The 88,912-nt window shown below is 66.0% G+C and carries 84 protein-coding genes, 1 tRNA gene and 1 pseudogene (1 of these 86 only partly in view); 44 read left to right on the top strand and 42 right to left on the bottom strand.

From position 1 onward, the window contains the following. The 3 genes from gyrA to IMX13_RS15215 form a co-directional block, all read left to right on the top strand. Positions 1-2,619, top strand: the 3' portion of a protein-coding gene (gene gyrA, locus IMX13_RS15205) for a DNA gyrase subunit A (RefSeq protein ID WP_065182897.1). Its footprint begins 96 nt before the window's first position; the window shows 2,619 of its 2,715 coding nt (coding positions 97-2,715); its start codon lies beyond the left edge, outside the window; its stop codon occupies positions 2,617-2,619. A 132-nt stretch (positions 2,620-2,751) separates the two neighbouring features. After that, on the top strand, positions 2,752-5,277 hold the full coding sequence (locus tag IMX13_RS15210) for a membrane-bound PQQ-dependent dehydrogenase, glucose/quinate/shikimate family (protein WP_193396656.1): 2,526 nt from the start codon (positions 2,752-2,754) through the stop codon (positions 5,275-5,277). Between the two features lie 112 nt (positions 5,278-5,389). Then, positions 5,390-5,860: a transposase gene (locus tag IMX13_RS15215; protein ID WP_227255466.1), complete on the top strand. Its 471-nt coding sequence runs from the start codon at positions 5,390-5,392 to the stop codon at positions 5,858-5,860. Between the two features lie 15 nt (positions 5,861-5,875). Here the strand turns inward: IMX13_RS15215 and IMX13_RS15220 are convergent, their stop codons facing one another. Further along, positions 5,876-6,268 (bottom strand): DUF3037 domain-containing protein, encoded by a 393-nt coding sequence (locus IMX13_RS15220; RefSeq protein WP_065176040.1) that lies wholly within the window; start codon positions 6,266-6,268, stop codon positions 5,876-5,878. After that, positions 6,246-7,022 (bottom strand): HipA family kinase, encoded by a 777-nt coding sequence (locus IMX13_RS15225; protein WP_053515477.1) that lies wholly within the window; start codon positions 7,020-7,022, stop codon positions 6,246-6,248. The genes IMX13_RS15220 and IMX13_RS15225 overlap by 23 nt, the downstream gene beginning before the upstream one ends. A 221-nt stretch (positions 7,023-7,243) precedes the next feature. Here IMX13_RS15225 and IMX13_RS15230 point away from each other — a divergent pair, with 221 nt between their 5' ends. The 3 genes from IMX13_RS15230 to IMX13_RS15240 all read left to right on the top strand — a co-directional run bounded on the left by IMX13_RS15230 (position 7,244) and on the right by IMX13_RS15240 (position 11,019). Further along, on the top strand, positions 7,244-7,573 hold the full coding sequence (locus IMX13_RS15230; RefSeq protein WP_053515479.1) for a hypothetical protein: 330 nt from the start codon (positions 7,244-7,246) through the stop codon (positions 7,571-7,573). A gap of 125 nt (positions 7,574-7,698) precedes the next feature. Beyond that, positions 7,699-10,161 carry a prolyl oligopeptidase family serine peptidase gene (locus tag IMX13_RS15235; RefSeq protein WP_193396657.1) on the top strand — a complete coding sequence of 821 codons (2,463 nt, stop codon included), beginning with the start codon at positions 7,699-7,701 and terminating at the stop codon, positions 10,159-10,161. Between the two features lie 3 nt (positions 10,162-10,164). Further along, positions 10,165-11,019 (top strand): hypothetical protein, encoded by an 855-nt coding sequence (locus tag IMX13_RS15240; RefSeq protein ID WP_227255467.1) that lies wholly within the window; start codon positions 10,165-10,167, stop codon positions 11,017-11,019. Between the two features lie 123 nt (positions 11,020-11,142). Here IMX13_RS15240 and IMX13_RS15245 read toward each other — a convergent pair whose 3' ends face one another. After that, positions 11,143-12,126 carry a hypothetical protein gene (locus tag IMX13_RS15245; RefSeq protein ID WP_193396658.1) on the bottom strand — a complete coding sequence of 328 codons (984 nt, stop codon included), beginning with the start codon at positions 12,124-12,126 and terminating at the stop codon, positions 11,143-11,145. 138 nt (positions 12,127-12,264) lie between these two features. Here IMX13_RS15245 and IMX13_RS15250 point away from each other — a divergent pair, with 138 nt between their 5' ends. Beyond that, on the top strand, positions 12,265-13,227 hold the full coding sequence (locus IMX13_RS15250) for a DUF2268 domain-containing putative Zn-dependent protease (RefSeq protein ID WP_053515484.1): 963 nt from the start codon (positions 12,265-12,267) through the stop codon (positions 13,225-13,227). 30 nt (positions 13,228-13,257) lie between these two features. Beyond that, entirely contained in the window at positions 13,258-14,049 is a 792-nt protein-coding gene (locus tag IMX13_RS15255) for an SGNH/GDSL hydrolase family protein (protein ID WP_193396659.1), read from the top strand. Between the two features lie 45 nt (positions 14,050-14,094). Here IMX13_RS15255 and IMX13_RS15260 read toward each other — a convergent pair whose 3' ends face one another. Further along, positions 14,095-14,640, bottom strand: a complete 546-nt coding sequence (locus IMX13_RS15260) for a thioesterase family protein (RefSeq protein WP_193396660.1) — start codon at positions 14,638-14,640, stop codon at positions 14,095-14,097. Between the two features lie 68 nt (positions 14,641-14,708). Here IMX13_RS15260 and IMX13_RS15265 point away from each other — a divergent pair, with 68 nt between their 5' ends. Then, positions 14,709-15,290 carry a TetR/AcrR family transcriptional regulator gene (locus tag IMX13_RS15265; protein ID WP_128987783.1) on the top strand — a complete coding sequence of 194 codons (582 nt, stop codon included), beginning with the start codon at positions 14,709-14,711 and terminating at the stop codon, positions 15,288-15,290. Positions 15,291-15,334: 44 nt separating this feature from the next. Beyond that, entirely contained in the window at positions 15,335-15,715 is a 381-nt protein-coding gene (locus IMX13_RS15270) for a VOC family protein (protein WP_193396661.1), read from the top strand. 154 nt (positions 15,716-15,869) lie between these two features. On the opposite strand, the gene IMX13_RS15275 is transcribed toward IMX13_RS15270, so the two are convergent. The 6 genes from IMX13_RS15275 to hutI form a co-directional block, all read right to left on the bottom strand. Continuing rightward, positions 15,870-17,978, bottom strand: coding sequence for a TonB-dependent receptor (locus IMX13_RS15275; protein ID WP_193396662.1), 2,109 nt, complete (start codon positions 17,976-17,978; stop codon positions 15,870-15,872). A gap of 149 nt (positions 17,979-18,127) precedes the next feature. After that, positions 18,128-19,561 carry a serine hydrolase domain-containing protein gene (locus tag IMX13_RS15280; protein WP_193396663.1) on the bottom strand — a complete coding sequence of 478 codons (1,434 nt, stop codon included), beginning with the start codon at positions 19,559-19,561 and terminating at the stop codon, positions 18,128-18,130. A gap of 139 nt (positions 19,562-19,700) precedes the next feature. Continuing rightward, positions 19,701-21,368 carry a urocanate hydratase gene (gene hutU, locus IMX13_RS15285; RefSeq protein ID WP_065182885.1) on the bottom strand — a complete coding sequence of 556 codons (1,668 nt, stop codon included), beginning with the start codon at positions 21,366-21,368 and terminating at the stop codon, positions 19,701-19,703. Then, positions 21,365-22,219: an N-formylglutamate deformylase gene (gene hutG / locus IMX13_RS15290; RefSeq protein WP_193396664.1), complete on the bottom strand. Its 855-nt coding sequence runs from the start codon at positions 22,217-22,219 to the stop codon at positions 21,365-21,367. The genes hutU and hutG overlap by 4 nt, the downstream gene beginning before the upstream one ends. Then, entirely contained in the window at positions 22,216-23,757 is a 1,542-nt protein-coding gene (gene hutH / locus IMX13_RS15295; RefSeq protein WP_053515500.1) for a histidine ammonia-lyase, read from the bottom strand. Before hutH ends, hutG begins: the two co-directional genes overlap by 4 nt. Continuing rightward, entirely contained in the window at positions 23,754-24,977 is a 1,224-nt protein-coding gene (gene hutI / locus IMX13_RS15300) for an imidazolonepropionase (RefSeq protein ID WP_193396665.1), read from the bottom strand. Before hutI ends, hutH begins: the two co-directional genes overlap by 4 nt. A gap of 67 nt (positions 24,978-25,044) precedes the next feature. Here hutI and IMX13_RS15305 point away from each other — a divergent pair, with 67 nt between their 5' ends. Continuing rightward, positions 25,045-26,415, top strand: coding sequence for a formimidoylglutamate deiminase (locus tag IMX13_RS15305; protein ID WP_193396666.1), 1,371 nt, complete (start codon positions 25,045-25,047; stop codon positions 26,413-26,415). 27 nt (positions 26,416-26,442) lie between these two features. Continuing rightward, the gene (hutC, locus tag IMX13_RS15310) at positions 26,443-27,171 is read left to right on the top strand and encodes a histidine utilization repressor (RefSeq protein ID WP_053515504.1); all 729 of its coding nucleotides are present in this window, start codon (positions 26,443-26,445) and stop codon (positions 27,169-27,171) included. Between the two features lie 24 nt (positions 27,172-27,195). Here the strand turns inward: hutC and IMX13_RS15315 are convergent, their stop codons facing one another. The 3 genes from IMX13_RS15315 to IMX13_RS15325 form a co-directional block, all read right to left on the bottom strand. Further along, positions 27,196-28,200 (bottom strand): restriction endonuclease, encoded by a 1,005-nt coding sequence (locus IMX13_RS15315; protein ID WP_193396667.1) that lies wholly within the window; start codon positions 28,198-28,200, stop codon positions 27,196-27,198. Positions 28,201-28,437: 237 nt separating this feature from the next. Continuing rightward, a complete protein-coding gene (locus IMX13_RS15320) occupies positions 28,438-28,929 on the bottom strand; it encodes a phasin family protein (RefSeq protein ID WP_053515508.1) in 492 nt (163 codons plus the stop codon). 80 nt (positions 28,930-29,009) lie between these two features. Then, entirely contained in the window at positions 29,010-29,285 is a 276-nt protein-coding gene (locus IMX13_RS15325; protein WP_053515509.1) for a polyhydroxyalkanoic acid system family protein, read from the bottom strand. 124 nt (positions 29,286-29,409) lie between these two features. Here IMX13_RS15325 and IMX13_RS15330 point away from each other — a divergent pair, with 124 nt between their 5' ends. The 4 genes from IMX13_RS15330 (at position 29,410) to aroA (ending at position 34,102) form a co-directional block, all read left to right on the top strand. Beyond that, positions 29,410-30,213 carry an FHA domain-containing protein gene (locus tag IMX13_RS15330; protein ID WP_065176024.1) on the top strand — a complete coding sequence of 268 codons (804 nt, stop codon included), beginning with the start codon at positions 29,410-29,412 and terminating at the stop codon, positions 30,211-30,213. A gap of 162 nt (positions 30,214-30,375) precedes the next feature. Then, entirely contained in the window at positions 30,376-31,461 is a 1,086-nt protein-coding gene (serC, locus tag IMX13_RS15335) for a 3-phosphoserine/phosphohydroxythreonine transaminase (RefSeq protein WP_193396668.1), read from the top strand. Positions 31,462-31,513: 52 nt separating this feature from the next. Beyond that, complete coding sequence (gene pheA / locus IMX13_RS15340) at positions 31,514-32,710, top strand: prephenate dehydratase (protein ID WP_053515513.1); 1,197 nt, start codon at positions 31,514-31,516, stop codon at positions 32,708-32,710. A gap of 75 nt (positions 32,711-32,785) precedes the next feature. After that, a complete protein-coding gene (gene aroA / locus IMX13_RS15345) occupies positions 32,786-34,102 on the top strand; it encodes a 3-phosphoshikimate 1-carboxyvinyltransferase (RefSeq protein ID WP_193396669.1) in 1,317 nt (438 codons plus the stop codon). A gap of 118 nt (positions 34,103-34,220) precedes the next feature. On the opposite strand, the gene IMX13_RS15350 is transcribed toward aroA, so the two are convergent. Then, the gene (locus IMX13_RS15350) at positions 34,221-34,790 is read right to left on the bottom strand and encodes an energy transducer TonB (protein ID WP_193396670.1); all 570 of its coding nucleotides are present in this window, start codon (positions 34,788-34,790) and stop codon (positions 34,221-34,223) included. A gap of 119 nt (positions 34,791-34,909) precedes the next feature. Continuing rightward, positions 34,910-35,548, bottom strand: a complete 639-nt coding sequence (locus IMX13_RS15355) for an energy transducer TonB (RefSeq protein ID WP_193396671.1) — start codon at positions 35,546-35,548, stop codon at positions 34,910-34,912. A 113-nt stretch (positions 35,549-35,661) separates the two neighbouring features. Between IMX13_RS15355 and serS the strand changes: the two genes are divergently transcribed. Then, positions 35,662-36,942, top strand: a complete 1,281-nt coding sequence (gene serS, locus IMX13_RS15360; protein ID WP_111186122.1) for a serine--tRNA ligase — start codon at positions 35,662-35,664, stop codon at positions 36,940-36,942. Positions 36,943-37,045: 103 nt separating this feature from the next. Here the strand turns inward: serS and IMX13_RS15365 are convergent, their stop codons facing one another. Then, positions 37,046-37,396 (bottom strand): ligand-binding protein SH3, encoded by a 351-nt coding sequence (locus IMX13_RS15365; protein WP_193396672.1) that lies wholly within the window; start codon positions 37,394-37,396, stop codon positions 37,046-37,048. 237 nt (positions 37,397-37,633) lie between these two features. Then, a complete protein-coding gene (locus IMX13_RS15370; RefSeq protein ID WP_074899233.1) occupies positions 37,634-38,221 on the bottom strand; it encodes an NAD(P)H-dependent oxidoreductase in 588 nt (195 codons plus the stop codon). A 124-nt stretch (positions 38,222-38,345) separates the two neighbouring features. On the opposite strand from IMX13_RS15370, the gene IMX13_RS15375 reads away from it, so the two are divergent. The 4 genes from IMX13_RS15375 (at position 38,346) to IMX13_RS15390 (ending at position 42,302) form a co-directional block, all read left to right on the top strand. Then, entirely contained in the window at positions 38,346-39,338 is a 993-nt protein-coding gene (locus tag IMX13_RS15375) for a LysR family transcriptional regulator (RefSeq protein ID WP_053520355.1), read from the top strand. Positions 39,339-39,443: 105 nt separating this feature from the next. After that, positions 39,444-39,533: transfer RNA gene (locus IMX13_RS15380), tRNA-Ser, on the top strand. Positions 39,534-39,978: 445 nt separating this feature from the next. After that, entirely contained in the window at positions 39,979-41,361 is a 1,383-nt protein-coding gene (locus IMX13_RS15385) for an ATP-binding protein (protein ID WP_319637195.1), read from the top strand. Then, positions 41,358-42,302 (top strand): hypothetical protein, encoded by a 945-nt coding sequence (locus tag IMX13_RS15390; protein ID WP_193396674.1) that lies wholly within the window; start codon positions 41,358-41,360, stop codon positions 42,300-42,302. Before IMX13_RS15385 ends, IMX13_RS15390 begins: the two co-directional genes overlap by 4 nt. Positions 42,303-42,335: 33 nt before the next feature. Here the strand turns inward: IMX13_RS15390 and IMX13_RS15395 are convergent. From IMX13_RS15395 to IMX13_RS15425, 7 genes and pseudogenes are all read right to left on the bottom strand, one after another. After that, positions 42,336-43,331: pseudogene (locus tag IMX13_RS15395) on the bottom strand (IS30 family transposase). Between the two features lie 188 nt (positions 43,332-43,519). Beyond that, the gene (locus IMX13_RS15400; protein ID WP_193396675.1) at positions 43,520-44,185 is read right to left on the bottom strand and encodes a hypothetical protein; all 666 of its coding nucleotides are present in this window, start codon (positions 44,183-44,185) and stop codon (positions 43,520-43,522) included. A 475-nt stretch (positions 44,186-44,660) separates the two neighbouring features. Then, positions 44,661-46,445 carry an AAA family ATPase gene (locus IMX13_RS15405; RefSeq protein ID WP_343238051.1) on the bottom strand — a complete coding sequence of 595 codons (1,785 nt, stop codon included), beginning with the start codon at positions 46,443-46,445 and terminating at the stop codon, positions 44,661-44,663. Positions 46,446-46,764: 319 nt separating this feature from the next. Then, positions 46,765-47,058, bottom strand: coding sequence for a hypothetical protein (locus IMX13_RS15410; RefSeq protein ID WP_193396677.1), 294 nt, complete (start codon positions 47,056-47,058; stop codon positions 46,765-46,767). Positions 47,059-47,521: 463 nt separating this feature from the next. After that, positions 47,522-48,031 carry a hypothetical protein gene (locus IMX13_RS15415; RefSeq protein ID WP_193396678.1) on the bottom strand — a complete coding sequence of 170 codons (510 nt, stop codon included), beginning with the start codon at positions 48,029-48,031 and terminating at the stop codon, positions 47,522-47,524. Between the two features lie 25 nt (positions 48,032-48,056). Further along, positions 48,057-48,584 (bottom strand): hypothetical protein, encoded by a 528-nt coding sequence (locus tag IMX13_RS15420; RefSeq protein WP_193396679.1) that lies wholly within the window; start codon positions 48,582-48,584, stop codon positions 48,057-48,059. Beyond that, positions 48,581-49,771: a PAAR domain-containing protein gene (locus tag IMX13_RS15425; protein WP_227255468.1), complete on the bottom strand. Its 1,191-nt coding sequence runs from the start codon at positions 49,769-49,771 to the stop codon at positions 48,581-48,583. The genes IMX13_RS15420 and IMX13_RS15425 overlap by 4 nt, the downstream gene beginning before the upstream one ends. Before the next feature lie 518 nt (positions 49,772-50,289). Between IMX13_RS15425 and IMX13_RS15430 the strand changes: the two genes are divergently transcribed. Both IMX13_RS15430 and IMX13_RS15435 read left to right on the top strand, forming a co-directional pair. After that, complete coding sequence (locus tag IMX13_RS15430; protein WP_193396681.1) at positions 50,290-50,697, top strand: hypothetical protein; 408 nt, start codon at positions 50,290-50,292, stop codon at positions 50,695-50,697. A 108-nt stretch (positions 50,698-50,805) separates the two neighbouring features. After that, positions 50,806-51,237, top strand: a complete 432-nt coding sequence (locus IMX13_RS15435) for a hypothetical protein (protein ID WP_193396701.1) — start codon at positions 50,806-50,808, stop codon at positions 51,235-51,237. On the opposite strand, the gene IMX13_RS15440 is transcribed toward IMX13_RS15435, so the two are convergent. Further along, complete coding sequence (locus IMX13_RS15440; protein WP_193396682.1) at positions 51,234-51,878, bottom strand: hypothetical protein; 645 nt, start codon at positions 51,876-51,878, stop codon at positions 51,234-51,236. The genes IMX13_RS15435 and IMX13_RS15440 overlap by 4 nt on opposite strands. A gap of 169 nt (positions 51,879-52,047) precedes the next feature. Between IMX13_RS15440 and IMX13_RS15445 the strand changes: the two genes are divergently transcribed. From IMX13_RS15445 to IMX13_RS15455, 3 genes are read left to right on the top strand one after another with little or no spacing between them, the layout of a single operon-like run. Further along, positions 52,048-53,100 (top strand): hypothetical protein, encoded by a 1,053-nt coding sequence (locus tag IMX13_RS15445; RefSeq protein ID WP_111187024.1) that lies wholly within the window; start codon positions 52,048-52,050, stop codon positions 53,098-53,100. Then, the gene (locus IMX13_RS15450; RefSeq protein ID WP_193396683.1) at positions 53,100-53,924 is read left to right on the top strand and encodes a Fic family protein; all 825 of its coding nucleotides are present in this window, start codon (positions 53,100-53,102) and stop codon (positions 53,922-53,924) included. Before IMX13_RS15445 ends, IMX13_RS15450 begins: the two co-directional genes overlap by 1 nt. After that, positions 53,924-56,128 carry a peptidase domain-containing ABC transporter gene (locus IMX13_RS15455; RefSeq protein ID WP_164184964.1) on the top strand — a complete coding sequence of 735 codons (2,205 nt, stop codon included), beginning with the start codon at positions 53,924-53,926 and terminating at the stop codon, positions 56,126-56,128. Before IMX13_RS15450 ends, IMX13_RS15455 begins: the two co-directional genes overlap by 1 nt. Before the next feature lie 112 nt (positions 56,129-56,240). On the opposite strand, the gene IMX13_RS15460 is transcribed toward IMX13_RS15455, so the two are convergent. The 6 genes from IMX13_RS15460 to IMX13_RS15485 all read right to left on the bottom strand — a co-directional run bounded on the left by IMX13_RS15460 (position 56,241) and on the right by IMX13_RS15485 (position 62,770). Further along, the gene (locus IMX13_RS15460) at positions 56,241-56,798 is read right to left on the bottom strand and encodes a hypothetical protein (protein ID WP_053517850.1); all 558 of its coding nucleotides are present in this window, start codon (positions 56,796-56,798) and stop codon (positions 56,241-56,243) included. Between the two features lie 110 nt (positions 56,799-56,908). Next, a complete protein-coding gene (locus IMX13_RS15465) occupies positions 56,909-58,186 on the bottom strand; it encodes an HlyD family efflux transporter periplasmic adaptor subunit (RefSeq protein ID WP_080375280.1) in 1,278 nt (425 codons plus the stop codon). Between the two features lie 48 nt (positions 58,187-58,234). Then, on the bottom strand, positions 58,235-59,524 hold the full coding sequence (locus tag IMX13_RS15470; protein WP_193396684.1) for a retropepsin-like aspartic protease: 1,290 nt from the start codon (positions 59,522-59,524) through the stop codon (positions 58,235-58,237). Positions 59,525-59,592: 68 nt separating this feature from the next. Further along, on the bottom strand, positions 59,593-60,147 hold the full coding sequence (locus IMX13_RS15475; RefSeq protein ID WP_164972387.1) for a hypothetical protein: 555 nt from the start codon (positions 60,145-60,147) through the stop codon (positions 59,593-59,595). 636 nt (positions 60,148-60,783) lie between these two features. Next, positions 60,784-62,103, bottom strand: coding sequence for a retropepsin-like aspartic protease (locus IMX13_RS15480; RefSeq protein WP_193396685.1), 1,320 nt, complete (start codon positions 62,101-62,103; stop codon positions 60,784-60,786). A gap of 49 nt (positions 62,104-62,152) precedes the next feature. After that, positions 62,153-62,770, bottom strand: coding sequence for a hypothetical protein (locus tag IMX13_RS15485; RefSeq protein WP_193396686.1), 618 nt, complete (start codon positions 62,768-62,770; stop codon positions 62,153-62,155). A gap of 268 nt (positions 62,771-63,038) precedes the next feature. Here IMX13_RS15485 and IMX13_RS15490 point away from each other — a divergent pair, with 268 nt between their 5' ends. Together IMX13_RS15490 and IMX13_RS15495 are read left to right on the top strand one after the other, a co-directional pair. After that, the gene (locus IMX13_RS15490; protein WP_193396687.1) at positions 63,039-63,731 is read left to right on the top strand and encodes a hypothetical protein; all 693 of its coding nucleotides are present in this window, start codon (positions 63,039-63,041) and stop codon (positions 63,729-63,731) included. Further along, entirely contained in the window at positions 63,728-64,150 is a 423-nt protein-coding gene (locus IMX13_RS15495) for a hypothetical protein (protein ID WP_053517859.1), read from the top strand. Before IMX13_RS15490 ends, IMX13_RS15495 begins: the two co-directional genes overlap by 4 nt. A 54-nt stretch (positions 64,151-64,204) precedes the next feature. Here IMX13_RS15495 and IMX13_RS15500 read toward each other — a convergent pair whose 3' ends face one another. The 7 genes from IMX13_RS15500 to IMX13_RS15530 form a co-directional block, all read right to left on the bottom strand. After that, complete coding sequence (locus tag IMX13_RS15500) at positions 64,205-66,346, bottom strand: TonB-dependent siderophore receptor (RefSeq protein WP_193396688.1); 2,142 nt, start codon at positions 66,344-66,346, stop codon at positions 64,205-64,207. 102 nt (positions 66,347-66,448) lie between these two features. After that, a complete protein-coding gene (locus IMX13_RS15505) occupies positions 66,449-68,152 on the bottom strand; it encodes an ATP-binding protein (protein WP_193396689.1) in 1,704 nt (567 codons plus the stop codon). Between the two features lie 89 nt (positions 68,153-68,241). Beyond that, positions 68,242-68,427: a hypothetical protein gene (locus IMX13_RS15510; RefSeq protein ID WP_053517862.1), complete on the bottom strand. Its 186-nt coding sequence runs from the start codon at positions 68,425-68,427 to the stop codon at positions 68,242-68,244. Positions 68,428-68,431: 4 nt separating this feature from the next. Then, complete coding sequence (locus IMX13_RS15515) at positions 68,432-68,671, bottom strand: hypothetical protein (RefSeq protein WP_053517863.1); 240 nt, start codon at positions 68,669-68,671, stop codon at positions 68,432-68,434. Positions 68,672-68,780: 109 nt separating this feature from the next. Next, positions 68,781-69,035 (bottom strand): hypothetical protein, encoded by a 255-nt coding sequence (locus IMX13_RS15520; RefSeq protein WP_193396690.1) that lies wholly within the window; start codon positions 69,033-69,035, stop codon positions 68,781-68,783. Positions 69,036-69,163: 128 nt separating this feature from the next. Next, a complete protein-coding gene (locus IMX13_RS15525) occupies positions 69,164-69,433 on the bottom strand; it encodes a hypothetical protein (RefSeq protein ID WP_065176253.1) in 270 nt (89 codons plus the stop codon). A gap of 136 nt (positions 69,434-69,569) precedes the next feature. Next, entirely contained in the window at positions 69,570-70,781 is a 1,212-nt protein-coding gene (locus IMX13_RS15530) for an MFS transporter (RefSeq protein ID WP_193396691.1), read from the bottom strand. 307 nt (positions 70,782-71,088) lie between these two features. Here IMX13_RS15530 and IMX13_RS15535 point away from each other — a divergent pair, with 307 nt between their 5' ends. Continuing rightward, positions 71,089-71,595, top strand: a complete 507-nt coding sequence (locus IMX13_RS15535; protein ID WP_193396692.1) for an N-acetyltransferase — start codon at positions 71,089-71,091, stop codon at positions 71,593-71,595. Between the two features lie 10 nt (positions 71,596-71,605). On the opposite strand, the gene IMX13_RS15540 is transcribed toward IMX13_RS15535, so the two are convergent. Then, positions 71,606-72,043, bottom strand: coding sequence for an acetyltransferase (locus IMX13_RS15540; protein WP_164153107.1), 438 nt, complete (start codon positions 72,041-72,043; stop codon positions 71,606-71,608). 111 nt (positions 72,044-72,154) lie between these two features. Between IMX13_RS15540 and tadA the strand changes: the two genes are divergently transcribed. The 4 genes from tadA (at position 72,155) to IMX13_RS15560 (ending at position 75,550) form a co-directional block, all read left to right on the top strand. Next, positions 72,155-72,679 carry a tRNA adenosine(34) deaminase TadA gene (tadA, locus tag IMX13_RS15545; RefSeq protein WP_053517868.1) on the top strand — a complete coding sequence of 175 codons (525 nt, stop codon included), beginning with the start codon at positions 72,155-72,157 and terminating at the stop codon, positions 72,677-72,679. 75 nt (positions 72,680-72,754) lie between these two features. Further along, complete coding sequence (orn, locus tag IMX13_RS15550) at positions 72,755-73,327, top strand: oligoribonuclease (protein WP_053517870.1); 573 nt, start codon at positions 72,755-72,757, stop codon at positions 73,325-73,327. A 64-nt stretch (positions 73,328-73,391) separates the two neighbouring features. Further along, on the top strand, positions 73,392-74,264 hold the full coding sequence (locus IMX13_RS15555; protein ID WP_053517871.1) for an EcsC family protein: 873 nt from the start codon (positions 73,392-73,394) through the stop codon (positions 74,262-74,264). 170 nt (positions 74,265-74,434) lie between these two features. Next, positions 74,435-75,550: an alkene reductase gene (locus IMX13_RS15560; RefSeq protein ID WP_193396693.1), complete on the top strand. Its 1,116-nt coding sequence runs from the start codon at positions 74,435-74,437 to the stop codon at positions 75,548-75,550. Positions 75,551-75,655: 105 nt separating this feature from the next. On the opposite strand, the gene IMX13_RS15565 is transcribed toward IMX13_RS15560, so the two are convergent. Together IMX13_RS15565 and ppsA are read right to left on the bottom strand one after the other, a co-directional pair. Beyond that, entirely contained in the window at positions 75,656-76,549 is an 894-nt protein-coding gene (locus IMX13_RS15565) for a mechanosensitive ion channel domain-containing protein (protein ID WP_193396694.1), read from the bottom strand. A gap of 150 nt (positions 76,550-76,699) precedes the next feature. Further along, positions 76,700-79,078 (bottom strand): phosphoenolpyruvate synthase, encoded by a 2,379-nt coding sequence (ppsA, locus tag IMX13_RS15570; RefSeq protein ID WP_193396695.1) that lies wholly within the window; start codon positions 79,076-79,078, stop codon positions 76,700-76,702. 145 nt (positions 79,079-79,223) lie between these two features. Here ppsA and IMX13_RS15575 point away from each other — a divergent pair, with 145 nt between their 5' ends. From IMX13_RS15575 to IMX13_RS15595, 5 genes are all read left to right on the top strand, one after another. Continuing rightward, positions 79,224-80,045 carry a pyruvate, water dikinase regulatory protein gene (locus tag IMX13_RS15575; RefSeq protein WP_053517875.1) on the top strand — a complete coding sequence of 274 codons (822 nt, stop codon included), beginning with the start codon at positions 79,224-79,226 and terminating at the stop codon, positions 80,043-80,045. Positions 80,046-80,222: 177 nt separating this feature from the next. Then, positions 80,223-80,735: a DUF1249 domain-containing protein gene (locus tag IMX13_RS15580; protein WP_053517876.1), complete on the top strand. Its 513-nt coding sequence runs from the start codon at positions 80,223-80,225 to the stop codon at positions 80,733-80,735. Between the two features lie 40 nt (positions 80,736-80,775). Beyond that, entirely contained in the window at positions 80,776-81,264 is a 489-nt protein-coding gene (locus tag IMX13_RS15585) for an 8-oxo-dGTP diphosphatase (protein ID WP_053517878.1), read from the top strand. 93 nt (positions 81,265-81,357) lie between these two features. Beyond that, positions 81,358-81,990 (top strand): DUF2239 family protein, encoded by a 633-nt coding sequence (locus tag IMX13_RS15590; protein WP_053517880.1) that lies wholly within the window; start codon positions 81,358-81,360, stop codon positions 81,988-81,990. 115 nt (positions 81,991-82,105) lie between these two features. After that, positions 82,106-83,467: an MATE family efflux transporter gene (locus tag IMX13_RS15595; protein WP_227255469.1), complete on the top strand. Its 1,362-nt coding sequence runs from the start codon at positions 82,106-82,108 to the stop codon at positions 83,465-83,467. Between the two features lie 98 nt (positions 83,468-83,565). Here the strand turns inward: IMX13_RS15595 and IMX13_RS15600 are convergent, their stop codons facing one another. Then, complete coding sequence (locus IMX13_RS15600; protein ID WP_065182725.1) at positions 83,566-84,216, bottom strand: class I SAM-dependent methyltransferase; 651 nt, start codon at positions 84,214-84,216, stop codon at positions 83,566-83,568. Between the two features lie 343 nt (positions 84,217-84,559). Here IMX13_RS15600 and IMX13_RS15605 point away from each other — a divergent pair, with 343 nt between their 5' ends. The 6 genes from IMX13_RS15605 to IMX13_RS15630 all read left to right on the top strand — a co-directional run bounded on the left by IMX13_RS15605 (position 84,560) and on the right by IMX13_RS15630 (position 88,486). Next, positions 84,560-85,174, top strand: a complete 615-nt coding sequence (locus IMX13_RS15605; RefSeq protein ID WP_053517884.1) for a CDP-alcohol phosphatidyltransferase family protein — start codon at positions 84,560-84,562, stop codon at positions 85,172-85,174. A 22-nt stretch (positions 85,175-85,196) separates the two neighbouring features. Next, positions 85,197-86,288 carry a class III poly(R)-hydroxyalkanoic acid synthase subunit PhaE gene (phaE, locus tag IMX13_RS15610; protein ID WP_193396696.1) on the top strand — a complete coding sequence of 364 codons (1,092 nt, stop codon included), beginning with the start codon at positions 85,197-85,199 and terminating at the stop codon, positions 86,286-86,288. A 3-nt stretch (positions 86,289-86,291) separates the two neighbouring features. Beyond that, positions 86,292-87,365: a class III poly(R)-hydroxyalkanoic acid synthase subunit PhaC gene (locus IMX13_RS15615; RefSeq protein ID WP_053517887.1), complete on the top strand. Its 1,074-nt coding sequence runs from the start codon at positions 86,292-86,294 to the stop codon at positions 87,363-87,365. Between the two features lie 32 nt (positions 87,366-87,397). Next, entirely contained in the window at positions 87,398-87,769 is a 372-nt protein-coding gene (locus IMX13_RS15620) for a YfeK family protein (RefSeq protein ID WP_053517888.1), read from the top strand. Positions 87,770-87,833: 64 nt separating this feature from the next. Further along, positions 87,834-88,037 carry a PspC domain-containing protein gene (locus IMX13_RS15625; RefSeq protein WP_053517889.1) on the top strand — a complete coding sequence of 68 codons (204 nt, stop codon included), beginning with the start codon at positions 87,834-87,836 and terminating at the stop codon, positions 88,035-88,037. Positions 88,038-88,048: 11 nt separating this feature from the next. Continuing rightward, positions 88,049-88,486 carry a hypothetical protein gene (locus IMX13_RS15630; protein ID WP_193396703.1) on the top strand — a complete coding sequence of 146 codons (438 nt, stop codon included), beginning with the start codon at positions 88,049-88,051 and terminating at the stop codon, positions 88,484-88,486. Positions 88,487-88,912: the final 426 nt, after the last annotated feature.

Consider the following 88,912-nt stretch of genomic DNA (forward strand, 5'->3'; position numbering starts at 1 on the left):
GCGCTCCCGGATGCGCGCGATGGCCTCAAGCCGGTGCATCGCCGCGTGCTGTACGCGATGAACGAGCTCAACGCGCACAGCAACAAGCCCTACTTCAAGTCGGCGCGTATCGTCGGTGACGTCATCGGTAAGTACCATCCGCATGGCGATCAGTCGGTGTACGACACGCTGGTGCGCCTGGCCCAGCCGTTCTCGCTGCGTTACATGCTGGTCGACGGCCAGGGTAACTTCGGTTCGATCGACGGTGACTCCGCCGCGGCGATGCGATACACCGAAGCGCGCATGTCGCGCCTCGCGCATGAGCTGATGGCCGACATCGACAAGGAAACCGTCGATTTCCAGCCCAACTACGACGAGAAGGAACTGGAGCCGACGGTCATGCCGACCCGGTTCCCGAACCTGCTGGTCAACGGTTCGGCCGGTATCGCGGTGGGCATGGCGACCAACATCCCGCCGCACAACCTGAGCGAATCGATCAATGCCTGCATCGCGCTGATCGACAACCCGGAAATCGACGTCGACGGCCTGATGGAGTACATCCCGGGCCCGGATTTCCCGACTGCGGGCATCATCAACGGCACCGCCGGCATCGTCGCCGGCTACCGTACCGGCCGTGGCCGCGTGCGCATCCGCGCCAAGGCGGATATCGAAGTGGCCGACAACGGCCGCGAATCGATCATCGTCACTGAAATTCCTTACCAGGTGAACAAGGCGCGTCTGATCGAGAAGATCGCCGAGCTGGTCAAGGAAAAGAAGATCGAAGGCATCAGCGAGCTGCGCGATGAGTCCGACAAGGACGGCATGCGCATCTACATCGAGATCAAGCGCGGTGAATCTGCCGAGGTTGTGCTGAACAACCTGTACCAGCAGACGCAGATGGAATCGGTGTTCGGCATCAACATGGTGGCGCTGGTCGACGGCCGCCCGCAGTTGATGAACCTCAAGCAGATGCTGGAGGCATTCGTCCGCCACCGTCGCGAGGTGGTCACCCGCCGCACCGTGTTCGAGCTGCGCAAGGCGCGTGCCCGTGCCCACGTGCTGGAAGGCCTGACCGTCGCGCTGGCCAACATCGACGAGATGATCGAGCTGATCAAGACCTCGCCCAATCCCAACGAGGCGCGCGAACGCATGCTCGCCCGCCTGTGGGAGCCGGGCCTGGTCGGGGCCATGCTGGGTGCTGCCGGTGCCGAGGCCTCGCGCCCGGAGGACCTGCCCAAGGGCGTGGGCCTGATCGAGGGCGGCTACCAGCTGACCGAGATCCAGGCCACCCAGATCCTGGAAATGCGCCTGCACCGCCTGACCGGGCTGGAGCAGGATCGCCTGACCGACGAGTACAAGCAGCTGCTGGAAGTGATCGCCGGTCTGATCCACATCCTGGAAGATCCCGATCGCCTGCTGCAGGTGATCCGCGAGGAGCTGGTCAGCGTCAAGGCCGAGTTCGGCGACGAGCGTCGCACCGAGATCCGCCACAGCGAAGAAGACCTGGACATCCTCGACCTGATCGCCCCGGAAGACGTGGTGGTCACCCTGTCGCACGCCGGCTACGTCAAGCGCCAGCCGGTCAGCGCCTACCGCGCCCAGCGTCGTGGCGGCCGTGGCCGCAGCGCGGCGGCGACCAAGGAAGAGGATTTCATCGAACAGCTGTGGCTGGTCAACACGCACGACACCCTGTTGACCTTCACCAGTTCAGGCAAGGTGTTCTGGCTGCCGGTGTACCAGCTGCCCGAAGCCGGCTCCAACGCACGCGGCCGGCCGATCATCAACTGGATTCCGCTGGAACCGGGTGAGCGCGTACAGGCCGTGTTGCCGGTGCGCGAATACGCCGATGGCCAGTTCGTGTTCTTCGCCACGAAGAACGGCACGGTCAAGAAGACCCCGCTGGGCGAATTCGCCTTCCGTCTGGCCCGCGGCAAGATCGCGATCAACCTTGACGAGGGCGATGCGCTGGTTGGCGTCGGCCTGACCGATGGCGAGCGTGACATCCTGCTGTTCGCCTCCAACGGCAAGACCGTGCGTTTCGGCGAGGACAAGGTCCGCTCGATGGGCCGTACCGCCACCGGCGTGCGCGGCATCAGGATGCCGCCCGGCGAGGAAGTAGTCAGCCTGATCGTGGCCGAGAGTGCCGGTGGTGCCGAGGACGAGAACGAGGACGACAACGGTATCGAGGAAGCGGTCGCCAATGGCGATGCGGTGATCGACGGTGCCGACGACGCCAACCTGCAGTACATCCTCACCGCCACCGAGAATGGTTACGGCAAGCGCACCCCGCTGCCGGACTATCCGCGCAAGGGGCGTGGTACCCAGGGCGTGATCGGCATCCAGACCACCGAGCGCAACGGCAAGCTGGTCGCCGCGGTGCTGATGGGCTCCAGCGATGAAGTGCTGCTGATCTCCGATGGCGGCACGCTGGTGCGCACGCGCGGTTCGGAAATCAGCCGCGTGGGCCGCAACACCCAGGGCGTCACCCTGATCCGCCTGTCCAAGGACGAGAAGCTGCAGGCGGTGGAGCGCATGGATGCCTCGATCGACGAGGACGAGGACGAGGTGGCCGCGGTCGCCCCGGCCACGGCCGAAGGCGCCCCGGCTGCCACCGGCAGCGAGGATGCCGCGCAGGAGTGATCCGGTCGCGCTGACGAGGTACCCGACGACGCCGGCCCCGTGCCGGCGTCGTCGTATGCGGGAGCATGGAATACGCACGCGCTTCACGGCGGCGGTGGGATAAGGGCAGCATGCTGCTCCCGGAGATCGACGATGTCCGCCACGCCGCAGTCCGCGCCGGCGCCTGTGCGCCGCCACCCCCTGGTCACGGTCCTGTCGCTGCTGCTGGTCATCCTGGGCCTGGTGATCGGCGGGCTGGGTGCATGGCTGTTCCAGCTGGGGGGCTCGGCCTATTACCTCATCGCCGGCTGTGGCCTGCTGGCCAGCGGCATTCTGCTGTGGCTCAACCGTCGCAGCGGTGCGCTGCTGTACGCGCTGGTGTTCGTCGGCACGCTGCTGTGGACGGGGTGGGAATCGGGCAGCGATTACTGGCGCTGGGTGCCGCGGCTGGGGCTGGTCACCGCGCTGGGCATCGTTCTGGCGCTGCTGACGCCGACGTTGCGCGCGCCGCTGTCCAAACGGCTGTCGCGCAGCATCGCCGCCGTGTTGCTGCTGGTGTTCGTCGGCGCGTTTGCCCTGGCGTTCAGTCCGCACGGCAGCGTGGACGGCCATGCGCCGTTCCCGGAAGCAGCCTTCAGCGCAGGCCTGGAGCCGACCCGCGACACCACCGGCCTGCAGCCGGCCGACCAGCCCGCCGAGGGTGACTGGCCCGCCTGGGGCCGCAGCAACGCCGCCACCCGCTTCTCGCCGCTGCAGCAGATCACGCCCGCCAACGTGGCTACCCTGCAACTGGCCTGGCAGTTCCGCACCGGCGACCTGCCGAAGAAGCGCTGGGGTGCCGAGACCACGCCGTTGAAGATCGGCGACCGGCTGTACCTGTGCACGGCACGCAACCGCCTGATCGCCCTCGAGGCCAGCACTGGCAAGGCGCTGTGGCGGTTCGATCCAAAGGTGAAGGACGCCTCCATTCCGTACACCGCCGCCTGCCGTGGGGTGTCCTACTACGAGCAGCCCGCCGTGCCGGTATTCGCCGATGCGGCATTGGCGGATGTGGCTGCCGATCTCGCCTTGCCCCTGCCACCTCCCAGCGTTCGACCGGGCGCGGCGGCGGGCGCGCGGCCTGCCTGCTGGGCGCGCGTCATCGAAGGCACGCTGGACGGACGCATCATCGCAGTGGATGCCGACAGCGGTCGGCCGTGCGTCAATTTCGGCAACAACGGCCAGATCGACATCACCCTCGACATGGGCGAGGTGCCGCCGGGCTATGTCTCGATCACCTCGCCGCCGGCCATCGTGCGCGGCGTGATCGTCACCGGTCACCAGGTGCTGGACGGGCAGCGCCGAGACGCGCCTTCCGGCGTGATCCAGGCCTATGACGCGATCACCGGCAAGCTGCGCTGGGCGTGGGACATGGAGCGGCCCGAGCGCACCGGTCCGCCACCCCGCGAGCAGGTCTATACCCGGGGTACGCCGAACATGTGGACCACCGCCACCGGCGATGAACAACTGGGCCTGGTCTACCTGCCGTTGGGCAATGCCGCCGGCGACTACTGGAGCGGCTCGCGCAGCGAGCAACAGAACCGCTATGCCACCTCGCTGGTGGCACTCGACGTGGCCACCGGCAAGCCGGTCTGGCATTTCCAGGCCGTACGCAAGGATGTCTGGGACTACGACCTCGGTTCGCAGGCCAGCCTGATCGATTTTTCGACCGCGGCAGGCAAGGTGCCCGCGATCCTGCTGCCGACCAAGCAGGGTGACCTGTACATCCTCGACCGGCGCAACGGCCGGCTGCTGACACCTGCCGAAGAGCGCAGGGTTCCGCAGGGCGGCGTGGAACCGGAGCAGCGCTCGCCAACGCAGCTGTTCTCGCTCTATCACACCCTGCGGCGCGAGCAGCCGCTGACCGAGCGTGACATGTGGGGCATCACGCCGATCGATCAGCTGGTCTGCCGCATCCAGTTCCGCAGGGCGCACTACCAGGGCTTCTACACGCCGCCCACCAGTGATCGCCATTCCATCGAGTATCCCGGTTACAACGGTGGCTCGGACTGGGGTGGCGTGGCCATCGATACCCGCCGGGGCGTGATCGTGGCCAACTACAACGACATGCCCAACTACAACCGGCTGGTACCGCGTGCCGAGGCCGACCGACGGGGATGGCTGCCGCGTGAGCAGATCCGCGCCGACCGCGGCGCTGGCGAAGGGGCAGGCGACCCGCAGGTGGGTACGCCGTATGCCATCGACGTCAATGCAGGATGGCGGCTGCCATTGACCGGCCTGTCGTGCAAACAGCCGCCGTATGGCGGCATCCGCGCGATCGATCTGCGCACGGGCACGCTGCTGTGGGACCGGCCGTTCGGAAGCGCGCGCGGCAACGGCCCGTTCGGCATCCGCTCCGGCCTGCCGATCGAGATCGGAACGCCCAACAATGGCGGTGCGGTGATCACTGCCAGCGGCCTGGTGTTCATCGCCGCCGCGACCGACGATCTGCTGCGCGCGATCGATCTGAAGACGGGCCGGGAACTGTGGCATGCCAGGCTGCCTGCCGGGGGCCAGGCCACCCCGATGATCTACGAGCAGGGGGGACGCCAGTACGTGGTGATCGTCGCAGCAGGCCATCACTTCATGGAGACTCGTCCCGGCGATTACGTGATGGCGTTTGCCCTGCCCGAACATTGAGCATCGTTCGCGGCGGGGCCTGTCCGCCGATTCCCGGAAGCGGCCATTTCCCACCCGATGACGTGGTGTCCACCGATGCAGTAGCGGTGTGCCGGCGGGCACGCTGTTGCGCATGCCCAGCCTGTCGAACCCTGTCAGCCGCGAGCCCATCATGGGCAATGTCCATCTGCTCACCGTGACCTGCTGCAATCGGCAGCGCCTGTTCGAGAACGCGGCGCATGCGGATGTCGCGATGCAGCTGTTGGCTGCGATGGACCGCGAGGGGCTGACCACCTCGCTGGCCTGGCTTGTCATGCCCGACCACGTGCGATGGCTGGCGCAGCTGCGTGGCCATCCACCCGGATACTGCGTACAGCGCTTCAAGGCGCGCAGCAGCTTCCTGATCAACCGCCATCGTGGCCGCAACGGAGCGGTCTGGCAGGCCGGCTATTTCGATCAGGTGATCGACAATGATGCTTCGTTGCCTGTGCGGGCCCGGCAGGTGCTGGCTTACCCGGTCAGTGCGGGGCTGGCCAGGCAGATGGGCGAGTATCCCCATGGCTGGTGTCGCTGGCCGCTGCAGGACGCCGCGATTGCGCGGTAGTGGCGGGCTGCCGTGTTACTGCGGCACCCGTACCATCCTCGTCATCAAGTGTTCGACCACACCCGCCGGGTTGGCTGTGCGGCCCACATGCGTGCTGGACATCTGCACGATCGAGCTGCGTTTGGCGGTGAGGAAATGGAAGCGTGCGCGTGCCGGAAGCTGCGCGATGGGGCCGGCGGTGGCATCGCCGCGGCAGATGGCCACGATGGCATCCAGCCACGGTTGCAGCGCCTGCTGGTCCAGCGCCGGTGCGAACGCCTGCAGGCGTGCCGGGTCGATCTCGATGGCCGCTTCCAGATGACGCGCACCGGGACAGGACACGATCACCCCGACGTTGATGAATTCCTCGCGCTCCACCCGCGGTACAACGCGGATGACCGCATAGTCATACGTGTGCAGCGTGGGCACGGATGGCCTCCTGCACGAACACCGCACGCACCTTCAGGCGATGCTTGAGATAGTCGATGTAGCCCTGGCGGTAGGCCTGAGGGCTGTCGAACGCTGGCTCGTTGACCAGCCAGCTGTCTGGCACGAGGCCGACGATCCGCTCGATCTCGGCATCGGTCAGGCGAGCCGCCAGCTCGGCATCCACCTCGGCGATGCGGCTGGCGAACGACAGCAGCACGTGGTCGCGGATCAGCACGAACGGCCTTTCGCACGCATCGCCGGCGTTGGCCCAGTCGTGGTGGAAATACATCGCTGCACCGTGGTCGATCAGGTACAGCTGGCGGTGCCACACCATCAGGTTCGGGTTGCGCGTGGTGCGATCGACATTGCTGGTGAATGCATCGAACCAGACGATGCGCGACGCCAGGTCGGCGTCCACCGGCATGGCCGCCGGGTCGTAGTTGATCGCGCCGGGCAGGTAATCCAGGCCCAGGTTCAGGCCCTCGCTGGCGCGGATCAGTTCCTGGATCTCCGGATCCGGTTCGGTACGCGCGAACTCGCTGTCCAGTTCAACGAACAGCAGTTCGGGAATCGGCAGGCCCAGGGTACGGGCCATTTCACCTGCGATCAGTTCGGCGATCAGGGCCTTGGGCCCCTGGCCCGCACCCCGGAACTTGAGTACGGCCATGCCGTCGTCGTCGGTCTCGACCACGGCCGGCAGGGAGCCGCCCTCCCGCAGGGGCGTAATGTAACGAAGAGCATTCACGGTGCGCATGCACGCATTCTAGCGTGGCACACGGTGCTGCATTGCATGCGCCGCAGAGCACACGCCGCGCATGCCGACGCAACGCAGGCAATGCTGAATGCACGCTGCGCAATGTGCCGCGCTTCACACGATCCTCCGGACGGCGCGGGCAACATGCTGTCCATGGCGTTCGCGGAAACGCCGCGCGGATCCTGCTCCACGATGTCTCCACCAGATGCGGAGGTACAGGGATGAGCGACCAACTGAATGCGGCACTGCCGCCTCTGGATGATGCCAAGGCCGAAGAAATGATCGGCAAGGTAGTGCTGGTGGGCGTCACCCGTTACGGCGGTGACGGGCAGGTTCAAGGGCTGGAGCAGTATGCCGGCACGGTGCTGCGCATCAGCGCGTTCGAAGGCGTGGTGCTTGCCGACGAAAACGATGGGCACGAGCGCTACCTGCCGCCCATGCTCGACCAGTACCTGCCAGCCCAGCCGGGCGAGTACTGCATGCGCTCCACCGGGATGATCGTGGTGGACCCGGACTATCTGGCCACCTGGGACCTGCACGCCAGGCAGTAGTGACCCGGCCTGCGCTTTGCCTTATCCGGTGACTAGCCCATCCGGCCCATTGAACGCGGGCCGGGCGGTGCTAGATTCGGCGCATGCCCGCTTCGCGGGCAGCCCGACACTACCAGGGGATAAGGATGCTCATCCGTCGTACCTCTCTGGCGGCTGCCATTGCCGTCGTTGCCGTCACGCTGTTGTCTGCAGGCCCGGCATGGGCCGACTATGCCAAGCCGCCGGAGCATCTGCTGAAGGTGCTGAAGGCACCGCCGCCGCCAATGCCGAACGTGGACCCCAGTGGCCAGCGTCTGTTGCTGACCACCGCGCAGACCTATCCGTCGATCAGCCGGGTGGCGCAGCCCTACCTGAAACTGGCCGGCGTGCGCCTGGAGCCGAAGAACCGCAGCCGTCATGACACGCCCGGAGGCTATGGCATACCGGCCTGCGTGGCCGACTTCACCCTGGTCGAGATCGGCAGCGGCAAGCAGACCCGGGTCAACCTGCCGCAGGGCTGTGCCGGTGGCGCGCTGTGGTCGGCCGACGGCAGCCACTTCGCGTTCCAGAACGCGGTCGAGACCAGCGTGCAGCTGTGGGTGGGCGATGCCGCCACCGGTCAGGTCAAGCAGGTACCGAACGTCCAGTTGAACCCGATTTTCGGCAGCACCGTGCAGTGGCTGGGTGGCAGCCAGACACTGCTGGTGAAGCTGGTACCGGCCAACCAGGGGCCGGCACCCTCCAATGGCGGCGTGCCGACCGGACCCGATGCACAGGAGTCGCTCGGCAGCAGTGGCGAGAGCAGCACCTATGAGGCACGCGACACGCTGACCAGCGTGCATGATGAAGCGTTGTTCGCCTACTACGGGGCCTCGCAGCTGGCGGTGGTGGATACCGCGGCGGGCACCGTGCGAGCGGTCGGCCAGCCGGCCATCTACAACGATGTCAGTGCGGCGCCAGACGGCGTGCATGTGCTGACCGAGTCGATCAAGCCACCGTTCTCGCATGCGGTCACCTACCAGCGCTTCGCCAACGACGTCGCGGTACTGGATGTCAGCAGTGGGCGCACGACCACCATCGCCCGCCTGCCGTTGGCAGACCGCGTGCCGGTGCACGGCGTGCCGGAGGGGCCGCGCGGTTTCGACTGGCGCTCCACCGATCCGGCGACGCTGGTGTATGCCGAAGCACTGGACAAGGGCGACTGGAAAGTGAGTGTGCCGCACCGTGACCGCGTGCTCATGCTCAAGGCGCCGTTCACCGGCAAGCCGGTGGAGATCGCGCGTACCGCGCAGCGCTTCGAAGGCATTGCCTGGACGGCGGACCCGGCCGTGTCGTTCCAGTTCGAGAATGACGAGAACCGGCACTGGGTGCAGACCCGCATCGTCGATGTGGACAAGCCCCGGCAGGAGGGCCGCCTGTTGTGGGACATGTCCAGCGACGAGCTGTACGGCGATCCGGGCAACCTGGTGTTCAAGCGCCTGCCCAATGGCGCACCGGTGGTGCGGCAGGAAGGGACGTACGTGTTCCTGCGCGGGCAGGGCGCTTCGCCGCAGGGGGATCGCCCGTTCCTGGACCGTCTGGACCTGGCCACACTGAAGAGTGAGCGCCTGTTCCGCAGCGATGCCGATGCCTACGAGCAGTTCCTGGGCTTCAGCAATACGCCCGGCCGCTACCTGACGTGGCACCAGTCGGTGATGGACCCGCCGAACGCCTTCCTGCGCCAGCAGGGCGATGCTGTGGCGGACGCCAAGCAGGGCGAGGCGCAGTACACCTCCACCGCGACGGCCCTGACGAAGCTGGTCGACCCCACGCCTGAAGTGCGGCAGATCAAGAAGCAGCTGGTGACCTACAAGCGCGCCGACGGCGTGGACCTGTCGTTCACCCTGTACACGCCGCCCGGCTACCGGGAAGGCCAGCGCGTGCCGGCCATCCTCTACGCCTATCCGGCAGACTTCGCCAATGCCGCGCAGGCCGGGCAGGTCTCCGGTTCGCAGCAGACGTTCACCCGCCTGCAGCCGTACCGCCTGATGCTGCTGGCCGGCTACGCGATCATCGACAATGCCTCGTTCCCGATTGTCGGTGATCCCAGGAACGCCTACGACACCTACCTGGAGCAGTTGGAAGCCGATGCCAAGGCGGCCGTGGACAAGGCCGTCGACATGGGCGTGGTGGATCGCAACCGGATCGGCGTGACCGGCCACAGCCACGGCGGCCTGATGACCGCGAACCTGATCGCGCATACCACCCTGTTCAAGGCGGGCGTGGCGACCAGCGGCTCCTACAACAAGACCTTCACTCCGTTCGGGTTCCAGAACGAGCGGCGTTCGGTCTGGCAGGCACAGGATGTCTACCTGAAGGCATCGCCGTTCTTCTACGCCGACAAGATCAAGCTGCCGTTGCTGCTGGTGCATGGCGAGGACGATGCCAATCCGGGTACCGAGCCGTTCCAGTCGCGCAAGCTGTACCAGGCGATCCGTGGCAACGGCGGCACCACCCGCCTGGTGATGCTGCCGAACGAGCCGCACTGGTATACGGCGCTGGAGTCGAACGAGCAGCTGGTGGCGGAGATGCTCAACTGGTTCGACACCTACGTGAAGAACGCCAAGTGAGGAATGGAAAGGCCGCCCTCGGGCGGCCTTCCTGCATCCTGTGGAGCCGAGCCATGGTCGGCTGCTGTAGTACAGAGCCGGGGAAGTCACATGAAGGCATGGATGTTGGCGCTCGCTCCGCTGTTGGTTTCTCCTGTGGCCATGGCGGTCGAGCGGCCGATGAGCGTGCACGTCACGTACGACTGGTCTGGCTGGGGTTCCGTATCTGAGCGCTGGGTCATCCGGCGCGATGCCTACGGCGTGACCACCCGTGTACAGGTGGTTGACCCGCCCGACGTGCAACCGCGGGTGCCGGAGCTGCTGCCGTTCGGCGCGATGTCAGCGTTCGAGGCTGCGCTGCAGGCAGCGCCGTTGACCCGGGATGCCACGGTGGATCTGATTGCTTCGCGTATGGACCGGTCCACCATGCTGAAGCTGGATCCACAGTTGCGCAGCACGCCGCCGGCCAGATGCTCGTTCGCCCAGCAGCAGGCCTGGGCACGCCGGGCGCTGGCCGGGCAAGGTCTGCAGGAGCGCGTTGCAGCGCATTTCCGCGGCCTCTGGACTGACGACCATCCCAGCATGACCGTGGTCGTAAGCCGTCCGGGCCGCCCGGACACCGTGCTGGTGTCCACTTCCCAGTACGCAATGATGCTGCCATGGAAGCGCGTGTCATCGACGAACTTCGACCAGCACGTTCTGGCAGGCGCGCAGGAGCAGTGGCGTCCGGCGTTGAGCGATGCACTGATGGCGCTGCTGCCTGCGGGGGAACCCAGCCGCGAACGTTTCAGGATCGGCTGGTTGCAGAACAGATTACGAGACGACATTGCCCAGGAGGCGCTGCGTTGTGGGGCGCTGCGCAAGGAAACCGCAGATTGATCATCCACGGATGCTCTGCGATCAACGGTGCAGACTCGACAGCGACAGGTCGATCGCGGTGCGGCCGGACAGGCGCCCCAGCAGGGAAGTTGTCCGTGGAGAGCGCTGCCTGGGCATCCGCGCTCACGCCAGTGGCAGGCGGTCCTGCGCGTGCGAAAGGCGATCATGCAGGTCGCGCACATGCTCGGCCCTGGCATGTACCCGGGTGGTGTCGCCGAAGCTGCGCAGATAGGCGCAGGCGGCGAAGCCGTCACTCTTGCTTTCATACTCCGCGATCCAGGCTAGTCGGTCCGGATTGTCGGCCTGCTCGGCCGACCATGCGGCGGCGGGCGGGCGGATGCGGTACTTCAGGCCGACACGCCATGGTTTGGGTGTCAGCCGGGCCCGGAAGCAGTGCTGCAGCCGGCACATGCGCGCGTACAGCGTGTCGGTGCCCAATGCGTTGAAGAACGCCTGCAGCGCCTCGTCGCCGGGGGAGAACGTGGCATGCATGGCCAGTATCCGCAGCCCGGCCGGCGTCCGGTACGCGCGCAGATGCCAGTCCGGGTGCTGCCTGCTGAAGTCTGCAACCCGCTGCAGGGCCACGCCCTCGGCGCCACCGGCAGCGGCCAGGCGACGCCTGCGTTGCGTCAGCATCGCGGTATTCACCAGAGCCACGGCTGCCATGGCCAGTACCAGCCCCACCAGCCAGTGCCAGAGCAGGGTGCCGATGAGGGCGACGGCGGGCAGCAGGGTTGCCGTGATGACGACGGGCATCACGCATCCTGCCGGTGGTTGCGGGTGGTCAATGTCGGCGAACAGGACGTCCGGAGTGTTCAGGCACAGCGCACCGTAGCTGTTGCGGGTGATCACCACGCCGCCATCGCGCTGCACGATCTGCTCGCGGATCGGCACGCCTTCCACGCCGTAGTTGCTGCGGACCTCGCGGCGCGGCAGTGCCTGCCCGGCGAGGATGGCATTGAGCGCTTCGTTGGCCCGGCGCTCGGCGTGTGCCTGAGCGTCGGCAGGGCTTGTGTCGGACCATCCGAAGCGACGCACGACCACCGGCCGGCCGCGGAAACGGGCCTGCAGGCGGGCTTCGGCCCAGTACGCGGGAACGATCATCATCGTGCGGTGCGCCATCATCCATGGCAGATGCCGAGGTGAGTCTGGCACAGGGGCGTAACGGCCGCACCCGCCTGCTGCGGCGAAGGGGGCGCAGTGATAGATTGCCTGCCTGGCATTGTCTCCACCAAGGACGGATCGATGTTCGTTTCCCTGCGTGGCCTGCTTGCCCTGGCGCTGGCCGGGACGGCCGGCGTGGCCCATGGTGCAGCGCCAGGGCCGGAGATCCTGATTTCCGACGCCAGCCGCTTCTATGCCCTTTACGACACAACCGATGGCCAGCCCAGCGTGGCGCAGCTGGCGCAGTACCTGGCCGAAGGGACCCCCAGCCTGGGCGAGTTCGCGAGCCGGCGACGGGTCACCGCCGAGCGCATCGCCGACGCCATGCGTCGCGACCCGGCGATGTACGCCAATGGCCGGACCTGCCTGGATGAACTGCCTGCGGTACGCCAGCGGCTGGTGCAGGTGTTTGCCAATCTGCAGGCGATCTATCCGCAGGCGAGGTTTCCACCGGTCGCGATCATGGTCGGGCGCGGTCGCCCGGTCGGCCTGACCCATCCGGGGGGCGTGCTGATCGGGCTGGAAGCCCTTTGCGCGGCTGACTTCATGAACCCCAATGTGCAGGACCGCTTCGTGCATGTGATCGCGCACGAGTACGTGCACATCCAGCAGACCGGTGCGATCGATTTCGAGCAGGGCGATCCGCGTGCGACGGTGCTGCGCCTGTCACTGGCCGAAGGCGTGGCCGAGTTCATCACCGAACTGGTTTCCGGCAACGTCGGCAACGGACGCCACGCGGCATGGACGCGGGGCAGGGAAGTGCACATCGAAAGTGCATTCGCGCTGGACCTGGACAGTACCGACCTTTCGCCCTGGCTGTACAACTACACGCCCGGCTCCGACGCGCCCTACGATCTGGGCTACTGGGTGGGCTACCGCATCGCCAAGGCGTACTACCTGCAGGCCAGGGACAAGCGCGAAGCGGTACGCGCCCTGATCGAACAGGACGATCCGAAGGCGATCCTGGCGGCCAGTGGCTGGACGCCGGGCATGTGGATGCCGGCGAAGGTGACTGGCGTGGCCGCGCGCGCTGCGGCACGCTGAGTGCGGAACAGAACGCTACGGGAGATCGGCATGCGCATTCCTGCTTTGACGGCCGGCGCCATCGCGCTGGCATTGGCGATGACCGGCGGCGTGAAAGCGGCCGAGGCACCCGCCATCAACCCGCTGCTGACACGGCCAGTGGACCAGCTGCGGCCGGACGAAGTCCGTTTCATGCAGCAGCGTCTGGCGGATTGGCCACAGCTGCAGCGCTATCGTGACGCCAACGCAGCCCTGCCTGCTGCCCGGCCCGGACAGCCACGCGTGATCTTCTACGGCGACTCGATCACCGAGGGCTGGGGGGCTGAGGGCAGTGCCGCCTTCTTCCCCGGCAAGGGGTATCTCAATCGTGGCATCGGGGGCCAGACCACGGCGCAGATGCTGGTTCGCTTCCCGCAGGATGTGCTTGCGCTGCATCCCCAGGTGGTGGTGATCCTGGCCGGCACCAACGATATCGCCGGCAATACCGGCCAGGCCACGCAGGCAATGATCGAGGACAACGTGCAGGCGATGGTGGCGCTGGCGAAAGCGCAGGGCATCAGCGTGGTGCTGGCCTCGGTGCTGCCGGTCAGCGAGTACCCCTGGATGCCTGGTATCGAGCCCGCCGCGAAGGTGCGTGCATTGAACCGTGCACTGAAACGCCATGCCGACGAACAACAGCTGGTCTACCTGGATTACCACACGCCGTTGGCCAACGCGCAGGGCGGTCTGGATGCCGACCTGGCCGGCGACGGCGTGCATCCCACAACGAAAGGCTATGCGGTGATGGCACCGCTGGCCGAGGCTGCGATCGATCAGGCGCTGGCGAGGCGCGCCGCCCGGTGATGGTCGGCAGGAACATGCCGCAGGTCGGGACGTGATGGCGGGAACTCAGTCGTCGTCGCGCTTCAGCGCGGCGTCGGCAGCCAGCAGAGCTTCGGCGGCGGCGCTGAGTGCGGGGGAGGGCGGCAACGGCGAACCGATGGCGTCCATCATCTGCCGCATGCCCACGAATGCACGCGCGCGGCGATCATAGATGCCGGTGACCAGCAGGGCGCGCGTGGCGATCTTCTGGCCGTCGCCGACCAGCACGCGCTGCTCCATGATCACGCGCGTGCCGACCCAGCCGGCCAGGCGTGTTTCCAGGGTGAAGCGCTGGAATGGCCGGAGCTCGCGGCGGAACTGGATGGTGCCGGCGCCGACGATCGGCGCCCATTTCTCGCGCAGCGCCACCTTGCCCAGGCCCATGCGCAGGATCAGGTCCAACCGGCCCAGATCGAAGATGTTCCAGTAGCGGCCGTTGGTCATGTGCAGGTTGCTGTCCAGATCGTTGGGCAGCACCCGGAACTGCAGCCGCGACACGCCGAAAGGCGCCTCCAGCCTGGGCCGGAACAGACTGCACAGCAGCAGATGGAGCAGGCGGAACCAGAGATTCATGATTATTACGGGTGTTATAGAATCGACGGTACGCTAGTCTATGGCGACTGTCTTATCAAGGCGCAGCCATGAGTCCGCGAACGTCCGACGCTCCCCAGCGCGTGATCGATGCCGCCGCGCAGATGCTGGCTCGGGTCGGGCTGAACGCAACCAGCATCCGTGAAGTGACCAAGCTCGCCGACGCGCCGCTGGGATCCACCTACCATCACTTTCCCGGCGGCAAGCAGGAGCTGCTGGCGCGCGCCACGCTTATGGCTGGCGACAAGGTGGAAGCGCTGCTGGTGGCGCTGCTGAAGGGCGGCGCAGTGCAGGGCCTGCAGCAGTTCCTGGCGATGTGGCGCGAGCGCCTGCTGCGCTCCGGGTTCCGCGCGGGTTGCCCGGTGCTGGCCGCTGCCGTTGAGGAGCCGATGGACGCGGTGCCGAGCCAACCCCGCGCAGCAGCTGCCGAGGTGTTCGTGCGCTGGCACGATCATCTCGCCACGGCGCTCGTCGCCGAAGGACATGCGCCAGCCGCTGCGGGTGAGCTGGCCAGCCTGGTGATTGCCAGCGTGGAAGGCGCGGTGGCGATGTGCCGCGCGCTGCAGGATATCGCTCCGTTTGACCAGGTCGCCGCGCAGCTGCTCAGGGCTGTCGCGCCACCTGCGCGCTAGAATCAACGCGAACGCGCTGCTGCGTGCCCGGCAAGGACGTCCACATGTTGCACCACCTCTCCCTCGGCGTCCGTGACCTCGATGCCGCAGGCCGCTTTTACGATGCCGCACTCGCCACGCTTGGGTTTCGCCGGGTCTTCGAGGACGAGACCGCGATCGGTTATGGGGTGGTCGATGATGAGGATGCGCTGTGCCTGAAGCTGCGTGATGACGCCGCAGCGCCGGGTCCCGGTTTCCACGTAGCGTTTGCCGCGGACTCGGCAGCGGCCGTGGATGCCTTCCACGCAGCCGCCGTGGCCAACGGGGGCGCTGACAACGGTGCGCCCGGCCTGCGCCCCGATTACGGTGGCTTCTACTACGCGGCGTTCGTGGTCGACCCCGATGGCCATCGCATCGAAGCGGTGACCAAGGCGCGGCCGGAGTGACGCAGCCAGGTGTTTCGGCGCCCGCACGCTGACAAGCACAAGCGCACGCAGCAGCTCACGCCAGCGATGGTTCGCGCGGTGGGACGCTGCCGGGTGCGTCGTCGAAGTGGCTGAAACGACGACGCCGGATCACACCCGGCGCCGCCCGGGGCGATCAATCGAAACGCCAGCGCACGCCTGCATAGATGCCCCGGCCTTCGCCAGGCGTGGAGCGGGCGACATCCTTGCCGGCGTCGTCGTAGCCCGGTGTGACCGTGGCCGCGTAGTGGCGGTTGCCGAGGTTGCGCATCTCCGCCCACGCCTGCCAGCGGCCACCGGGTGCGTCGTAGCCGATGCGGCTGCCGAAGATCACGTGGCTGTCGGCCCAGTAGCTGTTGGCGTAGTCCACCGCGATGCGCGAGGCGTATTCGGTGTTCAGCGCGGCGTACAGGCCGGAGGCATGATCGAAGCGCAGCTCGGCCTGGTAGCTGTGGCGCGGCAGGCCCGGCAGGCGGTTGCTGCCGAAGCGCGCGTCGTGGCGGTAACGGAAATCACTGAAGGTGTACGCTTGGCGCAACGACAGGCGCCCCGGCGCGGCCTGCCACAGCGTGCTGTCCAAACCGGCTTCGATGCCGCGGTGCACGGTGGGGCTGGCGTTGTTTTCTGCGATGAACAGGTTCGGCACCGGTTGCAACTCCACGCTCAGCAGCTCGTGGTTCACGTGCGCGTAGTAGCCGGTCAGCTCCCAGCGGCCCAGCACGGCATCGCCGCGTGCACCCAGTTCCAGCGTGGTGGCGGTCTGGTTCTGCATCGGCACCGGCGCGCGCTGGCGGCCGCTGGACGGTCCGTTGCCCGGCCCGAAGTATTGGTTCGAGCCCCAGATCATCGACCAAGGATGCGGCGCTTCCACCGAGCGGCTGAGGTTGCCGAACCACTGTGTCTGCGCGCTGTGCTGCCAGGTGAAGCCCAGTCGCGGTGCGTAGTCCCACTCGTGGTTGCGCAGGCGGCCGCCACTGCTCGGCCAGGTTACCTGCACATCGCGGCGGATGTTGATCAACGCCAGCCCGGTCTGCATGCGCAGGCGGTCATTGAAGGCGAGGGTATTGCTGACGTGCAGTGTGCTGTCGGTGCCGTGGTGGCGGAAGTCACGCGTGCGCGTACCGGCGGCATAGCCGTTGCTGGCAAAGCGCAGCGACTCGCGCACATCGGCGTCCAGATCGTGGGTGACGCGCAGACCGATCGTGGTTTGGCTGTCCAGGCCGAACAGCCGGTGGCGGTGGTGGTAGTCCAGCGTGGCGTTGAGGTTGGCGTAGTCCAGCTGCTGGCGGTACAGGCTCTCGTTCAAGTCCATCGGATACGTGTGATAGACCAGCCCGGCCTGCAGCGAAGAATCCTCGTCGATCTGCAGCGTGGTGACATTACCGACCCAGGTACTGCCCGGCTGCGGGCGGCGCGCATCGATGGCCAGGTTGGCTGCGTTCGCGGCTCGCGGATCGTTGCGGATCTGATCGCGGGTCAAGCGACCGGGCGTTTCGTGATTGGTTTCGCGGTAGCGAACGAAGAAACGCGTCTGCAGGTCGGGCGTGATCTGCCAGCCGATGTTGGCCATCGCGCCCTTGCCGTCGCCGCGCGCATGGCGCTGATAACCATCGAACTCGGTATCGGTGTAGGCCAGGAAGTAATCGAGATCGCCGTTGACACCGCCCCAGCTGATGCCGCGTTTCTGGTAGCCACGGCTGCCCGCTTCGTAGTGCAGCTGCACGCCGGCCGAATCACGGCCGCTGCGGCTTACATAGTCGATGGCACCGCCCAGCGCCAGCGCGCCGCGCTCGAAGCCGTTGGCGCCGCGCAGCACCTCCACCCGCGACAGCCACAGCGGTTCCAGCAGTTCGTAGGGCGTGCCGCCGGGGCCGGTCAACGGCAGGCCGTCGATCGATACGGCGATGCCGGAGGCATGTGCGCCCGGGCCGCGATTGATGCCCGAGCCACGGATCGAGACCTTGGTGCCTTCGTTGCCGGGCGATTGCGCACTGATGCCGGGCTGGAAGGCGAGTACATCGGCACTGCTGGCCAGTCGGCTGTCGGCCTTGGCCACGTCGATGACGTTGCTGGCGCCGGGTACGCGCTTCAGCGCTTCGCGCGCTTGGGCGCTGGCATCGGCCGCAGTGACCTGCACGGCATCAAGGGTGGTGGCCTGCGGGGCGGCCTGGGCGGTTGAGGCCAGGCCAAACGAGACGGCCAGGAACAGCAGCGACGGGGTAGGGCAGTACGGCGCGAGCGACATGCGGAAATGCTGTAAACCATGAAAGTGGCGCGCAAGTTAACAGGTCGACGGCGCCACGTCACCCATCACCGGCGTATGGGGCTGGTGCACCTGTAGAGCCGAGCCCATGCTCGGCTGCTTTTTTTACGGAGCCGAGCATCGGCTCGGCTCTACAAAGACGGTTTCGCCAGCGCCTTCGACTTCGCATACAGCCGCTCTGCGACATCCTTCTCACCCAATGCCGCATGACACTCGGCCAGGCTGTCCCACACGTTGGCCGAATCCGGATACAGCTCGGTGTTGAGGGCGAATACCTTCAACGCGCTGCGCGCACCGAGGTTCGCGAAGATGGCGTAGCCATCGCTGTTGATCGCACGTTCCAGCTCGCTGCCGGTGACGCCGTGGTCGTCGCGCAGCCAGGCCCGCATTGCCTGTGCAGCCCCTGCGTCATCGTCCAACGCATAGGCAATCAGGCGTTCGGACAACACCGCATGCGGAAATTCCTTCGGTGCGGCCACCGCCATCGTGCTTTCCACCAGCGTGCTCGACCAGACGTTGCGGGCGCTGCCGTTGGTGAGGTACACGAACAGCCAGTAGCCGCTGGCCAGGGTGTCCTTGTACGCCAGCCGCGCGCGCACGCGGGTGCCACCATCATGACCGACCTGGGTGTAGCCATCGCTGCGCGTGGTATCCCAGCCGGTGGAGAAGAAATTGCTGCGGCCCTCGGTCAGCCTCTGCGGCTGCCAGAGCTTTTCCAGTGTTGCCGTACGCAGCAGCTTGCCGGTGGCCAGCGCCTGCAGGAAACGGTTCATGTCGCCCACGCTGGTCTGCAGATCGGCATGGCCCCAGCCGTAGTCCGGCCACGGATCTTCGTTGGCCGGCTGCAGCTGCCCATCCTTGCCGATGTACGGCACGGCCGCGCGCAGGGCTGGCACGCTGGCGACACCCCACGAGGTGCTGGCCATCTTCAACGGCTGCAGGATGCGTTCGCGGGCGATCGCCGGGTAGGGCCTGCCGTAATGCGTTTGCAGCAATGCGGTCAGCACCAGATAGTTGGCCTGCGTGTACTGCACGCGGCTGCCGGTGGCGAACTGCATCGGTGCCGAACCAGCGACCTTCAGTGCGGCGGCGAGATCGGGTGCGAGACCGTTGTAGCCGTTGCTCACCCAGCGGTTGTCCACCCGCTCGTAGTACTCGCCGATACCGGAGCTATGGTTGAGGAAATCACGCACACGGATCGCCTGCCATGCTGCGGGCAAGTCCGGCACGTAGCGGCTGGCGGGTGCATCCAGATCCACCTTGCCCTCATCGACCAGCTGCATCACCAGCGTGCTGGTCAGCAGCTTGGCCATCGACTGCGCGGCGAAGATGGTATCGACGGTGGCCGGTGAATGGGTAGCGGGATCACGTTCACCGCTGGCGCCCTGGTACAGCACCTGGCCGTTGTGTGCGACCAGTACCGCCTGACCGGCGATGCCATAGCGTTCGCGGTTGGCCTGCAACTGCGCATCCATCCGGGCCGGAAGATCGTTGCGAACATCCCCCGCCAGAGCAGGCAGGGCAACGGTCAAGGCACAGAAGAGCGCGGCAAGGGCGCGGTACATCGCGATGATCCGTCAGTGGCGATGGCGCATCTTGGTCAGCGGCGGGGGCGGGGTCAAGCGCATGGCGCCGGGCCATGCCCGGGATTGCAGGTACCGTGCCGGTAGCGCCGGGCCATGCCCGGCGACACCCGGGTCACGATCAGCCCAGAATTCCCGGCAGATCCAACCCCTTTTCCTTCGCGCACTCGATTGCGATGTCATACCCCGCATCGGCGTGGCGCATCACGCCGGTGGCCGGGTCGTTCCACAGCACACGACCGATGCGCTTGGCGGCCGCCTCGGTGCCATCGCAGACGATGACCATGCCGGCGTGCTGCGAGAAGCCCATGCCGACGCCGCCGCCGTGGTGCAGCGATACCCAGGTCGCACCGCTGGCGGTGTTGAGCAGCGCGTTCAGCAGCGGCCAGTCGGAGACTGCGTCGGAGCCGTCGGCCATGGCTTCGGTTTCGCGGTTCGGCGAAGCGACGCTGCCGCTGTCCAGGTGGTCGCGGCCGATCACCACCGGCGCCTTCAGCTCACCGTTGGCGACCATCTCGTTGAAGGCCAGCCCCAGCCGATCACGGTCACCCAGGCCCACCCAGCAGATGCGCGCCGGCAGACCCTGGAACTTGATCTTCTCGGCGGCCATGTCCAGCCAGCGGTGCAGGTGCGGGTTGTCCGGAATCAACTCCTTCACCTTGGCATCGGTCTTGGCGATGTCTTCCGGATCGCCACTCAGCGCGGCCCAGCGGAACGGGCCGATGCCGCGGCAGAACAGCGGACGGATATAGGCCGGGACGAAGCCGGGGAAATCGAAGGCATTGGCCACGCCTTCTTCCAGCGCCATCTGCCGCAGGTTATTGCCGTAATCGACGGTCGGCACGCCCAGTGCGTGGAAGCCGAGCATGGCGCGGATATGGTTGGCCATCGAGGCGCGCGCGGCCTTTTCCACTTCCTTCGGTGCGGAAACCCGCTTCTCGTCCCATTGTTCGACGGTCCAGCCCTGCGGCAGGTAGCCGTTCACCGGGTCGTGCGCGGAGGTCTGGTCGGTCAGCAGGTCCGGCTTCACGCCGCGCTTGAGCAGTTCGGCGAGCACATCGGCAACGTTGCCGAGCAGGCCCACCGATTTCGGCGTGCCCGCCTTGCAGGCTTCATCGATCAGGCGCAGGGCTTCGTCCAGGTTGTCGGTCCAGGTGTCCAGGTAGCCGGTGCGCAGGCGCATGTCGATGCTGCTCCTGCGGCACTCGACCGCCAGGCAGGACGCACCCGCCATCACTGCCGCCAGCGGCTGCGCGCCGCCCATGCCGCCCAGGCCGCCGGTGAACAACCACTTGCCGGTGAGATCGCCGCCGAAGTGCTGGCGGCCCATTTCCACGAACGTCTCGTAGGTGCCCTGCACGATGCCCTGGGCGCCGATGTAGATCCAGCTGCCGGCGGTCATCTGGCCGTACATGGCCAGGCCCTTCTTATCCAGCTCGTTGAAGTGGTCCCAGTTGGCCCAGCGCGGCACCAGGTTGGAGTTGGCGATCAGCACGCGCGGCGCATCGGCATGCGTGCGGAACACGCCCACCGGCTTGCCCGACTGCACCAGCAGGGTCTGGTCATCGTCCAGGCGCTTGAGCGTTTCGACGATGGCATCGAAGCTCTCCCAGTCGCGCGCGGCGCGGCCGATGCCGCCGTACACCACCAGTTCCTGCGGCCGTTCGGCCACGTCCGGATGCAGGTTGTTCATCAGCATGCGCAGCGGTGCTTCGGTCAGCCAACTCTTGGCGTTGAGCGTGGTGCCGGTCGGTGCGGCAAGGGTGCGGGACGGGTCGTTGCGGGTCATGCGGCGCTCCGGTTCGTAGCAAATTCAAGGCAGGCATTGAGCACCTGCGCCAGGGTGTGGCGCAGCGGTGCGGCGTGGTCGGGATCGAGCGGGGTGGGCCAGCTGTGCTCGTCCACCTGGTCCGGCAGGGGTTCGTGCATGTAGCCGCGACAGGCCAGCTCCATCTGCAGGCTGTGCACGCCGCCGGCCACGTTGCTGTAGTGTCGGGTGATCCAGCCGCCCTTGAAGCGGCCGTTGCGCACCTGGCTCATGCCGCTGATCTTCAGCAGGTTCTCCACCACGTCGCTCAGTGCGTTGTCGCAGGAGGTATCCGGTGCGCCGGACGGACCGGCGGTGCCGAGATTGAACTGCGGCAGTTCACCGTCGAACAGGTGTGGAATGTGCGAGCGGATCGAGTGCGCGTCATACACCACCACCGTGCCGTGACGTGCGCGCAGCCGCGCGATCTGCGCGGCCAGCGCGTCGTGGTAAGGCGCGAAATAGGTGTCCCGACGGCGCGCGATCTCCGCCTCGTCCGGCTCGCGCCCGGCGTGGTACAGCGGCTGGTTGTCGAAGGTGGTCAGCGGGCACAGGCCGGTGGTGTTCTGGCCCGGGTACAGCGATACCCCGCTGGGATCGCGGTTGAGATCGATCACCGAACGCGAGATCGCCGACCGCACGGTGGTCGCGCCCATGCCGCGTGCGAAGTCGTACAGTTCGTGCACCCACCAGTCGGCGTCGCGACGCGCCAGCCACGGCGAGTGATAGTCGCCGATCAGATCGTGCGGCAGCTCGCTGCCGGTATGCGGGAAGCTGACGATCAGCGGGGCATCGCCCTCGTGCACCGTCAGCCAGTCGGGGTGGGCATTCATGCCTGCGGCTCCACGGTCGGCAGGACAGCTTCCAGGCCCCGTGCCAGCGCGCCGCTGCGCACGAGCGAGGTGGCAACCACCATGTCCGGGTGGAAGTAGCGGTCGTCCTGCAGGGTCGGCACCTGCGCGCGCAGGGTGGCGCGTACGTTCTCCAGTGCAGCGCTGGAGCGCAGCGGCGCATGGAAGTCACAGCCCTGTGCGGCGGCCAGCAGTTCGATGCCGATCACATTGGCCGCGTTCTCGGCCATCTGCATCAGCCGGCGCGCACCGTGCGCGGCCATGGACACGTGGTCTTCCTGGTTGGCCGAGGTCGGGATCGAATCCACACTGGCCGGATAGGCCCGCTGCTTGTTCTCGGACACCAGCGCGGCGGCGGTCACCTGCGGAATCATGAAGCCGGAATTCAGGCCGGGGCGCGGGGTCAGGAAAGCCGGCAGGCCGGACAGTGCCGGATCCACCAGCATGGCCAGGCGGCGTTCGCTGATCGAACCGATCTCGCACACCGCCATCGCCAGCATGTCGGCCGCGAAGGCCACCGGCTCGGCGTGGAAGTTGCCGCCGGACAGCGCCTCGCCGGTGTCGGTGAACACCAGCGGATTGTCGGACACGCCGTTGGCTTCGATTTCCAGCGTGGTGGCGGCCTGGCGCAGGATGTCCAGTGCCGCACCCATCACCTGCGGCTGGCAGCGCAGGCAATACGGATCCTGCACCCGCACGTCGTTGTCGCGATGCGATTCACGGATGCCCGAGTCCTGCATCAGCGTGCGCAGCGTGGCGGCCGTGGCGATCTGTCCGCGCTGGCCACGAATGGCATGGATGCGCGGATCGAATGGTGTATCCGATCCCTTCGCCGCTTCCACCGACAGTGCGCCGGTGACCAGCGCGGCCTGGAACACGGTCTCGATCTCGAACAGGCCGGCCAGTGCATAGGCGGTGGAGAACTGGGTGCCATTGAGCAGGGCCAGGCCTTCCTTCGCGCCCAGTTCAACCGGCTGCAGGCCGGCCCGCGCCAGTGCGTCCCGGGCCGGCAGCCGCTCATCGCCGATGAAGGCTTCGCCCACGCCCAGCATCACGCTGGCCAGGTGCGAAAGCGGTGCGAGGTCACCCGATGCGCCGACCGAGCCCTGCGCCGGCACCACCGGCAACACGCCCTTGACCAGCATCGCCTCCAGCAGCAGCAGCGTCTCCTCGCGCACACCGGAAGCCCCCTGGGCCAGGCTGACCAGCTTCAGCGCCATCATCAGCCGCACCACGCTGGCGGGCATCGGCTCACCCACGCCTGCGGCGTGCGACAGCACGATGTTCCGCTGCAGCGTGGCCAGGTCTTCGCGCTCGATGCGCACGCTGGCCAGCTTGCCGAAGCCGGTATTGATGCCGTACACCGGCGCACCCTTGGCGACGATGGCAGCCACGGCGGCGGCACTGGCGCGTACCACCGGCAGCGCCGCCGGATCCAGCGCAAGCGGCGCACCGCGATAGACCTGTCGCCACTGGGCGAGGGTGACATGGCCGGGGCGAAGAACCAGGGTGTTGCTCATGTGTTGCTCCAGGAGGCAGGCAGGTCGGGCTGACCGCGCACCACGCGCGCGTGCAGCGGGTTGAATCCAATGCGGTAGACCAGGTCGGCCGGCGCGTCGATGTCCCAGATCGCCAGGTCGCAGTCCATGCCCACGGCCAGGCGCCCGATGCGGTCGCCATGGCCCAGCGCACGCGCTGCTTCGCGGGTGAAGCCGGCGATGCACTCGTCCACCGTCAGGCGGAACAAGGTCGCGCCCATGTTCATCGCCAGCAGCGGGCTGGTCAGCGGCGAGGTGCCCGGGTTGCTGTCGGTGGCCAGTGCCAGCGGCACACCCGCTGCACGCAGCGTGGCAATCGGCGGCGGGGTGGTATCGCGGGTGAAATAGAACGCGCCCGGCAGCAGCACGGCAACGGTGCCGGCCGCCGCCATCGCGGCGATACCGGCGTCATCCAGATGTTCGATGTGATCGGCCGACAGCGCGCCGAAGCCGGCGGCAAGCTCTGCCCCGTGCTGGTTGCTCAACTGCTCGGCATGGATCTTCACCGCCAGTCCGTTCGCGCGTGCGGCGTCGAACACCTGCCGCGCCTGCGCAGGGGAGAAGGCGATGTTCTCGCAGAACACGTCCACGGCTTCGGCCAGGCCCTCGGCCGCGATGGCCGGAATCATCACGTCGCAGACCTCGTCGATGTATTCCTGCGCCTGGCGGCCCGGGGGAACCGCATGGGCACCCAGGAAGGTCGGCACCACATTCACCCGGCATTCCTCGCCCAGCGCGCGTGCGACCTGCAGCTGCTTGCGCTCGTCGTCCAGGGTCAGGCCGTAGCCGGACTTGATCTCGATCGTGGTCACGCCCTCGGCGCGCATCGCCAGCAGGCGAGGACGGCTCTCGGCGGCAAGCTGGGCTGGCGTCGCGGCGCGGGTGGCGCGCACGGTGGAGACAATGCCGCCGCCCGCGCGGGCGATGTCGGCATAGCTCACACCCTGCAGGCGCTGCTCGAATTCGTTGGCGCGGTTGCCGGCGTAGACCAGGTGGGTGTGGCAGTCGATCAGGCCGGGCGAGACCCAGCGGCCTTCGCCGTCGATGCGGGTGGTCGGCTGCAGATGGGCATCGCTGCCGGCCGGGCCGACGTGGACGATGCGGCCGCCCGCGCAGGCCAGCACGCCGTCACGGAGGACACCCAGGCCCTCACCGTCGAGGGTGATCAGATGGACGTTGGACCAGAGGATATCGACATGCATGGCATCCACACTGCGGCTGTGCTTATATGTCTATACAATATAGGTGTCCATTTCGGGTTGTCCAGCCATGTCCGATTCGCGTTCCCCGTCCTGTTTCCATGCCGCCCACGCGCTGCTCGCCGATGGCTGGGCCCGCGATGTCCGCCTGCAGGTGCAGGCGGGGCGCATCGCCGCGATCGATGTGGGGCAGCCCGCGCAGGATGGGGATGCCCGGGTCGGCATCCTGGTGCCGGGCCTGCCGAACCTGCACAGCCATGCGTTCCAGCGCGGCATGGCGGGCCTGACCGAGATCGGGGGCGGCGACGGCGACAGCTTCTGGAGCTGGCGCGAACTGATGTACCGCTTCCTTGCCCGCCTGCGCCCGGACGCAGTGCAGGCCATCGCTGCCCAGGCATACATGGAGATGCTGGAAAGCGGCTTCACCCGTGTCGGCGAGTTCCATTACCTGCACCACGATGCGGAGGGGCGGCCCTACGCCGACCGGGCCGAGATGAGTGCACGTATTGCCGCAGCCGCGGCACAGACCGGCATCGGCCTGACCCTGCTGCCGGTGTTCTATGCCCACGCCGATTTCGGTGGTGCAGCGCCGAACCCGGCCCAGCGTCGGCTGATTCACGACGTGGACGGTTTTGCGCGGCTGCTGGAGGGTGCCCGTGCTGCGCTGGCCGCGTTGCCCGATGCGGTGCTGGGCATCGCCCCGCACAGTCTGCGGGCCGTCACCGGCGATGAACTGGCAGCACTGCTGCCGTTGAACGAGGGCCCGGTGCACATCCACATCGCCGAGCAGGTGCGCGAAGTCGACGCCTGCCTGGCGTGGAGTGGACAGCGTCCCGTGCAGTGGCTGTACGCGCACGCCGAGGTGGACGCGCGCTGGTGCCTGGTGCACGCCACCCACATATCCGATGACGAGCGCGCCTCCATCGTCGCCAGCCGGGCCGTCGCCGGCCTGTGCCCGATCACCGAAGCCAATCTGGGCGATGGCCTGTTCCCGATGCAGGCGTTCGCACGCGAAGGCGGGCGCTTCGGCGTGGGGTCCGATTCCAACGTGCTGATCGATGCGGCCGAGGAACTGCGCCTGCTCGAATACGGCCAACGCCTGGCGCTGCGCGGGCGCAACGTGCTGGCTGCCGATGCCAGCCGCAGCAGCGGCAGATTCCTGTTCGAGGGCGCGCTGCACGGCGGCGCACAGGCGTTGGGCGTGGCCGCAGGTCTGCAGGTCGGGGCCAGTGCCGACCTGCTCGAACTGGACGCCGCACACCCCGCGCTGCAGGCGCGACGGGGTGACGCATGGCTTGACAGCTGGGTGTTCGCCGCACGTAATGGCGCGCTGCGATCGGTCTGGCGCCATGGCCGCCAATGCGTGGCCGAAGGCCGCCACCTCCAGCGCGAGGCGATCACCACCGCCTTCGCTGCCGCCCTGCGCGGCGTGCTGGGCTGATCGCTTCCCGCCACCGAGACCTGTCACGTGAAGGCCAGCAAGTCCGCCACGCTCAACCAGCGCATCCGCAGCGACCTGGAAAGCCGCATTCTCAGCGGAGAGTGGGCGCCGGGTTTCCGCATCCCCTATGAGCACGAACTGATGGAGCAGTACGGCTGCTCGCGGATGACCGTCAACAAGGTGCTGACCGCGCTGGCCGAGAGCGGCATGATCGAGCGTCGCCGCCGGGCCGGTTCGTTCGTCGCCCGGCAGCCACCGCATCTGGAACAGGTGGCGCTGGAGATTCCGGACATCGCGATGGAGGTCGGCTCGCGTGGCCACCAGTACGGGTACCGGCTGCTGCAGCGCGAGCTGCGCCTGGCCGACGCCGGCAATGCCGGTGAAGTGGAGCTGGCCGGCAGTGAAATGCTGCTGGCGATGCGCTGCCTGCATCTTGCCGACGGCCGCCCGCTGGCGCTGGAGCACCGGTTGATCAGCCCGGTGGGTGTACCGGAGGTGCTGGAGGTGGACTTCAGCACCACCGCGCCGGGCAGCTGGCTGCTGCAGAACGTGTCCTGGACCCGGGCGCAGCACCGCATCAGCGCGTGGGGTGCGGACACGGCGTCTGCCCGCCTGCTGGACGTGAAGCCGGGCACCGCCTGCCTGGTGATCGAACGCCTGACCTGGCGGGGCGAACAGCCCATCACCCGCGTGCGCCAGGTGTTCCTCGGCGATGCCTGGGATCTGGTGGCCCGCTTCGCGCCCGGCGCGCGCTAGCGCGCACGCTTCCGCGCGTTCAGATCAATACGTCGCGCACTGCCGCCAGCGCACCGGCTCATCCACGCCGGGGCGGGCATTGAGCTGCACGCGCACCGTGCGCAGCGCGGGGTAGCGCAGGACCTGCGTGCAGACGCGCGGCCACACATCGTCAAGTTCGCCGGTGCGGTTGATCGCCAGGGTCTGCCGGGTCAGCCAGACGCCGCTGGCAATGCCGGGCTGGCCAGCCAGCGCCCGGGCCAGATCCGCCTGGTAACGGTCAAGGGTCGCCATATCCGGGTTGGGGTCGCTGTGGCCATCGTCTGCCGGCGTGGAAACGACAGCAGCAGGCGCCGCCGCTGCCGGTGCGGGCGCCTGGGAGACAGCGGCAGGCGCCGCGGCGGCGATGTCGGCGGAGGCAGGGGCGGTCACCGCCTGCGGCGCCGGTGACGCCAGGTGCAGGCCCTGCAGGCCGAGGCCGACCAGCAGGCCGACGGTTACCGAGGCCAACGCGGCAATGGCGATGCGACGCAGGGCCTCGTGGCGCGCAGTGGCGCGCACGCGCGCATCGATGTCGGCCGGCAGATAGGGCTGCAGCAATGGCCACAGGCGCGGGCCGTCCAGCACCTCCACGGCCTGCAGCTCGGCGGCACTGCGGCCATCGCGCTGGATCCGGCCTTCGGTGATCAGCACGCCGCCCTTGGCCCCGGCCAGCCGCGCTGCCGCGCCCAGTTCGTTCACCGCAGCGGTACCGATGCGATAGGCCAGGCCATGCTTGCAGGACACCCGCCAGGTATTGGGGCCATCGCTGAGCAGGAAATCGCTGCTGGGCTCGCGGGCATCCTCGGCAGGAACCTCCAGTTCGCGCAGGCCGCGCTGCTCGCGCAGCATCCGCTTGACCAGCGCGGAGAACTCCCGCCAGTGCATGCCGGCCAAGGCCTGCAGGCCCAGTTGCATCTCCTTCTGCCGCCGCTTGATCCACCACAGGTGAACGACGGCCAGGGAACAGATAAGCAGGGCCGACAGCAGGGCCAGAATCCAGGGAAGCATGCAGGGAGAGCGCGGAAGGGGCGAAAACGGAAGCAGACAGTGTAAAGCGCGCACTGCCTGGCAGGGTCAGGACGTTCCCCACAGCAAGCGTGATGGAACGCTCAGATCGGCGTTCCGCAGGCACGAAAAACCCGCCAATCCTGAAGCCGTGAGGGGAGGGAACAAACGGCAGGCGAAGCGATTGGCGGGCTGCTCGCGATTGTCAGGCAAATTTTATTGCATTGCAACAATCCATCGTCAGGGCACGCTGCCCGGCGACTGGTGGCTGCCCGGGGCCGGCGCATCGCTGCCCGAGGCCGCCCGCGTCTCCAGCTTGGCCAGGCGCGCATGCAGGGCGTCCAGGCGTGCCTCCAGCGCGGTGAGCTCGTCGGCGGTGGGCACATGCAGGCGCTTGAGCACGCCCTGCACCTGGTCGTCGAAGGCCTTTTCGACCTTGTTCCAGGTGCCCGAGGCCTTCTCGCGCGCCTCATCCAGCGAGGACTCGACGTTGTCGCGCCATCCCGGGCCCTGCTCGCTGGCGCGCTCACGGCGGCGGGCCTCCCAGGCCTCGCCTTCCTTCACCAGCCCATCGAAGAAACGGCTGCCTTCGGCCTGTGCCCGGCCCAGCGCACCCAGTCCGGCCAGCCAGACCTGCTGGGCCGAATCGCTCAGCTTGCGTGAGAAGCGTCCGGCCTGTTCACCAAAGGTGGCGTCGTCGTCGCGGCGGTCGTCGTTTTCGTAGCGGTTCATCGCACTTCCCGTGGGAGTTGGACCTGCCCCGAGAGTAGCGCGCGCCGCCGTTGCAGGGCCGTGACGGCCGCTGTCGTGGTTCAGCCCAGCTTTTCCTTCAGCACGCGCTGGATTTCGCTTTCGACCATGCCTTTCATTGCCGACAGCAGGAAGCCGAGCTTGGCGGTCACCCGCACGGCGCCCGGCTGCAGCTCGATCGCGCCGTCCACGCCGCTGCCGGAGAAATTCAGCACATCGGCGCTCCACGAGGACTTCAGGCCAAAGCGCTCGGCCAGCTTGGCGGCAACCTGTTCGATCGCCTCGCGCGCCTGTGCGTCGGGCAGGGCGTGGGCGTGGCGGACATCGATGGTGGACATGCAGGCTCCTGGCGCAGGGCGGGGTGATCAGAGAGGGCGAGCATTGTGCGCATCGATCGCGTCCGCGCCAAGCGCTCATCCGGGGTTCTTCTTCGATGCCGGCCAACCTGCTAGGCTGCGCCGCGTGCAGAACCTGCTTGTTCACTTCAGTCAACAACAACAGCCCGACCAGCCGCTGCGGCCCGGGGTGCAACGCATCGTGCGCCATGCCAACGGCAGCGTGCGGCTGGGCGAAGCAGGCAACGGCGCGTTGCTGCTGGCGCAGTTCTGCATGGATGATCGCGGCCTCTGGCTCCAGGTCGGCAACGGCATCCGCGGCATCCATGTCAACGGCCGTCCGGTACGGCGCATGGCGCTGCTGCGCGCCGGCGATGCAGTGTATGTCGATGGCGTGGAAATGGTCCTGCGGGGCGAAGCCGAGAGCCTGCTGCAGGCGCCGTCACCGGACGGCGAAGATGCCGGCGACGAGCAGCGCCTGCTGCGGGGCGTCGGTGGCCTGCACCATGGCCGCAGTTTCACCTTGTCGCGCGCCCGCGTGATCGGCCGCGGCACCGAGGCCGACATCGCCATCGACGATCCGGCGTTCGCCGAACAGCACGCGCGCGTGGAAGTGCACGGCGATCGCGTCCTGCTGCGTGACCTGGGCAGCGCCGATGGCACCTGCGTCAACGGCGTGGCCGTGCGCCACTGCTGGCTGCAGCCGGGCGACCAGGTGGTATTCGATGGCCAGCACCGTTTCGTGCTGGAAGTGCCGCGTGATCCGCGCCGGCGGCCGCTGGCGGCCGAGGATGAGTCCAGCCACGAGGCCGAACGGGCGCCCGCCGAGCCCCTTCCTCCGCGCCGGGTCCGCCGCTGGCCGTGGCTGCTGGTCAGCGCACTGCTGCTGGCTGCGCTGCTCAGCCTGCTGCTCTGGTTCGGCGCGCGCTGAGCCTGTCGTCTCCGTGCTTCGGGCAGGCGCCGGCCCAGGTCGGCGACTGCCGGCGCAGTGCCGCGGGCGATGGATTCCGATGAAACCAAATTTCCCTTGCCGCGCAAGGCCGCAAGGCTGGTGCACTGCGGCATACTAGGGATCTTGCCCCACAGGTGTGACATGACGCGCGCGTTCAACTTCAGTGCCGGCCCTGCAACCTTGCCGGAATCGGTCCTGCGCCAGGCGCAGGCGGAAATGCTGGACTGGCACGGTACCGGCGCCTCGATCGTGGAAATGAGCCATCGCGGTGCGGAATTCATGTCCGTCGCCGCCGAGGCCGAGGCGGACCTGCGCCGCCTGCTCGACATTCCCGAGGACTACGCCGTGCTGTTCCTGTCCGGCGGCGCCACCACCCAGCAGGCGTTGATCCCGCTGAATTTCGCAAGCCCCGGCCAGCGTGCCGACTACGTGGTCAGCGGCCACTGGGGCAGGACGGCGGTCAAGCAGGCCGGCCCCTATGTGGACGTCAACATCGCTGGCAGCAGCGAGGACGGGGGCTACCGCGAGCTGCCCGCGCGCAGCAGCTGGCAGCTTTCGCCCGATGCGGCCTATGTGCACATCACCGCCAACGAGACCATCCACGGCGTCGAGTTCCGTGACGTGCCCGATACCGGCGATGTGCCGCTGGTGGCCGATTTCAGTTCGTCCATCGCCAGCGAACCGCTGGATGTGCGCCGCTACGGCGTCATCTACGCGGGCGCGCAGAAGAACCTGGGCCCGGTCGGCATCGCGGTGATGATCATCCGTCGCGACCTGCTGGAGCGCAGTGGCCAGCCGCGCGCGGACATCTTCGACTACCGCTCGCACGTGGCGCGCGACTCGATGCTCAACACCCCGCCCACCTGGAACTGGTACCTGGCGGGGCTGGTGTTCAAGTGGATGCTGGCTGAAGGCGGCGTGGTCGAGTTCGCCCGGCGCAATGCGGCCAAGGCCGCGCTGGTGTACGGCGCCATCGATGCGTCCGGCGGCTTCTACCGCAATGAAGTCGCGCACGCGGCGCGCTCGCGGATGAACATTCCGTTCTTCCTGCCCAACGCCGACCTCGATGCGCGTTTCGTCGCCGAGGCCAAGACCGCCGGCCTGCTGGCGCTGAAGGGTCACAAGGTGGTCGGCGGCATCCGTGCTTCGCTGTACAACGCCATGCCGCTGGCGGGTGCGGAGGCGCTGGTCGCCTTCATGGCCGACTTCCAGCAGCGCTACGGCTGAGCAATGAACGGCGCGCACCGTCGGGTGCGTGCCCACGCAACAGGGAATTCCGATGGCAAGCAAATCCAGCAAGAAGGCGCCGAAGCAGGCCGCACCGGCCAAGGACAGCGCTGCGTCCAAGGGCACGTCCAAGGCCAGGGCTGCATCGACGCCGGCCCCCACCCAGGCGCCGCTGGCACTGGCCGACGTGCGTTCGAAGATCGACCAGATCGACCGCGACATCCAGCGCCTGATCGCCGAGCGCGCGCAGTTCGCCCACCAGGTCGGCAAGGCCAAGGGCAAGCTTGCCGCCGCCGTCGATTACTACCGCCCCGAGCGTGAAGCACAGGTGCTGCGCATGGTGGTGGACCGCAATGAAGGCCCGCTCAGCGATGAAGTGCTGGTGCACGTCTATCGCGAGATCATGTCGGCCTGCCTGGCCCAGCAGGAGCCATTGAAGATCGGCTACCTCGGTCCGGAAGGCACCTTCAGCCAGCAGGCCGTGCTCAAGCATTTCGGTCGCTCGGCGCTGGGCCTGCCATTGGCCAGCATCGAAGAAGTCTTCCAGGAAGTGGAAGCGGGCAACGCCGATTTCGGCGTGGTGCCGGTGGAGAACTCGGGGCAGGGCACCATCCAGATCACCCTGGACATGTTCCTGACCTCCAACCTGAAGATCTGCGGCGAAGTGGAACTGCGCGTGCAGCAGTACCTGATGTCGCGCAGCGGCCGCATCGAGGACATCGAACGCGTCTACGGCCACCCGCAGTCGTTCATGCAGACCTCGGCGTGGATGCGCGCCAACCTGCCCAAGGCCGAGAAGATTCCGGTCTCCAGCAACGCCGAAGGCGCACGGCGCGCGCGCAACGCCGACGATGCGGCGGCCATCGGTGGCGAAAGTGCCGGCCACGTGTACGGCCTGAAGAAGGTGGTGACCAAGCCGATCCAGAACGATGCCGACAACACCACCCGTTTCCTGGTGGTGGGCCGCAACATCTTCCCGACCTCCGGCCATGACCGTACCTCGGTGCTGGTCTTCATCCATGACAAGCCGGGTGCGCTGTTCGACGTGCTCAGTCCGTTCGCACGCCACGGCATCAGCATGAACCGCATCGAGTCGCGGCCTTCGCACCACGGCAAGTGGGAGTACGGCTTCTTCATCGACCTGGCCGGCCACATCGACGACGCGCCGATGCAGGCCGCGCTGGCCGAACTGGAAGCACACTCGGCGCAGATCAAGGTCCTCGGCTCCTATCCGGTGGCCGTGCCCTGATGCCTGCCGCGGTGGCCGCGGCCACCACCCCTTGATGCACCGCCGGCCCGCCGGCGTCTACGGAATGATCGAACGATGAGCAACGCGCAACACTGGATCGCCCGCAAGGGCCAGCCGCTGCAGGGCAGCCTCACCATTCCCGGCGACAAGTCGGTTTCGCACCGTTCGGTGATGTTTGCCGCGCTGGCTGACGGCACCTCTCACATCGAGGGTTTCCTGGAAGGCGAAGACACCCGCGCCACCGCGCGCATCTTCAGCCAGCTGGGCGTGCGCATCGAAACCCCCAGCCCGTCGCAGCGCATCGTCCACGGCGTCGGCATCGATGGCCTGCAGGCGCCCAGCGCAGCGCTGGACTGCGGCAACGCCGGCACCGGCATGCGCCTGCTGGCGGGCCTGCTGGCCGGGCAGTCGTTCGACTGCACCCTGATCGGCGACGAATCGCTGTCCGGCCGGCCGATGCGCCGTGTCACCGGCCCGCTGTCGCAGATGGGGGCGAAGATCGATACCCAGGACGATGGCACGCCGCCGCTGCACGTGCAGGGTGGCCAGGCACTGCACGGCATCGCGTTCACCTCGCCGGTGGCCAGCGCGCAGATCAAGTCGGCCGTGCTGCTGGCAGGCCTGTACGCACGGGGCGAAACCAGCGTCGTCGAACCGCACCCCACCCGCGACTACACCGAGCGCATGCTGTCCGCGTTCGGCGTGCAGATCGAGTTCTCGCCGGGCAAGGCGCGCCTGCGCGGTGGCCAGCGCCTGCGTGCCACCAACATCGCGGTGCCCGCCGATTTTTCCTCGGCAGCGTTCTTCCTGGTGGCCGCCAGCATCATTCCCGGCTCCGAGCTGCGCCTGAAGCAGGTTGGCCTGAACCCGCGTCGCACCGGCCTGCTGCATGCACTGCGGCTGATGGGGGCGGACATCACCGAAGAAAATCCAGCCGAGCAGGGCGGCGAGCCGGTCGCTGACCTGGTGGTGCGCTACGCGCCGCTGAAGGGCGCGCGCATTCCCGAAGCGCTGGTGCCGGACATGATCGATGAATTTCCGGCCCTGTTCGTCGCCGCCGCTGCCGCCGACGGCAAGACCGTGGTGAGCGGCGCAGCAGAGCTGCGGGTGAAGGAGTCGGATCGCCTGGCAGCGATGGCCACCGGCCTGCGCGCGCTGGGCATGCAGGTGGATGAAACCGAAGACGGCGCGACCCTGCATGGCGGCACGCGTCTGGGCAGCGGCACCATCGAAAGCCACGGCGACCATCGCATCGCCATGGCCTTTGCCATTGCCGGCCAGATCAGCGACGGCGAAGTACGGATCAACGACATCGCCAACGTGGCCACCTCGTTCCCCGACTTCGACGGCCTGGCACGCAGCGCCGGGTTCAATCTCTCAGATCATCGGTAGTGCCGGGCCAGGCCCGCCGAATCGGTAGCGCCGGGCCATGCCCGGCGAGCAGGCATCAGACGTGCAAAATGACGGAGGCCGAAGCCTCCGTCGAACATCACGAACCCCTCGTCCGCGATCAACGCTGCTCGGTACGGAAATCCACTGGGACCCGCACCACACTGGCCACAGCACGGCCATCCTGCATGGCCGGCTGGAACTTCCAGTTCTGCACCGTGCGCAGGACCGCACGATCCAGGTCACGGCTGCGTTCGCCACTGCGCGACACGATCGCGGCATTGGTGACGTTGCCGCGGGTATCCACATCAAGGCTGGCGATCACGCTGCCCTGCACACCGTTACGAAGCGCAGCTGCCGGATAGTCCGGCTTGCTGTTGCTGGCGAGCGGGCGCGCCTCGCGGTTGCGCACCGCCGGCACTGCCTTGCGCTCGCTCGTGGCCGGCGTGGCCTGTCGTGCGGCAGGCGGTGCCGTTTCGGCAACAGGCGTCTGTTCGGTGGCTGGTAGCATGCGCTCGCCGACCGGTGCAGGCGCCACCTCATCCGGTCCGGAATAGCGCAGCCAGAGCAGCGCGGCCGCGAACATCGCCACGATCAGCGCGACCCACAGCCAAGGCGATGTGGCCCGGCGCGGCGTACCGTCCTTCTGCATCTGCGGCGAATGAAGGTCTTCATGGGTGGTGACAGTCATCGCAAACTCCTTACGTCGGTTGACGACGTGCCGAGTGTTGCCCGAGGCCACGAAGAAAAGTGTCAGTGTTGCGTCAACGCAACCGGGAGGGTTCAGTTTGCCTTCCGGTATGCGTTCAGTTACTGCGTCTTGAAGTCGAACGGCACTTCAATGGTGCCCGGCACCGCCTGCCCGTTGCTCTGCGCCGGGGTGAAGCGCCAGCGGCGCACCGCGTCGGTCGCTGCGCGGTCCAGGTCACGCGAGCCGCTGCGCTGGATGACGGCGACGTTGTTCGGATAGCCCGTAGCGTCCACCTCTACCCGCACCACCACACTGCCGGTTTCGCCCGCACGCAGTGCGGCGGCTGGATAGGCCGGCGGCGGCGATTGGCCCGCGATCGGCATGGGCTGGCTGCCGCCACCGGCGACCGGCACGGTGCCGGGCGCAGCGGGTGCCGGTTCAGCCATTGCAGGCGGCGGGGGCGGAGCGGTTTCCACCAGCTTCGGGGCGTCTTCCGGTGCCGGCGCCGGCTTGGCGTCGGGCATGTCGCTGGACCCGGCTGCCGCCGGCAGGGGTTCCGGCAGAGGCTCCACCTGGGCGGTTTCCTGCGGCGTCTGTGCCGCAGGGTCGGCGCGGAAGAATTCCTTGTCGCGGCCGGTCAGCCAGACCACCACGAACAGCAGCACCCCCACGCCGAAAGCGATGCCGGCGATCTTCAGGGCGTTGCGCGGAATATGCACAGTGAACGACTTGGCGGACGACGAGCGGGGTGCAGACATGGACCGGACCAGTACGGAATAGCCCGATTTTGCCACGGCCCGAATGAACCGGGCGGCAGAAATCCGCATAACAGGCGATAATCCCGGTCCTGACACCCACCACGACACCTGCCATGCTTGATCCAGCCCTGCTCCGCCACCAGCCCGCCGACCTCGCCGAACGCCTGCGCACCAGCCGCGGCTTCGAGCTCGACGTGTCTGCCCTGGAGTCCCTGGAGGCCGATCGCAAGCGCATCCAGGTGCGGACCCAGGAGCTGCAGAGCCTGCGCAACAGCCGCTCCAAGGCCATCGGCCAGGCCAAGGCCAAGGGCGAGGACGTCTCGGCCATCATGGCCGAGGTCGCCGCCTTCGCCGACGAACTGAAGGCCTCGGAAGTGGCGCTGGACGAGCTGCGCGAGAAGATCGAAGCAATCTCGCTGGGTATTCCGAACATTCCGGCCGACGACGTACCGGCCGGTGCCGACGAGAACGACAACGTCGAGCAGGCGCGCTGGGGTACCCCGCGCCAGTTCGATTTCAAGGTGCTGGACCACGTCGAACTGGGCGCCCGCAACGGCTGGCTGGATGGCGAAACCGCCGCCAAGCTGTCCGGTTCGCGCTTCACCGTGCTGCGTGGCCCGATCGCGCGCCTGCACCGTGCGCTGGCCCAGTTCATGGTCGATCTGCACACGGGCGAACACGGCTACGAGGAAACCAACGTACCGCTGCTGGTCAACGCCGAATCGCTGCGCGGCACCAGCCAGCTGCCGAAGTTCGAGGATGACCTGTTCAAGACGGCCGTCGGCGAGTCCACGCGCTACCTGATCCCCACCTCGGAAGTGCCGCTGACCAACATCGTGCGCGACGAGATCGTCGACGCCGAGCGCCTGCCGCTGCGCATGACCGCGCATTCGATGTGCTTCCGTGCCGAGGCGGGCAGCGGCGGCCGCGACGTGCGCGGCATGATCCGCCAGCATCAGTTCGAGAAGGTCGAGCTGGTCTCGATCTGCCAGCCGGAAGACAGCGAGGCCGAGCACCAGCGCATGACCCGCTGTGCGGAAGTCGTGCTGGAAAAGCTGGGCCTGCCGTACCGCAAGGTGCTGCTGTGCACCGGCGACATGGGCTTCTCGGCCATCAAGACCTACGACCTGGAAGTCTGGCTGCCGTCGCAGGAGACCTACCGCGAGATCTCCTCGTGCTCGAACTGTGGTGACTTCCAGGCCCGCCGCATGCAGGCGCGCTGGCGCAATCCGGCCACCGGCAAGCCCGAGCTGGTGCACACCCTGAACGGCTCGGGCGTAGCGGTCGGCCGCGCGATGATCGCGGTGATGGAGAACTACCAGAACGCCGACGGCAGCATCACCGTGCCGGAAGCGCTGCGCCCGTACATGGGTGGGCTGGAAACCATCGCCTGACAACCGGCTCAGGTGGGTGCCATGCTTGCATGGCACCGAATCCACGCATGGCGTGGATCTGCAATGCGGCTACATCCACGCCCTGCGTGGATGAGCCCCGCGATCACTCCACAACCCGCACCTTCTCCAACGGCACCCATCCCGCTTCGCTCGCCCCGGGCATGCACCACGCCCAACCATTCAGTGTGCGCAGCCGGCGCAGCCTCTGCCCCGGATTCACATCCAGCTCCCGCGCGCAGTAATCCGCGGTGGCAAGCGCGTCACCCTGCGCATCGCGACCGATCACCGGTGCCGGCACGAATCCAGGCTGCTGCCCCTCGGCCTGGCACAGGAACCCGTCCTCCCAGCCCTCCGGGCCTTCATAGCGCTCGCCTACCACCAGCGCCTGGCCGCGGAGCAGGGTGATCGGGTGTGGGAATTCGCTGCGGTGCGTGGTCGTCACGATGTAGTTCATGGCCCACTGTACCGTCTCCGCCGGGCATGGCCCGGCGCTACCACACCGTTCGGGTACGGCCCGGTGTCAGCACACCGATCGGGTAGCGCCGGGCCATGCCCGGCGGGCGGGAACCGGGCCCCAAAAAAAAGGCCCCGCATTGCGGGGCCGCCGGGGTGGGCCGGGAGGGGGGAGGGGAATCCCGGCCCGCGTTCAACGCCCAGACGAGGAGAGAGGGGCGCTGAACGCTGGAACGCGTTACGCCGCTGCCGCTTCCGCCGCCTCATGCGAGGGCAGTGCAGCCAGTGCACCGGCAATGGCGTCTTCGCGGTGCTGCGGCGAGTAGGCGATGCCCTCGGCACGCACGAACTCGACCTCATTGATGCCCATGAAGGCGAACACCTGGCGCAGGAACGGCTCCTGGAAGTCGGCCGGCGAATCGGTGTAGATGCCGCCACGGCTGCTGGCGATGATCACCCGCTTGCCACCGGCCAGACCCACCGGGCCATTCTCGGTGTACTTGAAGGTACGCCCGGCCACGGCCACGCGGTCGATCCAGGCCTTCAGGGTGGACGGGATACTGAAGTTGTACATCGGCGCGCCGATCACCACGACGTCGGCATCGAGGAACTGCTGCATCACCTGTTCAGCATCGGTCGCCTCGGCCGCATCGGTCTTGGCCAGCGAGCTGCTGCGCAGATGCGGTACCGGATTGGCGTCAAGATCGCGATAATCGACCTGCAGGCCGTCGATCTGGTCCTTGAACCGGGCCACCACCGCCGCCGACAGCTGGCGGGAGACGGAATTGTCGCCAAGCACGCTGGCGTCGAGATGCAGAAGCTTCATGGCAGTCACCTATGTTCTGGAAGGAAGGGCGGGTTTGCCGCCGACGGAGAGAACGATAGGTTGTTGCAAAGGCGGAATAAAGGTGGTTGAATGCCACGTATTGTTCTAGATATGGAACTCGGGTATGCATGACCTGAATGATCTGTACTACTTCGCGATGGTGGTCGACCACGGCGGGTTCGCCGCGGCCGAGCGCGCCCTGGGCATCCCCAAGTCACGCCTGAGCCGCCGCATCAGCCAGCTGGAGACCGACCTGGGCGTGCGCCTGCTGCAGCGCTCCACGCGCCGCTTCGCGGTCACCGATGTCGGCACCAGCGTGCACCGTCACGCCCAGACCATGCTGGCCGAAGCACAGGCCGCACGCGAAGTGGTGGACCGCCTCAGTGCGGAGCCGCGCGGCGTGGTCCGCGCCAGCGTGCCGGTGTCGTTGGCGCAGATGCAGCTGCCCAAGCTGCTGCCCAAGTTCCTCGAGCAGTACCCGAAGGTGCGGCTGCAGCTGAACATCAGCAACCGCCGCGTGGACATCATCAACGAAGGCTACGACGTCGCCCTGCGCGTGCGCTCGCGCCTGGACGATGACGGCAGCCTGGTGATGCGCAGCTTCGGCCAGGTGCAGGAACTGCTGGTAGCCAGCCCGAAGTACCTGGACCGCGCCGGCCGCCCGAAGGAGCCCGAAGAGCTGACCCAGCACGTCACCCTCAGCATCAGCGAGGACGAAGCGCGCCAGCGCTGGGAACTGCATGGCCCGGAAGGCGAAGTGCGGCGGGTGGACCTGCAGCCGCGCGTGGCCGGCTTCGACTTCCCGCTGCTGCAGAGCATGGTCAAGGACGGTTTCGGCATCACCATGCTGCCGGAGACCGTGTGCGCCGATGCCGTGCGCAATGGCGAACTGGAAGTGGTGCTGCCGGACTGGTCGCTGCCACAGGGCGTGTGCCACGCCGTGTTCGCCTCGCGTCGCGGCCTGCTGCCGGCGGTGCGCGTGTTCATCGATTTCCTGGCCGAGCACCTGCCGCCGCAGCTGGAGGCCTCGCGCCTGCATTGCGACGGCGCCTGCGAGAAGGCCAAGGAACGCATCAAGGCCAGCGCGCTGGGTGCGCTGGCGGTGGATGCGGGCTGAGCCTGGAGCGGTAACGCCGGGCCAGACCCGGCCGCGACGACGGTCTTGGGCAAATCGCCCGGCCGTGCGAGAATGCTTGCCCGGCCAGCAGTGCCGGGCCGATACGGAGAGATGGCCGAGCGGTTTAAGGCACCGGTCTTGAAAACCGGCGAAGGGTTAAACCTTCCGTGGGTTCGAATCCCACTCTCTCCGCCAGTCATTGATAAGTGGCTGAATCTAAATAGAAATATGCCTGCGTCTTTGCGACGCGGAAATCATGCAGAGGCGAGAGTCGCGTGCCCATCCCTCATCATTTGAGTCGGTTTGAGACTGGCCGCTGGTCCTCCGTCCAGCGTGTCTTCGTTGACGCCCAAAGCATGCTCGGCTGCCGACTGATCAGCGAACCCTTCGAATGCATTGCGTGGCTCGGGCCCACGGGCGTGCAGTCGCGCAGGGCGCAGGCTCAGCTCGCCTCGTCGCACAGTTGAGGGATCAACGCGTGATAAAGCTCGGAAAAATGGATTCTGGCCTCCTCATTTCGTTGTTGTGACGGCGACAGGTCTGTTGTTTCGGCACGGAACAGATCTTGCGTTATTGACAGCAACGAGCCCGATACTGGAAGGTTTCCCCAGTGAATTCAGGGAGCAGTCGCTTGTCGAGTGTGTTCATCAGGGAAGTGGAAACCGAACTGCCTCTTCTGGGACTACGGCGACTGCCGTTCGCGCCCGATGTCGCGACGGATTCCCCGGTAACCATCCTTATTGGCCGAAACGGCAGCGGTAAGTCGAGCCTACTTCGAGACTTGGTTCTGTTCCTTCAGGCGTACTACTACGAGCGCCCTAAGGTTCAATGGCAAAAGGCGCGCCTGCAGCGGCTGATAATGGACAGTGATGGGCACCGGGATGAGATTTTCGATTCAGGAGCGCGCTCGGGCCTGCGCGGCTCAGTCGATCCTTTCCTGGGCAGAGGTGATGGGCCTCGTAAGATCATTGCACTTTCCTTTACACCATTCGATAAATTTCCCCCGGGCGATAATCATCGCATCCCTCGCGAACAGTTCCTTCCTAATATTCCAGAGGCGCAATATGTCTATCTGGGTTTCAGGGGGGGAGTGCGCATGTCGCCGCGTCATCTGCTATTGCAGTCTATCGACCAATTGGCGTTCTCTGCCTCGCGCCCTGTACAAGACCGCAGAGTGGTGGATGTGTTGGCCGCTATCGGCTATCACCCTGTCCTGAACATTGATTATCACGTGAATCGCCTGGACAAGGTGCTTGAAGCGAGGCATTTGGATCGGCCGCGCATCGAGCGCATGCTGGAGTCCATACAGCCACTACTGAGCGCTGGTCATACCCGTAGCCATGGTGTGCTTTCGTATCGATTCGACTTTGAACAGGGCGCAGCGGACAACTCGAACTTCAACCGCGTGGAGTACGCAACTATCCGCGAGCTAGTGCACGCGAACGTGCTGCAGATGGCGTCGGTGACACTGGGAAAGATCACTGGAGGTGAAGTTCGACTGCTCGAACTGTCTTCGGGTGAGTTGAACCTGTTATGCGGATTCCTGGGTCTCGCTGCGCATCTGGAAGCAGGCTGCGTGGTGTTGATTGACGAGCCAGAAAACAGCCTGCATCCGGAATGGCAGCTTCGCTACGTTCAGATGCTGGGTGCGGTGATGAGTAGCCGTCCCGGCTGCCATTATGTGGTGGCTACGCATTCCCCGATGATTGTTAGCGGGTTTGCCGGCCGAGGCTGTGCGGTGCTGCGGCTGGACGATGAGCAGGTGGTTGTTGAAGAAGCGGCGGTGGCCAATGTCTCACCGGACGCGGCACTGCTGGGTGCCTTCAATGTGCTCACCCCCGAGAATAGCTTCCTCAAGCAGCTCGTGCTGGAAGCGGTGACGCTGATCGAGCAGGGGCGGCAGAAGGGAGAGCGCGCCCAGCGGGTGGCGCGCTTTCTGCTGAAGTTTCAGGAGGATATCCCCAAAGACGATCGACTTCACAATCTGGTCGCCAGTATCTGCCTTGCGATTATTGACCAATGAAGACCAAGTTTCTGGCATGTGAGCAGAGCGAAGTGGCGGCGGTTCGCGCCGCGTGTAGTCAGAAGGATCTCAATGAATGGTTCGAATCGTCTGAGGTAAAAGCTCGCTTCAAGAAGGCTGCGATGAGGGATCAGGGTCTGAGATGTTGCTATTGCCAGAAATACCCAGATACGGATAACAGCAACTACTGGGATCTGGAGCATATTCTCTGTGAGGATCGCCATCCACAGTTCTTTGCTGTGGACGATAACCTGGCGGTCGCCTGCAAGTGCTGCAACATCGCCAAGGGAAATGACGAGGTCCTGGTTGACTCGATGCAGTCGGCGGTCCCGTTGGCAGAGCTGCCAATTTCTTCAGAAAACTACCGCATTGCCCATCCCAGGCTGGATGAATGGGATGAATGCCTTTATCACGTTAATTACCAGATCTACATTGGCAAGAATGACAAGGGTGAAGAGCTCCGGAGGATCTGCAAGCTTAACGAGCCGGCTGTCAAGCTTGCGGGTTTGGACTATGCCTCCGTTGTAGCTGCCGCGCGCGAAGATCTGTTCGCCTCCATGGGGAGTGACCTTCCCGTGGCACTCACAGACGAGCAGGTTATCGAGAAAATCCGTGCGCTGGCCACGGGGCAGGAGAACCGGCGCAGGGATGTGCTCTTCAAGAAACTGGATGGCACGCTGGCCACGCTGGCGAAGAAGGCATTGGCTCGCAAGCCGGCCGATGCGATTATCAAGGCAAGGGCGCTTGCTGCACGGAAAAAGCAAGATGAAGCACTTAAGGCGGTGCAGGCGGACTTAGCAAAGGTGCTAACGAAGGAGATAGCGACGGAGGTGTTACAGCTCGATGCCCCAGATGAGTTGGATCAAGGTGGGATTGATATACCGTTCGTCAAAACGCTGCAACTAACACACGACCCCGCTGTCGACGACCCTGCAGCGTAGAGGGGTTGGCTTCCCACTTGACGAAGGGCGGTCTCAACTTGCAAGCGCAACACGTGATCTGAAAGCTTGTAGCTCAATGTCCATCGCGTCTGCTGGCGTCTTCCAGCCCAGGGTCTGACGTGGACGGGTGTTCATCAGCCACGACACGTGATTGAGGTGTTCTTGGCTTGCCACGGACAGGTCAACGCCTTTGGGCAGGAACTGGCAAGCAGGCCGTTGATTTTTTCGTTGCTTCCACGTTGCCAAGGCGCATGGGGATCGGCGAACCAGACATCCATATCCAGCCTGTCCATCAGCTCGGCATAGCACGTCATTTCGGTGCCCCGGTCGTAGGACATGCTGGCGGGCATGGAAGCAGGGAACTTCTTCAGCTGGCGGCTAAAACCTTCGAGCGCAGCATCGGCTGTGCAGCCGTCCATCTTGCAGAGGATCACAAAGCCTGTCTTTCGCTCGACCAGTGCCCCCACGCACGAACGGTTGAATGCCCCCTTGATCAGGTCGCCCTCCCAATGTCCTGGGACCAATCGCTGCTGTACTTCCTGGGGGCGATGAGCAATGCGCAGCTCCTCCGGCACCTAGGTCCGTTTGGCAGTGCTCGTGCGACGCCGGCCACGCGTGGGCTTGCTCTGCCGCAGTGCCTCTACCAGCTCCTTCTTCAACCCGCAGCGGGGATGTGCGTAGATGCTTGCGTAGATTGTCTCGTGGCTGACGCGATGGGCAGGGTCATCGGGGTGCATGGAACACATGCTTGGCAGCAATCTGCTGGGGCGACCAGCGATACAGCACCAGGTCGTCACGAATGCTCTGGAACAACGCGCTTCCCTCGACGATCTTACGCTTGCGAACACTCTTCCTGCGGCGCTGCCGATATCGTTGAGCTGCTGGTGTAGCTCTGTACGCAGGCTCCGCTTGCCTGCCAATCTCCCGAGGCAACGTGGAGGCACTGCGACCCAAGTGCGCGGCGATTGACCGGATGCTCGCGCCTTTGCCGATCTCGATCTGCACCATGGCACGCTCTTCGGAACTCAAATGACTGTACTGCTTTCCATGCCGGCACCCTACGTGATTGCTGGGTGTTGCACTTGGAAGTTGAGTCTAAGGGGTCCCAGTCAGGCCGATATATCCACCCAAAGCTAGATCGGCTCCTTAACCGTCTTGTGACCTTTCGGCTCCGGGTCTGAATCAATCATAATCCTGAGCACGGGGCTTGAACTAGACTATTTTTCGCCAGCCTCCACTCGGTCGGCTGCCAGGATGGCCAAGCCTGAGAGTCGCTCCAGTTGGCCTGCGAACATGATGAGCGCCGCGGACGCAGCCAGCACCCCGAAAGTTCCGGCAAGAACCAGGGGCGGGATAAACTGGAACTTCCCCCAAATCGCGGCGTTCTCGCCGGCTGCTTGGAGGTTGATGACGACCGCGCCAACGGCTGCCAACACCGATCCCATTTGAGACCTCTTCGTAAGCAGCTTTGCCTTGATGTCCAGCTGCCTTCCATGCTCCCGGAGGAGAGTCGGCTCGCAGCGGGTCAGCCGGGCAATGATCGTCCTTTCAAGCACGATGTCTGCATCCACTTGTGCGGCGGCTTTGCGATACCCAGCCTTAAGCGTAAGGAGAACGTCCACAACCTGCGTCAAACTTAAGGCGAAAATGGTGGTGACAAAGGCGACCAACAAGACCATCAAGCTGTATCTGGTGATGGACTTGGTTAGGAATTCGGCAAAGCCCAGTCCTGCTACAACTAGGATGAAAAGTCCGATGACTGTGCCGACCACTACGCACCATCGCTCAATCTTTGCTGCAATCGACCGTTCTTTGCGCGGCCTCTTCAGCAGTGCCAGCAGCTCGGCCGTGTCGGGGATAGGGGCTCGCGAGGTGTCGGGCATGTCTGAAGGTCCCCCGGAATTTTAGCCAGACTAGACCGTAGTCTTCTCACCGGGTGAGATTCCTCGACAGGTCCTACGGCGGAGGTGTCTGTGGCGGACTCGAAATTTGGCCAGCAACGGCCACCGGGTTGTGAGAGGCTATCCCGCGGTTATAAAGAGCGTCCTCAACCATCCCGGCGTCGAGCCTTTAGTCTGCGGTGATCGGAGAAGGTGGGATGCCTGGGCAATGGACCGGTGGAAGTGGATCGGAGGGGCAGCCGGAGGCTATGATCGAGGAAACATCGGAAGGAAACCTATCAGTCAGGCTTCCTGCAATGGTGAGAAGGGGTTAGACCTAAGTTGATCCGATCCCACTCTCTCCGCCATCTTCATAAAACCGTGGGAAATTCTAGTGGTTCTAGAACTTCCCCGTTTTCTTACCCTACTTCATAGCGAATGGCTCAAAGGCCGCGCTCGAAAGGGCGGCCTTTTGGTATCACGCATTGAAGGGTTTGCCGCCTTTTGCACTCGACTTGTCGAGCCTTTCGTTGACTAACTTGAACAGTGCCGCGAATCGGTCGGCGCTTTCCTGTGGCAGGACTTTCTCCGGCTCGGCTGCCATCTTCTTCAAGAAGAGGCGTGCAGGGCGGGTCTTGTGGAAAGGAATTCCGAGATCAGAGAAGGCGGCTTCAAACCGTTTCACGATCCGGGGAATGCTGGTATTCAGAACGAGCTTCTTGCCCTTCAGCTCCGCAACATAGGACTCCCTCACAAGCTGCTCGAACACCCCAGGGTCGAGCATGTCCTCAATGTCCGCCTCAGCAGGCGCAGTCGGGAAAGATTCACCGACGAACAGCACATTTTGCTGGGCGATGAGCTTGTTCTTTACTAGCTCATCCTTCGTGCTCTTTGCGTCCTTCTCGCTATCGAGCAGGACCAAGACGTTCAAATCCTCGGAGCTCAGGAGGGCCACCATGTAGGAGACCTTTTGCGCCCCGCCCGCAGGTGTCATCGTGATCTCGGGATTCAGCGTTGGGAGCGCGCTATCAGCGAAGTGACTACCCACAGAACTCAGGTACCAGTAATCCGTGACTCCTTCGACCACCAAATTGTTCGGCCCAACGAACAGGCTTTGGGCGAGGTCGTAGCCGAGTGCCGCTTGAAGGGGGAAAAGAGTCCGCGCGTCGCCGGATGGGTCGTTGGACACAGTCGTACCGCTGTCCTCGGCGATGTTTACGGTTCGCACAGAATCAAGATCATTCGTCGGCACCATGAAAGGTGAGTGGGTCGAGTAGATGATCTGATTGCTGAAGTCGTCTCGAAAATGCTTAAGCAGGTCCCCCTGAGAACGTGCATGAAGATACAAGCCGGGCTCATCGAGTAGCAAGATTGCGTTGTCGGCAGAACCCCCTTGGGTATCAGCCGCAAATACGATATAGAAGGCGAAGAACCACTGGAAACCGCGACTCCGATCTTCGAGGTTTACTTCCACCTCGTAGACTGTATTTGGGTCCGACACCAGCGTCTCGAAATAGTCGCCGTCAATATTGAATCGAACTTTGAGGGCGCGATCTTTCCACAGCCGTCGAATTTCTTTCGTGACAAGCGCACCTGCGCGATTGACGAGCTGATTTCGCGTTTCAGCATCAGCCTTGCTAAGAAGTTGTTGCAACTTGGCGGGATCAAGATCAGCGACCTTGCAGAGCTTCTCAAAACACCGATCCTCATCGGTGAGCTGACCATGCTGCTTCCGATGAAGGTATTGAGAAATGTTTTGCTTGCCGGGTAGCTCAGGATATTCATCGATCAATACAAAAATCGGGAGATTCGATGAGACCCATTCCCTGCCGGCCGCCTTCTCATCTTCATCATTGATGCACGAGTCGCAGGACGAGTCCAGCGCGTCAAGAGCTTCGTCTTGCTTGGCAGTTAGCTCTGCATCCGCGCCTGCCAGCGCCTTCCGGAAGGCTTTGATAGCGGATGACAGTTCTTGCGCGAATGTAAGGCCGGTCTTCTTCGACGATGATTGAGCTTCGAAGGTGTCTGCAGCCGTTGAGAGAGTTGCCTTCGGACCTTCTTCTAGCTTGTCCGCTGCTGCTCTTGCTGCAGCTGCTATTTTCTTCACCGATTGCTTGGCTTCCGTAGCATTGAACTCAAGCGGCAGCAATCCTTCGAAGCCGATGTATCGCGTCGTGCCATAACGTCGCCCTACAGTCGTATGGGTCGCGTTCGCAGCACGAGGGAAAACCTCAGCTAGGGCATCGCGGTCATCGTCGTTCAACTCCCAGCGCGAGTCGAGAACTTGCGTGTCGTCTGTACAGTCAGACAGCTTCCTGTCCCTAGGAAAATCCTTGGTTGAATTGAGCTCCTTAATTCCTCCAGCTGGCTTGAGGCTTTCTAGTGCCTTGAGAAGATTAGATTTCCCGCTTTCATTTCGGCCCAGTAGCGCAGTGATGCGAGATACTTTGACCTCTCCGCTGTCGTTTATCGATCGGTAATTACTTACAGTAAACGACTCCAATCGCATATGGGCCCCCTAGCTACGATCCTTTTGGACTATATTGGGGGTGCCGCTCTGGCTTAACAAGCCCGGCCCTGGATCAGGGGAAGGCCCGCTGCGGCCCTTCGCCCAGCAGCCACCGCGGCGCGAGTCGCCAGCCATGCGAGGTCTGGATGCGCCCGGCCACGAGGCCGTCCAGCGATGTGGGCCGGAGGCCGTGTTCTTCGCGCATTTCGAGCTTGGTCCGGGAGACGATCCGCCAGGACGCGACGTGCTGCCAGCGGTAGGTGCGCTCGTAACGGTGGAAGCCCCGGGCGCGCTCCCGATAGGCGGCGTCCGCCCACCTGGCCTTCATCTGCGCGGATATTCGCGCGCGGTGTTCGGGATCGTCCATAGCCGGGCCATCGCTTCCCGCGTAGCGGTGGCCTGTCGCGTGGCAGCTTCCCCCTGGCGCGGTCACCCGTCGCCGTCGTTCCCGTGCGTGTCGGGGGAGCTGGTTGGTCAGGGTGCCCGGCGGCAGGAGGCGGGCGCGATACGTCATCGCCAAGACGCCCGATTCGGTCAGCGTCCGCGGCGAGTGGTGGCCGCGCTCTTCTTCATCCTGTTGGCCATGGCGTTGCGCTGAGCTGTAATGACGCACCGCTTTGTGCTCAGGTCACGCGGTTAATGTAGCGGCATAGGCTTCATCCGGGTCATCATCCTCAGCGCCTGATGCGGGGCCTGTTGGCTGCAGAAGGCGATCCAGTTACCGATCTCCGTCGGACGCTGTGGGCATGAAAGACAGGCATCACTGCCGGTGGATCCCGGGAAAGGCTGTTCCCGTGGGCGCTGGCGCTAACGACGTTCAGCCGGTTCTGCTACGTGCCGTCTTCTCGCGCCGATGGCGGCCCAGCCGAGACCACGGTCGCGCAGTCCGATATGACGGGTTTCATGCCATTACCGGCCACGTCCACCATATGAAAGCAGGCACTGAACACACGCGCCTGTGCTTCACCCTTCCTGCCCGGTGTGCCGGGCGTGCGCCCCCATATTTCCACGTGGTAGCGCTTGCCCGGCCGCAACGCGGGGGCGGACGCCGCGCCCTCGCCATAGGTGAGGCACTGGCTGGGGGGCAGCGCAGGTTCGGTTGTCCCTTCGCGCAGAAAATCGTGTTCCCACAGCGGGACGCCACCGGTGCCCACTTCCATGACTGACACGCCGGTGACAAGGGGGGCGCTGGCGCGCGTTTCATGGGTATCGGGTACGCCAAAGCAGGGCACGCCGTTACGGTCCTGTATCGTCGCCTGCTGGTAGCGGCCGGCTGGCGATGAGCCGCTGGCCATCACGGGTAGCAACAGGCCCAGCAAGGTCAGCGGCAGTCTCGTCATGGCGTCGTCCACGAAGAGGCATCCGCTACTTGCCGGCTGGCTGCGCAGATCGTAGTGCGGAAGAGGACGCCGTTGCGCAGTCCGAAACGACGGGCTTCACCGCGCCTTTGCCAGCGACGTCCTCAACATGGAAGCAGGCGTTGAAGACTCGCTTCTGCGCCTCGCCCTCCCTGCCTGGCGCGCCGGGTGTGTAGCCCGAGAGAACCACCTGGTAATACTTGCCCGCCCCCAGTGCCGGGGCGGCTGTCTTGCCTGCGCCATACGTCAAGCACTGGTCTGGAGGCATCGCAGGTTCGGGAGCCCCTTCGCGCAGGAAAATGCGCTGCCATACAGGCTGATTTCCTTTACCCACTTCCGTTACTGTCACGCCGGCGATGAGCGGGGGAGCGTCACGCGTTTCACGCGTGTCGGGCACACCAAAACAGAGTGTGCCTTCTCTCTCCTGGATCGTTGCGCGCTGATAGGTTCCTCGCGGCTGCGAGCAACTGGCCATCATCGGCAGCAGCAGACCCAGCAGGCCAAACAGGGCTGCTGGCAATCGCACGCGCATCATCGGGTCGTCCTCGGCAGGTTGTCCTTGCTGCTGCGGTCGGCAAGGAACTGGGAGAGGGCGCGTTCCAGCTGCGCGCCGATGTCAGCTGTCGCGCGGTAACGGACATTGTTCATGCGCCACTGGGAGTCACGGAAGGTGACCAGGAAGTAATCTGCCAACATATTGCCCTGTGCCTCCATGTTGTACTCATGGAACAGGCGCGTTTCGTCGAGCAGATAGTCGTAGCTCATGTTCGGCCGGGGCGCCCGCACCAGTTTGACGTTGTAGCCGAGCTGATACTGCCAGACGTGGGTCATCTCGTGGATGAAGAACTGCTGGAAATCGATGTCGTCGGCGGAGTAATCCTCCCGATAGATACCCTTCGGGAAATACATCTGCCCGTTGGGCGTCACGGCGGTGTCCTTGTCCTGGAAGCCGAAGAACATCCAGTAGCCGTGGTTATGGACTTTCACGGTGCTGTAGTCGACTGCATCGCCGAACACCAGGCGTGCCATTTCTATCTCGCCGGCGGTCATGGTGCGTTCGTGGCCAGGCGCGCTTACCGGTACCACGGAGGTGCCCATGCCCTCGGCGGTGGTCACCACACCGTCCACATCGAACACTTCTGCTTCGTCGGTGCTGGCCGGTGCAGTGCGCGCACAGCAGCCGGTCGGCTGTGTCGGCGGGCGCAGTTCGGCACGCACGATGGCCTGGCTCTGCGCGGTCGATACCCGCGCCGTCTCGCCCTGCGCATTGGTGGTGCCGGAAAGGGTCTGCCCATCGGCCAGATGCAGCGTGTACGGCACCTCGGCCAACGGTGCGCCCTGCAGGCCGAGAAAACGGATGGCCTGATCGAACGCGGTGGGCAGTGCGCGCGCCAGCTGTGCGGCCGTGCTGGCGACCGCGGCCGCCTTGCCGGCACCGCCTGCGGCCCCGCCGCCGCCACCACCCCCTCCGCCCCCCGTGACATGCACCACGGCCTGCTGGCTGGACAACACCCGGCAGCCGCAGGCCAGCGCGCTGCCGTGCAACGCCACCGGCTGGCCGTCCACCATCAAGGTGGCATCGCCTTCAACAATTGGAAAGACGCCTTTATGCAGGGTAGGGCAGGTCGCCTTGTCGCTGACCCGCGCGACGCCGATGCCGTCGATGTCGGTTTCACTTGAGGCCGTGATGACCCGTCCGCCGCTGGAGGTCGGGTCCCCCATCACAATCCAGTTCCGTCCCATGGTTCGCTTCCATTGCAGACCAGGGCTCCATGATGCGCCGGTTCAGGTCGGGTTGGCTGAATAGGCGGCGAGGCCGATGGCGGGGCCGCTGTGTGTCGCGACCCGCCGTGGTGCTGCGGGTTCTGGATCAACGCAGGCGTGCCTCGGTCAGCGACGTCGAGTGAAAGCGGTCACAAGTTGATGTTTCACTCGCGGCGCTCTGTCGCGTGCTGCGCCAAATGCCGCATCTGCCTCTTTTCCAGAGGCCGCGCAGGGCAAACGATGGCCGCGCCAAGGCACCCGCCCTGGCCGGGATTGGCGTCCCGAACTTACATGACGCGCGGCGTCGCGGTTGCGGTGAAAACTGCAATCGCGACAATGCATCACTCTGCCAGTTCATGGCGGATGGTGCGTGGGGATCACTGATCCGCCGGCTTCCTGCGGCATGTATCCGGCACGCCAACCCGCACCGTCCGCCACCTTGCCTTTGCAGGTGGCCCACCTGTGAGGTTGCCGCCATGCCTGATCTGCGCCCCGACTATCCCCGCCTGCACGCCCTGCTCGGCGATGCGCTGCGTGATCTTCCCGACGCCCTTGCTGAAAAGATGGAAGACGCCCTCAGCGATGCCGCCGCGTCCTCGCCACCGTCCGCGTACTTCACCCATCTGCTGGGCCATGGCAGGAACCTGCGCGCGGATGGCCAGCCCTGGACCGAAACCCGCCTCAGCCCGGGGCGTGCGTTCGATCTGGCCCTGGCGACCCGATGCGCATCCGGTATCACCGCGCTGACGGCAGTGCTGCAGGCATCCCACGTGGCCCGGGAAAACGACGATCCGGACTGTTATCCCTCGGCGGCGCTGGTCCATGGCATGTTCGACGCCTGCCATGCGCTGTCGCTGCAGATCGAGCGCTGCCTCGTTCCCTGAGCGCGTGTTGTCCCTCACGCCTCGTTTGCATTTCCGCCGTCCGCCATTGCTAAGGTCGCTGCGCACCCCGAACAGGAACCTGCAATGACCCGGATGTCCTCGCTCACGCTGCTCGCACTCTGCCTCGCCCCCACGCTGGCCTTCGCCCAGTCCGATCGCGAGGTGGCCGAACACATGGTCACCCGCGCCGCCAATGTCTGCCCCGGCCACAGCGCCGAGCGCACCACGCCCACGGTGAAGAAGGTCCCGGTCGGCGCGCTGCGGGTGATGCTGGATCGTGGCCTGGTGATGTGCCCGGACCGGCGCCTGGACGCCAGCGCGCCGGCCGTGTTCTACGGCCGGGTAGGTGTGTTCGGCTGGAACCCGGACGTTCCAGCGGCAGCGACCGTGGTCATCGGCCAGATCGACGCGATGACGCGCAAGGACGAGTACCCGGTGGAAACCCTGGTGTGGGATGCCCAGGGCAGGGCGCTGAGCCAGCAGACCGTGCCGGCCTTCGAGCCGCGCCCTGGCGCCGCGGTGCTGTACAAGGTCCGCTAGGGCGCCATCGGAGGCGCGGTGTCCGGCACCAGCGTGAACCGGTAGCGGTTCTCGTAAAGCTTCACTTCCAGCTGTGTCCGGCCGCGCCGTTCGAGGGTGTACAGCTTGCCGGCCCAGGGGCTGCCCAGGGCCGTGATCGGATTGATGTTGCCCAGCCGGCTGGCGTCCAGATGCACCACGACGCGGTCGTCCAGGTACGCCACCTTCACCGTGCTGAAGAACGTGGCGTACTGGCCGCTGGTCATCGCGGCATAGCCGGACAGCTCCGGGTGCGCCACCAGGAAGGCGAACTGCGTGCTGAAGTCGATACCGGAAAGATCCGGCGCGCGGTACTGCGATTGCCGGGCCGACGCAGCGTCGGTGCTGTCCAGCGCATCGGCGGAGGTGATGGGGAAGAACTGGAGGTCCATGTAACCGGGGCCATTGCCATCGACGCGGGCCTGCCCGCCTTCCACCGAGGCCGACGAGACCAGATTCGGGTAGGCCAGCGCCGGCAGCCCGCTGATGCGGAACTCGCTGTGCGCCTGCACCTCCTGCGGCGGGTTGAAGAACTCGCCGACCTTCTCGCTCTGGCACGCCGAGAGCAGGGCCAGCAGGGCCAGCGGCAACGCGCGTCCGAGCGCGGAACGGGGGTGGATCATGCGATGTGCCTCATCCTTGGGGGACGACAGTAGACCACGCTCTGCGGCAGCGGTACTGGTCCGACGCATTGCGCTGCCTGTTCAGGCATGTATTTGCGGGGCTGCGTGCACAAGCCCGACGCGTGGATATGCTAGCGTTGAGACGTTCCACCGTTGGCCTGGATGCCTGATGAACTACGCTGAATGGATTCGCGAACAGCACGCGCGCAGTGTGGCGGCCGAGCAGATCGCCGAGGCCGCGCTGGATGGGCCGGCACTGTGTGCAGGCGACAGCGAAAGCCTTGCGCCGCTGCTGCGGGGAGTGAGCCAGCTGCTGGCGGTGCCGGTGGCCGATGTGCAGATTGTCGGCTCGGCCCGCTTCGGCTTTTCGCTGCGCGATGGCGCGGCTTTCGATCCCGCGTTTTCCGATCTGGATCTGGCCATCGTCAACGCCGGGTTGTATCAACGGTGCTCGGCGCCGACGGCGGCGTCGGCCGATGCCGCCCGCTTCCCGGAGCGTGATTTCCCCGCCGACGAGCGCATCGCAGTGCGCAAGGCATTCGATGCGCTTTCACTTTCAGTGGCCGACCGCTTCGCCTACGTCTCGGTCGCGGTGTTCCCGGACCAGGCCGCGCTGGTGCGCGCACAGGCAGGGCGCATCCGTGCCTACCTGGGCGTTGCGGGCCCGGCGCCCGCTGCCCGACCGGCCGGTGCCGCGCCCGCCGGCGCCGTGGAAACCCCCTTCCAGCACATCGTGGATGCGGGCCTGCCGCAGTACCTGCTGCCCATCGCTGCCAGTACACCGGGCAATGCCTCACCCTGGCTGGCCGACCGTGCGGCCTTCGAGCGCGCGTTCGGCGGCAGCAGCCTGCGCCGGGTGCGGCTGGCGGCGCTGGGGCGCGCACTCGCCGACCTGGCGCAGGTGGTGCAGGTGCACTGCTGTCTGGTGGGCGGCAGCTTCGTGGACGTCTCCAATGCCGTGCCGAACGATCTGGACATCGTGGTGTTCTACAGTGCGCGGGCAGACGTCCGCTTCGAGCCGGGGCGTGCCCTGCAGCGGCTGACCCGCAAGTTCCTGCTTGAACACATCGACATGCGTTTCGTGCCGTGCGACGCCGAGCCGTGGCTGATGGTCAAGCTGACCTCGTACTTCACCCAGTTGTATCAATCGCGCCGGCCGGGCACCGAAGCGCGCGAACATGGCCTGGTGCTGTTGCTGCCGGGTACCGGGACGGGGCAGTGATGACCGCACGCCTGGCCACCGCGCCCACGGATATCCCCGTCGCCACCGAACGGGCGCTGATGCCGCTGCCGCCGCCGCAGCCGTCCCCGGCGCTGGCAGAGCGGCTGCAGGCGTGCAACCTCAGGCTGCCCGCACTGCTGCCCTGTGCGCAGCCCTGCGAAACGCTGTGGTCCCATCGCGGGCATCCGCGGCTGCGGGCGGCGGTGCAGCAGCTGCGCCATCCGCTGTCGGCGCACATGCAGATGCCGGCGTTCGATCTGGCCGCGCTGGCTGCGGCGGAGGCTGCCGAGGCCGACGTCTATCGGCAGTGGCACCGCGCCGTGCAGGGGCCGCTGTCGATGGCCGATGTACAGCGCTTCGTCTCGCTCAGCGCCGGCGGTGACGGCGCGCTGCGCAGCGGGCCGGTATGGATCCGCGCCCATGATGGGCGCGCGCAGCTGCCGATGGTGCCGGCCCTGCAGGGGGCCGCGCGTTGGGACGAGCTGCTGCGGCAACGGGCCGCGCCCGATCCGGCTGAGGGCCTGCGGTCTGCGGTGCAGCTGCTGGCGCTGGCCAACAATGCGCATGCCTTTGCCGACGGCAATGGCCGGCTGGGGCGCGCGCTGTTCAATTTCTGCCTGCACCGCGCCGGGCTTCCGCAGGCCTGCTTCATCCCGCTGAAGGTGCTGACGGTGCTGTCCCGTGGCGGCTACGAAGTGCGCCTGCGCGAGGCGGAACTGTACGGTCGCTGGGAAGGGCTGTACGCCTGGCACTGCACGGCAATCGAGTTGTATGCATGGCTGGGACAGCAGCCGGCCATGCCCGACCGGAACGAGGATGTCTGATGTTCAACAAGCGCTATTGGCGGGTGCAGTCTGAAGTGAGCGAATGCGGGCTGGCATGCCTGGCGATCTGCTCGTCCATGCTGGGCGCGGATCTGGAAATGAGCGAGCTGCGGCGCAAGTACCACAACTCCCAGCGCGGTGTGGACCTGAACCAGCTGATCGCGCTGGCCAGCGCGCTGGACATGCAGTGCCGGCCGGTGCGCTGCGAGCCCAGCGATCTGCAGCATCTGGGCACGCCGGCCATCCTGCACTGGAAGCTCAATCATTTCGTGGTGCTGGAGAAGGTCTCACGCGGCCGCTACCACATCATCGACCCGGCCCATGGCTCGCTGTCCTTCAGCGAAGCGGAGCTCTCCCAGGCCTTCACCGGCATCGCGGTGGAGGTCAGTTCCTCACCCAGCTTCCGGCCGCGCAAGCAGCGTTCGCCGCTCAACATCTGGTCGATGATCCGCTTCAAGGGCGGCGTCGGCACCGCGCTGTTCCATACGCTGGTCTATACGCTGCTGCTGCAGGGCTTCGTGCTGTTGTCACCGTTCTTCATGCAGCTGGCGGTGGACGAGGGTGTGCTGCGCGGCGACCGCGGCTTCCTGATGGCGCTCGCGCTGGGGTTCGGTGCGGTGGCCGTGTTCAACAGCCTGGCCGAGGCGCTGCGCGGGGTCACGCTGCAGCGGGCGTCGGCGTTGATGGGCTGGGACATGAGCCGGCGCCTGTTCCATCATCTGGTCAGCCTGCCGCTGACCTGGTTCCATCGACGCCGTCTGGCCGATGCGCTGTCGCGGATGGAGTCGATCGACCCGATCCGCCAGCTGATCGCCAACGGGCTCATCGGCGCACTGCTGGACGGTGTGCTGGCGCTGGGCATCATCGTGCTGATGTTCGTCTACTCGCCGCTGATGAGTCTGGTCGCACTGACTGCGCTGGGGCTGTACGTACTGATGCGGGTGGCCGCCATCCCGATGTCGATGAAGATGGGCATGGCCAGTCTGCAGGCGAACATCGCCGAGCGCGGTACGCGCATCGAAACGCTGCGCGCGATGCAGTCGATCAAGACCATGGGCGGCGAGTTCTCGCGCGAATCGATCTGGGCCAACAAGTACGCCGATCTGGTGCGTGCTTCGTTGAACAGCGCCAACCTGCAGATTGGCATCGGCGCGGGGCGCACCCTGCTTGATGGCCTCAGCCTGGTGGCCATCGTCTACATCGGCGCCCAGGCGGTACTGGCCAACACGCTGACAGTAGGCGCGCTGTATGCCTTTGTGGCCTACCGGCAGCAGCTGAGCAACCGGCTGACCACGCTGGTGGACCAGTGCATCGCCTGGCGCCTGACCGAGCTGCATTCGGACCGCATTGCCGATATTGCCCTCAGTCCCAGCGAAGAGGGCTTCAGCAAGGATCCTTCGGCGTCGGACAGCATGGAGGGGCACATCCAGCTGCGTTCGGTGTACTTCCAGTACTCGGCACAGGAAGCGCCGGCGCTGAAGGACATCAACCTGGCCATTGCGCCGGGCGAGTTCGTGGCCATCACCGGCCCATCCGGCTGTGGCAAGAGCACGCTGGTGAAGGTGCTGACCGGGCTGTACCCGCCCAGCGCCGGCGAGCTGCTCTATGACGGGCTGAACATCGCCAGCTGGGGCCCGCGCGTGGTCCGTCAGCGGATGGGCGTGGTGATGCAGGATGATGAGCTGCTGACCGGTTCGATCGTGGAGAACGTGACCTTCTTCGCCGAGCGCCCGGACATCGCGCTGGTCTGGCAGTGCCTGGAAATGGCGGCAGTGAAGGAGGATGTGCAGCGCATGCCGATGCAGCTGGAAACGCTGGTGGGCGACATGGGCTCGACCCTCTCCGGTGGCCAGAAGCAGCGCCTGCTGCTGGCCCGCGCGCTGTACCGCAAGCCCAGCATCCTGGTGCTGGATGAGGCCACCGCGAACCTGGACGTGGCGCGCGAGAGCCGCATCTACCAGGCGCTGGCGCAGCTGGATATCACCCGCATCCTGATCACCCACCGACCCGACACCATGCGCCTGGCCGACCGTCTGGTGCGCATCGACCAGGGCAGGGTGGTGGGCGATACCCGCAAGCCCACCGCAGCGGCGCCCACAGCAGCGCCGACCGTCAACCTCATTCCTGCCGTCGTTTCGCCGCCAGCAGCGGTTCCAGCAGCCAGTCCAGCAGCGAACGCTTCTCCAGAACCAGATCGGCTTTAATGCGTGCTACGGCCAGGAATGAAACCACGCCGACACGGGCACCCAGCCAGAATTGCCGGGCGCCCAGCGCCCGACAATCGCCATCCTTCACTGCACGGTGGGGCGCATATCCCTAGCGTGCGGCGCGATAGAAGCTGAGCAGGCACTCGTCGCGGGATCCATCGGTAGTGAAGTGCACGACAGTCCCGTTGGAACGAAGCTCGTAAGCAGATTCCCTGCTCACTCGTTCAGCGGCTGCATTGTGCGGGCTCGGCGGATACATGAACTGCTCAAGCGCGTAGTTTTCCTTCAAGGACGCAGCGGGATAGCAATGACCCTGTTCCAGCTTGGCATAGAAGAAACTGATTCCCTGCATTAGGCGCGGATGGATCCGGAATTCGGTATAGGCGATCCGGTAACCGTCGCGGGTCTCGATCGGGCTTGACCTGAAAACGACGGGGTCGGCATTGCTGCTGCCCTGCTGCTTGAATTCACCTGCGCCCATGCTTCGGAAGAAATCGAAGCCCACCGGCCAAGGGGCATCGGCAAGCTTCTGAATCACGTCTTCAAGTGAATTCTCGTTGCTGTCCTTCCCTCGGGCGCCGTCTTCAGCGCAGGCCTGGAATGCGAGTGACAGGGTCAACGCCAACAGCGGCAGCAGGAAAGGCTTCCGGGAGAGATTGAGGTTCATCGTTCCTGTTCCTGGAAATGGCCGCCAAGTCGCCACATGGAAGCCACCTCATCGCCAGCTCCGCGCGGAGCGTGGGCATTGCGGTTCCGCGGCGGCGCCGACCGTCAACCTCATTCCTGCCGTCGTTTCGCCGCCAGCAGCGGTTCCAGCAGCCAGTCCAGCAGCGAACGTTTCTCCAGAACCAGATCGGCTTTGAGGCGCATGCCCGGGGTCAGTGCCAGCGCCTTGCCATAGGCCTGCATCTGCTGGTCGTCCAGCGCGGCCAGCAGGCGGTACTGACTTTCCACGGCCTGCAGGTCGGCGGGCAGTTCCTCCGGTGACGTCGGTGAGCGCGCGATCTTGACGATCCGGGCGCGGCCGACGCCGAACTTCTGGTAGGGGAAGGCGTCGTACATCAGCCGCACGTCGGTGCCGACATTGACGAAGGCGATGGCCGAGGAGGGCACCCACAGCTCGGCGAACAGCTGCGAGCCTTCCGGCATCATCACCCCGAGCGTGCGCCCGGCGGTGACCGTGGCGCCCGGTTTGGCCTGCAGCCAGGTGACCTGCCCGGCGGACTGCGCCACCAGATTGAACTGCGTGCCCAGCTTGTAGTTGATCGCCTTCTCGCGTGCGCCCAGCAGTTCGGACAGCGCGGTGGCGCGGTTGGCGTCACGCTCGGCCTTGAGGCGGCCCAGCTCGTGCCGCATCTGCTCGTGCTCCTGTTCCAGCTGGGCAATGCGCGTCTGCACTTCGGCCACCGATTGGCGCACGTTCAGTACCCGCACCTCCGCGTCGCGGTACTGCAGTTCGGATACCAGCTTGTCCGCGCGCAGGCGGCCCAGGTCGTGCACGGTCTTCTCGGCGATGGCCTGCTGTTGCTGGTACAGCGTGACGTTGTCACGCAGTACCGAAAGCTGGCGGGTGGTGCCCAGCATGCGCTCGCGGATGCCGGCCTCCTGGCTTTCCAGGGATGCTTCGGTGGCGCGTTCGCGATCGACCGAAGCCTGGGTGAGGCGCTCGGCCATGCCGGACAGGGTGGCGCCGGTGCTTTCGCCGGTGTCGATCACCGAATCCACCGAGACGCTGACGATGGGGTCGCCCTGGCGGACCTTCGCGCCTTCCTCCACATGCACGTTGCTGACGATGCCCGAGCGCTGGCTGATGATCGGCAACAGGCCGCGCGAGGGGACCAGCGCACCGGATACGGTTTCCTTGCGCGGGAACGAGGTGGTCACCAGGAACAGTACCGCCAGGCCCAGCAGCGCAACCACGAAGCCGGTGGCCAGCCACATGCCGACACCCGGTGCCTGCACCGGGGAGCCGAAGCGCTGCGTGGCGGCCTCGATCGCTTCGTTGCGGAACAGCGGAATCACATCCGCCGTCTCATCCTTTCTGGCTGGTTCCATGTGGCCTGCGGTGCCGCGTCGTTGCGGAGAGTGGGATGGGTAGTGACATCATCGCGCGGTTCGGGGCGCAAGGCAGCCATGGCCACCGGCCACGTCCACGTAGTAGTCGTAATCGTCGCGCAGGCCGAAACCCACCCGCCAGGAGATCGGGAACACGTTGGCCGGTTGGTCGGAGACCTGGGTCTGCAGGGTGACCGTGCGGCCATTGAACGTGACCGGTGCGGTGGCTTCGGCATAGCGGACCGGTTGCAGGCCGTGCATCGTCCAGCGGCGTCGCTGCACCAGGCTGGCCTGTGGGTAGGTGGACAGGTTCACGCCGGAGGCTTCCAGTGCGACATCGGTGCCGGTGTCGAGCAGGACGAGCTCGTCGCGCTTGCCGATGCGCATCGGCAGGCGCAGCGAGTACTGGCCGCCCCACAGTGCAGAGGTGGTTGCCAGGGGTTGCCGGCAGGTATCGGCCGGCAGTGTCTTCAACAGCTCCAGCTCGGTGGGCCGCAGCACCAGCGGACCCAGCCGGTACAGCAGGTCCAGGCCGATGATGTTGAACTCGATCTGGTCGGTGACCGTGAAGGCGACGTTGCTGAAGTGCAGATCGCCCAGCTGCACATCGACCGGAGCGGCCAGGCCGATCGCCACGGTCTGCCCGGGCCGCGAATTGTCGGTGGCGAAGTCGTCGGTCACCGCCAGGCCCATCGCCTGTGCGGCCTTGCGGCTGATATGCGAACGGGTGGCGCCGGTGTCGATGATGAAATCGGAGTCGATGTCGCGCTGCTTTCCATCCTGGCCGCCCCGGATCTTGCCGCGGATGACAGGGACACCGGCCTTGGCCGACAGCGGCAGGCGGGTTCCGGCAGGCGGCGGTGCGGCCAGCGTGGCCGATCGCGGCCATTGGCTGAAGGACTCGAACGCGGGGGCGGTGATGCCGCTTACTTCCTCGCCTGCACGCAGCGACGGCGCGACATGCTGTTGATAGAGCGCGCGGACCTTCTGCATGTCGGCGGCCCAGCCGGCGATGTCGCCTTCCAGCAGACGGTTGCCGGCACGCAGGCTCCGGCACAGGTACATGACCCCCTGGCTCTTTTCGGCCACCACGGCAGCGTCGGCGATACAGGTGTCGGCCCAGCGATTGGACTGGGCGATTTCGCCACGCGTGCGGTGGTAGCCGGCACGTGCGGCCAGCCGTGCCGTGGTATTGGATTTGCCGATCCGCTCCAGGGCTGCTCTGTTGCCCTGCATCACCGCTACGGTGATGCCATGGCTGTCTTCAGCGACCACATCGCGGGCCCCGGCGGGGGCGGCCACGCCCAGTGCGATCACTGCGGACATCAGGAATTTCATTGCCTCAGCTCCTCTGTGACACGTATCGGCCGCCCGGTCTCCCGGGCGGCCGATGTTCCGGTGCAGCGTCAGAACCCGCTGATGACCAGGTTGAACTGGCCGGTGAACGAGTTGGTGTTCGGATCGAACGTCAGGCCGATGTTGAACGACACACCGTTACCGAAGTCCTGGTTGAAGCTGGCGTTGTAGTTGCTCACATTGAAGTGATCGGTGGTCAGGCCCAGGGTGTAGGTCTGACCTGCATACTGGAAGCTGCCGTTACCGGCCAGGCCCCAGTTGCCATTGGTCAGATTCAGGTTCTCGGTCAGGTTGAAGGTCAGGTTGTAGTCCTGCAAGACCCATGTCTGGGTCGCGCTGGCTACACCGTTGCCATCAATGCTGGCGTTGGAACTGAAGGTGGTCTCGCCACCGCCGTCGCCACCACCACCGCCGCCACCACCACCGCCACCGCCGCCATCGCCCGGATCCCACGGATCGGTCCAGTCCGGCGGATCCGGGTTGGGACCCCAGTCGTCCGGCGGGGTCACATCGACCGGCGGCAGATCGGTGGTGTCCACCTGTGCGCCACCGGAGACCAGTGCACGTTCTTCGGGGGAGAGATCACGAATTCCACTTGCAGACATCTCACAACTCCTTGTTTGTCCGATGCTGAGTACGGATGCGTCGTTGCCGCCTTCATGCGGCGCTCCGACATGTATCACACGAAGTGGGCGGTGCTCTGTCAGAAAAATCTGATTCGGACGGAAGGGTGATATACGACAAAAATGAACGCGCCTTGCGCTTGCTTCGTTGGGCGGCCGCTTGCCATGACACGCTAGCCCCCACCGCAGGCGCTCAGGCAGCGGTCGCGTATTTCCCCGCACTTGATGTCCGGAAGGCGATTCCGGCAGAAATCCACGCTCGCCTGGCATGATCTACGAAGATCCCTGTCCTGGATTTCGTCACAGTTGCCACCCCATTGGGATGCCGAGCCCAGGCACCCGCTACTGCTTCCGGCGGAATGACAGCTGGCATATTGGTCCTGACACTGGTCCATGCATTGGCGTGCAGCCGTGGTTTCACGAGCGCCCTGCGCCAGATAGGGGTCGCCATGGCTGCTGCAGGATGCCATCGCAACGACAGCCACGAATACGAGTAGTTTGCTCTGCACTGCAGCAGACCCTTTCAATTGATCGTATCAGTCTCTTCATCATCAGCCGGCTGATTCCATTCTGGCCTGAGTGGCTGTGCTGATGCGGAGATTCAATCAGGATGCGATATCAATGTGCCGACTGGGTAGCCCCCAAAGACATCAGGCAGGCCTTGTTTGTGATGAAATCCAGATAGATGGAGACCTTGCGCAGGCTGCCGCCGCCCAGCACATAGCGCGTCTTGCTTGGATGGTTTCCAGTGGATGTGCTCATCTGCAATTCTGCAGAGCCGTCCAAGGTCTGCACAACGGCCTCGCGCGCGACCGATGCTCTTCGCTGCTGTCCTTGTACGCCTTGAACAACACTGTGTTGAACTGGACCTGCTGGCAGAGCCACACCGATTGGCAGGGCTTCCATCAACTCGCCACTGTTACCAGTATCCAGCATTGCTTCCTGGCGCTTGCCGTCAACAGTAATGAACAACCTTGGGACGGTCTGCGTGCCGCTCAGGTCTGCCGCCGAGAACATCGGGGCGTCGCAGGCCGGAGCGGAAGATCCCTCCGCGAGCACCTGCAGGCCATCCTTGCCGATCAGGACTCGGCCGAGACGAGATAGAACATCGAGGCCAAGAAGGTTCGCAGGAATGCGTTCGCTGACGGATACCAATGGTTGCGAGATGATCAAGGGACCAAACTGGAGGGTCTGCGGCTGGGCCATCCTGCTGCGCTGTTGTGAGTCGCCCAGCACGCCGGACAGCGTGAATCCCTCCATAAGCGGGGGCGCAGTTATCGCCGCGGGATGCACTATGGTCAGTGCCGAGCCGGTGTCGACCAGAACCTCAACAGTCTTTCCGTCAATCTGCAGTTGCGCCATGTTGGGATAAGCGACACGGCCGCCGTCGTGATCCTGGCTGGACGCTACCGTAACCGTTCCTGTGTGCAGGGCGATGCGTCCTTGGCCAGATGAATCGACTTCGGGAGCGGGCCGACCGGCCATCGCGGCGTAGTCTGGAATGCGGGTGAATACATCGACGTTTCCCAATGTTTTGCCCCGCTTCTCCGCAGCGGCCCGAACGCGCTCCCGCGCCTGCATCGACAGGCGTGCCCATGCAGGCAGGTCACCCGCTACCACCTCGACGCCAGCTCGCAGTGCTCCGCAGACAGTCAGCCCGGCCAAATGCGTAGTCTGCTGCGCCATCTGGATACATTCATCTGACGCTTCGCGGGCTCCAGGAACGTCCAGCAGAACGCGGCGTTCGGCGGCCCTGGCCATCTTCTTTACGACGGTATTGGTTGCATTGACCTGCAGCTGCCGTAGTGCAGCGACATCACCTTGAGCCAGCGCTTGGCTGACCGGCGTGGGGTCGTTGAATATCTGCGTGACGCTGGTTGTCTCAGCGGCACCAGCACAGGATGAAACGAGCAGCAATGCAAGTAAAAGGGGACGCATGGGACTCCAGATGGATGCCGCGTCCGCGAACGCGGCATCCCAAGAGGGATCAAGGACTCTTGTTGTAGAGGAACTGGGCTTCGCCCTTTATGTCGTTGTCCGCTGAGTTGTAGATCAGGTTGATCTGAAAGCCGAAGCCTGCGCCGATATCCCAGTAGTAACCACCATTGACGGTGGAGGTCCAGGAACCTTCGTTCAGCTGCCACTTGAGAAGACTGCCATCGTTGCCGACGAAATCCAATGTGCCCTTGCCGTCCTTGAAGGTGCCGTCGGTGTTGAACTTCAGCTCGGTGCTGACCGTCCACTGGCCGAATTCATTGGGAATCGGGTAGGTCAACACCGCTTTGTTGAAGCCCGGCTCGCCATTCTCGCCCGGAGTGTAGGTCAGCTTGCTTTCAAAAGGCTTGACATCGATGAAGGTGAAGTCTGGCTGTCCATCGCCGTCACCACCGCCGTCGCCACCACCTCCATCACCGCCGCCACCGCCACCGCCGCCGCCATCGCCCGGATCCCACGGATCGGGCCAGTCCGGCGGATCCGGGTTGGGACCCCAGTCGTCCGGTGGGGTCACATCGACCGGCGGCAGATCGGTGGTGTCCACCTGCGCGCCACCGGAGACCAGTGCACGTTCTTCGGGGGAGAGATCACGAACTCCACTTGCAGACATCTCACAACTCCTTGTTTGTCCGATGCAGATTACGGATGCGTCGTTGCCGCCTTCATGCGGCCCTCGGACATTTATCACACGAAGTGGACAGTGCTCTGTCAGAAAAGTCTGATTCGGACGGAAGGGTGATAGACGACAAAAATGAACGCGCATCGCACTTGCGCAACGACGATTCTTCATCTTGAAGTAATGCGAATGTGCTATTTGACCTTCACGCAGTTGCTGCGCTAAACACCACACCTCACGCTCGAAGCAAGGAGTTGCACGCATGCAGGAAAATGGAATTCGCGAGCTGTCGCTGGAAGAGCTCGCGCTGGTTTCTGGTGGTGCGCAGATGGACACCACCGATCTGCCTCCGGTGGATGCGTTGCCGCCCGATGACGGCGGCTGGCCGGATATCGATCCGCCAGACTGGACCGATCCGTGGGACCCGGGCGATGGCGGCGGCGGTGGTGGCGGCGGTGGCGGTGGCGAGGCGCCGCCGAGCGCGTATGAGCAGGTCGATGCACAGGCTGACACCGTCGCGCGTGAGGTGGAGGCACTGATCAAGGCCGATCCGGGTTATCAGAGCCAGGAGCTGGGCACGGTGATCTACCGCGACGCAGTGACCGGTGAAATCAAGACCAGCCCACTGGCGCGCGGTGATGCCAGCAATCCCGGGGCCATCAGCTATCCGCTGCTGGAGTGGGGCATCACGCCGGGCCAGGTGGTGGGCATCATCCATTCCCATCCGGCCGGGGTCTTCCCGTCGGAGACGCATGAGGTCAACAAGTACCCGTCCGACAACCGCACCGTTGGCGGCGTGGCCTACGAAGGCGGGGACTGGGGTGTGGCCGATCTGCTGCGCGACAACGGCATGAATGCCGAAGAGTTCCGCTACTACATCATCGGGCCCGATGGTGTGACCCGTGAGTATGATTTCAACGACCGCGATGCGGAAACACTGGGTACGACGCTATGAAGATAGAGGCCGCATGGGCGGTGGCCGTTCTGGCCGTGGGCGCAGCAGCCTGTGCGCCGGTGGCGCGTGCCGATTCGCCAGGGCTGGCGGTGCTGCGCAGCGAAGATGGACTGCCTGCGAACCGCTACACCTCGCAACACCAGATGAGTTGTGGCAGCCGCGTGTTCGAGCTCGTGGTGGAATCGCCGGGTCCGGTCAGGTTGACTGGCCTGAAGGTGGATGGCGTCGCGGTTCCTGCCGCGCAGCTGCAGGCCATCAATGCACAGGTACCGGAGCGCTCCTGGTTCCAGGGCATCGCCTCGTCCTGCACGTCGGCCCGCCAGTCGCTGACCCTTCAGCTGTCATCGCCGCAGGGGGCAGTGACCATCCCGCTTTCGTTCAAGGATGGCGTGCTGGTGCCGGCGGCACCCGCCAGGTAACGCAGGTGCTGCAGGCTGCCGGCCCCTGCGCGGGGCCGGCAGCGCGACCGCCCGTCAGAAGCGGTAGGCCGCCTGCACGTACACCCGGCGCGGTTCCCCGGGGAAGTGCCCGTTGCGCGCGATGAAGCCGCTGGCCGCATACGCCTTGTCGAACAGGTTCTTGACGTTGGCCTGGAACTGCCACTGCTTCCACGTGGTCTTCCAGCTCATGTCGAATACGGTGTAGGCCTTCACACTCTGTCCGTCCAGGCTGATGCGCTCGCCGACATGGTCGGCACCGAAACCAATGGCCGAGTTCAGCGCAGGCAGGTCGTAACGCGTCCACAGGCCGAGCGAGTTGCGCGGTGCATTGGCGAAGCGGTCTCCGGAGGCGTTGGTGATGCCGTTCGGGCCCGCATCCTTCACCCGTGCGTCGTTGTACGCGTAGGTGAGGTTCACCACCCAGCGATCGGTCACATCGGCCAGCAGATCGAGCTCCATGCCGGTGCTGCGCACCAGGCCCAGCGCGGCGAGCTGGTTCACGCCTGCGGTCACTTCGCCGGTGGCCTGCACGATGTTGCTGCGGTCGATGCGGTAGGCCGCCATGTTCAGGGTCACACGCTCGGCCAGCAGCGACTTCATGCCTATCTCCCACTGCTTGCTGCGTTCAGCGTCGAACGGGCCGCCGGCAGCACGGTCCTGGTTGGCCGCGCTCTGAGGCACGAATCCGCTGGCCACGTTCGCGTACAGGTTCAGCCCCTCGCGCACAGTGAAAGTGCTGCCCAGCCGCCAGCTGAGGTCGTGCCCATCCACGCTGCTGCCGCCGAGGCGATCCTCGTCCTTGAAGCCGTCCCAGCGCAGGCCGGCCAGCACATGCCAGCGCGTGCCCAGCGCAAGTTCGTCCTGCAGGTAGCCGCCGTAGCGGGTGCTGCGCGTGGAGGTGCTGCGCCAGGGTAGGGTAGCCAGAGCGTAGTCGTGCCAGGTGCTGGCGCCATACACTGGATTGAACAGGTCGATGCCACGCACCGGCCCCGCACCGCGCGCGAGGTCGGCACTGTTGGCGGTCTGCGCGGTGAAGTCGGCATCGAGCTGGTACACGTCAGCGCCGAACAGCACTTTATGCTCGATGCGGCCGGTACTGACCCGCCACACGGCATTGCCGTTGACAGTAAATGCCTCGTTGTCGCGGATCTGGTTGCGCAGCTGGCGCGTCATCCACTCGGCCACGCCATCGCGATCACGGTCGATCAGCCCCATCGGCTCGTGATACATCTGATGCTCGTTGTTGGTGAACCAGCGCGTGGCGAAATCCACATCCAGATTCGAGGCCGGCGCGAAGCGATACTGCGCCAGGGCGACCTTCGCGCGCATGTCGAGGAAGTCGCTGGCCTCGTTGTGGTTCCAGCGGCGATCGGTCAGGAACGTACCTGCGTCATTCACCGGTACACCCCGCAGGCGGTTGCCGCCCAGGTTCTGGGTGATGTCGGTGAACTGCAGGGTCAGCTCGCCGGTATCGCCCACATCGAAGGCCAACGATGCATCGCCGATCACGCTTTCGCTGTCGGTGTTCCAGCGCACGCCCTGCTCGGTGTCGCCGTACAGACCGGCGCGGTAGCGCACGCGGCCGGCCGCATCCAGGGGGCCGGTGGCCTCGACCGAGCCGGCGCGGAAATCCTCGTTGCCCAGCTGGACTTCGATGCGGCGCTCAGCCGTGGCCCGGGGTTTTCGGGTCACATAATTGATGACGCCGCCGGCATCACCACCGCCATACAGTGCGCCGGCCGGACCCTTCAGCACCTCCACCCGCTCGATGTTGAACAGCTGGGGCACCGCGAAGCCCGCATACGGGTCGCCGCGCAGGCCGTCATAGAGCACGTTTTCCTGGCGGAAGCCACGCAGCGTCACGCCCGCATAGCTGAAGAAACTGATGCCGCTGATGCTGCGGTACAGGTCGGTCACCTGGCGCGCCGCCTGGTCGTCGATCAACTCGCGCGGCACCACCTGCACCGATTGCGGCACCAGCTCCAGCGGGGTATCGGTGCGGGTGCCAACCGCGGCGTCGTCAACCCGGTACAGCGTCTGTGCGCGGCCACGCACTTCGACCTTGTCGAGCTCGGTGGTTGCGGTGGTGGGCGGTGCAGCGGCCTGTGCCAGGGGTGCCAGGGGCAGGGCGAGGGCCGCGCACAGCGCGCGGCGGCGGAGCGGGAATGGGGTCATGGCGGGGGATTGGCAGCTGCAAATGAGAAAGATTAGCATTTGCAGTGATGCTGTGCCTATTCCCCGATGGCGCGATGCACATCGGGGCCCGTGCGGAGGGCGTTACGCCCGCATCGCCGCAACGTCCCTTTGACCCGCGGCCTCGGTCATCACGACCGCGAGCTGCTTGAGCGAGTAGGGCTTGCGCAGCAGGGTGAAGCCGTGGCCGGGGTCGCGTGCCAGAAGCTCGCTGTAGCCGCTGGTCAGGATGATGGGCAGATCCGGAAAGCGATCACGCACGTGCCGGGCCAGTTCCAGGCCGTTGGTGCCGGGCATCACCACGTCGCTGAACATCACATGGAACCGCATGGCGTCCTGTTCCAGTTCGGCAAGTGCCTCATTGGCGTTGCGGGCCAGTACCACCTCATAGTCGAGTTCGCGCAGGGCTCCGACCGCGAACTCGGCCACATCCACGTTGTCCTCCACCACCAGCACGCACAGCCCGTGCCCGTGCAGCAGGCCCGCCTGTGCCGCCGGCCGCGCCACCGTCTCGCTGGAACGGGTGAGCGGCAGATACAGCGTGAACCGGGTACCGACGCCAGCCTCGCTCTTCACGTCCACCTCGCCTTCGGACTGCTTGACGAAACCGAATACCTGGCTGAGGCCAAGGCCGGTGCCGGCACCAATACCTTTGGTGGTGAAGAAGGGTTCGAAGATGCGGTCCACCACGCCCGGGTCGATGCCGGAGCCGGTATCGGTCACGCTGATGGCGGCGAAGTCACCCTTCAGCGGTGCCGCGAAGCGGACCGAAGGCACCGCGGTAACCTGCTCGACGTCGATGGTGACCGTGCCGTGGCCGTCGATCGCATCGCGCGCGTTGACGGCGATGTTGATCAGCGCGGTGTCCAGCTGTGTGCGGTCCAGCAGCACCGGCAGCGGGCGATCAGGCAGGTTGACCGACACCTGGATGCGTGCCCCCAGTACCGTGGTGATGATGTCCGACAGGGCCTGCACGCTCTCGCACAGGTCGAAGACCTCCGGTGACAGGCTCTGCCGGCGCGAGAAGGCCAGCAACTGCGCTGTCAGCCGTGTAGCGCGGTCCGACGCGTTGCCGATCGCCTGCACGTAGCGGCGTCGCGGATCTTCGGCCGGCCAGGTATGCAGCAGCATGTCCACCGAGCCGGTGATGACCTGCAGCAGGTTGTTGAAGTCGTGCGCGACGCCTCCGGTGAGCTGGCCGATGGCTTCCAGCTTCTGCGACTGCCTGAGCTGCTCACGGGCCCGCACCAGTTCCAGGTGCGCCTCGCGCGCCTGTTCGGTGATCGCGGCCACCTGGCGGCTGTGCAGGTCGCGCTCGATCACGCGTTCGGTCTGCTCGCTGACCACGCAGATGATCCCGGCGACGGCACCGCTGGCATCGCGCAGAGGCGAATAGGAGAAGGTCCAGAAGGTCTCGCGCAGCGTGCCGTCGCGGTCCATCATCAGCGGCAGGTTCTTGAAGCTGCGGCTGCGGCCCGCGAACGCCGCATCGATGGCATGCTCCACATCGGCCCAGACGTCAGACCACACCACGTCCAGGCGGTTGCCCATGGCGCCGTGCAGCTTGTCACCCAGCATCGGCAGGTAGGCATCGTTGAAGAAGAATGCCTTTTCGCTCTGGCCCCAGGCGATCCACAGAGGTTCCGGAGAGTCGAGGATCATCGCAAGCAGCGTGCGCAGCTCGCAGGGCGCGTGTGCCGCCGCCGGCGAGCGTGCCCAGTCGCTGTCCTGCAGCAGGCGATAGGCAAGCTGGTCGGGTGCGGAGACGGGAAGGGGGAAAGGATGCATGGCCGTCGGCGCGGGAAGGTGCGGCAGCATAGCCGAACCGATGTCAGCAGGGCCTGCACATCGCCAATGGGTCGGGGCAACCGCAGCGGCTAGCCTGGCTCCCGGCCTGGTTGCCCGGCCAGGGCGTGCCGGCCTGCCGGCGTCAGGTCGATGTCCGCATCCTCGGCCTGCACCGCAAAGCCCGCATTCACTGCCCAGGTCGCAGCGTCACCGCGCACCGGCTGCGCGTCGGCGATGTCCTGCAGGATCCTGATCTGCGCTGCGGTCAGCCCCATCGCCTCATACCCCCAGCAGCGACGGGAGCTGCCACTCCGAAACACGCGCATGGCTGATCGGCTGGTGGCAGCCGCAGCGCTCGCAGCGGAACAGTGCACCGCCTGGCAGCTGCAGCAGTGTGTCCTCGCTGGCGGAGGTGGTCTCCGCGCAATGGTGGCAGGTGACGGTGAGCGCGGTGATGCGTTCAACGCCACCGGACAGGTTGAAGACGGCTTCGAAAGCGCGGATGACAGGGTGGGACATAACCGCTCGCGAGTAGTACACGTCCGCATCCTCGCCTGCCACCCGTGACGGTGCAGTCAGCTGCGTGCATCGACCGGATCAAGACGCCCCACCGTCAGAGCTCCTTCCTTCAGAGCTCCTTCTTCTTGCCGCTCAGATCCAGCGGCGTGTCATCGCCCTTGCGCTCGCTGGACCAGACTTCAAGACTCTTGTTGCAGCGGCTTTCGCGTGCGGCGACCTGCGGCGGCAGGTCCTTCAGGTGCGGTGACTCCTGGCAGCCCGAATGCATGGCCGTGTCGTCATAGGTGGCGCAGGCAGCGAGCGAGGCGAACATGACGGCACAGACCGAGGCGCGCAGCGCGGCGGGGGCGGAGCAGATCGGCATGGACGGCATCCTGGAAAGAGGGGGTGCCCTGATTCAATGATGTGACCCCGTGCCGACGCAATCGGTCTGCCTGCACTTGTTATTCAGTAACAAGTGTGGCGATACTCTGCGGTTGTGGCATCTGCGGGCTACGCGACGCAGATCATGAACAGTGCGGACAGCGCCAGCATCAGCATGAAGACCCGTCGGCTCAAGGCCAGGCAGGCCAGGCAGGCGGCCAGGGCCCAGGCCGCCAGCAGGACGCAGGTGAGCAGCCACAGGCCGATGGTCATCAGTGACCCCGCAGCGATGGCTGACAGGGCGGACGCCTTGAACAGCGCGATACCCAGCACACTGCCCAGCACGCCGGCCTGCAGGGCGACCGCGTCATGGTGGGCAGGGGCACGGCGGGGAGGCATTGCGGTCCGGACGATCGACCAGGGGGTGTTGATCGAAGTCTGCCCGAACGGATATCCACGCCATGTGTAGTCCCGTCGGCCGCCGCCGCAGGCCTGCCTGCCGCGTGCGGCGCTGCGGGACGGCCGGAGGACAGTGTCAGTGACTGCGGGCGACCGTGCGTGCGCGGTTCTTTTCCAGCATCACCGCGACGCACCACAGCAGCAGGCCACCGAAGGCCGTGGCTGCGCCGACATAGCCGGTGGTGGCGGGACTGAAGCCGGCGCTGATGGCCATGCCACCCAGCCACGGTCCCAGCGCGTTGGCGGTGTTGAACGCGGCATGGTTGGAGGCCGCAGCCAGCGTCTGCGCTTCTCCCGCCACATCCATCAGGCGGGTCTGCAGCACGGCGGCGAGCGCACCCATGGTGCCCACGGTGATGATCATCGGGCCGATGGTCCACGCCGACTGCGCAGCCAGCGGATACAGCAGCAGCATCACGATCGACCACGCCAGTACCAGCGCGGCGGCCTTGAAGTGGAATCTGTCCACCAGCCAGCCGCCGGCGATGTTGCCGATGATGGCGCCGATGCCGAACACACCCACGGCGAGCGGCATCCACGATTCGGCAACCCCGGTCACCTGCACCAGGGTCGGCGCAAGATAGGTGAACACACAGAACATGCCGGCGAATCCGACCGCACCGATGGCCAGTGCCAGCCATACCTGCGTGGTGTTGAAGGCGCGCAGCTCGCGCATCGGCGAGGTGCGCACCTCCTCCGGGTCGGGCAGCAGGAAGCGCGCGATCATCGCAACGGTGGCAATGGCCAGCAGGGTGACCAGCGCAAACGCCGTACGCCAGCTCAGTTGCTGGCCCAGCCAGGTGGTGAGCGGGTTGCCGATCAGGATGGCGATGGACAGGCCGAGCAGCACGCGCGACATCGCCTGGCCGCGCTGGCCGGCCGGGCTGATCGCCGCCGCTACCAGCATCGCCACGCCAAAGTAAGCGCCATGCGGAAGGCCCGCGACGAAGCGCGCGATGAGCATGGTGGCGTAGTTCGGTGCCAGCGCGCTGGCCAGATTGCCGACTGCATAGAAGCCCATCAGCGCCAGCAGCAGGCGACGGCGTGGGAAGCTGGCGCCGACGAACGCCAGGACCGGTGCACCGACCACCACGCCGATGGCGTAGGCGCTGATGAGATGGCCGACCTGTGTTTCGGTGATCGACAGGCCACGACTGATTTCCAGCATCAGGCCCATGCTGGCGAACTCGCTGGTACCGATGGCAAAGCCGCCGAGCGACAGGGCGAGGATGATCAGGGTGCGCTGGCGGGGCGTCAGCTGCGCGGCCAGGGAGGAATTGGGGCTCATGCGGGGGCGCAGGGGGCGGGGGAGCAGGCTATTGTACTGCTGCACCGCAACAGGGGTCATCGCCGGCTGCCAAGAATCAGCGTCCGGCCAGTGGTAGTGCTGCGCACCGCATGTTGACGGGATCTCCATTTCCATGAACATCTCCATAGCGGAGCAGAGCACCGTGCGGGTGCCTGCCCAGGCAGCTGCATCGCTGTCTTCCGCGAGACCTCCGCGGTTGGACAATCGCGGATGCACGGTTGTTACACCCTTCGTTCCCTGTCGCGGCGGTCTCCGGGCCGGTGCGTGGCCTAGCTCAAGGTGCTCCATGACACTTTCCATCCGTACTGAAACGCCGGCCGACATCGCCGCCATCCATGCCCTGACCACCGCCGCTTTCGCCACGGCCGGACACAGCAGTCACACCGAGCAGTACATCGTTGATGCGCTGCGCGAGCGCGGCGAGCTGAGCATCTCGCTGGTGGCCGACGCGGCCGGAGAAGTCATCGGCCACGTCGCTGTTTCGCCGGTGTCCGTCAGCGACGGCAGCAGCGGCTGGTACGGCCTGGGCCCGATCTCGGTGCTGCCAGAGCGACAGGGGCAGGGCATCGGTGCCGCATTGATGCGCGCGGCCATCGAGGCCCTTCGCCAGCAGCATGCGCGAGGTTGCGTACTGCTGGGCGAGCCGGCGTACTACGGTCGTTTCGGCTTCCGCGCCGAGCCGGGGCTGGTGCTGCCGGGCGTTCCTGCCGAGTACTTCCAGGCGCTGTGCCTGCAGCCGCCACTGGCGCAGGGAGAGGTGCGCTACTCCCCGGCGTTCGAAGCGACCCACTGATCGCGGGCGTTCAGCCCGCGTGCCGAAGATGGATCAGCGGATACGGACGGCCCTGTGAATCCAGCGCTGAGCGGCCGGTCTCGGTGAAGCCCATGCGCAGGTAGAACCCCACTGCCTGCGCATTCTGCGCATTGACGTCGGTGCTCAGCTGCGGATGCACGGCCAGTGCGTGCTGCAGCAGCTGACGGCCGATGCCGGTGCCGCGCACGTCCGGGTCGATGAACAAGGCTTCCAGATGCGTCCCGTCGATCAACATGAAGCCCAGGGGACGATCATCTGCATCCACGGCCACGGTGGTCGGCGCCTGGGGCAGGAAACCAGCCACTTCGGCATCGATGGCCAGGCGGTCTTCAGGGCTGAGGAAGTCGTGGGTGGCGTCGACGGCGCGGCGCCACAGGTCGACGAGTGCGGCACCGTCATCGGCGCGCGAGGGGCGCAGGGTGGTCATGGGCGGGAACGTGAAGCGGGCAGGCAGCACAGTATGACGTCATTCTGGCATCCGCTGCGCAGCCCGGCGTTACACTGTGCGCCTGAGCTCCGCCGCCTCACGGAAACCGCCATGACCGACGCCCCGGGTGTACCGGTGCACGACGCCGACGAACAGTGGATGCGCCATGCGTTGGCGCTGGCCGAACGCGCGCAGCGCGAGTTCGACGAGATCCCGGTCGGTGCGGTGCTGGTCGGTGCCGACGGCCAGCTGCTGGGTGAGGGCTGGAACCTCAATATCGCTTCGCACGATCCCAGCGCGCACGCCGAGATCGTGGCGATGCGTGCCGGCGGCAAGGCGCTGGCCAACCATCGACTGTTGGGCAGCACGCTGTACGTGACGCTGGAGCCCTGCGCGATGTGCGCGATGGCAATCGTGCATGCGCGCGTGTCGCGGCTGGTCTACGGTGCCAGCGACCCGAAGACCGGTGCCTGTGGCAGCGTGTTCGACCTGCTGGGCGACGCGCGCCACAACCACCGCGTGGAGATCCACGGCGGGGTGCTGGCCAAGGAGGCGAGCACGCGGCTGACCAACTACTTCCGCGCCAAGCGCGGCAAGCCGCCCCTGTTGCTGGAAGGCCCGGCGGACGAGGGATGAGCAGCGAAAGGGTATGATGGGCGCCCCTTTCCTTTCCCGGCGGCCCGCGGGCCAGCCCTGCAGCGAGACGACACGATGGTGGAGAACGGCGCGGCCAACGAGCGATTGATCTGGATCGACCTGGAAATGACCGGGTTGGATACCGACAACGATTCGATCATCGAGATCGCCACCGTAGTGACCGATGCCCAGCTCAACGTGCTGGCCGAAGGACCGGAATTCGCCATCCATCATCCGCTGGAGACGCTGGAGGCGATGGACGAGTGGAACCGCAACCAGCATCGTCGTTCCGGCCTGTGGCAGCGCGTTCTGGACAGCAGCGTGACCCTTGCCCAGGCCGAGGCGCAGACGGTGAATTTCCTGGCGGAGTGGATTCCGGCTGGCCTGTCGCCGATGTGCGGCAATTCGATCTGCCAGGATCGCCGCTTCCTGCACCGGCAGATGCCGCGCCTGGAGAAGTACTTCCACTACCGCAACCTGGATGTGTCCACGGTGAAGGAACTGGCCAGGCGCTGGGCGCCGGGCGTGGCCGCTGGCGTCGGCAAGAACAGCAGCCATACCGCACTCAGCGACGTGCATGATTCGATCAACGAGCTGCGCCACTATCGCCGGTTCATGGGCGCGCTTTCGGGGTTGCCGACTGCCTGAACGACGACGCCGGGCATGGCCCGGCGCTACCCATCGTTCAACCGCGTGGCGCTACTATCGGCCCATGAACGAGCCGATCCTGCTGCCGCGCGATATCGCCCACGACGCCCGCGACTGGTCCGACCTGCAGCGGGCGGTGGCACTGCTGGAGGCGCCGACCCTGACCGCGCGCATGGCCAACCTGGTCGGCACGCCGCTGGAGTTCGCAGTGAAGGCCCTGCCGACGTCGGTGTCCAGCCGCATCCACGGCGCGGTGCAGGCGGCGCTGTCGAAATCCGCGCAGGCTGCGCTGTGGAGCATGGACAATTCACCCGGCAAGGGCGCATCCACCCGCTGGCACAAGGTGGCTGCCGCAACGTCCGGCGCGGTCGGCGGTGCCTTCGGTTTTGCCGCGTTGTTCATCGAACTGCCGGTGTCGACCACCATCATGATGCGCGCCGTGGCCGATGTGGCGCGCAGCGAAGGCTTCGACCTGTCCGAGTTCAGCACCCGCCAGGCCTGTCTGGAGGTGTTCGCGCTGGGCGGCAATTCGCCGCGCGACGACGCCAGCGAGACCGGCTACTACCTGGCCCGCGGCTTCACCACCGATGTGATGCGCCACCTGTCGGCCGAGCTGGCCGGCCGCGTGGTGACCGGCCGCGACCTCACCCTGGGCGTGGCCCCGAAGGAGGCCGGCAAGCTGTTGGCCAAGCTGGTGGAGAAGGTCGCCGCGCGTTTCGGTGTGGTGGTGACCGAGAAGTTCGCCGCGCAGGCGGTCCCCATCGTGGGTGCTGCCGCCGGCGCCACGCTCAACACCATGTTCACCGACTACTACCAGGACATGGCACGCGGTCACTTCATCGTGCGCCGGCTGGAGCGCAAGTACGGTGAGGATGTAGTGCGCACCTGCTATGACCGCGTGGCGCATGGCGGCGCCCTGATCGAGCCGACGCTGTAACCGGTGTCGGGGTCAGATCCCTTTGCCGTGCAAAGGGATCTGACCCCGGGCGAGACCTCAAGCGAGCCTATCATTGCCCCGGCGGAACAACTGTTTTGCCAGTCCGTGCCTGTTGCCCGGCGGGCGCCATCCCCATTCTTTGCGGCACTCCCCCGCAAGAGATGGCCGACATGCTGTTCACTCCCCACCGCCTGGGCGCACTGACCCTGCCCAACCGCATCGTGATGCCGCCGATGACCCGTTCGCGTGCGGCCCACGGTAATGTTGCCACCGCCGAAATGGCGGCGTACTACGCGCAACGTGCCGGCGCCGGCCTGATCATCAGCGAAGGCACCCAGATCAGCCCGCAGGGCCAGGGCTATGCCTGGACCCCGGGCATCCATAGTCCGCAACAGGTACAGGGGTGGCACCAGGTCACCGATGCGGTACACGCGGCGGGCGGACGCATCTATGCGCAGCTGTGGCACGTGGGCCGTGTTTCGCATATTGCCCTGCAGCCGAACGGTGAGGCGCCGGTGTCGTCGTCGGCACTGCTGGCCGAAGGCGTGAAGGTGTTCGTTGACCCGGCCGGTGCCGGCCCGGAGGCCGGCGTCGGCGAGATGATCCAGCACTCGATGCCGCGCGCCCTGCGCGAGGACGAGATTCCTGGCATCGTCGAGGACTACGCGCAGGCGGCACGCAATGCACTGGCGGCGGGCCTCGACGGGGTCGAGCTGCATGGGGCCAATGGCTATCTCATCAACCAGTTCATCGATTCGCAGGCCAACCAGCGCACCGATGGCTATGGTGGCGCGCTGCAGAACCGGCTGCGCTTCCTGCGTGAGGTGACGCGGGCGGTGGTTGAGGTGGCGGGCGGCGACCGGGTGGGGGTGCGCCTGGCGCCGCTGACCACGCTGCAGGGGGCGGTGGACGATACGCCGCAGGCCACCTATCTGGCGGCCGCGCATCTGCTGGGTGGGCTGGGCGTGGGCTACCTGCACATCGCCGAAGCCGACTGGGACGACGCACCACCGATGCCGCTGGCATTCAAGCAGGCGCTGCGCATGGTCTATCCGGGCACACTGATCTACGCCGGCAAGTACACCGCCGAGCGCGCCGAGCAGGCACTGGCCGAAGGCTGGGCTGACCTGATTGGTTTCGGCCGGCCGTTCATCGCCAACCCGGACCTGCCGGAGCGGCTGCGCCAAGGTTCGGAACTGAACCTGCCGGACCGCGCGACGTTCTTCGGAGGCGGGGTGGTGGGCTTCACCGATTACCCGACGCTGGAAAAGAGCGTCGCTGCCTGATTCCGCATCCGCCGGGCATGGCCCGGCGCTACCCGTGCCGGCCGGTCGAGCAGGTAACGCCGGGCCATGCCCGGCGAGCGCGCAGCGCGGGATGAGGCGCGGCGGTCAGGGCGTGTCGCGCACCAGCGCGTCGGCCTCGACCACGCCACCGTCCTTGCCGTGCAGGTAGAGATGCATGTCCTGCTGCGGGTAAGGAATGTTGATACCAGCCTTGTCGTAGCCCAGCTTGATCTGCTCGAGCAGCGTCACCTTCGTGCCGAACCAGTCGGCCGACTTCACATAGCAGCGGATGCCCAGATTGATCGCGTGCGCGCCCAGCTCGTAGACCACCACGTCCGGCACCGGCGTCTGTAGTACGCGCGGGTCGGCCTTCATCAGCGCGAGGGCGGTATCGCGCGCCAACTGGATGTCGTCGTCGTAGCCGATGCCGATCACCAACTCGACGCGACGGGTCGGTTCGGCCGTAAGGTTGATGATCGGCGCCGCGGTGATCAGGGTGTTCGGAATGGTGGTGTGCTGGTTGTCAGCGCCGGTGATGACGGTCTGGAAAATGCGCACTTCGCGTACCGTGCCGGTCTGGCCGGCGACCGTCACCACATCGCCCACGCGGAACGGGCGCAGGGTCACCAGCATCACGCCTGAAGCGATGTTGGACAGCGAATCCTTCAGCGCCAGGCCGACGGCCAGGCCTGCAGTACCGAGCACGGCCAGCAGCGGGGTGATCTTTACGCCCAGCGTGCCGATGGCCAGCACCACCACGATCACCAGCGACGCCGCATACACCACGTTGCGCAGGAAGCTGCCCAGCATCGGGTCGGCGCCCATTCGCGCGGTCGCGCGCGGCATCGCGTTGGACAGGCGGCGTGCCACCCACAGGCCGACCAGCAGCACCACGATGGCGGCCAGCAGGGGCACGCCATAGGTTTCCAGCAGTCGCTCCCAGTTCAAGGTGTGGAACCAGGAGGACGTGGCGGGCGTAGCGGGTGCGGCGGCGATCATGCGGGTAGTCCTCTGCTGCGGAAGTGGGCTGCCCAGGGCAGGGCGTGCGCGCACGCCAGAAACAGCAAGCCCCGCAGAGGCGGGGCTTGCATGCAGCAGCAGTATGGGCATACGTCGATGAAAACGACGTATGCCTGCAGCTTCAACGCATCATGCGCTGGCCTTCAGCTTGGCCAGGCGCAGCCAGGTATCGACCACGGTGTCCGGGTTCAGCGACACCGATTCAATGCCTTCCTGCATCAGCCATTCGGCCAGGTCCGGGTGATCGGACGGGCCTTGGCCACAGATGCCGACGTACTTGCCCTTGGCCCGTGCCGACTTGATCGCCATCGACAGCAGCTTCTTCACTGCCGGGTTACGTTCGTCGAACAGATGGGCGACGATCGACGAGTCGCGGTCCAGGCCCAGGGTGAGCTGGGTCAGGTCGTTGGAGCCGATCGAGAAGCCGTCGAAGATATCCAGGAACTCATCGGCGAGCAGTGCGTTGGACGGCACTTCGCACATCATGATGATCTTCAGGCCGTTCTCGCCCTGCTTCAGGCCGTTCTGGGCGAGGACTTCCACCACCTTGCGGCCTTCTTCCAGCGTGCGCACGAACGGAATCATGACCCAGAGGTTGTCCAGGCCCATTTCGTTGCGCACGCGCAGTACGGCCTTGCACTCCAGCGCGAAGGCAGCCGAGAAGGTCGGATCGACATAACGGCTGGCGCCGCGGAAGCCGATCATCGGGTTCTCTTCGTGCGGCTCGTAGTTGCTGCCGCCGATCAGGTTGGCGTACTCGTTGGACTTGAAGTCCGACAGACGCACGATCACCGGGTTCGGCGCGACCGACGCGGTGAGGGTGGCGATGCCCTCGGCCAGGCGGTCCACGTAGAAGCTGACCGGGTCGCCATAGCCGGCGATCTTCTCGTCGATCTTCTTCTTCGTTGCCGCGTCCTGGCGGTCGTACTCCAGCAGCGCGTTCGGATGGATGCCGATGTGGCTGGCGATGATCATTTCCAGGCGCGCCAGGCCGATGCCGGCGTTCGGCAGCTGGCCGAAGTCGAAGGCACGTTCCGGGTTGGCCACGTTCATCATGATCTTCAGCGGAGCCGGCGGCATGTTGCCCAGATCGGTGGTGGTGCGCTCAAAGCCGAGCTTGCCTTCGTAGATGAAGCCGGTATCGCCTTCAGCGCAGCTGACGGTGACCAGCTGGCCGTCTTCGATGACCTTGGTGGCGTTGCCCGAGCCGACCACGGCCGGTACGCCCAGCTCGCGGGCGATGATCGCGGCGTGGCAGGTACGGCCACCGCGGTTGGTGACGATGGCCGAAGCGCGCTTCATCACCGGCTCCCAATCGGGATCGGTCATGTCGGCAATCAGCACGTCGCCCGGCTGCACGCGGTTCATGTCGTCCAGCGTCTTCACCACGCGGGCCACGCCCGAACCGATCTTGGCGCCCACGGCACGGCCTTCAGCCAGCACGTTGCCGCCCTTTTCGGTCAGCGCGAAGCGCTCGATCTGGGTGGCGTGGCTGCGCGACTTCACCGTCTCCGGGCGCGCCTGCACGATGAACAGCTTGCCGCTGACACCGTCCTTGGCCCACTCGATATCCATCGGGCGGCCGTAGTGCTTTTCGATCACCAGCGCCTGCTTGGCCAGTTCCTGCACGTCCTCGTCGCTGATCGAGAAGGTGTTGCGCAGTTCGGCCGGAGTGTCCTCGATCCTGACGCGCTCGCCGGGAACGTCCGAGTACACCATGCGGATCGCCTTGCTGCCGAGCGAGCGGCGCAGGATCGCCGGCTTGCCGGCCTGCAGGGTGGGCTTGTAGACGTAGTACTCGTCCGGGTTGACCGCGCCCTGCACGACCATTTCGCCCAGGCCGAAGGACGAGGTGACGAACACCACGTCGCGGAAGCCCGATTCGGTATCCAGGGTGAACAGCACGCCGGAGGAACCCACGCCCGAGCGCACCATCAGCTGCACGCCGGCGGACAGGAACACGTCCTCATGCTTGAAGCCGTGGTGTACGCGGTAGGCGATGGCGCGGTCGTTGTACAGCGAAGCGAACACTTCCTTGACCTTGTGCACGACATCGTCGGCACCGGTGACGTTGAGGAAGGTTTCCTGCTGGCCGGCGAACGAGGCGTCGGGCAGATCTTCGGCGGTGGCCGAAGAGCGCACCGCCACGGCCACGTCGCCGCCGCCGTTCTCGGCGCTCAGCTTGGCGTACGCGGTCCGGATGTCCTGGTCCAGCTGCGGCTGCAGCGGGGCGTCGATGACCCAGCCACGGATTTCCTTGCCGGCCGCGGTCAGCGCGGTAACGTCCTCGACGTCCAGCGTGGCCAGCTTGTCGAAGATGCGCTTGGACAGATCGTTGTGCGCGATGAAGTCCTTGAAGGCTTCAGCGGTGGTGGCATAACCGCCTGGCACCGACACGCCCAGACCGGCCAGATTGCCGATCATCTCGCCCAGCGACGAATTCTTGCCGCCTACGCGGGCCAGGTCGGCCAGACGCAGTTCGTGCAACCACAGGATGTTCTCGTTCAAGCGCGATGCTCCGTTTGGCCATCGCCCGAGGCGGGCTGTAATGGCCGCGTCCGTAGGAAGAAGCCGATATGATGCCGGGCAGAGTACCGTCGGCACAAGCTTGTGCTGGCGGCCTTTTTAGGCTTCGTAGGGGGTAAAAGCGCGCATGTCGACCATCCGCCCGGTGTTCTATGTTTCCGATGGAACCGGTATCACCGCTGAAACCATTGGACATAGCCTGCTGACCCAGTTCTCCGGGTTCAGCTTCATTACCGATCGCATGTCGTTCGTCGATGACCCCGAAAAGGCCCGTGAAGCCTGTGCCCGGATCCAGGCGGCGGGGGAGCGCTACCAGGTCCGGCCGATCGTGGTGAACTCCTGCGTGGACCAGAGCCTGAGCCTGATCCTGGCCGACAGCGGGGCGCTGATGCTGGACGTGTTCGCGCCGTTCATCGAGCCGCTGGAGCGGGAACTGTCCAGCCCGCGCCTGGCCCGGGTCGGCCAAGCCCACGGCATGGTCGATTTCGACACCTACCACCGCCGCATCAATGCGATGAACTTCGCCTTGACCCACGACGACGGCATCGCGGTGAACTACGACGATGCCGACGTGATCCTGGTGGCGGTGTCGCGGGCCGGCAAGACCCCGACCTGCATCTACCTGGCCCTGCACTACGGGGTGCGCGCAGCCAACTATCCGCTGACCGATGAAGACCTGGAGAGCGACCGCCTGCCTGCGCGGCTGCGTAACTACCGGCGCAAGCTGTTCGGCCTGACCATCGACCCGGACAGGCTGCAGCAGATCCGCCAGGAGCGCCGGCCGAACTCGCGCTACGCCAATCTGGAAACCTGCCGGCGCGAAGTGGCTGCGGCCGAGACCATGTTCCGCATGGAGAGGATTCCGACCCTGAGCACCACGCACACTTCCATCGAGGAAATCTCCAGCAAGGTGCTGGGCACGCTGGGGCTGCAGCGCGAAATGTACTGATCCTCTCCCGCCGGCGCCGGCGATGCCGGGCCACGCTGGATGGCTGCGCTGCGTGCTCGCCGGGCATGGCCCGGCGCTACCCGTCGGCGCGTGGCTGGACAGGGACGATCGCGGCCGGTGGGTTGGCTGCGGCGTGAACCGCCCCCACGTTGAACCACCAACGTGTAGGATCGACCCATGGCCCGAGCCTTGCCCCGCACCGAACGCATTCCCCGCCTGAGCCGGCTGAGCTGGCTCATGGGCCTGTATGCGGAAAACTACCGGCACCTGGTGCGTCTGTTCGCACCGGCCGAGCTGGTTGCGGGCAGCTACATCTCTTCGGTGGGTGATGGTCTGGATGTGCGCCTGGACGTGATCGAGTGCCATCGCTACACCGTCGAACTGCGCCTGACCTACGACCTGGCCGACCCGGTGACCGGCGAGCCGGACCCGTCGGCCTATGTGCGCCTGTACCGCGACGCACGCCAGGCTGAAACCACCCATTGCTACGTCGGCCGCCGCTGGCAGGACACCATGGGGCTGTATCCGCCGCCGGCCGAACTGATCAGCCACCGCATGCGGATGAACACCTTCCTCGGCAAGTGGCTGGAATATCTGGCCGAGCGTGGCCATGGCGTGGCCACCCTGCGTCGCGATCCGGACGGCAGCGCGGCAGCCGATGGCGAGCGTCGCCTGTCGCTGGTGCGCTGATCGGCCATAATCCGGGGCTGACCTGCCGCCGGATGCCGCCATGCCGTATACCCCGATCGTCGCCACCCTGGGCTATGTGCTTTCGCCCGACGGGCGCCAGGTGCTGATGATCCATCGCAATACCCGCCCCGGCGACCACCATCTGGGCAAGTACAACGGCCTGGGGGGCAAGATCGAGCCGAGCGAGGACGTGGCAGCCGGCATGCGCCGCGAAATCGCAGAGGAAGCCGGCATCGCGTGTACCTCGATGCGTCTGCGCGGCACCATCAGCTGGCCGGGTTTCGGCAAGCACGGTGAGGACTGGTTCGGGTTCGTGTTCGTGATCGACGGCTTTGAAGGCAGCCCGCATGGCGGCAACCATGAGGGCACGCTGGAGTGGGTGGACCTGGACAAGCTCGACACGCTGCCGATGTGGGAGGGCGACCGCAATTTCCTGCCGCTGGTGTTCGATGCGGATCCGCGTCCATTCCACGGGGTGATGCCGTACAAGGACGGACGCATGCAGAGCTGGTCGTTCAGCCGGCTGTGAGCCGCGTCGAGGCAGTGCGGATTAATACCCGGGTGATATTGACGCCATAAAATTGCCCGGGTAATATTTCCGCATCGCCCCGGTGCCCGTGCCATGTCCAATGCTCCCCTTCCGCCGTTCAGCTGCTTCGACGGTCATCGACTTGTCGCTTCCGGTACGCCGGACGTCGCCGCGCTGGCGCTCAGGCAGCTGCGTGCCGATGCGGCCGCCGGCCCGCTGCTGGTGTTCGACAACGCCACCGGCCTGACCCGGGATTTCGACACGCGTGGCAGCGTCGCGCAGCTGCTGGTGCGTATCGCCCAGGCCTTCCCGGCATCACGCCCGGACGCCGATGTGCAGACGGCGGCCACCGATGAACCGGTGGTGGCGCGCGGGCGCGGGCGACCGAAACTGGGTGTGGTCGCGCGCGAGGTCACGCTGCTGCCGCGTCATTGGACCTGGTTGGCCGGACAGCCGGGCGGCGCCTCGGTGGCGCTGCGGCGGCTGGTGGAAGCGGCCAGCCGGGCCGGTGCCGATCTGGACCGGCAGCGCCGCAACGCCGAGCGCGCGTATCACTTCCTGCAGACCATCGGCGGCGATCTGCCCGGCTTCGAGGAAGCCACGCGTGCGCTGTTCGCGCACGACCGCGCGCGCCTGCAGGCTGTGCTGGAAAGCTGGCCTGTCGACGTACGCAGCCACGCTTTGCGTCTGGCCTTCGACGAACCTGCCGGCAGCACCGACGACTGACCTGCCGCCCCGCACATGCAAGCGGCCGCGCTGACCGCGGGCCGTTACTCCTCCCACCTGCGTCTCCTGCTGGCCCCTTGGCCGGGCAGGGCAACGCTTTGCCCATGGAATGCCCATGAATCCCCCATCACTGTCCGCAGCGCCTGTGTCGCCCCCCCTGTGGCGCGCCTATCTCGGGTTGTTGCTGCCGATGCTGTTGACCAACGCTCTGCAGCTGGCCTCCGGGACGCTCGACAACATCTACCTCGGCCACCTGCTCGGTGCACATGCGGTGGCCGCAGCGGCGGCGGTGTTTCCGATGTTCTTCCTGTTGCTGGCCCTGGCGATGGGCCTGGCCACGGGCGCCACGGTGCTGATCGGGCAGGCGTGGGGGTGCGGTGATGTGGTGCGGGTGCGGCGGGTCGCCGGAACGGCGGTCGCGCTGATGCTGGCGGTGTCGTTGCTGGTGATGGTGGTCGGCAACCTGTTCGCACCGCAGCTGCTGCAGGCGCTCGGCACACCGGCGCCGATCCTGGGTGAGGCCATCACCTACGCGCGCATCATGCTGAGCGGCGTGCCGGTGATCTTCCTGCTCTGGCTGGCAACGTCGGTCAGCCGCGCGGTGGGCGATGCGATGTCGCCGCTGCACGCGTTGCTGATCGCCACCTTGATCGGCCTGCTGTGTACACCCTTGCTGATCGTCGGTGCTGCAGGCCTGCCGAGGATGGGAGCAGCCAGCGCCGCATTCTCCGCGGTGCTGGCTTCCACGCTGGCGTTGGCCTGGCTGTCGTGGCGCTGGCGCCGACAGGGGCATCCGCTGGCACCCGACCGTAATCTGCTGCGTGCGGTGCGCGTGGATGCGGGCACGGCGCGATCAATGTTGCGGATCGGGGTGCCGTCGTCGCTGCAGATGCTCAGCCTGGCCGTTGCCGAAATCGTACTGCTGGGCTGGATCAACCGGCACGGTTACCTGGCGACCGCCGCCTATGGCGCGGTCAACCAGCTGATGAGCTGGGTGCAGCTGCCGGCGATGTCGCTGGGCATCACCGCCACTGTACTGGCTGCGCACGCGATGGGCGCAGGGCGCGTGGCGCGGCTGCCTGCGATCGCCCGCACCGGTGCGTGGCTGGGGGGCGGGCTGCTGGCTGCGGTGGTGGGGCTGGTGATGCTGTCGGCACCGTGGCTGGTCGGCCTGATCCTGGACGCACCGGACGTACGCGCGCTGGCGACAGAGCAGCTGCGCACGGTGGCCTGGGGCGTGCTGGCAATGGGCGGCGCCTCGGTGCTGGTGGGCGTGATGCGCGGCAGCGGCACGGTCGTGTGGCCGGCGCTGCTCGGAATGGCGGCCATCGTGCTGCTGGAACTGCCGCTGGCGGCCTGGCTGCATGCGCGGCATGGCCTGGCGGGACTGTGGTGGGCCTGGCCGCTGGGACTGGTGATGATGCTGGTGCTGCAGCTGTTCTGCTTCGCCGGTTGGCGGCGCCGGATTGCCCGCTGAGCGCCTGGGCGCCTGGCCGCTGCGCCCGCCGGGCATGGCCCGGCGCTATCGGGCCGGCATCCTTGAGGTAGCGCCGGGCCATCCCCGACGGAAAACGATCACTGCCGGTGCGCCAGCAGCAGATGGAAGTGCTTCTCGCGCTGCTGGCCATCGTTGCCTTCCGCGGTTTCACGGTGTGCCCGCCAGGCCGAAACACGGAAGCCCGAGATCCGCAGCGCGCGTTCCACCGCCTCCAGTTCGTGCAGGTGGAAGGTCGAGGCAAACGGCAGACCGCGCATGAAAGTGGCATCGCCGAACGCCAGGCACAGGCGGCCGCCAGGGCGCAGCACCCGCGCCAGTTCGTCCAGCACCGGCGCCAGGTTCGGCCAGAAGTAGAGGGTGTTTACGCTCAGCGCCGCGTCCACGCAGGCATCGGTGACGGGCAGGGCGTGGGCGTCGCCATGGCGCAGTTCCGCGCGATCACCCAGGCCGGTCGAGGCCAGTCGCTGGTTGCCGGCCGCAACCATGGCGGTGGACAGTTCGATACCGAGGTAGCGGCTGTTGGCCGCTTGCAGCAGCAGGGGCGCGAACGCGCCATTGCCCGGGCCGATTTCCAGCACGCTCTCGCCTGCAGCGGTCGCGAGCAGGCGGATGGCGGCCTGGTTGAGCCCGCCATTGCTGCGGTTCATCGCGTCGGCCACGTCCAGGGCGTGGTCGCCATGGGGCATCCGCAGTTGAGCGGCCAGGGTGGCTGCGTCCAGCATCGGCATCGTCCGGTGAGGGGATCAGGACGTGGCGACGGCGGGTCCGCCGCTGACCATAGCGCCAGAGAGCCGGCTTGGGAAGGGCGGAAACCCCGCCAGAAGTGATGAGCAAATGTCCACCGTCGCAGTCGGTGAGAACGGGTTGTCCACAGGGGGTGTGGATTACGCGTGGGCAACTTTGTGGATAAGCCTCGACAGGCGCCACCCCCCTAGGCTGTCAAGATGGGTGGCGAAAAATTCACCGTTGGTGACGATGCGTGAGCGACCGGTGAAGGGGGAACGCGGGCCGTGCTGTCGCCAGCGGCTGCGCTCGCGGTAACCTGTGGCCCTTGATGCCCCGTGAGACTTCATGAAACGTCACTTCTCGATGCTGCGCGAGTTCCAGCTGGCGGACTGGTTCACCCTGGCCAACGCCTTCTGCGGCACCGGCGCGGTGTTCGCCGCCATGCGCTTCCTGCAGGATGGCGAGCGTGGCTACCTGCTGTTCGGCATGGCGTTGATCCCGCTGGCCTTCATCTTCGACGCGCTGGACGGCCGCATCGCGCGCTGGCGCAAATCCAGTTCGACGCTGGGCCGCGAGCTGGATTCGCTGTCCGACGTGATCTCCTTCGGCGTGGCCCCGGCCGCGCTGGCCTATGCCTGTGGCATGCAGGGCGGGTGGGACTGGCTGGTGTTGAGCTACTTCGTCTGCTGTGGCGTCAGCCGCCTGGCCCGCTACAACGTGACTGCCGAGGCGCTGGCCGGCGACGAGGGCAAGGTGAAGTTCTTCGAGGGCACCCCGATCCCGACCAGCCTGGTGCTGGTGATCGTGCTGGCGATCGCGGCGGGTACCGACGCGATCGGCCCGGACATCTGGCTTGGCCAATGGCAGCTGGGTCCGTGGCAGTTGCATCCGATGGTGCTGCTGTTCGCTCTGTCCGGGTCGCTGATGATCAGCAAGACCCTGCGTATTCCCAAGCCATGACGGCATCCTGCGGAGGCCTGCGATGACCAGTTCGGCCCATGACGCCGGCAGCAGCGATTTCGAGGCTCTGGCCCGGCAGTATTTCGGGGCCTGGGGCGATGCCCTGCGCCATGCCTCCGCCGCCGGTGCGCCGGGCAGCGGCGATGCCGGCAGCTGGCAGCGCCTGTTTGACGGCTGGAGCCAGATGCTGCCCGAGCAGGGGCCGGGTGCGCCGGAGGACGCGGTGCGCCGGTTCCGCGAGCAGGCGGGCAGCTGGTACGGCACGATGCAGGAGGTCGCCAGCCGCTTCGCCGGTCGCGATGCCAGCAGCGCAGAAGTGGCACAGGCCTGGCGTGAGGCAGTGCAGGGCCAGGGGGATGGCCTGCTGCAATGGATGCTGCAGGGCGCGCGCGGCAGCACCCAGGCCGGCGGTTCGTTGCCGGAGTTCGCCAACTGGCTGCAGCAATGGCAGCTGCAGGCGGGCCCGTGGCTGCAGAGCCCCGCCTTCGGTCCCGGCCGTGAACACCAGGCGCGCTGGCAGGCCCTGCTGCGCGCGCAGGAGGATTACCAGCAGCAGTCACGCGCCTATGTCGAACAGATCCGGCAGGCGCTGGACGAGGCCTTCGAGCTGTTCGAGCAGCGGCTGGCCCAGCATGAGCAGCCCGGCAGCCAGTTGACCAGCGCGCGGGCGATGTTCGACCTGTGGATCGAGGCGGCCGAAGAGGCTTACGCCAAGGTGGCCCTGTCCGAGCCGTTCCAGCAGGTCTATGCGGACCTCGGCAACGCACAGATGCGCCTGCGCGCTGGGCTGCAGCGCGAAGTGGAGCAGGTAAGCGAGCGGATCGGCCTGCCGACCCGTTCCGAAATGGATGCCGCGCACCGTCGCATTGCCGAGCTGGAGCGCAGCCTGCGTCGCCTGCAGGCGCAGGTGACGGTGCTGGCGGGTACGGCGACGGTGGATCCGGCCGCGCAGCCGGCCCCGGCCAGGGTGAAGCCTGGCACTCGCAGGGCGGCCGCGAAGAAGGCGGCGCCAACGCCGAAGGCGGCAGTCAAGAAGGCTGCAGTCAAGAAGGCTGCTGCAAAGCGTGCGCCAGCCAGGAAGGCGACATCCCGTACTTCCTCGCGGAAAACATGACCGATGAAGGGACCTCTGGGCTTCAATGCCGATGACCTGATGCAGGAGACCCTGGCCATGCAGCGCAAGCTGATGGAAGGGCTGAAGCTGCTGCCGCAGGTGGAAGATGTCGATTACGGGGTGACCGCCCGCGAGGAAGTCTGGCGTGATGGCAAGGTGGTGCTCTATCGCTTCGTCGGCGAACAGGCACCGACCCGGCGGACGCCGCTGCTGATCGTCTACGCACTGGTCAACCGCCCCTACATGGTTGACCTGCAGGCCGATCGCTCGCTGGTGCAGAAGCTGCTGGCACTGGGGCAGGACGTGTACGTGCTGGACTGGGGCTACCCGGATCGATCCGAACGGTTCCAGACGCTGGAGGACTACCTGCTGCGCTACATCGAGGGCGCGGTGGATGCCCTGCGCGCGCGCAGCGGCGGCCCGGTGGACCTGCTCGGCATCTGCCAGGGCGGTGTGTTCGCGCTGTGCTATGCGGCGCTGCGCCGGCAGAAGCTGGGCAAGCTGATCACCATGGTGACGCCCGTTGATTTCCACACCGCCGACAACATGCTCTCGCACTGGGCGCGGCAGGTGGATGTGGACCTGCTGGTGGACACGCTGGGCAACATCCCGGCCGACCTGATGAATGCCAGTTACCTGATGCTCAAGCCGTTCCGCCTGAACGTGCAGAAGTACGTGGGCCTGCTGGACATCCTCGATGACAAGGCCGCGCTGGAGGATTTCCTGCGCATGGAGAAATGGATCTTCGATTCGCCGGATCTGGCGGGCGAGGCGTTCCGCGACTTCATCAAGCAGTTCTACCAGGACAACGCGCTGGTGAACGGTACGGTGCGGATCGGCGAGGAAGCTGTGGATCTGTCGCAGGTGACCCTGCCCGTGCTGAACATCTATGCCGAGCAAGACCATCTGGTGCCACCGGATGCGTCGCGCGCGATGCGGGGGCGCCTGGGCACGGAGGACTACACCGAGTCCAGTTTCCGCGGGGGGCATATTGGAATCTACGTGTCCGGACGGGCGCAGCGCGAAGTGCCAGCTACGATTGATGGCTGGTTGAAGGCCCGGGACGGGAAGGGCTAGTCTCAGGCGCTCTGGACGGGCTGGAGCCAAGGATGCTGTCGCACAAATCACTGCTGGTTGCAGCGCTGCTGCTGACCCCTGCATGGGCCCCTGCGGCCCCGGGCCCTGTAGCGCGCGGCGAAATCGCGCAGCTGATCTCCAGCCTGGACGGCTCCCAGTGCCGTTTCCAGCGCAACGGCCGCTGGTACGACGGCAGCAGTGCGCGCGCGCACCTGCAGCGCAAATACGACTACCTGCTGAAGAAGGACCTGGTGGACAGCGCCGAGCAGTTCATCGAACGCGCGGCCACCCAGAGCAGCATGAGCGGCAAGGCCTACCGCATCCAGTGCCCCGGGCAACCGGAGCAGGCGTCGGCCGCATGGTTCAGCGCCCGGCTGCAGGCGCTGCGCCAACGCACGCCGTAGACAGGGGGGCGGTGTAGAGTCGAGTCCTGTTCGACTGCTTTATGCACTGCCAGGAGGATCCGCCATGAGTACCACGCCCCGCACGTTGTCGCGCTCGCTGAACGACCGGATGATCGCCGGGGTGATGGGCGGCATCGCGCATCGCTTCGGCTGGAATTCCACGCTGCTGCGGGTGGTCTTCGTACTGGTGTCGCTGGCATCGGCGGCATTCCCCGGCATCCTGGTCTATCTGATCCTGTGGCTGCTGATTCCCAACGAGGCCGATTGAACCGTCCTGCCATGGTCCGGCCGATCTGGCTGCGTGCCTTGCAGGTGCTGGGTGCAGCCTGGACCGTCCCCAATTCGCTGATCGGCCTGGTCGGAGGCCTGGCCGGGCTGCTGGGCGGTGCGACGGTGCGCTGGAGCGGTCGTGAGTGCGCGCTGGTGTTCGATCACTGGCCGTGGGGGCCCGGCGGCGCGATCACGCTGGGCAACGTGATCCTGCATACCGGCCATGATATGGCCATGCCGTGCCGGACCTATGCGCATCAGGCGGGGTGGGGGGCGGAGCCGCTGATCCGGCTGGACGACCATGAGCGCGCGCACGTCTACCAGTACCTGGTGCTGGGGCCGCTGTACCTGCCGGTGTACCTGCTGTGCGGCGGGGTGAGTGCGCGCAACCCGTTCGAGCGGGCGGCGGATCATTACGCCCGGTTCGGGCACGGCTGGTGGCCGTAGTCTGCAGCCAACGGCACAGCCCCTCGTGGGCGGCAATGGACGCCGTGAACCGTTCCCTGGGGGCTTGGCCGCGGCATCCATGCCGCGGACACCCCCGCGACCCCAACCCGACCGCCCTCTGATAGAGGGCTGTGGCCTGCACCACCCACGGAAAAGAAGAAAGAACAGCAGAAGCCGGTCGCCCGCTGCACGTGCTCGTGTAGAGCCGAGCCTGCGCTCGGCTTCGTGGACTGACCTGAAAGCAGCCGAGCGTGGGCTCGGCTCTACAAAATGCAGCCGGCCAGGCTGCTTTTGCTTTCGATCTTCTTTTTCTTTTCCGTGGGTGAACGTGCCCGAAGAACTGTCAGGGGCCGGGCGGGGTGGGTTCGCGGGACCGTTGGCGCCATGGATGGCGCCATCGAGCCCCCAGGGACGGGTTTACGGCGT

Origin of the sequence: Stenotrophomonas sp. B2, from assembly GCF_014947095.1 — a bacterium.
GTDB classification, from domain to species: domain Bacteria; phylum Pseudomonadota; class Gammaproteobacteria; order Xanthomonadales; family Xanthomonadaceae; genus Stenotrophomonas; species Stenotrophomonas maltophilia_P.

Bases quoted from the DNA above. Each gene is read 5' to 3' on its own strand.
- IMX13_RS15365 (WP_193396672.1), bottom strand. From the start codon at position 37,396: ATGAACTACATCGTGACGACCACGCACCGCAGCGAATTCCCACACCCG.
- IMX13_RS15470 (WP_193396684.1), bottom strand. From the start codon at position 59,524: ATGAAATTCCTGATGTCCGCAGTGATCGCACTGGGCGTGGCCGCCCCC.
- IMX13_RS15280 (WP_193396663.1), bottom strand. From the start codon at position 19,561: ATGTACCGCGCCCTTGCCGCGCTCTTCTGTGCCTTGACCGTTGCCCTG.
- IMX13_RS15605 (WP_053517884.1), top strand. From the start codon at position 84,560: ATGAAACGTCACTTCTCGATGCTGCGCGAGTTCCAGCTGGCGGACTGG.
- IMX13_RS15355 (WP_193396671.1), bottom strand. From the start codon at position 35,548: ATGTCTGCACCCCGCTCGTCGTCCGCCAAGTCGTTCACTGTGCATATT.
- IMX13_RS15260 (WP_193396660.1), bottom strand. From the start codon at position 14,640: ATGAATCTCTGGTTCCGCCTGCTCCATCTGCTGCTGTGCAGTCTGTTC.
- IMX13_RS15600 (WP_065182725.1), bottom strand. From the start codon at position 84,216: ATGCCGATGCTGGACGCAGCCACCCTGGCCGCTCAACTGCGGATGCCC.
- IMX13_RS15420 (WP_193396679.1), bottom strand. From the start codon at position 48,584: ATGATGCGCGTGCGATTGCCAGCAGCCCTGTTTGGCCTGCTGGGTCTG.
- IMX13_RS15595 (WP_227255469.1), top strand. From the start codon at position 82,106: ATGAATCCCCCATCACTGTCCGCAGCGCCTGTGTCGCCCCCCCTGTGG.
- IMX13_RS15250 (WP_053515484.1), top strand. From the start codon at position 12,265: ATGTTCGTTTCCCTGCGTGGCCTGCTTGCCCTGGCGCTGGCCGGGACG.
- IMX13_RS15400 (WP_193396675.1), bottom strand. From the start codon at position 44,185: ATGCCCGACACCTCGCGAGCCCCTATCCCCGACACGGCCGAGCTGCTG.
- IMX13_RS15510 (WP_053517862.1), bottom strand. From the start codon at position 68,427: ATGGGGCTGACCGCAGCGCAGATCAGGATCCTGCAGGACATCGCCGAC.
- IMX13_RS15530 (WP_193396691.1), bottom strand. From the start codon at position 70,781: ATGAGCCCCAATTCCTCCCTGGCCGCGCAGCTGACGCCCCGCCAGCGC.
- IMX13_RS15415 (WP_193396678.1), bottom strand. From the start codon at position 48,031: ATGACGAGACTGCCGCTGACCTTGCTGGGCCTGTTGCTACCCGTGATG.
- hutH (WP_053515500.1), bottom strand. From the start codon at position 23,757: ATGAGCAACACCCTGGTTCTTCGCCCCGGCCATGTCACCCTCGCCCAG.
- IMX13_RS15490 (WP_193396687.1), top strand. From the start codon at position 63,039: ATGCAGGAAAATGGAATTCGCGAGCTGTCGCTGGAAGAGCTCGCGCTG.
- IMX13_RS15215 (WP_227255466.1), top strand. From the start codon at position 5,390: ATGCCCAGCCTGTCGAACCCTGTCAGCCGCGAGCCCATCATGGGCAAT.
- IMX13_RS15225 (WP_053515477.1), bottom strand. From the start codon at position 7,022: ATGCGCACCGTGAATGCTCTTCGTTACATTACGCCCCTGCGGGAGGGC.
- IMX13_RS15410 (WP_193396677.1), bottom strand. From the start codon at position 47,058: ATGGACGATCCCGAACACCGCGCGCGAATATCCGCGCAGATGAAGGCC.
- tadA (WP_053517868.1), top strand. From the start codon at position 72,155: ATGACCGACGCCCCGGGTGTACCGGTGCACGACGCCGACGAACAGTGG.
- IMX13_RS15465 (WP_080375280.1), bottom strand. From the start codon at position 58,186: ATGGAACCAGCCAGAAAGGATGAGACGGCGGATGTGATTCCGCTGTTC.
- IMX13_RS15560 (WP_193396693.1), top strand. From the start codon at position 74,435: ATGCTGTTCACTCCCCACCGCCTGGGCGCACTGACCCTGCCCAACCGC.
- IMX13_RS15245 (WP_193396658.1), bottom strand. From the start codon at position 12,126: ATGATGATCGTTCCCGCGTACTGGGCCGAAGCCCGCCTGCAGGCCCGT.
- IMX13_RS15620 (WP_053517888.1), top strand. From the start codon at position 87,398: ATGCTGTCGCACAAATCACTGCTGGTTGCAGCGCTGCTGCTGACCCCT.
- serC (WP_193396668.1), top strand. From the start codon at position 30,376: ATGACGCGCGCGTTCAACTTCAGTGCCGGCCCTGCAACCTTGCCGGAA.
- IMX13_RS15275 (WP_193396662.1), bottom strand. From the start codon at position 17,978: ATGTCGCTCGCGCCGTACTGCCCTACCCCGTCGCTGCTGTTCCTGGCC.
- IMX13_RS15440 (WP_193396682.1), bottom strand. From the start codon at position 51,878: ATGATCCACCCCCGTTCCGCGCTCGGACGCGCGTTGCCGCTGGCCCTG.
- IMX13_RS15240 (WP_227255467.1), top strand. From the start codon at position 10,165: ATGGAAAGGCCGCCCTCGGGCGGCCTTCCTGCATCCTGTGGAGCCGAG.
- IMX13_RS15320 (WP_053515508.1), bottom strand. From the start codon at position 28,929: ATGAACCGCTACGAAAACGACGACCGCCGCGACGACGACGCCACCTTT.
- IMX13_RS15480 (WP_193396685.1), bottom strand. From the start codon at position 62,103: ATGCGTCCCCTTTTACTTGCATTGCTGCTCGTTTCATCCTGTGCTGGT.
- IMX13_RS15585 (WP_053517878.1), top strand. From the start codon at position 80,776: ATGCCGTATACCCCGATCGTCGCCACCCTGGGCTATGTGCTTTCGCCC.
- IMX13_RS15325 (WP_053515509.1), bottom strand. From the start codon at position 29,285: ATGTCCACCATCGATGTCCGCCACGCCCACGCCCTGCCCGACGCACAG.
- IMX13_RS15255 (WP_193396659.1), top strand. From the start codon at position 13,258: ATGCGCATTCCTGCTTTGACGGCCGGCGCCATCGCGCTGGCATTGGCG.
- IMX13_RS15455 (WP_164184964.1), top strand. From the start codon at position 53,924: ATGTTCAACAAGCGCTATTGGCGGGTGCAGTCTGAAGTGAGCGAATGC.
- IMX13_RS15370 (WP_074899233.1), bottom strand. From the start codon at position 38,221: ATGAAGCTTCTGCATCTCGACGCCAGCGTGCTTGGCGACAATTCCGTC.
- IMX13_RS15540 (WP_164153107.1), bottom strand. From the start codon at position 72,043: ATGACCACCCTGCGCCCCTCGCGCGCCGATGACGGTGCCGCACTCGTC.
- IMX13_RS15390 (WP_193396674.1), top strand. From the start codon at position 41,358: ATGAAGACCAAGTTTCTGGCATGTGAGCAGAGCGAAGTGGCGGCGGTT.
- aroA (WP_193396669.1), top strand. From the start codon at position 32,786: ATGAGCAACGCGCAACACTGGATCGCCCGCAAGGGCCAGCCGCTGCAG.
- IMX13_RS15350 (WP_193396670.1), bottom strand. From the start codon at position 34,790: ATGACTGTCACCACCCATGAAGACCTTCATTCGCCGCAGATGCAGAAG.
- IMX13_RS15265 (WP_128987783.1), top strand. From the start codon at position 14,709: ATGAGTCCGCGAACGTCCGACGCTCCCCAGCGCGTGATCGATGCCGCC.
- IMX13_RS15535 (WP_193396692.1), top strand. From the start codon at position 71,089: ATGACACTTTCCATCCGTACTGAAACGCCGGCCGACATCGCCGCCATC.
- IMX13_RS15430 (WP_193396681.1), top strand. From the start codon at position 50,290: ATGCCTGATCTGCGCCCCGACTATCCCCGCCTGCACGCCCTGCTCGGC.
- IMX13_RS15485 (WP_193396686.1), bottom strand. From the start codon at position 62,770: ATGTCTGCAAGTGGAGTTCGTGATCTCTCCCCCGAAGAACGTGCACTG.
- IMX13_RS15625 (WP_053517889.1), top strand. From the start codon at position 87,834: ATGAGTACCACGCCCCGCACGTTGTCGCGCTCGCTGAACGACCGGATG.
- IMX13_RS15520 (WP_193396690.1), bottom strand. From the start codon at position 69,035: ATGCCGATCTGCTCCGCCCCCGCCGCGCTGCGCGCCTCGGTCTGTGCC.
- IMX13_RS15460 (WP_053517850.1), bottom strand. From the start codon at position 56,798: ATGAACCTCAATCTCTCCCGGAAGCCTTTCCTGCTGCCGCTGTTGGCG.
- phaE (WP_193396696.1), top strand. From the start codon at position 85,197: ATGACCAGTTCGGCCCATGACGCCGGCAGCAGCGATTTCGAGGCTCTG.
- IMX13_RS15315 (WP_193396667.1), bottom strand. From the start codon at position 28,200: ATGCTTCCCTGGATTCTGGCCCTGCTGTCGGCCCTGCTTATCTGTTCC.
- IMX13_RS15590 (WP_053517880.1), top strand. From the start codon at position 81,358: ATGTCCAATGCTCCCCTTCCGCCGTTCAGCTGCTTCGACGGTCATCGA.
- hutI (WP_193396665.1), bottom strand. From the start codon at position 24,977: ATGCATGTCGATATCCTCTGGTCCAACGTCCATCTGATCACCCTCGAC.
- IMX13_RS15210 (WP_193396656.1), top strand. From the start codon at position 2,752: ATGTCCGCCACGCCGCAGTCCGCGCCGGCGCCTGTGCGCCGCCACCCC.
- IMX13_RS15425 (WP_227255468.1), bottom strand. From the start codon at position 49,771: ATGGGGGACCCGACCTCCAGCGGCGGACGGGTCATCACGGCCTCAAGT.
- IMX13_RS15615 (WP_053517887.1), top strand. From the start codon at position 86,292: ATGAAGGGACCTCTGGGCTTCAATGCCGATGACCTGATGCAGGAGACC.
- IMX13_RS15505 (WP_193396689.1), bottom strand. From the start codon at position 68,152: ATGCATCCTTTCCCCCTTCCCGTCTCCGCACCCGACCAGCTTGCCTAT.
- IMX13_RS15270 (WP_193396661.1), top strand. From the start codon at position 15,335: ATGTTGCACCACCTCTCCCTCGGCGTCCGTGACCTCGATGCCGCAGGC.
- IMX13_RS15305 (WP_193396666.1), top strand. From the start codon at position 25,045: ATGTCCGATTCGCGTTCCCCGTCCTGTTTCCATGCCGCCCACGCGCTG.
- IMX13_RS15515 (WP_053517863.1), bottom strand. From the start codon at position 68,671: ATGTCCCACCCTGTCATCCGCGCTTTCGAAGCCGTCTTCAACCTGTCC.
- pheA (WP_053515513.1), top strand. From the start codon at position 31,514: ATGGCAAGCAAATCCAGCAAGAAGGCGCCGAAGCAGGCCGCACCGGCC.
- IMX13_RS15630 (WP_193396703.1), top strand. From the start codon at position 88,049: ATGGTCCGGCCGATCTGGCTGCGTGCCTTGCAGGTGCTGGGTGCAGCC.
- IMX13_RS15375 (WP_053520355.1), top strand. From the start codon at position 38,346: ATGCATGACCTGAATGATCTGTACTACTTCGCGATGGTGGTCGACCAC.
- IMX13_RS15495 (WP_053517859.1), top strand. From the start codon at position 63,728: ATGAAGATAGAGGCCGCATGGGCGGTGGCCGTTCTGGCCGTGGGCGCA.
- IMX13_RS15580 (WP_053517876.1), top strand. From the start codon at position 80,223: ATGGCCCGAGCCTTGCCCCGCACCGAACGCATTCCCCGCCTGAGCCGG.
- IMX13_RS15525 (WP_065176253.1), bottom strand. From the start codon at position 69,433: ATGCCTCCCCGCCGTGCCCCTGCCCACCATGACGCGGTCGCCCTGCAG.
- IMX13_RS15500 (WP_193396688.1), bottom strand. From the start codon at position 66,346: ATGACCCCATTCCCGCTCCGCCGCCGCGCGCTGTGCGCGGCCCTCGCC.
- hutU (WP_065182885.1), bottom strand. From the start codon at position 21,368: ATGACCCGCAACGACCCGTCCCGCACCCTTGCCGCACCGACCGGCACC.
- IMX13_RS15475 (WP_164972387.1), bottom strand. From the start codon at position 60,147: ATGTCTGCAAGTGGAATTCGTGATCTCTCCCCCGAAGAACGTGCACTG.
- IMX13_RS15235 (WP_193396657.1), top strand. From the start codon at position 7,699: ATGCTCATCCGTCGTACCTCTCTGGCGGCTGCCATTGCCGTCGTTGCC.
- IMX13_RS15565 (WP_193396694.1), bottom strand. From the start codon at position 76,549: ATGATCGCCGCCGCACCCGCTACGCCCGCCACGTCCTCCTGGTTCCAC.
- IMX13_RS15575 (WP_053517875.1), top strand. From the start codon at position 79,224: ATGTCGACCATCCGCCCGGTGTTCTATGTTTCCGATGGAACCGGTATC.
- orn (WP_053517870.1), top strand. From the start codon at position 72,755: ATGGTGGAGAACGGCGCGGCCAACGAGCGATTGATCTGGATCGACCTG.
- hutG (WP_193396664.1), bottom strand. From the start codon at position 22,219: ATGAATGCCCACCCCGACTGGCTGACGGTGCACGAGGGCGATGCCCCG.
- IMX13_RS15450 (WP_193396683.1), top strand. From the start codon at position 53,100: ATGACCGCACGCCTGGCCACCGCGCCCACGGATATCCCCGTCGCCACC.
- IMX13_RS15445 (WP_111187024.1), top strand. From the start codon at position 52,048: ATGAACTACGCTGAATGGATTCGCGAACAGCACGCGCGCAGTGTGGCG.
- serS (WP_111186122.1), top strand. From the start codon at position 35,662: ATGCTTGATCCAGCCCTGCTCCGCCACCAGCCCGCCGACCTCGCCGAA.
- IMX13_RS15230 (WP_053515479.1), top strand. From the start codon at position 7,244: ATGAGCGACCAACTGAATGCGGCACTGCCGCCTCTGGATGATGCCAAG.
- IMX13_RS15555 (WP_053517871.1), top strand. From the start codon at position 73,392: ATGAACGAGCCGATCCTGCTGCCGCGCGATATCGCCCACGACGCCCGC.